Origin of the sequence: Aquibacillus rhizosphaerae, assembly GCF_030282825.1 — a bacterium.
GTDB lineage: Bacteria > Bacillota > Bacilli > Bacillales > Amphibacillaceae > Aquibacillus_C > Aquibacillus_C rhizosphaerae.
Window position 1 is genome coordinate 1 of the sequence record NZ_JASTZU010000018.1, and the last position, 115,343, is coordinate 115,343.

Below are 115,343 nucleotides of genomic sequence, written 5' to 3' on the forward strand. Positions count from 1 at the left end.
TGTCTTGTTTACTTCTTATCTAGTTTTGAAGGTGCAAACCTTTTTATATTATATGGTCTAGTAGCAATAGCGGAGAGGCCACACCTGTTCCCATGTCGAACACAGTAGTTAAGCTCTCCAGCGCCCATGGTAGTTGGGGCTTTGCCCCTGCGAGAGTAGGACGCCGCTAGGCTTTATAATCAACATAATTATAGTCGGTGAATTAGTTATTAATCACCACATTATCGCGGGGTGGAGCAGTCTGGTAGCTCGTCGGGCTCATAATCCGAAGGTCGTAGGTTCAAATCCTGCCCCCGCAACCAATTTCATAGTTATAAGGTCTAGTAGCAATAGCGGAGAGGTCACACCTGTTCCCATGCCGAACACAGCAGTTAAGCTCTCCAGCGCCCATGGTAGTTGGGGCTTTGCCCCTGCGAGAGTAGGACGCCGCTAGGCAATTAAAAGCAAGGATATTGAGGGGAAATTCTCAATATCCTTGCTTTTTTTCTAGGAAATAAAGGACTCTATACTCAATGTGGTGGTGTCCGCAGAAATAGAAAGACTTTAAAAGAGAGGAGTACTTACAAAAAGATGATAAATAACTGTTCGTTAATAAATATTACTTGAAGATAAAGAGTTCCTAACGCTGTTATTTCTTTATAATAAAATATAAAAGCATTCTGGGTACTAGAGAATGGTAAACTTTACGATAACAACAGGCTATGCAATATTTAACTCAATCAAATACTGGTGAACTTATGAATTACCAACTATATTTTGATAAAGAACCTTTCTATTTTGATAGGTGTCTTTTAATTGGCTCAAAGTCAAAAAGTTTTCCTTCATAAATTAAATGAAAATATTCATTTTTGCGAAAGTCATCAGGCGTTACAAGGGCTGGGAGTTTTCCCCATAGTTTAATGCCTGATCGGCTTAACACTTCTGCAACAAATTGAGAACAAAAGTAGGAATTACTGAACTCAACTGGCTCTTTTAAAGAAATACCGATTACACCTAATATGTTATATAGAAATTTATCATCATTTTTTATAAATACGTCAAGTACACGTTTCATCTTTTCAATTTCCCGTTCCGTCACCTTAAGTTTATAAATAACACAAGTAGTATCTTTATAACGACTATAAGTACCTGTGAAAATATCTTCTTTCACAAATCCTCCATTAAATGGATTTTTTGGATTTTTTCGGCCAAAGCTGTACATTTCCTTTAACTCTGAATCAAAAGAGAGCGAGGAGTGATTGTAGGGGGCTTTCGTATATTTTTTTATTACATTTGTAAATAGTGTACCTGTATCAGAAAGCATAATATAGACGTAACGATTTACATTCATTAACATACCTCTTTTTAATTATTCTTATTATCTTTCAATTATATAGTATTTTTAGTAAAATGAATGCAGTTTTAACAAAGAAATGGGTGGAAATTGTGGTTGAAACACTTTGGACTTTATCTATCATTTTTATGGGATTATTATCTGTGACCATTGTACTATTTGTTTTAAAGAAACAAGAGTCAAAAAAGGACTTTTCCGGGATATTAGTTCGCATAAAGACATGGTGGGGAATGTTTGTTGTTTTCTGTTTTGCGACACTTTTTAATCCAGTTGTCTCTTTATTATCTTTAATGGTTCTTTGTTTTTTTGCATTAAAGGAATATTTCTCAATGATGAAAACAAGGAAATCTGACAGGCGGTTATTTCTGTATTGTTATTTAGTTATTCCGGTTCAGTTTTATTGGATTTATATTGGTTGGTATGGTATGTTCATAGTTTTCATTCCTGTCTATGTTTTTTTATTTTTGCCATTACCTCGAATTATTCGTAAAGGAACGTTAGGTTTTCTTCGCTCAGTAAGTATGACACAATGGGGCTTGATGCTTATGGTATTTGGTTTAAGTCATTTGGCTTACTATCAGTTTGCTACACCAGAGTATGGATCAAGTTTAGTTTTGTTCTTAATTGTATTGACACAATTAAATGACGTTATTCATTATCTAGTCTCTCTTTATTTTGGCAAGAATAAAGTTGTTCCATCTGCAAATCCAAATATAACGTGGGAAGGTTTCATTGGAGCACTGTTATTTACAACATTAATTTCTTATTTCTTGTACCCTTTTCTCACACCATTTGGTTTAACGTTCGGTATATTATCAGGTGTAATAATAAGTATTGCGGGCTACTTAGGAAGCTTAACTATATCTGTATTAAAGCGAGACTTATTAATTAATGATAGTGAAAAAAATGAAGCTTTAAAAGATAGTTATTTAAACCGAATTGATAGTTTAACATACACATCACCAATATTTTTCCATATCATTCGTTATTACTTTGATTTTATGTAGAGAATATCTATCAATAAAACAAGTATTTGAATAAGATGTTAATAAAGATTGTTACTAGATAATAAAAAGTTCATTATATGTATTTGTTGTAATATTAATTACGACCTATTTATTGCTTTAAATTTTTGGATTTCACAATCTAAGATCATTTCTAACCCGAATTTCAATTAAAAATATTTACTAGGCAAGTGTCACAATTCTTTAATTATATACGTATAATGGTGAGGAATAAGGGGTGGTGACGTGGAATCTCAAGTTTCATTTAACAAAAATGGTCAAATTAATATTGTATTACATGAAAGAGATAATTATATTATAGAGAACAATGATCAAATCAATAATAATAGTAATGACCCTTTTCAAAGAATTGACCAGGATTTTTCCTCTTTTATTGGAATGGACCGTCTAAAGGAAACAATAAAAGAAATTTATGCAAATATACAAATTAATCAACAACGAGAAAAGGTTGGTTTGAAAGTACAACAACAAGTACTTCATATGCTCTTTAAAGGGAACCCCGGTACAGGTAAGACAACAGTTGCAAGAAAATTAGCTCAGGCATTTCATGAAATGAATGTTCTTTCTAAAGGCCATTTTATTGAGGCTGAAAGAGCGGACTTAGTAGGAGAGTATATTGGACACACTGCTCAAAAAACAAGAGATTTAGTTGAAAAAGCAAAAGGAGGTGTCTTATTTATTGATGAGGCATACTCGCTTGCAAGGGGCGGAGAAAAAGATTTTGGAAAAGAAGCCATTGATACATTAGTCAAACACATGGAAGATCACTATAATGAGTTTATTTTGATACTAGCTGGCTATCCTCATGAGATGAACCATTTCTTATCTTTAAATCCTGGGCTATCATCCAGGTTTCCGATTGTAATGGATTTTGATGATTATTCCGTGGAACAGTTGTTGAAAATTGCTCGTCAAATGGCACTTGAAAGAGAATATCAATTAACAAAAGATGCCGAATTAAAATTACGTGATTATCTAATAAAAGAAAAGCAAAATCAGTATTTTAAAAGTTTTTCTAATGCCCGGTTTGTTCGTAATACTATTGAAAAATCAGTTAGAAAACATGCCGTTCGTTTAATGAAAAAGCAGCATTACTCAACAGAAGAACTCATGTTAATTACCAAGAATGACTTAACTATAGAATAAAATTTTTGAACCTCTTGGCACCATTAGTCAAGAGGTTTTATATTAAATGATTCTAATCATAAGTGTTAGCGTCCATCCTTTTCATTATCTTCTTACATAGAATATTCGTAAAGGATGGTGATCTACAATGCCGAACATGCGTAGAAAATTAGAGTATAAGTTAGGAATTCCTATGGATAACATCTCAAAATTAGCAAAAACTTTTAGTGAAACAGATATGTCTGATGAAAAGAGAACAAGGCAATTTGCAAAACAAGTGAGAAGACAGACAGGACTTGCTATACCAAGAGAAATGGAAGATTTTATCATTCGGAAAATGGTTAATCGTAGGAGATAATTGAATGGAGTTTGCGCAGGCCATTCTTATGGTCTGCAAATTTATATAGAGTGCACCAGACTTTTATATAATGTACGTTAGTTAAGTACTCTACATTTTACTTTCAAAATCATTTTGGTAAAATATAGATACTACATACTTTAATTGATAAGGTGTGTGTTCGACCCTGATAGAGATAAGGAAGAGGTTTTATATATGGAAGAAAAAGTGCTTATAATAGCTGTACATCACTTAAAATACGATGAACAAAGGCTCGAGTTTTCATTAGAAGAACTACAATCACTGACTGAAACAGCAAAAGGAAAAGTGTTAAAAGTAATATCACAAAAGCGAGAAAGAATTCATCCAGCCTTATACATGGGTGAAGGTAAAATAGAGGAAATTAAAGAAGTTGTTGATGAACTTGAGATTGATTTAGTTATATCTAATGACGAATTATCTGCTGGACAGTCAAGAAACCTAAATGAGCGGTTGGAAGTACCTATTATTGATAGAAGTCAATTGATACTTGATATTTTTGCTCAACGGGCCAATACAAAAGAAGGTAAACTGCAAGTAGAGCTGGCACAATATCAGTACATGTTACCAAGGCTTCATGGTCAAGGACAAGCTTTGTCTCGTCTAGGTGGTGGGATTGGAACTCGTGGACCTGGTGAAACTAAATTGGAGTCAGACCGAAGACACATTAGACGAAGAATTGATGAAATCAAACGTAGATTATCCACTGTTGTAAATCAACGTGAGCAATACCGGAAAAGAAGAAGAGATAATAAGGCTTTTCAAATTGCAATAGTTGGTTATACAAATGCTGGTAAATCGACTTTGTTTAATAGGTTAACGAATAGTCATTCATTGGAGGAAAATAGATTGTTTGCAACACTTGATCCAATGTCTAGACAAATTCAGTTGCCATCAGGTTTAAACGCAATACTAACAGATACAGTTGGTTTTATACAAGATTTACCGACATCACTAATAGCAGCATTTAGATCTACACTTGAGGAAGCAACAGAGGCTGATTTTATTATTCATATGGTTGATGCATCTCATCCTGATCAATTACAACATCAACAAACAGTGATTAAATTATTAGAAGAATTAAATGCTGATCAAATCCCGATGTTGACCGTATATAATAAGAAGGATTTACTCACTGAGGATTTCATTCCACATGCACATCCTTTTATTACAATCAGTGCATATGACGATTTCGATATAAATCAAGTATTGCTTAAAATGGAGAGTGTAATAATCGAGCAGTGGGAATCTTATCACACATTTGTTCCGGCGGACCAAGGGAAGTTATTACAGCAATTAAACCATAACACAATTGTTAATGATCAAACATTTGATGAACCTCTCGAAGGTTATGTCATTCAGGGTCACATTGACCCAGAACATCCATTGAAATATATGATGAAGGAGCAATAATTTTGTCCACGTTTGAACAATTGGCAGATGCCATAGAAATTGAACTAGAACCATTATTTAAAAAGATAAATAAAACAGCTGAAAAAAATCAGAAAAGAGTGTTAGAAGCTTTCCGAAGTCAAAGGGTAAGTGATAGCCATTTTAATCCAACTACTGGTTATGGATATGATGACTATGGTAGGGATATTTTAGAAGCAGTCTATGCAAGTGCATTCGGTGGGGAAGATGCATTAGTTCGACCACAAATAGTTTCAGGAACACACGCTATTACTATCTCTTTGTTCAGCATGCTTAGGCCTGGAGATGAATTGCTATATATTACAGGGAAACCCTATGACACTTTGGAAGAAGTTGTAGGATCACGTGGCTCAAACAACGGTTCGTTGAAAGATTTCGGGGTTGGGTTTAGTGCAGTTCCATTAACTGAAAAAGGTGAGATAGACTATCAAAATGTAAAGAAGAGTATAACAGCTAAAACAAAAGTTATCGGAATACAAAGGTCAAAAGGATATGAAGATAGGCCATCTTTTACCGTGAATGAAATACAAACCATGATTTCATTTGTAAAAGGAATTAATAAAGATATTGTAGTATTTGTAGACAATTGCTATGGTGAATTTGTAGAATTGAAAGAACCTACACATGTAGGAGCTGACTTAATTGCAGGGTCATTAATTAAAAATCCAGGTGGTGGAATAGTCCGGTCTGGGGGATACATTGTAGGAAATAAAGCGTTAGTCGAACAGGCTGCAAATAGACTTACAGCACCTGGATTAGGAAAAGAAACTGGTGCAAGTTTAGGAATGTTACAAGAAATGTTTCAAGGTTTTTTTCTTGCACCACACGTCGTGAGTGAAGCCCTTAAGGGAGCAATATTCACTTCGCGATTTTTGGTAGAGTTTGGCTTTAAAACATCACCTGGTTATAATGTTACACGTACAGATTTAATACAATCTGTAACGTTTGATACAGCAGAACAAATGGTTAGTTTTTGTCAAGCTATTCAGTGGGCTTCTCCTGTAAATTCTCATGTAACACCATATCCATCAGCAATGCCTGGCTATGAGAGTGATGTTATTATGGCAGCAGGTACTTTTATTCAAGGTGCAAGTTTAGAGTTAACTGCAGATGGCCCAATTCGTGCACCATATGTTGCATTTGTGCAAGGGGGATTAATATATACCCATGTGAAAATTGCTATAATAGAAGCTGTAGCATATATGCATCAAAAAGGTTATGTTGAATCTAGTAAATAAAGCTAAATAACCTAGTTTTTCTTTGTTTTTGTTAAATAGTATGACATGTGGAAAATATACTAGAAATTACAACGATTTAGTCGCGAATACTATAATTAAGTAAATTTTTTGATTTTTTTAATGTCAAGAAAGCTCACACGTATTGACAATTATATTTCCGCGTGTATAATTAACTTATGGAAAAGTTGAGTAGGAAAGGGGTTGAGTAAATGAGCGATATGGATAGACGTTCAATGCCCTTATTTTCCATTGGTATAGTTAAGTCATTGACTGACCTTACAGCAAGACAAATTCGTTACTACGAAGAGCATAACCTTATTCATCCAGCACGGACGAATGGTAATCAAAGGCTATTTTCTTTCAACGATGTAGATCGATTACTAGAAGTAAAAGAGTTGATTGAGAAGGGGATTAATTTAGCAGGCATTAAGCAAGTTTTGTCTATTAAAGATTTACCAAGAACGAAAGAGTTGGATGAAGGTCAAGAAACACCTGAACTTACTGATAAAGAGTTAAGAAAGATTCTACAAAAAGAATTATTAGATTCAGGAAGACTTGGCAAAACTTCGTTACGCCAGGGAGAATTATCTAGATTCTTCCATTGAAAAGTATTATCAAAGGAGAGGGAAAAAACATGGGATTGACAAGAGAAGAAATCAAGCAAAAAGTACAAGAGGAAAACGTTAAATTTATTCGTCTACAATTCACTGACTTATTAGGAACTATTAAAAACGTAGAAATACCTCTAAGTCAATTAGACAAAGCATTAGATAACGAAATGGCTTTCGACGGTTCATCTATTGAAGGGTTTGTACGAATTGAAGAATCTGATATGAAATTATATCCAGATCTTGATACATTCTTAGTATTCCCTTGGACTTCTGAAAAGGGTAAAGTAGCGCGTTTCATCTGTGATATCTATATGCCGGATGGTACACCATTTGAAGGTTGTCCTCGTTACAACTTAAAACGTAACCTTAAGAAAATGGAAGAGTTAGGATTTAGTGCTTTCAATCTTGGAACAGAGCCAGAGTTCTTCCTTTTTAAATTAGATGCACAAGGTGAACCAACTCTTGAACTAAATGATAAGGGTGGTTATTTCGACCTTGCTCCAACTGATCTTGGTGAAAACTGCCGTCGTGATATCGTGTTAGAATTAGAAGGAATGGGCTTTGAAGTAGAAGCATCTCACCATGAGGTTGCTCCTGGACAACATGAAATTGACTTTAAATATGCTGACGCAGTTAAACATGCTGATGACATCCAAACGTTTAAATTAGTTGTTAAAACAATTGCTAGACAGCATGGTTTACATGCGACATTTATGCCTAAGCCTTTGTTTGGTGTAAACGGTTCTGGAATGCACTGTAACATGTCTTTATTTAAAGGTAAAACAAATACGTTCCTTGATGAAAATGGTCCATTACAGTTAAGTGAAACAGCTTATCAGTTTATCGCTGGTATTATCAAACACGCATTAAGCTTTACTGCGGTAACTAACCCTACAGTAAACTCATATAAGCGTCTAGTTCCAGGATATGAAGCGCCATGTTATGTTGCTTGGTCTGGTACTAACAGAAGTCCACTTATCCGTGTACCAGCTTCAAGAGGTTTGAGTACTCGTATTGAAGTTCGTAGTGTAGACCCTGCTGCAAATCCATACTTAGCAATGTCTGTATTACTAGCAGCTGGTCTAGACGGTATTGAAAATAAATTAGAAGCTCCAAAAGCTGTAGATCGTAACATCTACATCATGGACAAAGAAGAAAGAGAAGCAAACGGTGTTGCAGATCTACCAGCAACATTATATGATGCAATTCAAACGCTTAAGTCTGATGAAATCATGGTAAATGCTTTAGGTGAGCACATATTTGAACACTTTGTTGAAGCAAAAGAAATTGAATGGGACATGTTCCGTACTCAAGTTCATCCTTGGGAAAGAGAACAATACTTATCTCAATATTAATTCCAAAAACCTTGGCGCTACTAGCGCCAAGGTTTTTTAGTGCGCAAAGTTTAACGATGTGGAGCAATATTTTTTATATCTATATCTACATCTGATCGTCCTTAACTATTAATACTTAGTATAATTAACTATAATAAGTAAAACTTAAGTAGTATGAAAACATATAATAGGAAGTAAAGTAGTAGGTTTTGGAGGGTTGAGAATTGAATAAGCCGAGATATTATTCGAATATTTATTGGCATTTTACTGGAGGACCTGTTTCAAATAATAATACGTCTATTTGGCATCATTATAGGTCGTTAAAGGATGTAAAAGAAAATTCAAGCTTAAGAGACCCAAAAAAGGCGTTGAATAATTTAAAAAATATAATCAAGACGAAGATACTTAAAGCAACAACTACAGAGTTAATTTCTGAATCAGTGGAAACTAATGAGTTTTGTTGTGTAAGTGATGTACCCTTGAAAGATTTAACATATCATAGGAAATATTATGGTGATTATGCGATAGGATTTACTTCTAAGAAAATCCATGAATACTTCCATCCTGTATTATATTTAGATCCTTTTTATGCAAGTATAAATAACAAGGAACTTGGTTTTAAAAAGGATCAACAGGGCTCAGAACCCATGTTATGGGAATTAATAGGTGTAAAGAAAGAAAATCCATTAATAAATTTTTTGAAGATAACAAGTTTTTCTAAAAACTATGATTATTCTTTTTATGGGGAACGTGAATGGAGATGTTTAGATGATTTTAAGTTTAAAGAAGAAGATTTAGAAGCTATAATCGTACCTAAAGATAGAGTGGAAGAAATACATCATTACTTACATAGTAATGGTTATCATAACATAAGCCTTCTCAGTTGGGACCTAATTGAAAATATGTGAAATACATTAAAAATAAAACCAGTCAAAAATATATGACTGGTTTTAGCTTTAATGTATGTGTCGGTATAGGCCAATTACTTTTCCAAGAATGGATACATTTTTGTAAATAAGAGGTGCCATTGTAGCATTTTCTGGTTGTAGTCTTATATGGTCTCTTTCTTTGAAAAACCTTTTAACTGTAGCTTCTTGTTCGTCAGTCATAGCTACTACTATTTCTCCATTTTGAGCAGTCTGTTGCTGCTTAACAATAACCATATCTCCATCAAGTATCCCAGCTTCTATCATACTTTCGCCTTCAATTACAAGTACAAAAATATTATCATCAGGATTGGCAATTGAGATTGGTAGAGGAACATATTCCTCAATATTCTCTACTGCTGTTATGGGAATACCAGCAGTTACTTTACCTATAACTGGAGCAAATGTAGCTTCCCCTTTTGGAATAGAACCTTCTTCTTCTAAGTGTAGTACTTCTATTGCTCTTGGTTTTGTTGGGTCTCTTCTAATATAACCCTTTTTTTCTAAGCGGGAAAGATGACCATGAACTGTCGAGCTTGATGCTAGACCAACTGCTTCACCAATTTCTCTTACTGAAGGAGGGTACCCTTTATCAATTACTTGTTCTTTAATATATTGCAAGATTGCCTGCTGTCTTTTTGATAGTTTTGTCATTAGAAGAACACCTCGTACATATTATTTAATATCATGATTATACCATGATTGCCAAAGTTATACAAACATCCGTTCGAAAAAAACTGTTGACAAGAACGAGTGTTCCTATATAATGGAGGTATAAGCGAACAAAGGTTCTTATAATGGTGTGGAGGTGTAAAAATGTTTCATAAACTATCAAAAGTTGATTTATTTTATTTTGTGGCTTTTTTACTTACATTAGGATTTATGTATTATTCAATGGTTACTAGTTAAGTAACTTTATCTTTAGAATTGAGGAAAAAATATGAATGCTTTAATATATTGTCGTGTTAGCACAGAAAAAGAACAACAAAACTCTTCGTTAAAACGCCAAAAAAAAGAATTAATAGATTTGGCAATCGAATCTGATATGAATATTGTAAAAGTTATTGAAGAAAAAGAAAGTGGATATGAAATTGAGCGAGATGGGATTTTTGACATGTTAGAATTATTTATTAATAAGAAAGCAGATTGTTTATTGATTCAAGATGAAACTAGGTTAGGAAGAGGAAATACTAAAATCGCATTATTTCACCAATTAAAAAAATTGAATATCCCTATTTACACTTTGTCTTATCAAGGGAAACTAGAGTTATCAGAATCGGATTCGATGGTCTTACAAATTGTTAGTATAGTTGAAGAATACCAAAGAAGAATTCATAATGTTAAGATTAAAAGGGGTATAAACAAAGCAATAAAAGAAGGATTTGACCCTGGTAAAAATTTATCCAATCACCGTAATGCCTCTGGAAGAGAACGGATTAAATTCCCGATTCAAGAGGTGGTTAGATTAAGGAGAAATAAACTAACATTTGCTGAGATTGCTGTTACGCTAAGAGGTCTTGGGTATAATGTATCCAAAGCAACTGTTCATAGAAGATATAAAGAGCATGTATTACTTGAATCGGAAGAAAAACTTAATATAGAATAAGAAGACAAGGAAACCAACTTAAGGTACTTGTCTTTTTATTTGTGTAAATAACTGTTAATATATTATGGAAACATAAAGGAGAATAAATATGCTTGATAAGGATAAAATAAGTCGAATCAATGAACTGGCAAAAAAAGCAAAGAATGAAGAGCTTAACCATGAAGAAAAAGCTGAACAGAAAAAGTTAAGAGAAGAATATTTACAAAATGTGCGTAAGTCGTTTAAAAATCAATTTAAAAGCATGACCGTGGTAGATCCTAATGGAGATGATGTAACCCCCGAAAAGGTTAAAGCTCTAAAAAAAGACAGCAAAAATAAATATCATTAAAGGATTGACACAAAAATGTTATAAATAACAAGTAATATAATAAGAATTTATTAAGTTTTCTTACTATATTACTTGTTTATTCTTATGTTTCATTATAGGATAATAAATGTACGTACATATTTCGCAAAATTGAAAGGGGAACAAAATAATGTCGAAACAAACAGAACAGCGTTCTATTAACTCGATAAGAACTTTAGCAATAGACGCTATTGAAAATGCAAATTCAGGGCACCCGGGCTTACCAATGGGTGCAGCTCCCATGGCTTATACATTATGGACAGACTTCATGAATCATAATCCTAAAAACGCAGATTGGTTTAATAGAGATAGATTTGTTCTATCTGCTGGTCACGGTTCAATGCTACTTTATGGACTACTTCATTTATCGGGATATAATGTAACAATTGAAGATTTGAAAGATTTCCGTCAGTGGGGTTCTAAAACTCCTGGGCACCCTGAGGTAACGCATACACATGGTGTGGAAGCTACTTCTGGTCCATTAGGTCAAGGTTTTGCTATGGCGGTTGGTATGGCTATGGCGGAAAAACATCTTGCTGGTAAATACAATCAGAATGATATTTCAATTATTGATCATCACACATACGCATTAGTTAGTGATGGCGATATTATGGAAGGGATTTCGCATGAGTCTGCATCACTTGCAGGTCACTTAGGACTTGGGAAATTAGTGGCTTTGTATGACTCTAATGATATTTCATTAGATGGTGAATTAAATCAATCTTTTTCTGAAAATGTTGAAGATCGTTTTAAAGCTTATGGTTGGCAAGTAATAAGAGTTGAAGATGGTAATGATACGGAAGCTCTCCGTAAAGCAATAGATCAAGCTAAACAAAATACGGATCAGCCTACTTTAATTGAAGTTAAAACGGTTATTGGTTACGGCTCACCAAATAAATCGGCATCATCAGCATCCCATGGTGCACCTCTTGGGGCAGATGAAATAAAACTAACAAAAGAGTTTTATGAGTGGGAACACGAGGACTTTCATGTTCCTGAAGAAGTCTACAATGATTTTAAGGAAAAAATCGTAGAGCGCGGACAAAAAACTGAATCAGAATGGAATACTTTATTTGAAAAATACGAAAAAGCTTATCCAGAGTTAGCAAAAGAGCTTAAACTTGCAATGAAAGGTGAGCTTCCTGAAGGATGGGAAAGTGAACTACCGGTTTATGAAGCTGGAAAAGATACGCTAGCTACTAGAGCATCATCAGGTGAAGTACTAAATAGTATTGCTCAGGCAGTACCATACTTCTTTGGAGGAAGTGCAGACTTAGCTGGTTCTAATAAAACAACCATTAAAGATGGTGGCGACTTCTCTAAAAACGACAATGCTGGAAGAAACATTTGGTTTGGTGTACGTGAATTCGCTATGGCAGCTGCAGTGAATGGTATGGCACTTCACGGTGGATTAAAAGTATTTGGTTCAACATTCTTTGTGTTTAGTGACTATTTACGACCAGCTGTTAGATTGTCAGCTATTCAAGAAGTTCCTGTAACATATGTTCTTACACATGATTCGATTGCTGTAGGTGAAGATGGTCCTACTCATGAACCAGTGGAACAGTTAGCAGCGTTCAGAGCAATGCCGAACCTTTCAGTAATCAGACCAGCTGATGGTAATGAAGTATCAGCAGCATGGCGTTTAGCGTTAGAATCTGAGACAACTCCAACTGCATTAGTTTTAACTCGTCAAAACCTTCCTACACTTGAAGGAACAGACAAGAATGCATATGAAGGAGTTAAAAAAGGTGCATATGTTGTAAGTCCTGCTACAAAAGAAACTCCAGATGCTCTATTACTTGCAACTGGATCGGAAGTCCAGTTAGCTGTTAAGGCTCAAGAAGAGTTAAAAGCGAAAGGGCATGATGTAAGTGTTGTAAGTATGCCATCTTGGGATCGTTTCAAAAACCAAGATAAAGCATATCAAGAAAAAGTTTTACCTAAGGCAGTTAAAAAACGTCTTGCTATTGAAATGGCTTCTCCATTTGGCTGGGAACGTTTTACTGGCGATGAAGGTAAAATTTTAGCAATTGACACATTTGGTGCTTCTGCTGATGGAGAAAAGGTAATGGCTGAATATGGATTTACAGTAGAAAATGTTGTAAAACAAGTTGAGTCTTTATTTAATTAATCAATCAAAAGCCCTTGACGTTATTTTGGTCAAGGGCTTTTAATTGAAAATTGGTAAAATGACAAAACTTGATGGTTTTTTTAACGCAGTATGACATGAAGTTTACTCGTTTTTCTGTATAATGTTTGTCAAAGTAGGAGGGACAAGCTTATGCAGAAATTTACTATTTTTTGGGTTGAAGAAGAGTTTTGTTATCATTATTATTACAAATCAGATATATTATATCGATTTTTCAATGAGTATATGAGTAATATTTCCAGGATGGACCTATTGTCTCAGTTTATATATGTTACTCGTGTGATTCCATATAATCATTTATTAACTCATATAAAAAGACATCAATGTACTATTTCTATAAGCAAACATGAAAATAGAATAGAATTAAGAAAAGGTGAACAAACGCTAACTCTATACTTAGATAAGCGTTTCGTTACGATTGAATGTGATTCTGTACAAGAGGCGGATTCAATCTTGTTCCAATCATTAAAAAGGTTCCATCCAAGTTTTTTTATTATCGAACAAGGTTCTTCTAATTCTGGTTGGATTACACCCGTTAAAAAAGAAGTTTTACTTTAAAACATTGCTATTGTAATATAATCTATGATTTACTATACTGTATGAGAGACAACATGAAGGAGGAAAGCGGACATGGGCACAATTTGGGTTGTACTAATCGCTATCGTAGCCTTAATTGCTGGTGTCGCACTTGGATTTTTCATTGCTAGAAAGTATATGATGAATTATTTAAAAAAGAACCCACCAATTAACGAACAAATGTTACGAACATTAATGATGCAGATGGGGCAAAAGCCATCGCAAAAGAAAATTAATCAAATGATGCGTGCGATGAATAATCAACAGAAGTAACTAAATAATGGACAACCTGATATAGACGTTACACAAAAAAGATTATTGCACATATAAATCCCTTGCACCTTTTGGTGACAAGGGATTTATATCTTAACAGATTAGTTTAGGAAATATATTTATTTGAATTTTATTGATTATAGGTAATTACACTTGAGGATATTTAAAAATTATTACATAATAAAAATAGTCTTTTACATAGGTAAGTTGAAACTTGGGAGGGAATTATGTCTGAATTAAATATATTTGTAGCGTTTGGTGCTGGATTTTTATCTTTTATATCACCTTGTGTATTACCCTTATATCCAGCTTTTTTATCCTATATAACCGGGATGAGTGTAAGTGATATAAAAGAGGAAAATGCCATGTTTAATATGAAAAGTGTCCTTCATACAATATTTTTCCTTATAGGTTTTTCAAGTATATTTGTGCTGCTTGGTTTTGCCACATCGTATGTAGGTGAATTTCTTTTCACATGGCAAGATTTAATTAGACAGCTTGGAGCAATTTTAATTATCTTTTTTGGATTAGTTATTATTGGTGTTTTTAATTTTCAATTTTTAATGAAGGATAAGAAAATAACTTTTAAAAATCGCCCAACTGGTTTCTTAGGTTCTTTTCTTATAGGAATGGCATTCTCACTTGGTTGGACTCCATGTACAGGTCCTATCTTAATGGCAGTCTTATCTATGGCGGCAACTCAACCTGAAACTGGAGTAATAATGATGGTAGCATATTCTCTTGGTTTCTCTGTTCCCTTTTTGATCTTATCTTTTTTTATTGGAAAGATGAAATGGATAAAAAGAAATGGCCCTCGTTTAGTTAAAGTTGGTGGCTATATTATGATATTTATGGGTGTATTTCTATTTTTTGATTTAATGACTAAGCTAACCTCTTGGTTGGCAGGTTGGTTTAATTTTTACGGTTTTTAAAAGAAACAGAATTGCATTAATTATTAATTTGTAAACAAAATAATATGTTGCTATATTATCCCATGATTAAAGATTCTGACTGATATTTAAGTAAAGCAATCGTAATTTTAAGGAGGAAACATATGGCTAACATACTAATTGTAGATGATGCAAAATTCATGAGAGTAACAATAACAAATATGCTTAAAAAAGGAGGTCATGTTGTTGTCGGAGAGGCTGAAAATGGAAATGAAGCCATCGAATTATTTGAGTCTTTAAGACCCGACCTCGTAACAATGGATATTACTATGCCTGAACTAAATGGAATTGATGCACTAAAAAAAATATTGAAAATTAATAGTAATGCTAAAGTAATTATGTGTTCGGCAATGGGACAACAAAAACTAGTAGTAGATGCTATTGAATTAGGTGCCAAGGATTTTTTAGTTAAACCTTTTGAAGAAAATCGAGTGCTGGAAGCTATCAATCGTGTACTTGATTAAACTGAATAATAGAAAGAGATGATACTAATGTTTTGGGCTATAGCCAGTAGTATAGTTGGAATAATGATGGCTATTGCCATGATATTTATTAGATTAAGAGCGTCGAAAAAACCTGCAAGTGTACGTAAAATATTATTACCTCCATTGTTTATGAGCACTGGTGCTTTTATGTTCCTATTTCCGATGTTTCAAATATCTTGGAGGCAAGTGGCTGAAGCATTGCTTGTAGGAATGGTATTTTCTATATTACTTATAAAAACTACTAAATTTGAAATTAAAGATAAATCAATTTATTTAATACCATCAAAGATTTTCGTGGTCATATTATTTGGTCTTCTATTATTAAGAATTGTTTTAAAGATTATAATCGGGCAATCAATTTCAGTTGGCGAAACAAGTGGTATGTTTTTTTTATTAGCCTTTGGTATGATAATCACATGGAGATTATCTATGGTATATAAGTTTAAAAGAATAAAGAAGCAATTATAAAATCCTAGGTTTATTTCTACATATGCGTGCGCAAACCTGAGTTTTAGAAGTACTAATACGAAAAGCCAAGCCTTTGTTCCTGCGATTCTTTTCTATGTATCATTCCTTTATACTAAGCTAGGGCAATTAAGAAAATGCTCTAAGTGTTAGCTGAATTCTGTAAATTATATAATTTTCTAGATAATAAAAAAGACCTTCAATTTAATGAAGGTCTTTTCCTATTCCTATTTAATCAAACAATGAGAGGTATGGTGTAACATCGATTTTTTTTTCATCCAACTTTTTTAAAAGGAATTTATGATCTCTTTTAGGAGTAGCCAAAATATATCCTTCTATTAAAATGTCTTGAGATATTATTTTTCTATTTTTTTGTAGAGCTATTTCTCCAATTTTCCCAGCTATTTTTTGTCTAGCAACATCTCTGAATAATTCTGGGACTGGAGATATTAGCTCTTCTAATAATATTTTCTCTTGATCATTCCACATATGCCGTGTTTTATCTACATAATGTTCTTCCCAATCTATGATGGATTTTCCGTCTTCTTTAGGTAATTTTTTAAGGAATTTTCGAAACATAAAAAATCCACCGATTGCTAGTAATCCTACTAGTAAAAATGTCCAGAATACGATAAATATCGCAAAACTTGTTGTCATATTATCACCAATTCTTTCATTATATACAAGAAAAATAATACAAAAGTTTCACTTTTATGATTTTTGTAGTAATATTACTAATAATTAGAACTTATTTAGTTTACTCTAAATTCAGCTTCATTTTGCATATTTCTCATTTACTCTAATATACTTTTTTATATAACTTTATTATATATTACATTATAACATTACTAGTGTTAAGTGGAGTAATGTTATAACTTTAAAAATTTTCAATAGGATTGGGGGAAGATGTTTGTGACGCCGAATTTTTATTATAGAAGCAATAATAACAATAATGATAAGGGCGTGTCTTCACCCAGCTATTATACTAATACATATAAACTTTCAAAGCTACCAGAGGAGACTCTTGATTGGATTGAGGATAATGGTTTTGATTTAATCACAATATGTGATTCAATGGGGAAAATTATATATATATCGCAATCTGTAAAAAAAATACTAGGATATGAACCAGAACTTTTAATTGGCAAATTCATAAAAGAGTATGTTGCTCCAAATGAATATAAAATAATTGTTTCTAAAATTGAGAAGTATAGAAATTATTCGCAAAAATTCACCCTAAGTATAAGAGATTACATTGGGAAGTATATTTGGGTTGAAACGGCAATGAAAAAAATAGAAAATAACGATGACAAAGATATATTTATATTACTAACAAAAGATATAACCGATAAAAAAGAAGCAGAAGAGATGTTGATTCGTTCAGAAAAAATGTCAGTAGCTGGACAACTTGCAGCTGGTGTCGCTCATGAAATTAGAAATCCACTTACGTCATTAAAAGGTTTTATACAACTGCTTCAATCAGGCATTAAAAGAAAAGATGAATATTACAAAATAATGATAGATGAGATTGACAAAATTGATACAATAACATCAGAACTATTATTCATATCAAAGCCTATGACGGATGAAAAGAAATTAGAAAAACTTTCTATCATGTTAAATGATGTAATTACTTTGTTACGTTCACAAGCTAAATTGTTTAATATTGAAATATCACTTTGTATGGATCAAGATCAGTTAATATATTGTGACCGGACTCAAATTAAGCAAGTATTAATTAATTTATTGAAAAATGCAATAGAAGAAATGAAAGACGGAGGAACAATTGAAGTAGTTCTCACTAATAATGAAGATTATTGTTCCATTTCCATTATTGATGAAGGACCAGGAATTCCGGAACATATTTTACATAAATTAAAAGAGCCTTTCTTTACCACTAAAAAAGATGGAACAGGGTTAGGTTTAATGATCTCCTATAAAATAATAGAAAATCACCAAGGAAACATAGAGATTCATCAAAACGAAGATAAAGGCAGTACTTTCAAAATTAATTTGCCGGTTTACTCCACATGATAGAAGTACCTCTAAAAATAGAGGTACTTCTATTTATTTTCTACATATCGTGGGAAGCGCCTTTCTTCTGTCTGCTGTGTTTTCTATTTTTAACCTTTTTTGAACCACTCAGGGGTTCATTTGGTTGTTGTTTTTGGTTGTTTTTCTTTGTCATTTTTTCAACCTCCTCAATCTTTATTTTTAGATAGAACTTACTGTTTTATACATAATGAATTGTCAATGAAAGCTTGAGTAAACTAGTTACTGTGAAAGGAGGTAAAAAAGATGGACGATCAAGTGAATAAGTTTGTACTACAAACTATCAACGAAGACGAATATGGAGCAGAATTAGCTCACTTAACTGATGAAATTAACGAGGTATATCTACAAGTTAATCATGCATTGCAAGTCGCTGATAAGCGTGAAGTCAATCAACTTGGGGATTATAAAGAAAAATTAAATCAAATAAAAAAACAACTATAGAATTGAGATATTACAAAGTAATCAGCCCTCTTTATTAAAAGTGGGCTGATTTTGGTGAATTTTCTGGCTAATCATTTTACTTATAAACCGATTTCATTTAAAATAATATAGGTGCCTTATATAAAATAATGGCAAGATTTAAGGGAATGGAGAGATCGGACTAACGATCTGAATTTACAGAAGGGGGTAACGATAATGACAACAAATGACGCTTTCAAAGCACACAAACAGTTCGAATTAAATGGAAAAAAGTATAATTACTACAATTTAAAGGCATTAGAAGATGCTGGTCTTGGAGAAATTTCTCGTCTACCATTTTCCATCCGTATTTTGCTGGAATCGCTTGTAAGACAACATGATGGACATGTTATTAAAGATGAGCACGTAAAAAGTCTTGTAAAGTGGGGGCAGACAGAAGGAAATGATGTACCATTTAAACCTTCTCGAGTAATTTTGCAAGATTTTACAGGGGTTCCTGCAGTAGTTGACCTTGCATCTTTACGAAAAGCAATGGTTGATATGGGTGGAGAACCGAATAAAATAAACCCCGAAGTGCCTGTTGATTTAGTTATTGATCACTCCGTACAAGTAGATCAATACGGTACAATGGACGCACTTAAAGCAAATATGGAGTTAGAGTTCGAGCGAAATATGGAACGATATGAATTTTTACATTGGGCACAAAAGGCATTTGATAACTATCGTGCAGTTCCGCCTGCAACAGGAATTGTTCACCAAGTTAATTTAGAATATATTGCAAATGTAGTTCATTCTATTGAAAATGATCAAGGTGAATACAATGCATTTCCGGATACGTTAGTAGGTACTGATTCACATACAACCATGATCAATGGTTTGGGTGTATTAGGATGGGGTGTTGGTGGTATTGAAGCGGAAGCAGGTATGCTAGGGCAACCTTCTTATTTACCTGCACCAGAAGTGATTGGTGTTAAATTTACTGGCAGTTTTCCAGAGGGAACAACAGCCACCGACCTTGCACTTAAAGTAACACAAGTATTACGTGAAAGAAAAGTTGTTGGGAAGTTCGTTGAATATTTTGGTCCTGGTTTAAAAGATATGCCACTTGCAGATCGTGCTACAATTTCTAATATGGCTCCGGAATATGGTGCTACTTGTGGTTTCTTCCCTGTTGATCAAGAAGCACTCAACTATTTACGCTTAACTGGTAGAAGTGAGGAACATATTGAATTAGTTGAAAAATACTGTAAAGAAAATAATCTTTGGTATTCCCCAGATGTAGTTGACCCAGAGTTCACTGAACTAGTCGAAATAAACTTATCTGAACTGGAACCGAATTTGTCTGGACCAAAACGTCCACAGGATTTAATTCCTCTTTCTCAGATGAAAAAATCCTTTAATAAAGCTATCACGGCTCCGGCTGGTAACCAAGGATTTGGACTTGATAAAGATCAATTTGATAAAGAAGTAACAATAGAGCACCCAAGTGGTAAATCATCTGTAATGAAAACCGGTGCTGTAGCTATTGCAGCAATAACTTCATGTACAAACACGTCGAATCCTTATGTAATGCTTGGAGCAGGTCTTCTTGCTAAAAAAGCAGTTGAAAAAGGATTAGAAGTTCCAGCGTATGTTAAAACTTCCTTAGCCCCAGGTTCTAAAGTGGTAACAAGATACTTAGAAGACGCTGGTTTGATGCCGTACTTAAACGATTTAGGATTTAACTTGGTTGGATATGGTTGTACAACTTGTATTGGAAACTCGGGACCATTGTCGGAAGAAATCGAAGAAGCTATTGCGAATAACGATTTAACTGTTTCTTCTGTTTTATCCGGTAACCGTAACTTTGAAGGGCGGATTCATCCGTTAGTCAAAGCTAATTATCTTGCATCACCACCAATAGTTGTCGCATACGCATTAGCAGGAAGTGTTGATGTAGATTTAAACAATGAACCTCTTGGAAAAGATAAGGATGGAAAAGATGTTTATTTTAGTGATATTTGGCCTTCGATGCAAGAAGTTAGAGATGAAGTAGCAAAAGTAGTTACTCCTGATATTTTCCGTAAAGAATATGAAGAAGTATTCGATTCTAACGAAGAATGGAATAATATTAATACTACTGACGAACCTTTATACCAATGGGATAAGGATTCTACCTATATCCAAAACCCTCCATTCTTTGAAGGACTGTCAAAAGATCCAGGTAAAGTAGAAGTGCTTTCTGGCTTACGTGCAGTTGGTAAATTTGGTGATTCAGTAACAACTGATCATATTTCTCCAGCTGGAGCGATCGCAAAGGATATGCCAGCAGGAAAATACTTGCAAGAAAAAGGTGTATCACCTAGAAACTTCAATTCATATGGGTCTAGACGGGGTAACCACGAAGTAATGATGCGTGGTACATTCGCCAATATTCGTATTAAAAATTTACTTGCTCCTGACACTGAAGGTGGTTATACAACATACTGGCCAACAGAAGAAGTAATGCCAATTTATGATGCAGCAATGAAGTATCAAGAAGATGGTACAGGATTATTAGTAATGGCCGGCAAAGATTATGGTATGGGAAGTTCTCGTGATTGGGCTGCTAAAGGTACAAAACTATTAGGTATCAAAACGGTAATTGCAGAGAGTTTTGAACGTATCCACCGTTCTAACCTTGTTATGATGGGGATCCTTCCACTACAATTTAAAGATGGTGAAAGCGCAGAATCGCTTGGTTTCACTGGCAGAGAAACTTTTAATGTGGAAATTGACGAAACCGTTAAACCACATGATGTGATAAAAGTTACCGCTACAGATGAAGAAGGTAATAAAAAAGAATTTGAAGCAATTGCACGATTCGATAGTGATGTAGAAATCGATTATTACCGCCATGGTGGTATTCTGCAAATGGTGTTACGTAATAAAATGGCAGTAAAATAAATCAAATACAAAAAGGCAGCTTGCTAATCAAGCTGCCTTTTTGTATGATTTAGTTATATACAGTAATATTTATAGTGTAAATGGAAAAACTACAAAGACTAGCTAAATAAGGAAGTGTAAGATTGTTTAAAAAAATAGTGGCTGGAACATGTTTTATAGGTTTAATAGTAATCTTAATTTTAAATATAACTAACTACAATGAAAGCCAAAACCAGGAAGAAAAAAGTAATGTAATCGAAGTGACTGGAGACTCCTCTGTCAAAGGTACAACAATAATCTCTCCAGATAAACCTAATGGAATCGATATTGGAGAAACGGCTCCAGATTTTACTTTGCTGACGATTGATGGAAAAGAGGTATCATTATCTGATTTTCGTGGAAAAAAAGTATTTTTGAATTTTTGGGCTACTTGGTGTGGTCCTTGTAAAATAGAAATGCCAGAAATGCAAAAGATACAAGAGAACTATGAGGATGAAGTTGAGATTATTGCAGTTAATGCAACAGGGGATGCTAATGAGACTGTTGATGCGGTCGAAAAATTTTTAAGTCAGGGTAACTTTTCGTTTACGGTGCTATTAGATCCTAAATCAGAAGTAACAGATGCTTATAAATTAATTGGAATTCCTACTACTTACTTCATAGGTACCGATGGAGAAATACAGTCGGAGAAGGTTATCGGGCCAATGACATATGAATTAATGGAAGAGAAGATAGATGAACTAAACTAATGTTATATTTTTCAGAAAAATGGTAATCCTTTTATTATAAATAGAAAAGGAGAGGATTACTATTTCTTTAAGAAAAAAGAAAACATTTGAAGATTTAGTTCAAGAAAATAAAAATGAAATGATGAAAGATGATTTATTTTTAGAAAGAATTGAAGAAAAAATTGAAAAAAGATTGCATGATTCTTTTAAAAGAGATGCTTAGGAAATGACCTTTTGGGGTCATTTTTTTGTTACAAGGAAAAAACTGTTATTTAGTACATAGCTAAGTTTTGAATAGGTCATAAACAAGAGACAGATAATAAAAACGATATCCAATGAAAGGGGTAGATGAAATAATGGGAAACCCTAAAAAGGATTCAAAACATTTCAGACCGAGACACTTAGGCATGCAGTCTTTAGAGGCTAGTGGAAATAAAGGTAAACAGATGCAAATGAAAGGCAACAAACAGCCTGATCTCATACAAACTAAGGGAAAGTAGGAGGAAGGTATATGAGCAAGCATGATACTCAACCAAATCCAGATAATAGAGAAGATAATGTTGAAAAACTTCAGCATATGGTTCAAGACACAATTCAAAACATTGAAGCGGCTCATGAGACAATGAAGTTTGCTTCCGGTGATGAGAAAGAACAAATAAAAGAAAAGAACAAAAGAAGAGAAGAGTCAATACAGGCGATGCGAACAGAAATCAAAGATGAATACCATGATCAACAAAATCAATAAATAAAAAATAAGAGCCCTCTTCATGTGCATGGAGAGGGCTCTTTAGGTGTTTAATGCAAGTTAATCAAAAATTATTCAACGTTGTGATAAACTAGAGAAGCGTAGAAAGGAGCGGTGAACATGGATAAGAATAGAAATATTGCTGAATTAGAACAAGAAATAATAAATTGGGATACGATTGAATCATTACCGCCTTTTAATGAAGTAGAGGTTCTGCGTTTTTTAGATACTTATCATGATAAAATTAAAAATAAAACCTTGGCTAGTTTATATAGTATGCTTTCTTTTTATCGCTTAAAAAGGAATTTTAGTGATGATCAAATTACAGAAGTTTTGTTAGAGAAAGCAAAAAAATACGATGAAACTCAATCTGCCTTCATCGAGATTATAAACTTTAAATCCTACTTTAATTTTTACTCATCGTTAGAACAGGTCAATTTTGAAAACTGGTCGATACGTGAAACAGATTTTGGATCAGTTAAAATTAAAAAGGCAAAAGAGTGGAAAGACGAAGTTGAAAATTTAATTAATGATAAAGAAAAAGAAATGAATAGTCATAATCGATTGAGTGAAATTTATAATGAAATCATTGATGAATTAAATAATTTAAAGGAGACTTTAGAGAGTTCGATTGAATTGTTAGAAAGTAGAAGAGCAGTCGTACCTATGCAAGAGCTAAATGATTATATTAAAAAACTAATTAAACTTCGCATTGATTTTCATGAACAATTTCCGGATATATTTAAAACATCGATTTACAAGAATCCTTTAGAAGAATTAGATCAAATGGTGGGTTTAGAAGATGTTAAGCAATATATTCATCAATACTATCACTATTTGAAATATCAAAAAGAAAGAAAAGATCTTGGGTTTCAAATGGTTGATGAACCAGGTCTTCACATGATTATAACGGGTAATCCAGGTACAGGAAAAACTACAATTGCGCGACTACTGGCTGCGATATATTACGAATTGGGACTGCTTGAAACAAATAATTTAATCGAAGTAAATCGTTCTCACTTAGTAGGTTCTTATGTTGGTCAAAGTGAAGAAAATACTGTTGGTTTTGTTAAGCAATCACTTGGTGGAATTCTTTTTATTGATGAAGCTTATAGCTTAAAAAGAGAAGGACAAAGTGGTAATGATTATGGTCAAGCAGTAATAGATACACTCGTATCCAGCATGACAAGTAAAGAATATGCAAACAGGTTTGCGTTAATATTAGCTGGTTATCCAGAAGAAATGCGACAATTCTTATGGTCAAATCCAGGATTAAGAAGTCGTTTTCCAGAACAAAATCATATTGTCTTGCCGAATTTTAAAATGAAAGAATTATTAAAAATTGCAGAAGACACAGCTTTAAGCAATGATTATTTTTTTACAGAAGAAGCATTAAACCGTTTTGAAAGTGTTATCGAAAAATCACGTGTGGACGATTCTTTTGGAAATGCCAGAACGGTTAGAGATCTTGTATTAAAAGCTATATTTAAGAAAGGTGCATCAAAGCCTCCGGACTCTACAGAAAATTGGATTGAACATATGCGAATTGCTAGTTCCGATTTGGATATTATGGATGACAATAGCTCAGAAGATCAGCCTATGCAGAGATTAGAGCAATTGGTTGGTCTAAACAATGTGAAACAAGAAGTCAAAAAACTATCTTCTTTTGTCCGCGTCCAGCAAAAAAGAAAAAAACAAGGGTTTCCCCCGGTGCCGATTCAGTTACACGCTGTATTTTCAGGTAATCCAGGTACAGGAAAAACAACGGTAGCTAAGATCTATTCACAAATTTTAAAGGAATGTGGATTGCTAAAAAGAGGTCACTTTGTATTAGCCTCTAGAAGTGATTTAGTGGCTGGTTTTGTTGGTCAAACTGCAATTAAAACGAAACAGAAAGTTCGTGAAGCACTAGGTGGAGTCTTGTTTATAGATGAAGCTTATTCTTTATTTAGAGGTGAAAAGGATTTTGGTAAAGAAGCAATTGATACGCTTGTAGATGAAATGACTAAACATAACGAAAATTTAGTCGTTATACTAGCCGGATATAAAAATGAGATGGAGCGATTTATATCAAGTAATCCTGGATTACAGTCAAGATTTAAAAAATACTTTGATTTTAAAGATTATAATGAAGTTGAGCTTTTACACATTACGAAAGTGCATATAAACAGCTATCAATATGATATAGACAATGATGTGGAAGCTTTTTTAAAGAATAAATTTAAAGAAAATAAGATAGAAGGAAATGCTAGATTTATTGTTAACCTAATTGATGAAGCAATTCAATTTCAAGCGTTACGAATGGTAGATATAGATACGAAAAACTCTGAACTATACGAAAAATTGAAAAAAGAGGATTTTCAAAATGCCTGGTTAACGATTAGGGGGAAGAACGATTGAAAAAAATAAAAACAAAGATAAAAGTGAGATATCAAGAAACTGACCAAATGGGTGTTGTATATCACGCTAATTATTTGGTTTGGTTTGAGATAGGGCGGACTGAATTTATTGAATCATTAGGCTTTCAGTATCATGATATGGAGAAAGACGGTATTGTTTCTCCGGTAGTAGATGCACATGTGTATTTTAAACAACCGATTAGATATGGACAGGATGCTTTTGTAGAGACGTGGATAGAAGAATACGATGGCCTGCGAACTACCTACGGATATCAAATAACAGATGAAGCGGGAAATATAGCGGTGAGAGGTACTACGAAGCATGTCATTGTAAAAAAGGATAGTTTTCGTCCTGTTTCTTTAAGAAAAAAGTTTCCTGAATGGCACAAGGCATATACACAAGCACTGGGTGAGGGATAATATGGCTTTTGGTGTAAAGAGAAAAGAGTTAATTGAGTGGAAACATCAAGTACAACAAGGGAATATTTCTTTTTTAACTCATTATTGGATAGATCCAAGGTTTCCGGGGTGTAATACAGTTACTAAAGTTGGCTGCACAAATATAGATAAGTTAATAAAGTGGGGTTCACAATATGATTTACAGCCGAATTGGATTCATCATGACCCTTGCTTTCCTCATTATGATTTATTTGGAGAGATGCAAAAAGTGGTTTTAACTCAAGAAAAACAATGGAATCAGATAAAAAGGTTTAACATTTGATTAACTTTATACTGCTAGTAAAAAGATCTAGCTCTTCATAGAGAAGAGTCTAGATCTTTTAATTTTAATGAAGCTCATTACCCTGACTCTTATTATTAGCTTCAAAATTTGCTTGGTCCATACCAGGTAAAATTTGTCCTGGCATTGTTGTACCGTGCATATATGCTGGGGAAGGATTGAGTTTCGGTATTTGTCCCATTGCTTCTGGTTTAGAGATGTATTCAAATTCTGCTTGTCCATCCATACTTTTGCCGCTTGCCCATCTTCCTTTTGAACTTTCTTCACCATTAGAGAAATTCATAAAGGAATAAGAAACTTCTTGCTTCTCAAGTGCTTGTGGAAAAGTGCTTGGAACAATAGCTTTTTGATTTTGCTCTAATTCCTCAATCGCTGCCATCCACTGATTTTGGTGCATCGTGTCACGTGCAATTAAAAATGAAAGCATATCTCTTACACCAGGATCAGTCGTTGATTCATATAATCTTACTACTTGTAGACGCCCTTGCGATTCAGCATTTAAGTTTGCCCTAAAATCTGCGAGGAGGTTACCACTGGCAATCGTGTAACGTGAGTTCCATGGGTAGCCGACACTATCAGTAGGTGTTGCTCCTAAACCAGAAACAATAGCATGTTGTGGGTTCATTCCACCTAAGACTGCCTCAACTGCGGGGTCTTTTGCAGCCTCTTCTTGTTCGCGAGCTGGTGCCCCATCTAACAACTGTGCAATCATTGTAGATATCATTTCAACATGTGCTATTTCTTCCGTTCCGATATCAAGAATCATATCTTTATATTTTTCTTCTGCTCGACAATTCCATCCCTGAAATAGATATTGCATCATAACAGTCATTTCACCAAATTGACCACCTAATATTTCCTGTAGTTTTTTTGCATATACAGGATCGGGATTACTGGGTTTTGCATTGTATTGTAATTCTTTTGTATGAAAGAACATTTCTTTCCTCCTCTTATAAGTATAGGGTTATTTTGTAACGGAAGTTCTTTTTTATACATCCAAAGAAAACCCCGTCAGATTATAGCTGACGGGTTTTTTCTTTGGTATTTTTATTTGGAACAGGATCCATACCACCAGGGTGAAATGGATGACATTTTAAAATTCTTTTAATGGTTAAATATCCACCTTTTAATGCACCAAATCTTTGAATAGATTCTAAACCATATTGAGAACAAGTAGGATAAAACCGGCAAGTTGGTGGTTTTATTGGACTAATCACTTTTTGGTAAAATTTTATCAATAAAATGAATGCTTTTTGCATTTCTCTTCATCCTACTATTCGTTATTTTTATCATAAGTTACTGATGCTATGGCGTCATGTAAATGAATAGATTCTTCATTTCGACAAGTGACTTTGAATTTTTCAACATAAGGTAATTCATACAAATCAGCAGCAACCAAACGGACAATATCTTCAACAAATCTAGGGTTTTCAAAAGCATGCTCTGTAACTAATTTTTCATCAGGTCGTTTTAGAACTGGATGTATGCGCGCACTTGCATTACTTTCTGCAGCTTCTAACAACACTTGTTTCCAATCAATTTCATGTTCATCAAAGTCTTCAACTAAGGAAACTGTCATCGTAACATTGCCACGTTGATTATGAGCACTATACTCACTAATCTCTTTGGAACAAGGACAAAGGGTCGTAATCGTTCCAGTAAGTGACACTTCGACATCATAACCCGAATCGATATCATAAGTAACTTTAATTGTGACATCAGCATGATTTAATCCAGTTAAGTTAGAAGAGGGGCCTTTCCGTTCGAAAAACCAAGGGAAAGTAACCTCCATACAAGCATCTTTTTGTTTTAATCGAGAAGTTAAGTCTTTTGTGAATTGTTTTAAACTATCAATGTTAATAAAAAAATTAGCGGAATGATACTCATGTAGTTGCTCGGTAAAACGACTCATATTTGTACCTTTACTATCTTTATCAATACTAGAAGTAAAGGTGAAGCTTGCAATTGTTGTTTGGAATTTTGGTTCCAATGAACTACTAACTTGAATTGGATGTTTAACATTAGAGATGCCAACTGCATCAATATCAAACATAAAATCCTTTTTTGTATTTTGTAGATCAGCCATTTCTTGTTTATTAACTGGCTTCGTTCTTGGTCCTGCTTCTACAGAACCGAATAATCTATGACGTTCTTTTTTATTTGGAAGTGTTTTTTTATTTGTAACTTTAGTCGTATTCATCTTTCGACTCCTTTCAACCTTCTTTAACTATTTCAAAGTATACTCAACAACTTAGTTTTATTCAATTTATTTAAACTATTTATTTATATAAAGTGTTAGTATATAGTAATTACACACCAAAGTTTAGTATAAGAAAACCGAATTTTATTATATTAACAAAATAAAATTCGGCAAAAGATTGATTATTTATATAATTTTATCAATTACATCCATTTAATTTTAGGTTCAGTTTTATTAATTATTCTCTTAATGTTTGCGCGATGTCGATAGAAAACAAACAGAGTAAGAATAGAAGTTACTATAATCAATCCAATCTCTTGTTGGAATACAGTAACAATTATGGCAACCACCCCAGTAACCATGGAGGAAAGTGACACATATTTTGTAATATATAACATGATGAAAAATGAAACTACTATAATTAAAAACAGTACCGGACTTACACCTAATAATAGCCCCCCTGAAGTCGCAACTGCTTTTCCACCCTTAAACTTAGCAAACAGTGGGTACATGTGACCGATTACTGCAAAGAGACCTATTATTAATGGGTTAATTTCATCCCAGCCAAACATGAAAGGAAGCAATGTAGCAATCGTACCTTTTAAAATATCTGATGTTGTAACAATAATACCTGCTTTAATACCTAGGACTCGAAATGTATTGGTTCCTCCTAAATTCCCACTTCCATGTTCCCTTATGTCAATCTTATAGCCGAGTTTACCAATAATTAAAGCGGAAGGAATTGAACCTATTAAGTATGCTAAAAGTGCTAATAGAAAATATTCCATATGTTTTCTCCTTTTTATGTAAAACTTGTATTAGTATTTTAACATGCCGCTCCAAACACTGCTATGGTTTATCATTTGTTTTAATAGTAATTTTAGCAGGATCGTAGTATGGGATAAAATTATACTAACAATATATAGTCAATAGAACTTAAACAGAATATAACAATAAGTCTTGCTATTTATTTAAAATTAGATACCCTGTAAAAGTAGGGATTTTTAAATTTCGTTATAATCATTAGTATTATATGGTGATTTAAAATTAAAATTACTGTTTGCGAAATGCAAGAAACAAGCTAAAATAGTAAAAGTACTGCTATAACTGTCTTTACACAAACAGATGTTTGCTCTACTATTAAGTAGTCATTCTCTTTAGATGATGCTACGATTAACATAGCTCTTGCTAAACTTAATATTTATAACAAAAAATCCAAACTAAAAAACTTAGCTCTAATTGATTGCTAGGCTAACATAGGTTGTAGGAAAGGAGCGGGTGTTCAATTGGTTAAACAAACGACATCTCAATATACAGATGATTCAATCCAAGTCTTAGAAGGACTAGAGGCTGTAAGAAAACGCCCAGGAATGTATATAGGAAGCACTGATTCAAGAGGACTTCATCACCTGGTATTTGAAATTGTTGACAATGCAGTGGATGAAGCTTTGGCAGGTTTTGGAGAATTAATCAAAGTTAGGGTACATAATGATAACAGTATTTCTGTTGAAGATATGGGTAGAGGTATGCCAACTGGTATGCATAGAACTGGTCGACCTACACCAGAAGTTATATTTACGGTTTTACATGCTGGAGGTAAGTTCGGACAGGGTGGATATAAAACAAGTGGAGGTCTCCATGGGGTAGGTGCATCTGTTGTAAATGCCTTATCAGAATGGTTGGTAGTAACCATCTACCGTGATGGACAGATTTACGAACAACGCTTTGAAAACGGTGGTGTCCCAGTTACATCATTGGAAATGAAAGGAAAAACTAAAAAAACAGGAACAACTATTCATTTTAAACCTGATCCTACTATTTTTTCTACGACAACAACTTATCAGTATGAAATGCTATCGGAACGTTTAAGAGAAGCAGCATTTTTATTAAAAGGAATGCAAATTGATTTAGTAGATGATCGTAATGAGCAAAAAGACACTTATCAATATCCTGATGGATTAAAGTCATTTGTTAGTTATTTGAATGAAGAGAAAGATTCTCTCCATCCGGTTGTTTCATTTGAAGGAGAACAACAGGATATCGAAATAGATTTCGCTTTTCAATTTAATGATGGATATGCAGAAAGTATGTTGTCATTTGTTAATAATGTCCGTACGAAAGATGGAGGGACGCACGAATCTGGAGCACGATCAGCAATTACACGTGCATTTAATGACTATGCACGAAAAACGAATGTACTAAAAGAGAAAGACAAAAATCTTGAGGGGAATGATATAAGAGAAGGTTTTACAGCTATTGTATCTGTAAGAATCCCTGAAGATAAACTGCAATTTGAAGGTCAAACCAAGGGGAAATTAGGAACTTCAGAAGCTAGGTCCGCGGTTGATTCAGTTGTTTCTGAAAATCTTTCTTATTTTCTTGAAGAAAATCCAGATATAGCTGGTATGCTTATCAAAAAATCGGTTAAAGCAAAAGAAGCTCGTGAAGCAGCAAGAAAAGCACGAGAAGAAGCAAGAACAGGTAAGAAGAAAAAAAGAAAAGATGCACTACTTAGCGGTAAATTAACACCGGCTCAATCAAGAAATCCTGATAAAAATGAACTTTACCTTGTAGAGGGTGATTCTGCTGGTGGCTCTGCAAAACAAGGAAGAGACCGTAAATTCCAAGCTATTTTACCACTTAGAGGTAAGGTTATTAATACAGAAAAAGCAAAACTTGCGGATGTTTTTAAAAATGAAGAAATATCTACAATTATCCACACAATTGGCGCAGGAGTTGGTGGAGATTTTAATTTAGAAGACGTTAATTATGACAAAATTGTTATCATGACAGATGCAGATACGGATGGTGCACATATTCAAGTATTGCTGTTAACATTCTTTTATCGCTATATGCGCCCTCTAATCGAAGCTGGGAAAATATATATTGCGTTACCGCCACTTTACAAGATTACAAAAGGTAAAGGGAAAAAAGAAACTGTTCGTTATGCTTGGAATGATGACGAGATGAAAAAATCAATAAAAGAGTTAAAAACAGGCTATTTACTTCAACGATATAAAGGTCTTGGAGAAATGAATGCCGATCAATTATGGGAAACTACAATGGACCCCGAAACGCGTACATTAATTCGAGTAACGATTGATGATTTAGCTAGAGCGGAACGAAGAGTTACCACATTGATGGGTGATAAAGTTGAGCCAAGAAGAAAGTGGATTGAATCACACGTGCAATTTGGTTTAGAAGAAGATACAAATATCATAGATAATGAAAATATTCATTCTTAAAGGGGGGGACCTTTTTGGCTTTTCAAGAAAAGTTTCTAGATTTACCATTAGAAGAGGTCATTGGAGATCGCTTCGGTAGATATAGTAAATATATTATACAAGATCGAGCATTACCAGACGCCAGAGATGGCCTGAAACCAGTACAAAGAAGAATACTATTTGCGATGCATGAAGAAAGAAATACCCATGATAAACCTTTTAGGAAATCAGCAAAGACTGTTGGTAATGTAATTGGTAACTATCATCCACATGGTGATTCATCTGTTTATGAAGCCATGGTGCGTCTTAGTCAAGAATGGAAAGTACGTAATGTATTAGTTGAAATGCATGGGAATAACGGAAGTGTAGATGGTGATCCACCTGCAGCTATGCGTTACACAGAGGCAAGGTTATCGAGTATCTCCTCTGAATTAATTCGCGATATTGACAAAGAAACAGTAGATTTTATACCTAACTTTGATGATACGATTAATGAACCAGTTGTTCTACCAGCTAGGATTCCAAATCTTTTAGCTAACGGGTCAACAGGTATTTCAGCAGGTTATGCAACAGAGATCCCTCCACATAACTTAGGGGAAGTTATTGATGCTGTAATTAAAAAAATTGATAACCCTGAGATAACGATTGATGAGTTAATGAAAGTTATGAAGGGACCTGATTTTCCTACAGGTGGAATTATTCAAGGTGTTGACGGACTTAGACAAGCCTATAAAACTGGAAAAGGTAAAATCATTGTAAGAGGTAAGGCAGAGGTAGAAAAACTTCGTAGTACGCGGGAACAAATTGTCATTGATGAAATACCATACGAAGTAAATAAAGCTAACTTAGTTAAGCGGATGGATGAACTTCGAATCGACCGAAAAGTTGAGGGTATTGCTGAAATTAGAGATGAAACAGATAGAACAGGGTTACGTATTGTTGTAGAGCTAAAAAAAGATGCGGACAGTGAAGGAATTCTCCATTATTTATATAAAAATACAGATTTACAAATTACCTATAATTTTAATATGGTGGCAATTAAAGATAAAACACCGACATTACTTAATTTAACTTCCATGCTGGAATGTTATATTGAGCACCAAAAAGAGGTTGTCACTCGTCAGTCGAAATTCGATTTACGAAAAGCTAAAGAACGATCGCATATCGTTCAGGGTCTTATTAAGGCTATTTCTATTTTAGATGAATTGATAGCTACCATCCGTTCATCTAAAGATAAACAAGATGCAAAATCCAGGATAAAAGAGTTTTATGGTTTTACAGAAGAACAAGCGGAGGCAATTGTCAATTTACAACTATATAGATTGACAAATACAGATATAACCTCATTACAAGAAGAAGCAGAAGAATTACAGAAAAAGATCGATAAATGGGAAGCAATTTTAAACGATGAAAAGAAATTATTTTCTGTTATTAAAAGTGATTTAAAAGAACTTAAAAAGAAATATGCTGATAAACGTAAGACAGTTATTGAAAATGAGATTGAAGAATTGAAAATAAACTTAGAAGTAATGATTGCGAGTGAAGATGTACTTGTTTCGGTTACTAGAGATGGTTATGTAAAAAGAACTAGTTTGAGATCTTATGCTGCATCAAACGGAGCAGATTTTGCAATTAAAGATGATGATCATTTAGTTGCACTAGAAGAAATCAATACAACGGATAAATTATTAATATTCACAAATAAAGGCCGGTTTATTTTTGCTCCCGTCCATGAATTGCCAGATATTCGTTGGAAAGATTTAGGGCAGCATTTATCTAATATCGTCTTAATTGATAAAGATGAAATAATTATTAAAGCTATTCCAGTAAGAGACTTTCAAGAGGATAAGTATCTTATTTTCTTCACTAAATATGGTATGATTAAACGTAGTGAACTAAAATTATACGAAGCACAGCGATATTCTAAAGCTCTTGTAGCAGTAAATCTTAAAAATGAAGATCAGGTTGTCAATGTTCATGTAACGGATGGTCATTCGGATGTATTTATCGCATCCAATAAGGGATATGGATTATGGTACCATGAATCAGAAGTATCGCCAGTAGGACAGAGAGCTGCTGGTGTTAAAGCGATTCAGCTAAAAGATGATGAATATGTTATCAATGGTCTTGTTTTCGATGAATTATCTTCTGATACGAACTTAGTATTGGTTACACAACGTGGCGCATGTAAACGTATGAAATTAGATGAGTTTGAAAAAGGTTCTCGTGCTAAGCGTGGATTGGTTATGCTTAGGGAATTAAAGCGGAAACCTCACCGTATCGTTGGGTTTTCATTAGTAAATGAGCAAGACACGATTCAATTTAAAACTACAGAAGGTAAAACGCATACAATTTATCCCTTGGAACTAACTAAAAGTGATCGATATAGTAACGGTTCTTATATCATAGATTCTGATGAGCAAGGTGAAGTTGTAGAAATATGGGAACCAGCTAATTATTCAAAACCATTCTCTGATAAAGATAATAATTTAACATAAGCTTGTTATATTAAGCGGTAACTCGAAACGACTTTTTCCATTTAATTGGGCTAAGTCGTTTTTCGTTTTTTAATGAAATAGTTAAATATATTTATAAAGGGAATTTATTTGAATGAAGGTCTATGTATAGGCATACAACTATAATATAAATAGTTATGACAATTCCTTCTCTCAGGCAATTTAATTCCAAAGCCTTATTAAAAGTGATATTCTTGATTAGTAAATTGTATAAAAGGGGTAAATATAAATGAAAAATCATATGTTTAGAGAGGCTATGGGGAAATTCGCAACTGGTATTACTGTTGTAACTACCGAGCATAATAATGAAATACATGGAATGACTGTGAATGCATTAATGTCCATTTCGTTGGAACCTAAATTAATTGCTATTTCGATTGATGAAAAAGCTTCCTTGCATAAACTATTACAAGAAACTAATCAATTCGGTGTAAGTATATTGCAAGATAATCAGAAAGAGCTATCAATGGTTTTTGCGAAACAAAAGGAAATGGTTGATGAAGTGGAGTATGATTATATCGATACCATTCCTGTATTGAAACAATCATTAGTAACAATGGCTTGTAAAGTTCAATCTAGTGTTACAGCAGGTGACCATATGATTTTTATAGCTGAAGTAACTTCATTGGATATAAATGAAGGTAGTCCAATTTTGTATTACGGAGGGCAATATAATACCCTTTCTAATTAATTTTATCTATTTCAATTCTAAGTAGACTCTTCTCATAAATATGTTGCTATTCAATCTTCACTGTCATCGACCAGCAGAAAGAGTTTTTAGGGTTAAGTGAATACTGAGATGTATGCGAAGAAACGTAAACCATTCTTTTGATATATCTGATTTTAGTTATTTTGAGTAAATAAAAATTCTATATAATGACAACGTAAAAAAACAGAACTCTTTTCTGTTTTTTTTTTTGACGAAAAATAGGATGGAATTAGTGAGGTTAGCTCCAATATTAGTTAAGGATATGTTAATATCATATAATAGAGGCTGTAGAATATTCTGACAAAGGGGTTTCAACAACGATGCAATCATCACTTAATGCTATTGAAGCTGGAAGTATAGCTGCTTTACATAAAGAATTTTTAGATGCTGGTCACCATAGTCATGCTGACAGGGCATTGGATTTATTAAACAAGTATGATACTAAAGAATTTGTTATTTGCTTTTCAGGTCATTTCTCTGCTGGTAAATCTAGTATGATAAATCATCTTTTATCAGATAATATACTGCCTCAAAGCCCAATTCCGACTAGTGCTAATGTGGTTAAATTATCTTCAGGTGAAGGTTATGCTCGCGTTTTTTTTAATGAAGAAAATCCAATTGAGTATAAAGAGCCCTATGATTTAACTGTAATTAAGGATTATTGTAAGGATGGAGACGCAATTAACCGGGTGGAAATTAGTAAAAATACTAGTGCTATTCCTAAAAACGTTTCTATTTTAGATACACCAGGAATTGATTCAACCAATGATGCTGATCGAATCATGACCGAATCGTCCTTACACACCGTTGATGTATTATTTTACGTCATGGATTATAACCATGTTCAATCAGAAGTTAATTTAAACTTTTTAAAAGAATTACAGGAGCATGGAAAATCAGTTTATATTGTTATTAATCAAATGGATAAGCATAAAGAGGAAGAATTATCATTAGATCAATTCAAACACAGTATAAATAAGATGCTAAAGGAATGGAATATTAGTCCAGAGGGAATTTATTATACATCGGTTCTCCATGAAAACATACCATTCAATCAGTTTAACCGATTAAAAGATGAATTACATAAATTGATGAACAGTCCTATCAATATCGTTGATAAAACGATAAGAAAATCTATCTATGTTTTGATCGAACAACATATAGAGTGGTTGAATGATATAAATCTAGATAGGAAAGCAGATATTACCAATCAATTAGATGAATTGAAGTCAGATTCTATTGATTATAATGAAATGCAATATAAAAAAGATAGGGTGGAAATGCTTCAGAAACTGGAAACAAAGTCAGAACAAGACTTTAAAAAGATTATCAATTCTACATTAGATAATGCTTATTTAATGCCCGCTGATATTAGAGAGAAAGCGGATGCCTTTTTAGAGTCACAAAAGAAAGGTTTCAAAGTAGGGATACTGTCTACAAGGAAAAAAGTAGAAATGGAACAAAATAAAAGGTTAGATACTTTTTTTGATTCGCTGATGAAAGCGATGGAAGCCTCTATTGAATGGAAATTGAAAGAGAAAATTACAGCGTTCGCAAAAGATTATGACATTAATCAAGTAGCTTTACTTAATGAAATACAATCATTGGCTATACCATATAACAAACAACGACTAGTAGATCTCATCAAACCGGGTGCAACGATGACTGGTGAATACTTATTAGTATATAGCGAAGATATTGCTAATGATATTAAACGGTTAGCGAAACAGTCTAGTGTTACTTTGTCAAATAAAATACAATTAGCTATACATGAAAATATAAAAATGGAAATTGAAACATTAACAAGAGAGTTAGATTTTGTAGACCAGGTAGAAAATCTTGAACATGCATTAATGGAGTTGGATAAGGAAATTAATTTTAAAAAATCACAGCTTCAAGAATTAATTAGCTCACCTTTATCGAATAGTAGTTTGCTTCAACAATCTAGAAATTTATTAAAACATAGGTTAAGCCAAATCACCTTTTCTACAGGAGAAATTAGATATTCAAAGAAAAAACAACAATCGATATCTAAACCTAATGCAATTCAGGATTCCAATGACCATATAAAACCTACATTATCAAAAGTACTGGCAATAGAAACAATAGATGACGCACTACAATTAATTGAAGAATTACCAGGTTTTAAAACAATTGAGGATGATTTAAAGCGAAAAAAAGAACGTTTGCATAATAAGCGATACACAGTTGCTCTATTTGGAGCTTTTAGTGCGGGGAAATCATCTTTTGCGAATGCTTTACTAGGTGAACAAGTGTTGCCCGTTTCTCCAAATCCAACTACAGCTGCCATAAATAAAATTAGTCCTTCAACGACAGAGCATAAGCATAGAACAATTATGGTTAAATTCAAAAGTGAAGAAACAGTGCTCCAAGATGTTAAAAATGTTATTGATACGAACATAGTCAATATTAGTGATCATTTAGAGTGGTTAAGAAATATCAGTGAAGAGAACATAGATATAGACCAAAAACAAAGTTCCTTTTTAACAGCTATTTCTGATGGATATGACGTGGTATATTCTAATTTAGGTAAGGAAGTTATCATTCCGTTTAATGAATTTTCTGATTATGTTTCAAAAGAGTCATTAGCTTGTTATGTAGAATGGATGGAGTTATTTTATGATTGCCCACTCACCAAACAAGGAATCACATTAGTTGATACACCTGGTGCAGATTCAATTAACGCTAGGCACACAAATATATCATTTGAATATATTAAACAAGCTGATGCCATTCTGTTTGTAACCTATTATAATCATGCCTTTTCAAAAGCTGATAGGGATTTTTTAGTTCAATTAGGTAGGGTGAAAGATGCCTTTAGCCTAGATAAAATGTTTTTCATCGTCAATGCAGCAGACTTAGCAAAAGATGAACAAGAGTTAGAATTAGTAACCAGCTATGTGTCCGATCAACTGCAAAACTTTGGAGTTAACAGCCCTAAAATGTTTCCTATTTCCAGTCATAAAGCTATTCAGGAAAAACAAGGGAAGGAAATCAATTCACAATCGGGTATTACGCCATTCGAAGATAGATTTTATCGCTTTATTAATCAGGAATTAATGGAGATTCTGATTCGTTCTTCTTATTATGATATCGAACGAGCTAAGGAACTACTAAAAAAACACCTGGAAACAGCGAAGTTGAATTTCGATGATAAACAGGCGCTACAAGTGAAGTATCGTGAAGACAAGAACAAGATCGTCGAAGCCATAAATAATGCTAATATAAGTTCATATAAAAATGAAATTATTCAAAAAATAGAAAAGCAAACCTACTATGTGAAGCAACGTACTTCCATACAGTTCAATGATCGATTTAAAGAGTTCTTTAATCCTGCTACAATTAGGAGCAATGGTGCACAAGCAAAATCAGAATTAGAGAAATGCTTAAACAATTTACTGGAATCTCTAGGTTTTGAACTCGCTCAGGAATTCAGAGCAGTTTCCTTACGCTTAGAGTTCTTCATAAATAATAAAGCGTATGAAATTAACGATTATTTAGACTACTTAAGTAAACAAGTAGAAACCGGTATTGCACTACCAAATATAGAGAAAACTGACATTGAGACGCCTCTTTTTAAGTCGGCTTTTACGGAACTAGATCGTACAGTTTTTGATAAAGTGTTAGGATTATTTAAAAATACAAAGGCGTTTTTTGAAAAAAATGAGAAAGAAAAGATGAAGGAGGAATTGTATTCTAGTTTGAATAAGTACATTGATACTTACGTAAATGAGAATGACCAACTTTTGCAAGATCACTATTTGCATGAATGGAATCAAATTGTTGAAGGCCTAAAACAAAAGTCAATCAAAACAATTGAAACGTATTATGAAGGGTTTAACTATTCTTTAACAAATCTAGTGGATGTTGATCAGTTCCAACTTACTTTAGAAAACTTAGAAAAGTTAAAGTTAAATTAAGAACGTAATAATGAAGAATTACTAGAAAAAGGATACTATTTATACTAGTACCCTTTTTCTATATTTACATAGTGCCTGGAGAAGACAATGTAATGTCATCAGGAATTTGTTCAAATCCACGACCTATATGTTTACTTGCGTGGCTATCTGACCCTGGAATCAAACGAATACCTTTGTCAGAAGCGATTCTCATGATGTCGAGACTTGGATAACAATTATTGCAATATTCTTTGTAATAACCAGCGGTGTTAGCATCTAATTCGTATTGCTTTTCATTGATTAAATCTAATAATCCATTGATTTCTTGTAGATAATCTTCTTTAGCTCGAAATACCTTTGAAAACTTTTCTATTAATGTAAGATGTCCAATTCGAATTGGCTTATATTTTCCTAAATCAGATAAAATAGCTTGTTTAATCGTCTTATAATATGTTTTATAAACATTATCAATGGTTCCAAATTGTTGGATGATTCGTTCGAATTCCTCGACACTATAATCGATGCAAACGTATTCGCCATTTGGAGCTTGTAACATATGGACAGATAATATTGCGTCATCTATATGGGGGCCAAAGTGATTTAATAGTTCTTTAGTGCTTTCTTCATAACCAGATATAAAATCTATTTCGAATCCTATCTTAATATTTAATGTATTTTTATACTTTTCTTTAAGCTCATTTGCTTCATTTAAATATTTATCTACATCTTCCCATAACATTGCACTGTCTCTATTTGGCGTGGGATCAATAAATGTTTTTGGTAACGGAGCGTGTTCGGTAAAAGTTATTGATTTTAATCCTTTATTAATAGCAGCAACAACATAGGACTCCATTGAATCGTTTGAGCCATGAGGACAAAAATTTGTATGTACGTGAAAGTCTCCAATTGTGTTCATTTGATAAACCCCTTTCTTAAGATTATAATATCAGAAATTTACTTTTGTAGTCGCATCAAATGATTAAAAAAAATGATTTATTAAAGAAGTACAGATCTCAGCTCGTTACAACTATATAAAGAGCCACTTCCTTTTTTGACGAATAATAACGGTTGACTTGAATAATTGGATTGTGTAAAATTAGCTTTAAATAAAATACTTTACTTCGGTAGAGTGATGACGTAGTAAAGAATAATTTAGGATGTGATTAAATGTTTTTACCCGCAGGTAGCCAGGACGAAATTGGAAATCGCTTAATCAATCGTTCAAAAGCTTATGAAATATTTAGAAAAATAACAACGGATCGTAATTATAAACAAATATCAACACCAGTAGTCGAATATGCAACAACATTTACAAACAAATACGCAGGTATGAATTTGCAAAATATGTTGAAGTGGTTTAACCGCGAAGGAGAGATAGAAGTGTTACGTGCTGATTGGACTACTGCAATTGCAAGAGCAGTAGTTAATCAGGATTCCTCTCAATTAAAATGGTCTTATCAAGGATCTGTTTTTAGAAGTGATAAAGATGGGATAGAAAGTAGGCAGGCAGGGATTGAGATTGTACATACTCCTTCTTTTTTAGGAGAAAGCGAATGTCTACTAACTGCAGTTACCTATCTTACAGAACTTAATACGGATAATTATTTAATAGAATTGGGTCATACTGGTATTTTTGAAGAGTTAACTTCACCGCTTCAATTAACAGAGGATCAATTGGAAAAGTTAAGAGGAGCCATGCATGATAAAAGAAGAGACGTCGTGTACCAAATTGCGGCTAGCAACGGACAAGAAGAAATTGCTGAAGCTTTAACAAACTTAGTTGATGCTTATGGTTCATTTGACATTATAAATAAGTATGAAAAAATGTGGAGTGACAATGATCGTCTACTGAATATTATTAAACACATAAAACAATTAGCGAATTTGTTGAAAGATTCAGGTGTAGATGAAGTATTGGTGGATTTAGGTAGAGTAAAGAACTTACCATATTATTGCGGTTTGATGTTTAGAGGTTTTCTTAAAAGTAGTGGTTTAACCTGCTTTTCAGGTGGACGGTATGATAAGTTATACGAACAGTTTGATGAAAGAATTTCAGCAGTAGGTTTAGCATTCGATGTCGATGTTTTGGCAGAAAATCTAGTAGTAGAGGATAATCTGAAAAAGGTTTGCATTCTAGCAACAGAAGCATCCCATGTATATGCTGAAACCGTACGAAAAACATACACAAATTCTATTGTAGACATACAATACGAACCAACAAACTTAGAACAGTTTGATAAAGTAGTTAAGATAGTTACAGAGAATAATCAGTATAAGGTGGTCGAAGCATGAAACCATGTATTGCACTTACAAAAGGAAGACTGGAAAAGCAATTTTTAGATTTTTTTAAGTCTCTTTCTTATGATGTTGATCCGCTCGTAAATAAAGGGAGAAAACTTCGTGTTGAAACAGATGATTTTCAATTTGTGTTTGCTAAAGGTGTAGATGTGACTACTTATGTGGAACATGGTATTGCAGATTTAGGGATCGTTGGGGAAGACATATTAGCAGAGTTCCAACCGGATGTTTATAATTTGTTTCCATTACCTTTTGGTCAATGTCGAATGGCCTTAGCGACAGAAGAAGGTAAGGTGTGGCCGGAAAGAAAAAGACGTATTGCTAGTAAATATACGAACATCACAAAAGAGTTTTTTAAACAAAAGGGCGAGTCTGTAGAAATTTTCAAGTTAGAGGGGTCAGTTGAACTTGCTCCTATTTTAGGATTAGCAGATGGTATTGTTGATATTGTCGAAACTGGAAATACATTAAAAGAGAATGGTCTTGTCATAAAAGAAGAGTTTTTTGAATTTAGTGCCCGCTGTATTGCCAATCGGTCTTCACTGAAAATTAAACGAGACGAATTAGCTACAGTTATTGAATCATTTCGGAGAGGGGTTGTAGTAAAATGATTCCATCTTATTCTATACAATCATTTGAAGAGAAATTCCTTTCTAAGCAAAAAGCTAGTTTAGAAGATACTACTATTATTGAAATAGCTAAACAAGTAATTAATGATATTCGCGAAAACGGTGATAAAGCTTTAAGTAAATATGTAGAACAGTTTGATAACTATGTACCAATCGATTTTGAAGTATCAAATAAAGAACGCGAACAAGCATGGGATGAGGTGGATCCAGATACGATAACATCTTTGAAATTAGCGGCGGACAATATTCGTGACTTTCATAAGCAACAATTAAGCTCTTCTCGTTTTATGAATGTAGGGGAAGAGGTTGTATCAGGACAATTGTTTCGACCTATCGAACGAGTAGGCATCTATGTACCGGGTGGAACAGCTTGTTATCCATCTTCTGTATTGATGAATGCCATTCCTGCTGTACTAGCTGGAGTAGAAGAAGTTATTATGGTGACCCCGGCTAGAAATGGGGAGAATATAGCTCCGATTTTATCGGTGGCTGCTGATATTGCGGGTGTTTCAAAAATATTGAAGATTGGTGGAATACAAGCAATTGCAGCATTAGCTTATGGTACAGAGACGATTAGTAATGTTGATAAGATTGTCGGACCAGGTAATGCATATGTTGCAGCAGCTAAATCACTTGTTTATGGAGATGTTGGAATAGATATGATTGCAGGTCCATCTGAAGTTGCGATTATAGCGGATCAAACAGCAAACCCAATCTACATAGCAGCTGATTTAATTGCACAAGCAGAACATGATGAGAACGCACGCGCATTCTTGTTTTCAACATCTGATCAATTAATAAAAGAAACAAAAATGGAATTAGAGAGACAGTGTTCAAATTTACCGAGAAGAGAAATTGCTGAAAAAGCATTAAAAAATAAAAGTAGTTGTGTGTTGGTTTCGGATATTACTCAAGCATTTGAGTTATCAAATCGATTAGCACCAGAACACCTTGAGGTCCAGGTTGAAAGTCCTCTTAATTACTTAGGAAAAGTAAAAAATGCAGGGTCAGTTTTTCTTGGAAACTATACACCTGAAGCATTAGGCGACTATTTTGCTGGACCAAATCATGTGCTCCCAACGTCAGGTACCGCTAGATTTTCATCTGGTTTATCTGTAGATGATTTTATTAAAAAAACAACATTTTTATATTATTCACAACAAGCTTTAGATGATGCAGCACAGCACGTTGTCAATATTGCAACAGAAGAACAATTAGAGGGGCATGCAAGAGCAGTGCAAAAGCGATTGAACAAATAAAAAAAGTTCTATATATATATATAATAGATTCTGAATGGAGTGATTCATTTGCGAACTGCAAGTAAAAGTAGAAAAACAAATGAGACAGAAATTGAAGTAATTTGTAATTTAGATAATAGTAAGGAAGTAAACATTAAAACTGGTGTTGGTTTTTTTGATCATATGTTGGAATTATTCGCTAGACATGGTCGTATTGGATTAACCATTAAAGCTAATGGTGATTTGCATATTGACAGTCACCATACAGTGGAAGATGTGGGAATTGTTTTAGGCCAAGTGATAAGAGAAGCATTAGGAGATAAGGTGAAAATAAATCGTTATGGCAGTGCCTATGTGCCAATGGACGAAACTCTAGGATTTGTTGCATTAGATATTAGCGGACGTCCATTTCTAGCATTTGATGCGTCATTTGATAATCAAAAACTAGGAGATTTTGATACGGAATTAGTGAAGGAATTCATGCAGGCCTTTGCATTCCAATCAGGTATTACGTTGCATGCACGGGTCCTATATGGTGAAAATACACATCATAAGGTTGAAGCGTTATTTAAAGCTTTGGGTAGATCACTTGCAGATGCAATCCGTATTAATCCAGAAATCGAAGGAGTTAACTCAACAAAGGGGCTAATTGAATAATGATAGCAATTGTAGATTATGGAATGGGAAATGTTGCTAGTGTTTCGACCGCTTTTAAGCGATTAGGTTATGAGGTAATACTTACGGATAATATAGCTGAATTAGAAAAAGCATCCCACATTATATTGCCAGGTGTTGGTTCATTTCAAGCAGCAGTAGAAGAAATAAATAATCGGGGTTTAAAGGAACCCTTACAACGCTTAGCAAATGAAAAACCATTTTTGGGTATTTGTTTAGGAATGCAATTATTGTTTTCAGAAGGCTATGAAGCTGGTTTTTCAAAGGGCTTGGATATCATACCTGGAACAATCGAAAAAATAGAAACAGAGTATTTATTACCTCATATTGGTTGGAATGCTTTAACTATTAAAAAAGGACATCAACCTTTTCAATCATTTCAAGATAAACATGTTTATTTTGTACATTCTTATCAAGCGAAAACAGATGATAAGTTTATTGTTGCTTCAGCTGAATACGGAACAGAAGTACCTGGTATTGTTCAAAAAGAAAATGTATTTGGTATTCAATTTCATCCGGAAAAAAGTGGAGAAGTTGGTGTCGGAATTTTAAAAGCGTTTCTTCAGGAGGGACAAAAGTGAAAATTTTACCAGCAATTGATTTAATAGATGGAAAATGTGTTCGCCTCTATCAAGGTGATTTTAGTAAAACTACGCAAGTCGGGAGTGATCCAGAATCACAACTAGCAACTTTTATTAAAGATGGAGCTGAAATCGTACATATTGTTGATTTAGACGGGGCACGTAATGGTGAGGCAAGACAATATGATTTAATAAAAAAATTATGTGCTAATTCTACGGTACCTATTCAAGTTGGTGGTGGAATACGTAGTCTAGATACGATACAAAAGTTAGTGAATGCAGGAGCTGACCGTCTTGTCTTAGGAACAGCAGCATTAGAAGATGAAACATTTTTAAAAGCTGCGCTTCGGCAATATGCTGATTATATTGTTGTTGGTATTGATGCAAAGGATGGGAAAGTAGCTACTCGTGGATGGGAAACTTTGTCCGAAATTGATTATATTGATTTTGCTAAAAAAATGGAAGTACTTGGTGTTAAGACAATTGTTTTCACTGACATTTCAAGAGATGGAACGATGACTGGCCCAAATGTACAGGCTTTAGTTGATTTGATGGAAGCAGTCAGTTGTAAGATTGTGGCATCAGGTGGGATTAAAGATAATGATGATTTAAAAGCATTAGAAGAAATAGGAATTGAAGAAGCGATTGTAGGTAAGGCGATTTATGAAGGAAAAGTTACATTAAAGGGGGCATCTCAGTGATTGTAAAGAGAATTATTCCCTGTTTAGATGTAAAAGAAGGAAAAGTCGTAAAAGGAACAAATTTTGTTTCATTACGTGAATTGGGTGATCCTGTAGCAATGGCATCACTATACTCGAAACATGGTGCTGATGAGATTATATTTTTAGATATATCTGCAACAAATGAGGGGCGCCAAACTATGGTGGATATTGTAAAAGATACTGCTGAAAACGTATTTGTACCATTTACTGTAGGTGGTGGAGTTCGTACGATAGATGATGTGACAAGATTGCTAAAAGCAGGGGCTGATAAAGTTGGAATGAATTCAGCTGCAGTTGCTAATCCTGAACTTATTACAGAGTCTTCATTAAGGTTTGGAGCACAATGCATTGTTGTTGCTATTGATGCAAAACGGTTTGAAGATGGTTGGCATGTAATGACCCATGGAGGTAGTAAAGATAGTGGTATAGACGCAATTGAATGGGCAAAAACTGCTGAACAAAAAGGTGCTGGTGAGATTTTATTAACAAGTGTCGATACAGATGGTGTTAAGGATGGTTTTGATATAGAACTCACAAAAACAGTTGTTGATGCTGTGCGCATACCTGTCATTGCTTCTGGTGGCTGTGGTACCCCTGAACACTTCTCTGAAGTATTTGAAAAAACAGATGTGTCAGCTGCGCTAGCAGCATCGATTTTTCATGAAGAGACATTTTCTATTAGGCAAGTTAAAGATAGTTGTAAAAAGCAAGGAGTGAATATTCGTGAAGCCTGATTTTTCTAAAGGGTTAATTCCGGCAATTATAGTCAATGAAGTAACAAGTGATATATTAATGTTAGCGTATATGAACGAAGAATCCTTTAACAAAACACTAGAAACAAAACAAACATGGTTTTACTCACGTTCCAGGGACGAGCTGTGGCATAAAGGTGCTACATCGGGAAATACGCAGGCAGTACAGTCGATTCGTTTGGATTGTGACAATGATACACTCTTAATAAAAGTAAAGCCAGAGGGCCCTGCATGTCACACAGGAAAGATTTCTTGTTTTTATCAATCTATAGATTTGGAGACAGGTGCTACTTATCAGAATGAAGATTCGTTTGCTTTTTCAATTTTTGAAGATGTAATGGCTGAAATTGAAGAAAGAAAGCAAGTTAAAGCAGATAACTCTTATACGAACTATTTGTTTGATAAAGGAATTGACAAGATTGGTAAAAAAGTAATTGAAGAGGCTGGCGAAGTTGTTATTGCAGCGAAAAATAATGATAAAACAGAGATTAAAAATGAAATTAGTGATCTTATTTATCATAGTTTTGTATTGATGGCAGACCAAGGCGTATCACTAAACCAAGTTAAACAAGAGCTATCTAATCGTTTTTCAAAAAAGGGAAATAGTAAGGGAGATCGCCCAGATATTAAAGAGTGGTGACACTCTTTTTTGTTTTTATATAATTTAATCAATTTCATAATACCAATTTTATCGCCACCTATGACTGAATAAGGTAATTATGAGACTCAATTAACATTAATATCTTCCTAGGAAGAGGGGTAATAATGAAGTTTAGTGTATTAGATCAGGCACCAATTTCAAGAGGATCAACACCAAAAGAAACGTTAGAAAACTCGATACAGTTGGCTAAACTTGTAGAGACTCTAGGCTATACCCGTTATTGGGTTGCAGAGCATCATAATACGAATGGCTTAGCAAGTTCAGCGCCTGAAATCTTAATTGCTCGTTTAGCAGCGGAAACAAATAAAATTAGAATTGGCTCGGGTGGTGTTTTACTTCCTCAATACGCACCTCTAAAAGTCGCAGAAATGTTTAACATGCTGGAGGCACTATACCCTAATCGAATAGATTTAGGTATTGGTAGGTCTCCAGGAGGTTCATCAACAACACGATTAGCTTTGACAGACCGACTTAAAAAGAACCTTAGTTTATTTCCTGTCCAATTGGAAGAGTTGTATGGTTTTTTATTTAATGATCTGGCTAGCGATCATGAGTTTCGCACTATAAAAGCTAGCCCAAGAATAGATACACATCCGGAAATGTGGGTGTTGGGATTATCAGAAAGAGGAGCCATAAACGCTGCTAATATAGGAGCGGGCTTTACATTTGGACACTTTATAAATCCAGAAAATGGTCAAAAAGCAATTGAGAAGTATCGATATAAATTTAAACCCTCCTTAAATTTGGAAAAACCTAAGGTGAATGTTTGTGTGTTTGTCGTGTGTGCAGAAACTGAAAAGAAAGCGGGAGAGTTAGCCATTAGTCAAGATAAATGGTTATTAAATGTTAAAAATGGAGGAGATACTAAAATTTCGTCAAGTTCTGAAATTAACAAAACAAGTTTAAGTAAAGAAGAGTTAGATCAGATTAAGGAAAATCGTAAAAGAGCTATTGTTGGTACGCCTGATGGTGTAAAAAAAGAACTTGAAGAATTAAGCAAGAAATATGGTGGTGTAGATGAATTTTTAATAATAACGAATATTTTTGACTTCAAGGAAAAATGCAATTCTTACAAGTTGTTAGCAAAGGTTTTATCATAATTCACTATAATTATATTATGTAAAGTAATAACACGTCAAAGAACCTTTCAAACGAAAGGCTCTATTTGGTTAATTCCAAAATGTAGTTATGAACTCATCTCTACCTGATTGTTTCCTATCTTCTTGATATTCTTTTTCGTTTTTTTTATAAAAATCTTGATGATAGTCTTCTGCAGGATAAAAATCAGAAGCAGGTAATATCTCTGTAACAATTTCTTTTTTAAATTTACCACTATTTTTAACTTCTTGTTTTGATTGTTCTGCTTTTATTTTTTGTTGTTCTGAATGATAAAAGATAGCAGCTCGATACTGTGGTCCACGATCTTGGAACTGGCCTTCTGAATCAGTTGGATCTACTTGAGGCCAGTAAAGAGAAAGAATTTGATCATATGTTATTTTTAATGGATCAAATATGATTTGGACTGCTTCATAGTGCCCAGTTTGTCCAGTTTTCACTTGCTCATACGACGGATTTTTTATATGTCCACCAGTATATCCAGAAGTTACTTGATGGACACCATCCCATTGATCAAAAGGTTTAACCATACACCAGAAACAACCACCAGCAAATGTGGCTGTTTGCAAAAGATTTTTTTCACTCAAATTCAACACTCCTAATTGTATAAATAGGTACAAATTTAAAATTCCCAGTCTTAATAATTTACATAATTTATTTACAATTGTCCACGATTGATGTTTAATTTTATTAAAGGAGGGGTTATTTGGCTACTTCTATAGGTTCATTAGATTTCTCTCAAATTATCGAAAACTCATTAACAGGGATTATACTACTTAATCAAGAAGAGTTAGTTTATGCTAATCAACGTATTTATCAGTTACTGGGGTATTCGAGGGAGGATACGCTTCATTGGAAGGATATTCTTCATCCAGAATATAAAAAAATAAGTAACGAACGATTAACATTTATTTTGAAGGAAAAGAAAACTACAGAAGCTATGGAGCAAAGGTTAATTAGGAAAGATGGCTCAATTATTCATGTAGAAGTATTTGCATTACCATACATAAAAGGAAACGAAGTACTTGCCCAAGTTCATATCAATGATATTACAAAAAGAAAAGTATTTGAAAGAGAGTCTTTGTTAAGTGAAAAACAATATCAACTAATTAGTCAAAACACTTCAGACGTGATTGTAGAAATATCTCTTAATGGTATTATTTTATATGTTTCCCCATCCGCTACTGAAGTTATAGGAGTTCAACCTTCAACTTTAATCGGTTGCGATAGTTTTGAATTCGTTCATCCTGATGATATCTCGTTTATTAAAAATAATAGGCAAAATTTACTTAATACAGAAAAACCTTATATTATTAGATTTAGATTAAGAAATAAAATTTGGGTTGAGTCAAAGGCGAAAATAGTGAAATCTGCAAATGTGGTAAAGATTGTATTAGATATGAGAGATTGCACGGAGCAAATGAAATCCGAACAGATGCTAAGACAGTCGGAGAAGTTAGCGTTAATTGGAGAATTAAGTGCGGGAGTTGTCCATGAAATTAAAAATCCTTTAACATCTATTAAAGGATTTTTACAACTTATGCAAGCAGGTACAATAAAAACAACAGATTATATATCCATACTTAATACCGAAATTGAAAGAATTGAACAGATTGCCAATGATTTATTAGGGTTTGCAAAGCCTGTTGAAGAATTGAAAGCACAAAATATTGGTAAAATTATTGATTCGGTTGTGTTTTTATTAAATGCACAATCACGTAATCATAAAATTGACTTAATATGGAATGGTACTAAAAAAACACACCTTATTTTAGGTGATGAATCTCAAATGAAGCAAGTGTTTGTGAATCTCATAAAGAATGCAATTGAAGCATCTGAAGATAATGAACATGTTGAAATATTATTATTTGAAAAAGAAGAAAAAGTATTTATTCAAATAAAGGATAATGGATGTGGAATACCTGCAGATAAACTAGATCAAGTGGGTGACTCTTTTTTCACCACGAAAGAAAAGGGTACAGGTTTAGGGTTAATGGTAACTCGAAAAATAATCCATAATCATAAAGGTGAAATGTCTATCAATAGCCAAGAAAACGTAGGAACAACGTTTACCGTTATATTACCAAAGTATAAATAATTTATATTTTCCGTTATTTTCTATTGGTTAAACTATAAATATATGAGACTATATATATTGATTTAAATCTATATATAAAGGGAAAGATTTTATGAATGATAATAGTAAAGTTTTGCTTGTCGATGGAATGGCGTTACTTTTTAGGGGATTCTATGCTACAGCATATACAGGTAATTTTATGATAAATAGTAAAGGAATACCGACAAATGGCATCTATGGATTTCTTAATTATTTCATAGACTCTATTCAGACATTTTCTCCTAGCCATGTTATATGTTGTTGGGATATGGGTAGTAAAACGTTTCGTTCAGAAATATATGATCAATATAAATCTAATCGAGGTGAACCGCCTATTGAGTTAGTTCCACAGTTTGATTTAATTAAGGAAGTAGTCGAAGCATTTGAAGTTCCGAATATAGGAATTAAAGGATATGAAGCAGACGATTGTATTGGAACATTGGCTAACCATTATAGTAAAGAGCAGGATGTTCTAATTGTTACTGGTGATCAAGATATGTTGCAGTTAGTGGATAAACGAGTTTCTGTCGCTCTTATGAAGAAGGGAACAGGAAACTATGACGTTCATACGCATGACACTTTCCATGAACAAAAGGGGATCTTGCCATTACAGGTTATTGATTTAAAGGGACTTATGGGAGATTCATCTGATAATTACCCTGGAGTAAAAGGAATAGGCGAAAAAACAGCGTTGAAATTAATAAAAGAATTTGGTTCCATTGATGAATTATTAAATAACTTGGACAATGTCTCTAAAGGCATTAAAAAGAAAATTGAGGAAAATCTAGAAATGTTACACTTGTCTAGAAACTTAGCGAAAATTCACTGTGAAGTTCCAATTTCTTGTTCTCTAGAGGATGCTCTTTGGAGGATGGACAATGAACGTGTAGTGACTAAGTTGGAAGATTTAGAATTTAAAAACGTATCAAGGTGGATGAACAAGGTAATTTAATTGAAAAGGAATAAAAATTCACTTTTATCAAACACTAAAATCTGGAGGTGTTATGACATGAGTGAAAAAAGAAATATTAGAAAAGACGGAAGACCAACATCAAGTGTTAATCCTCAAGGAATATCAGAAGATGTAGCCAATCAACGGCCAGAATCAAAGTTGGAACATAAAGCAAAAAAATCAAATACAAAAAGATAAGGTTATGGGTTCTATAACCTTATCTTTTTCTTTTTTAAAAGCTAAGAAAATTTCAAAAAATTCTAAGATGTCTAGCTACAGCGCCCCCTCGAGGTCTTAAGCTTGTCGGAGTTGAGCAAGGCGCTTCCGCTTTTTTAATGAAACTTGTTATTAGTATGAAAAGTGAATGTTAAAAGTTCATGGTTTCTTCGTTGATGCTCAAACTAGATTCAAACTTTATTATTGAAACTGTTGGAGCATAGAGAAGAAATCTTTTACAAAGTCATAAAAAACTTTTTCAGATGGTGCTAGGTTTCTATGTTTAGGTATTATAATTCCAACTGTTCGTCTGAGTTCTGGTGTATGAATTCTTATCTTTTTCGTGTAAAGTGTCTTCCCTTCACTAAAGGCGCTTTCTGGAAGTAATGTTAGGCCAATGCCTGCAGCAACTAATCCTTTGATGGCATCCAAGTCCTCACCTTCAGAAGTTACATTTGGTTTAAACCCAGCTTGTTTACATCCGTCTATCACTAATTTATGCAAAATGTATCCTTTAGGAAATAAAACAAATGGCTCTTCACGTAAATCGCGTAAATTTATACTATCTTTCTCTGCTAATGGATGTGTACTTGGTACTAGTGCACAAAGGTCTTCAGTAAAAAGAATATTTCCTTTTACTTCTGGGTGATCTGATGGGACAGGACCAAGAAATGCAACATCAATTTCACGATTAACGACCGATTCAATCAAAAAATTATACGAACCTTGTCTCAATTGAAAGGCAATTTTAGGGTGCTTTTTTTTAAATTCAGATACCACGGTAGGGAGTAAATGACTAGCTAAACTGGTTGGAAAACCAATTTTAATCGTTCCCCGTTCCGGATCAATATACTCATCTATTTGTTTTTTTGCATGTTCAATTGCTTTCATTGCAGTTTTGGTATGCGTTAAAAAAACTCTACCTATATGGGTTAACTTCACATTTCTACCTTCACGTTCGAATAACGAAACTCCAAGTTCGGCCTCTAAATTAGCGATTTGTCTACTAATTGCTGATTGTGCTACATGCAGGTGTGCTGCTGCTTCTGACACATGTTCACGTTCAGCCACTTCCATAAAATAACGTAGTTGTCTTAGTTCTATTTTGACCACTCCAATCCGATTCATCTCAAAAACAGATGATTATAATCTATATTATATATTGTTTGGATGAATAAGAAAACCTACAATGAGATTAGAGACCTTAAAAGTAATGAGTAAATGGGGGGCGTATAAGATGAGTTACAATCAGATGCCTAAAGCACAGGGGCTATACCGTCCTGAATTCGAGCATGATGCATGTGGAATTGGTTTGTATGCACATATAAAAGGCTTAGCTACACATGACATAGTAAAAAAAGGATTAGAAATGCTATGTCAATTAGATCACCGTGGTGGTCAAGGTAGTGATCCGAATACAGGGGACGGCGCTGGACTAATGGTTCAGATACCGGATAAATATTTTCATAAAGTTTTACCTGAATTAAAGTTACCAGAAAAAGGACGCTATGGCGTTGGAATGGTTTTCTTTTCTGATGATGAACAAGAAAGAATTGAAATAGAAAATCAGGTTAATAAATTTATAGAACAAGAGGGTCAGCAACTATTAGGATGGCGCACAGTACCCACTGATCCTAGTAAAGTGGGTTTAAAAGCGCAGGAAACATGTCCGGTTGTTCGACAAGTGTTTATTGGTGCAAATGACGATATCACGGATGAATTATCATTCGAACGTAAATTATATGTAATTAGAAAACAAGCCGAAAACTGGGCAAACGAACGCGAATTACGTTTTTATTTTGCTAGTCTATCTAACAGAACAATTGTATATAAGGGCTTGTTAACGCCGACACAAGTAGATGAGTTTTATTTAGAATTACAAGATGAAGATTTTGTTTCTGCTTTTTCACTTGTACACTCAAGGTTTAGTACAAATACATTTCCAAGTTGGGAACGTGCCCATCCAAACCGTTATCTTATTCACAATGGTGAGATTAATACGATGCGCGGTAACATTAACTGGATGAGAGCGCGTGAACAACAATTTGTTTCTAATGCTTTTGGTGATGATTTAAATAAACTACTTCCAATTTTAAATGCGGATGGAAGTGATTCCTCTACATTAGATAATGCATTAGAATTCTTTACATTAGCAGGAAGAACACCGGCTCATGCAGCAATGATGTTAATACCTGAACCTTGGAAAAAGAATCCTCATATATCTAAAGAAAAAAGAGCTTTTTATGAGTATCACAGCTGTTTAATGGAGCAATGGGATGGACCAACATCCATTACTTTCACTGACGGAAAACAAATAGGAGCCATTCTAGATAGAAATGGATTACGTCCTGCTAGATACTATGTAACAAAAGATGATTATATTATTTATTCTTCCGAAGTTGGGGTAATCGATGTTGAGGAAGAGAATGTTTTATATAAAGATCGTTTAAGTCCTGGGAAAATGCTTCTTATTGATTTAGAAGAGGGGCGCATTATCGCTGATGAAGAAATAAAAAGTAAAATCGCTCAAGAACAACCATATCAAAAATGGTTAGACGAAAAACTAGTTAAATTAAACGATACTGTGACCAGTGATACAGAAAAGCCTATAGATAATTTGTTTTCTAGACAAAAAGCTTTTGGCTACACAACGGAAGACATTGAGAAGTACTTAGCCCCAATTGTTACTCAAGGAAAAGACCCAATTGGAGCAATGGGTAATGATATGCCGCTTGCTGTTTTGTCTGAACGTCCACAATCGTTGTTCAATTACTTTAAGCAATTATTTGCACAAGTTACGAATCCACCGATTGATGCTTATCGGGAGCAAATAGTTACATCTACAATGTCGTTATTGGGACCTGAGGGGAATATCCTACAACCAGACGAAACAAATTGTAGTCGTATTCAGTTAGAATCACCAGTATTATCAAATCATCAACTAAATGAACTAAAAGATAATCATTATGACGGGTTTACGAGTAAAACAATTGATGCGTTATTTACAGATGATGTGGATACTGGATTACAAGCAGTCTTCCATGAAGCTGATCAAGCTATAAAGTCTGGGGCAAACTTGTTAATATTATCTGATCGTAATATGGATGTAGACAACGCTCCTATTCCTGCTTTATTAGTAATTAGTGGACTACACCAATATCTTGTACGTCAAGGTAGTAGAACTAAAGTGAGTATTATTGCAGAAACCGGAGAAACAAGAGAAGTGCATCATTTTGCTGCTCTGTTAGGTTATGGTGTTGACGCAATAACTCCTTATTTAGCTTTTGAAACGTACAGGCATGAAATTGAACGTGGTAATTTAACGTTAACTTATGATGAAGCAGTAAGAAACTATATTGATGGCGTTACAGAAGGTGTTATTAAAGTAATGTCTAAAATGGGTATTTCAACTGTTCAAAGTTATCGTGGAGCTCAGATTTTTGAAGCGGTCGGAGTAAGTAAAAAAGTAATCGATCAACACTTTACGGGGACAGCTTCGCAAATTGACGGAATTGGATTAGATATCATAGCGAAAGAAACGTTACTACGTCATCAAAGTGGGTATAAAAAAGCTATTGATCAAACTCTAGAGCCAGGTAGTGATTTCCAATGGAGAAAAACTGGAGAGCACCATGCGTTTAATCCAAAAACAATCCATACATTGCAATGGGCTTGTCGTAGAGGTGACTATAGTCTTTTTAAAGAATTTTCAAAGGCAGCTGACGAAGAACGTATAGGTTTCTTACGGAATTTATTCTCGTTCAAGACTAGCCAATCAATTTCAATCGATGAAGTAGAATCTGTTGACTCTATTGTAAAAAGGTTTAAAACAGGTGCAATGTCATTTGGTTCGTTAAGCCAAGAAGCCCACGAGGCACTAGCTATTGCTATGAACCGTTTAGGTGGTAAAAGTAATAGTGGTGAGGGTGGAGAAGACTCTAATCGTTATATTGTCGATGAAAATGGTGATTTAAGAAGAAGTGCGATTAAACAAATCGCATCTGGTCGATTTGGTGCAAGTAGTCATTATCTAGTTAATTCTGATGAATTACAAATTAAAATGGCTCAAGGTGCCAAACCTGGTGAGGGTGGACAGCTACCTGGTAAAAAAGTTTATCCGTGGGTTGCAGGTGTTCGTGGTTCAACTCCAGGTGTAGATCTTATTTCACCACCTCCACACCATGATATTTATTCGATTGAGGATTTAGCACAATTAATTCATGACTTAAAGAATGGTAACCGTGATGCAAGAATTAGTGTGAAACTTGTTGCTAAAGCTGGTGTTGGAACCATTGCTGCTGGTGTGGCTAAAGGTAATGCAGATGTTATTTCAGTTGTTGGCTATGATGGAGGAACAGGTGCCTCTCCAAAGACGAGCATTAAGCACACTGGTCTTCCATGGGAACTTGGATTAGCAGAAGCACATCAAACACTAATGCTGAATGGTTTACGTGAACGTGTTGTGCTAGAAACGGACGGTAAACTATTAACTGGTAAAGATGTTGCAATGGCAGCTCTACTTGGAGCTGAAGAATTTGGTTTTGCTACTGCACCTCTTGTTGTACTTGGTTGTGTAATGATGAGAGTTTGTCATATGGATACGTGCCCTGTGGGTGTAGCAACACAAAGTCCAGAGCTTCGTAAGAAATTCACAGGTGACCCAGATCATATTGTTAACTATATGCGTTTTGTAGCTGAAGAATTACGCGAAATTATGGCACAACTTGGTTTTAAAACTATTGATGAAATGGTTGGTCGTACAGATGTGCTTGGTGTTAGTGATAGAGCAAAAGATCATTGGAAAGCAAAGTATTTAGATCTTTCAACTTTACTATACCAAGTAAAGGGAATTCGTACGCGAAAAACATCACCAAATCATAAAATTGATCAATCATTAGATATTCGAGAAATATTACCTGCAGTACAGTCTGCAATCGACGACAAGGAAAAAGTAGACTTAACGTTCCCAATTAAAAACACAAATCGTGTAACAGGTACTATTGTCGGAAGTGAAATTTCAAAACGTTATGGTGAAATAGGTCTACCAGATGATACGATTACACTTCGATTTAATGGTTCAGCAGGTCAGAGTTTTGGAGCTTTTGTACCAAAAGGAATGTCCTTACTGTTAAATGGTGACGCAAATGACTATGTTGGAAAAGGTCTTTCAGGTGGTAAGATAGTAGTTTCTTCACCAAAAGAATCAACGATTACACCTAGTGATAACGTCATTGCTGGTAATGTCTGTTTCTACGGAGCAACGAGTGGTGAAGCTTATATTAATGGTATGGCTGGTGAGCGTTTTGCCGTACGTAATAGTGGAGCAAATGTTGTTGTTGAAGGAATCGGTGACCATGGCTGTGAATACATGACCGGGGGACGGGTTGTTGTTCTTGGTGATGTAGGGAAAAACTTTGGTGCTGGTATGTCTGGTGGTATAGCTTATGTGTATGCCAATGATAAAGAAAAATTCAAGAGTTTAAGTAACATGGAAATGATAGAATTCGAAACACTAAGTGATAAAGATGAAATTAGCGAAGTTAAAGATATGCTTCAAAAACATGTTGATTACACTAATAGTAGTAAAGCTATAAATATATTAGAAGATTGGAATAAATCTATCGATAATATTGTTAAAGTAATTCCAAAAGATTATAAACATGTATTGAATCAGATTCAAGCATTTATCGATGCGGGTGAGTCAGAAGAAGAAGCTAAGATGAGTGCCTTTTTAGCTAAAAAAGAAAATAAAACAGTAAAACCTAAAAAAATTAAAAATTTGATTGTACAGTAGAAAGGAGATAAGAATATGGGAAAAGCAACAGGTTTTATGGAGATTAAGCGTGAAGAAGCGATTGAACGAGATCCTATCGAACGTTTAGACGACTGGAAAGAATATTCTGCTCCTTTCACTGATGAAGTAATGAGCAGACAAGGGGCCCGTTGTATGGACTGCGGTACACCTTTCTGTCATATAGGTATGGAAATTGGGGGGGCAACGTCAGGTTGCCCGGTTTACAATTTAATACCAGAATGGAACGACTTAGTATATAAAGGACAATGGAAAGAAGCATTAGAACGTTTAATGAAAACAAATAACTTTCCTGAATTCACGGGACGTGTATGTCCTGCACCTTGTGAAGGTTCTTGTACAGTTGCAATCTCAGATCCTGCAGTAGCTATTAAAAATATTGAACAGGCTATTATTGATAAAGGTTTTGAGAATGGTTGGATAACACCTCGTATTCCTGAGGTACGTACTGGTAAAAAGGTAGCTATTATTGGCTCTGGACCTGCTGGAATGGCAAGTGCAGATCAGTTGAATCAAGCTGGACATTCTGTGACGGTTTTTGAGCGTGCGGATCGTGCCGGTGGACTATTAACTTACGGTATTCCTAATATGAAATTAGAGAAAGACGTTGTAGAGCGTCGTATCAAGTTACTTGAACAAGAAGGTGTTGATTTTGTACTTAATACTGAAGTTGGAAAAGACATCTCTGGTGATGAATTAAAAGAAAAATATGATTCTGTGATTGTATGCACTGGAGCACAAAAGCAAAGAGACCTTGTTATTAAAGGCCGCGAAGCAGAGGGCGTCCATTTTGCAATGGATTATTTAACAGAGTCTACTAAAAGTCTATTAGACTCTAATTTAGAAGACGGAAAATACATTGATGCCAAAGGTAAAGATGTTATTGTTATCGGTGGTGGAGATACTGGTGCTGACTGTATTGCAACTGCATTACGTCATGGTGCTAATAGCGTTGTTCAATTTGGTAAACACCCACAATTACCTTTAGCGCGTAGTTCTCAGAATATGTGGCCCGAATTTCCACAAGTGTTTAGCTTAGAGTATGCACATAAAGAAGCTAAAGCTAAATTTGGTGAAGATGTTCGTCAATATTCTATTCAAACGAAAAAATTTGTAGCTGATGAGAATGGTAATTTGAAGGAATTGCATACGATAGAAATGAAGAAAACAAGAGACGAAACTGGTATGTTTGTGTACGAAGAAATACCGGGTACTGAAAAAGTTTGGCCTGCACAACTAGTGTTAATTGCTATTGGATTTGAAGGTCCAGAGCAACCAATCCTAAATGAATTTGGTGTTAATACTGTTAATAAAAAAATAGAGGCTGCCTATGGTGATTTTTCTACAAATGTAGATGGTGTGTTTGCAGCGGGTGATGCAAGAAGAGGACAAAGTTTAATTGTTTGGGCAATTAATGAAGGACGCGAAGTAGCTTATTCTGTAGATCAATACTTGATGGGTGAAACTTCATTACCTACAGTAGCATCAATGTAAAAAGTAAAAAACCGATTCAATTTTGAATCGGTTTTTTATTATGGAATATAAAAGGATAAACATCAAAAATTAACCTTATTTATCAAATTAAAAAAATGTTTTCTTTCTTTTTTTTACATAATGAATGATTAGATAAACAATAATGGCTATTAATGCATAAACAATAAAAAATACAAGAAATCCCCAAAGGCCAATTACAGCATCTGCAAATTCCATATTTCCGCGATTCGTTATAGCTTGTTGAATTTCAATCGCAAAAACGAGTACGAGCATTATTGTAAATGTATAGATGAAAGAAAAAAAGGTTGTACTCCATTTCAGTTTTTCAAGTATTTTAAAGCAGGCATAGACAATGAAATAGGTAATAATTCCTATAAAACCAATAATCCAGAAATGTAATGCTTTATCTGTAAGTTGAAAACCTAGGTTATTGAATATAACGATAAGTAAGTCATGCGTACTATTTACAATTTCAGCTAAGACTTTTATAACTTCCTTCATGTGAGATATCCCTCCTCAATTTTAAATTTCTTTCCTTTTAATTTAAACGTGACTAGCTATTGTTAGTGAAGTACGGTCGATTTGAACTAAATCCCAAGATGTTACAATTCCTATTGGTTTTTGGTCTCTGGAGCCAGTTTGGGTAATTAAAATAGCCTCTAGTTTCATATTTTTTTCAAAACTTTCTTCGAAAACAGTTTCCAAGTCATAGATGGAACTTTGCCTACTTAAAAATTCTACATTGTGTTTTTTTTCATAAAGTAGAATATCACGAGCTTTTATATTAGCAACCATGATTTGACTATTAGATAGTTGGTTAGACATCCATTTTGCAATACCACCAACTGTTAACAAACCTCGAAAATGACTATTTTCATATATGGGTAACTGAGAGTATCCGTATTCTTTAATTGTACGTAGGATTACTTCAAGTGGAGTACCAGGAGTGAAAACTGTTACTGGTTGTGATGCAATCGATAGTGCCAAAGGGGGTTTATGAATTAACTCACATAAACGCTCAATTTCTTCTACTACTTCTAAATGTGGTTCTGCTATATAAAAGTCTTCTCTTATTTTCTGGTGTACTAAAGCATTTCTCAATCGACCAAATTGTTTTAACGTATCATAATTAGTACGAACTACATTGTGAGAGTTACGAGCTAAATGCAGAACATCTCCATAGGAAATATAATCACTAGATTGTTTAACTAGATCCGTCAGTTTTTTATGGATTCGATTAAAAGCAATTTCAAATCTATATACACTTGTTTCTTTATCTTTCAACAATCTAAAACCTCCTTAAAAACGATACTAATATAGTATCATAATTATGTCGGTTGAATAACAAACAAATATTAAATAGTTTGAATTTTTTAATAGTAATTAGTTGTCTTATCTATGTAAATAGTAATAAAATAGTCTCTATAGATAATTTAATCGAAATCTTACTTATAAGTTATCGAATTTTTTCTACAAGGGGTAGTCATAATGGAAGAAAAAACTATAAAAGTTCATTTAAGTAACACTAAAAAAGCAAAACCAGCAGCAGACCAACTTGAATTTGGTCGTGTTTTTACAGATCATATGTTTATTTTAGATTATACTGAAGGAAGTGGATGGCATAGTCCAAGAATTGTTCCTTATCAATCGCTCACTTTAGATCCAGCGTCTATCGTGTTTCATTATGGACAAACAGTGTTTGAAGGCCTAAAAGCATATGTAACAAAGCAAGGAGAAGTTCGTTTATTTAGGCCAGAGAAAAACATGGAACGATTAAATCGGTCTAATAATCGTATGTGTATTCCACAAATTGACGAAAGTTTAGCGTTAAAAGCAATCAAAGAATTAGTTAATTTGGAAAAGGATTGGATTCCAACTGCACCAGGTACCTCTTTATATATACGACCGTTTATTATATCGAATGAGGCTTATTTAGGCGTAGCACCTTCAAAGACATATCAATTTATTGTTATCTTGTCACCCGTAGGAGCGTACTACAAAGAAGGGATAAATCCCGTCAAAATTTCTGTTGAAAATGATTTTGTACGTGCTGTAAAGGGTGGTACTGGTGAAGCTAAGACCGCAGGTAATTATGCTTCTAGCTTAAAAGCGCAGGAGCTAGTGTCGAATGAAGGATACGCTCAAGTTTTATGGCTAGATGGATTAGAAAAGAAATATATTGAAGAAGTGGGAAGCATGAATGTGTTTTTCAAAATTAATGGAGAAGTTATCACTCCAGAATTAAATGGTAGTATTTTAGAAGGTGTGACTAGAAATTCTGTTATTCAACTGTTAACGCATTGGAATGTCCCTGTTTATGAGCGGAAAATATCTATGGATGAAGTATATGAAGCCTACAAAGCTGGATTACTTGAGGAAGCTTTTGGTGCAGGAACTGCTGCTGTCATTTCTCCAATCGGAGTGCTTGCTTGGCAAGGGGAGCAAATGAAAATTAACCAAGGTGAAACAGGAGAAATTTCAAAAAAATTGTATGATACACTTACTGGTATTCAGTATGGCACTGAGTCAGATCCGTTCGGATGGACCGAAAAAGTTGAATAGTATATAGTGGGAGGCACCCTGGAAAAAGGGTGTTTTTTTGCTTCTTTAATGGATACAGTTATTATATATTAAGGAGTCTTGAGAATGAAATTAAGTATCTTAGATCAATCCCCTGTTATGGATGGTAAAAGTGCTGCAGAGGCATTAAAAGCATCTGTGAAACTTGCTCAAAATGGTGAAAAGCTTGGTTACACCCGTTATTGGATTGCTGAACATCATGGTATGGAACAATTAGCTAGTTCTGTGCCAGAAGTAATGCTTACTTTAATCGCAGCTAAGACTAACTCCATTAAGATTGGATCGGGTGCTATACTATTACCACATTATAAGCCATACAAAATAGCAGAAACATTTAATATGCTTGCAACATTATTTCCTGATCGAATCGATTTAGGTATCGGAAGAGCACCTGGAGGTTCTGCAGAAGCTTCTATTGCTCTTTCTGGTAACTTTCTAGAAAATGTAAAAAAATTTCCAGAAAAAGTAACTCAACTTTTTCACTTTTTATATGATGACTTTCCGAAAAATCATTTTTATTCTACAACACGGGCATTACCAAAGCCGATTAACCCTCCTCAACCTTGGATTTTGGGTACTAGTAGCAAAAGTGCTGTACTTGCAGCGGAACTAGGGACCGCTTATGCTTTTGCTCATTTTATGAGTGAACAAGACGGAATGGATGTTGTTCATTCCTATAAGAATATGTTTACTGTGAATAAGAACTTGAAAAAGCCATATTGTATTGTAACTGTTAATGCTATTTGCGCTAAAACTAGTGAGAGAGCAGAAGACTTAGCTTTATTATATTGTTTGAAAACGGTAATTCAAGTTAGAGAAGAAAAGCTTGACCTTTCAACAAAAAATTTGAAGAAGGTTATCCAATCATTAACTACGGAAGAAAATAATAAAATAAAAGAAACAAGATCAAAAATGGTGGTTGGTAACCCAATAGATGTAAAAAAACAACTATCAAAGATCAAATATGAATATGATGCAGATGAAATTATGATTGTAACGATTACCAATGACTACAGATCTCGATTGAAATCTTATGAATTAATCGCTAATATTTCATTTTAAAAACACCTATTAGGGTGTTTTTTGCATTAATCACCAGTGTATTATTTATCAGGTCTAGTATCATAATAATCTTGTCATAAAAAATTAAATGTAAAGAAAGGGGCTATAGTATCTTTTGGCAAAATCAAAACAAGGATTAACCATATTAGCTATTAGCTCTATACCGTTAATAATGACGTTAGGGAACTCGATGTTAATACCTATTTTACCTAAGATGGAGTCAGAATTAAATTTAAGTTCCTTCCAAGTCAGTCTTACAATAACAATATTTTCGATAACTGCTGCAATTTTCATACCTATCTTAGGTTACTTTTCAGATCGTTTTTCTCGAAAGGTAATTATTGTACCTGCATTGATTTTATACGGTTTAGGTGGATTATTAGCGGGTATGGCGTCTGCATGGTTTAATAGTGCCTATCTATGGATTATGGTTGGGCGAGCTATGCAAGGTATCGGGGCTGCCGGTACCGCACCAATTGCTATGGCTTTAACTGGTGATTTGTTTAAAGGCGGAGAACAAAGTAAAGTTTTAGGCTTGGTTGAGGCTTCAAATGGATTTGGTAAAGTACTTTCTCCGATTGTAGGTTCACTTTTAGCACTATTAGTTTGGCATGGACCTTTTTGGGGATTTCCTATTTTCTGTCTGATATCAGTACTTCTAACCGCTCTGTTTGTAAAAGAAAAGAAGAAGAAAAAAGAACCACCTTCCATTGGAAACTACGTAAAAGGACTATTTTCTGTATTTAAACAGGAAGGAAGATGGCTTTTTACTACTTACTTAGCAGGAGCTACGTGCTTATTTACTTTATTTGGTATTTTATTTTATATATCAAATGTTTTGGAAGATGAACATGATATAGTTGGTGTGTTAAAGGGTGCTATATTAGCTATTCCCTTGCTTTTTTTAATGACTACCTCTTTTCTTACAGGAAGCCATATAGGTAAAAATTTAAAAATAATGAAAAGATTAATTATACTTGGCTTATTATTAATGACAGCTTCTTTTGGGACTTTAACTTTATTTACAAATTTAATTCCTTTCTTTTCGGTATTAGTAGTAAGTAGTATTGGTACGGGATTAGTCCTTCCTTGTTTAAATAGTCTTATTACAGGATCTGTAGGTAAATCGAGAAGAGGCTTTGTTACATCATTGTATGGTTCCGTTCGTTTTCTAGGCGTAGCTGCCGGTCCACCAATATATGGTTGGCTTATGGAGATGTCACGAAATTGGATGTTCCTCAGCACAGCAGGTTTAACATTCATTGTTGCTTTTTTATGTCTAGTATTGATTCATGTGAAAAATAATCCATCACAATCTGATCAATCATCAAAATCTTTATTTAAAAAACTTCAATTAACTACGGAATAGATGAAGGAGTGGTTATGTTGCAAATATATTTTTCACCAGAGTTTTTAAAACAAGATGCACAAGTGCTTAATATTGTTAATGATAAAAATAAAGCTGTAGGTTATATGGCATTTTTAATGGAAGAAAAGAAAATGTACGTTTATGGTCAATTAGAAGAAGCAGGAGTAGAAGAAGATTTTAAAGATCTTGTTGAACCCTACTTACAGGGTTTAACAAAGTTAAAACCGGACCTAGATGTATTCTCCTATTTATCGGTCGGAGGTAAAAAGGTCGAAGTTCAAGCAGAAAATGAAGAATAATAACGATTTTCATAAAGGTAAGCCTGTTATATTCTGAACCCTTTGAGGGTTTAGGAGATACTTCCTTTATTTTTCTGAAGTTATGGCTGGTGTAGGCCCCAGATTGCATTGGCCGTTCCTTGTACTAGGACGACGAAGAACTAACGGCTTTGGGTGGAATCTAATAGGTAACGTTATCTTTTCTATTCATTATTTATTCCAAGTGCACCAGCATATAGTACTAAAAGAAATGAAACCATCGGTAATTCATTAGAGATAATTCTTTAAAAGTTTTATCAAACAATGCACAGAAGGAGAAATTTAAAAGTTGTCCTGTGAATTAGGTTCATATTTATTTTTTTCTCCAAACAACGGGTGGAGTTATTTTTGGGATTTTTGGTATTAACTTTAAGTTGTACACTATATCAACAATTTTTGTTGAACCAAATTGCAACAAGATTGCTTGGAATACAATGGGCCAATGAATTATTGAACCTGTTAAAATAAAAATTAGTCCATTTAAAAGAAGAAGTGGTTTTCCAGGGGAGCTATTTCGATGCACTGCGATTATTAAAGCTAATACACCCATCCCACCATTGGATACCTTTTGCCTTAAAAGAATTCCTACACCAATGCCCAAAGTAACAGAACCAATGAAAAGATCGAGCCATATATTAGAGTAATGAACAAACAAGTCCATACTGAATAGGTGAACACTTATGGAAGTAATTGTGATAGCATACATTGTCCCGATAGCACTTGAATTTCCTAACCAATAGATTGCTAAAACAAGCAGTGAAAAATTAACAAACCATAGAGCAAAGCTAAGTGGGATACCAAACCAGTAATTCAATAAAACCGCAATTCCAGCTGCTCCACCAGAAGGGATGGAATGAGGAAAAAGAAATAAGGACATCGCCATCCCTTGTATAAAACTACCGCACGTAATAAGGAAATAATGGTGGGTTAAATACTTCATGTTCTCTTTGCGACTTTTCTTAGGTAATGTTTATACAGGCTTCTCATATTGATCGCCCTCTTTCATAATAATAGGTTTAGCTTGTCTTATTTAATTGTATTTAATTTTTGTTTAAATATGAGAAAGAATAGAATTTATTAAAATGCTTATAAATGAATCGTTAGACTTTTCTGAAACCTGTGTGTTGACATATGGAGTGTAGTGAAGCATAATATTTTTAACAAAACATTTTAAAGTGTTGATGAGGAATAGTAAATGTTATGAAAACGTTAGAGAGTGAAATCCATTGGCTGAAAGATTTCATCGTTATTTCATACATTGAACCTACCCTACGGAGCTGTTGAGCTAATAACTTAACCGCAGGTACCCGGCGTTATGGGAATGAAGTGGGCATTATTTGCCAACAAGAGGTGGTACCGCGGTTAAACTCTTTCCGTCCTTTACATTAATTTGTAATGGATGGAAAGAGTTTTTTGTTTTATTGTGTATCATCGTACTCAATTAAAATGAAGGACGTTTAATAAACATGATGAAGGCGTGATTCAGGTGGCTAAAAAAAGAGTGGTAGTGAAGATTGGGAGTAGTTCATTAACTGATAAATATGGTAGTTTAAGTGAAAAGAAGATCAAAGAACATGCTACTGCCTTAGCAAGTCTCAAAAAGAAGAATTATGAAGTTATTTTAATATCTTCAGGTGCAGTATCGGCAGGATTTAGCGACTTGGGTTATCCTACAAGACCTGTTACGGTAGCTGGTAAACAGGCAGCAGCAGCGGTTGGTCAAGGTCTATTAGTGCAAGCATATACAGAAGCGTTTAAATCTTTTGGTATTGTTGCAGCTCAACTTCTCATAACAAGAGATGTTTTTGTGAATAATGAACAGTTTGGAAATGTTTATTCTACATTGACAGAACTACTAAAACGATCGGTTTTACCAATTATTAATGAAAATGATACAGTTGCGATTGATGAATTAACTTTCGGGGATAATGATATGCTTTCTGCACTTGTTAGTGGGCTAGTAAATGCGGATTTCTTAATTATGTTAACAGACATTAACGGATTATATGATGAGAACCCACATGCTAATCCAGCAGCTAAGCGTTATAATCGTTTAGAAGTAATTTCTCCACGAATATTGAACCAGGCAAGTGGAGCGGGTTCTAAATTTGGAACAGGTGGAATGAAGTCGAAAATCATGGCAGCACAGACAGCTCTTTCACTAGGCGTGAATGTATTTGTTGGTACAGGTTTTGGTCCTGATAAATTATTAGAAATTATGAACGGGAATGGTGATGGTACTTATATTGGTGATAAACAAACCCACAGTTTACGTAAACAAAAACAATGGATTGCTTTTCATTCGTCAATTTCAGGAAAAGTATTAATTGATGAAGGAGCAGAACATGCGATCTTACATGAAGGAAAAAGCTTACTTCCAGCCGGTATTAAATCGGTTAGTGGTAATTTCAAAGTTGGTGAAGTGGTTGAAGTGGTTACAGACAGACAAATAATTGCTAAAGGCCAAGTTAATTACTCTGCTGACGAATTAAACTTAATAAAAGGGATGGGCAGTCAGAAAGCTATGATAAAAACTGAACGAAAAAAACCAGAAGCTATACATCGCAATCGACTAGTACTATCACTTAAGGAGGATTTATATGAGTGATTTACAAACAAAAGCAAGCGCAGTGAAGTCATGTGTAATCGAATTATCAAAGAAAACAACCAAACAAAAAAATGATGCACTTCTCTTAATAGCGAGTGAATTAGTTAATCAGCTTCCTTTTATCGTTGAAGAAAATAAAAAAGATATTGCTAGCGGAAGAGAAAATGGATTTCATGAATCATTAATTGATCGACTTGCATTAACAGAGGACCGAATCCATGATATGGCAGATGCTTTAAAACAATTAATAGAGATAAATGACCCAATTGGTGAATTAATTGATTCATGGGAAAGACCAAATGGCTTACAAATTAAACAAGTAAGAGTTCCTTTAGGTGTTGTAGGAATGATTTATGAAGCAAGACCAAATGTTACTGTCGATGCTGCGAGTTTATGTTTAAAAACAGGTAACGCAGTTTTGTTGAGAGGAAGTTCTTCAGCAATACATTCCAATACAGCAATTGTTAAAGTTATCCATGATGCTCTTAAAAAGTCAGATTTACCTTTAGACTCCGTTCACTTAGTGGAGGATACTAGTAGAGAAACGGCATCACAAATGTTTAAGATGAATGATTATTTAGATGTATTAATTCCACGAGGTGGAAAGAAATTAATAGATACTGTAGTGGCACAAGCAACGGTACCAGTATTAGAAACAGGAGCTGGAAATTGTCATTTATTTATAGATGAAACTGCTGAAGCTAGGATGGCTATCGATATTGCTATCAATGCAAAAACACAACGTCCATCCGTATGTAACTCTATTGAAACAATTCTAGTTCATAAAAAATGGGCAGATAAATATCTTGAAGAACTAGTATTAGCACTAAAAAATTCTGATGTTGAAATACGTGCTGATAAAAAAATATACGCAAAGATTAACGGAATATTAGCTGCGACAGAGTTGGATTGGGAAACGGAATTTTTAGATAAAATAGTTGCTATTAAAATCGTTGAATCCACAGAAGAAGCAATAGAACATATTAATAAATACGGATCTAAACACTCAGAATCAATTATTTCAGAAGATGATAGTCATGTAGTTGAATTTATGAATACGATTGATGCAGCTGCAGTTTATCATAATTCATCGACTAGGTTTACAGATGGATTCGAATTTGGATTTGGAGCGGAAATTGGTATAAGTACACAAAAGTTACATGCGAGAGGTCCCATGGGATTACCAGCTTTAACTTCAACAAAATATTTATTGTATGGTAATGGACAAATTAAATAACCATCTTTCTAAAAAATATTCGCTGTATTACGGTTGATTATAATGAAAGTATGAAGAAAATAAGTTAGAATAGTATGTAGTTTTTAAAAACTACATACTATTAATGATTAGAAGGAGCGTAATAATGGATAAAATATTAATTTTCGGTCACAAAAATCCTGATACGGACACCGTATCTTCGGCAATTGCTTATGCAAACTTAAAAGAGAAGTTAGGTTTAAATGTTGAACCTGTGCGATTAGGAGCTGTAAATGGCGAGACGCAGTTTGCTTTAGACTATTTTAACGTAGATGCACCGAGGTTGGTTGAAACAGTAGCGAATGAGGTAGACCAAGTTATTTTAGTTGACCATAACGAACGTCAACAAAGTGCACAAGATATTGATCAAGTACAGGTTGTTGAAGTAATTGATCATCATAGAATATCGAACTTTGAGACTAGTGATCCACTTTATTATCGTGCAGAACCAGTTGGCTGTACTGCAACAATTCTAAATAAGTTATACAAGGAAAATAAAGTAGATATTCCAAAAGAGATTGCTGGATTAATGTTATCTGCAATTATTTCTGATTCATTATTATTTAAATCACCAACATGTACAGATCAGGATGTAGCTGCGGCCAAGGAATTAGCTGTAATTGCAGGAGTTGATACAGATACATACGGTTTGGATATGCTAAAAGCAGGAGCCGATTTGAGTGATAAATCAGTAGAAGAATTGATTTCACTTGATGCGAAAGAATTTGAAATGGCAAAAAACAAAGTGGAAGTAGCCCAAGTAAATACTGTAGATACGGATGAAGTGTTAGCGGCACAAGATGAGATAGAAAAAGCTATTTCTTCCGTTATCGAAAGTAAAGGTTTGGATCTTTTTGTCTTTGTTGTGACGGATATACTAAATAATGATTCTGTTATCCTTTCACTGGGTAAACAAGCAAATGTTGTAGAGAAAGCTTTTAATGTTAATTTGGAAAATAATAAGGCGCTGTTAAAAGGTGTTGTATCTCGTAAAAAACAAATTGTTCCCAATATAACTGATGCATTTTAAATGATAAGAAATGAATCGCAAAGAAACCAACTACTTAAGTAGTTGGTTTCTTTGTTTTAACAATGAAATTCTAAAATAATGGGAAATTAAAATAAACTATTTCCTGGGAAACCGCATGAAGTGACATGTTTAATGAAAATTTGCAATTTCTTAATCAGATTTATTATAGTTTCCACATACTATAGGAGAATCTCGTAAATAATAGTAAAAAAACTAATATCTGGAGGATTCCATGTCTATTATCGATAAAGTAGCTATTATAACTGGTGCAGGTTCAGGAATTGGTCATGAGACAGCGATTCATTTAGCCAATGCTGGCGTACAAGTCTGCTTATTTGATATCAGTGAGGAGAACCTGATAAAAACAAAAACAGAGATTAAACAACTAGGTTTTGAAACAACTATATACCCGTTTGATATTTCTAATAACGACCAAGTAATGGAGGCTTTTAAACATGTATATAATTGTTTTGGTCGGGTAGATATTGTATTTGCCAATGCTGGCATAGCTGGTAATTTAGCAGCGATTGAGAAAATGGAAATAAGTGAATGGGATAAAACAATAAACACAAATGTCAATGGAACTTTCTTAACTATAAAAAATGCCATACCATATTTAAAGAAAAAAGGTGGAAGTATTATTATCACAAGTTCTGTCAGTGGGAACCGCGTTTTTTCACAAGCGGGTTTCTCAGCTTATAGTACTTCTAAAGCGAGTCAGCTCGCATTAATGAAAATGGCAGCTCTAGAGCTAGCTGCTTATCAAATTCGAGTTAATGCAATTTGCCCGGGGGCAATATCAACAAATATAGGAAAAAGTATTGATAAGGACTCATCTCTACATGAAGTTGAGGTACCTATTGACTTTCCATTAGGGGACCAGCCACTTGAGCACCGTGCAGGTAGTGCAATTCAAGTTGCTAGTCTCGTGCATTTTCTAGCATCTGATCAATCAAAACACATTACTGGAACTGAAATATATATAGATGGCGGCGAATCGTTACTGCGATGAAGGTAGATGTTGACACCGTAGTTAAAACACTCTAAACTTAAATAACAACGTTGTTATATAAGGGGGTAAAAGTTAGTTTGTGTACCAAGAGAATTTTTCAGGGTTGGATGAATTAAATTTTCCATCTTATAAAAATATACTTGAAGATGGATTAGGCGATGTATAAAATAATTGCGCAAAAATGAAAACGTTATCAAAAATATCAGGATGGAAAGTATGTACTAATTTTCCTGTCTACATCTTAGTATCTACTAATGTAACAAACCGCTTTCTAGAAGTTTATGTATGTGGTGTTAAAGAGATTAGAATTAAACTAATGTATTTGAGGAGGGTTTCTGATGAAAAGAATAGTTATTTGTGGCATAAGTAATCGGGCTATGGGGATGTTTATTGAACCAGTACTAACTAGTTATTATGAACATAATCAAATTGTTGGTTTACTCGATGTTGATAATCGTCGTATGTCATTATGTAAGGAAAAATATCCAAGTTTAATGGATATTCCTTGTTTTAATGAAAATCAGTTTAAACAAATGATTCAGGAAACACAAGCTAATACAGTAATTGTAACGAGTAGGGATGATACCCATGTGAATTATATTCTTCAAGCACTAGAAAATGATTTAAATGTCATTACAGAAAAACCAATGGTAACAACTGCTGCTGATGCTAAAACGGTGATGGAGGCTGAACAGAGAAGTTTAGGTAATGTTACCGTTGCATTTAATTATCGTTATAACGCCTATCATCGTAGAATTAAAGAAATAATAATGGATGGAAAAGTAGGTAGAGTAACCTCTGTTGACTTAAATTGGTATATTGATACGTATCATGGGGCTAGTTACTTTAAACGCTGGAATCGGGTTAGAGAACATTCAGGTGGCTTATCGGTCCATAAATCAACACACCACTTCGATCTAGTCAATTGGTGGATTGATCAATTACCTGAACAAGTATTCGCATATGGAGCTTTAAATTACTTTGGCAAAGATGGTGAACTAAATCCAAGTCCAAAAAATAATCGTTTTTGTGGAACTTGTCAGGAACAACTAGATTGTCAGTATTATATGAGGTGGTCAAATAGAACAAATAACGTCCGAATTAAAGATGATCACATTCAGTCTACAACTAATTCTTTAACTAAACCTGACTATACAAATTATCGACCTGATGCATGTATCTTTGATCATGAAATAGAGATTGAGGATACATATGTAGCTACCGTAAAATATGATAAGGGCTCATTCTTGAGCTATTCGATTAACTTTTCTTTACCTTATGAAGGGTATCGATTAGCAATTAATGGAACAAAAGGCAGAATAGAAACAATGGAATTCCATGAACCAAGTCGGGTGCCATTTCCTATCCCTGAACAAACAATTGATTACTATCCTTTGTTCGGTTCTAAGGAAGTGATCCATGTGGTTAAAGGTGAAGGAACACATGGTGGTGGGGACCCTTTATTACAGGAAGACCTTTTTTTAGGTGTAGATCCAACTAGATCTTATGATATATTAGCTGGGACAAAAGCGGGAGCCTACTCCATTGCTCTAGGTGAAGGAGTATGGCGCTCGAGTAAAACTAATTTACCAATTCGGATTAATGAGCTTTTGAATATTAAAAACGATCAAACACATACGTTCCAGACTTAACATAATTTTATTCTTGTGATTAGAATATCGGTACACCCTTGTTACCTAGGAGCTAATAATAAAATTCTTCCTTTTTTTCAGAATAAGAGTTAGACTTAATGATAAGCCGTAAAATTTTAAATAATAAAAATATTAAATAAATTTAGTGTGCTATCCAGTTTTCTAATTTATTTGATTATGGTAGTATTAGTCTATCAATTTTCTTGAGGAAGGATTCTAAAGTATGAGTACAAAATTAAATGCGATTCAAATAAAAGATATTATCATCGCTAATCAAGTATTAAAAGATGTAGTTGTTAAAACACCGTTGCAAAGAGATACTATATTATCCGAACGTTATCAATGTAATATATATTTAAAGAGGGAAGATTTACAAATAGTTCGCTCCTTTAAAATTAGAGGAGCTTACAATTTGATGCAAAGTCTTTCTAAGGAAGAACTTGAAAAAGGAGTAGTATGTGCTAGTGCAGGAAATCATGCCCAAGGGGTAGCTTATTCGTGTAAAGCATTAGGAGTTAAAGGGAAAATATTTATGCCTAGCACTACACCTAGACAGAAGGTAAACCGTGTAGAGTTTTTTGGTGGACCTTTTGTAGACATCATTTTATCAGGTGATACATTTGATGACTCTTATGAAGAAGCAAGAGAATTTTGTGACACAAATGAAATGGAATTCATTCATCCTTTTGATGACTATCGCACGATTACTGGGCAAGGAACGGTTGGATTAGAAATCGTTGATAGTATGGAAGAACCGATATCACATGTGTTCATGGCAGTTGGTGGAGGCGGTCTGATTTCTGGTGTTGGCTCATACATTAAAGGTATTAGTCCACAGACAAAAGTTATAGGTATTGAACCAGCAGGAGCTCCTTCTATGAAAGAAGCATTAGCACAGAAAAAAGTAGTAAAACTTGATAAAATCGATAAGTTTGTTGACGGTGCAAGTGTAAAACAGGTGGGTAATATTACGTATGAAATTGGGCAAGACATTATCGATGAGATTACAACAGTGCCAGAAGGTAAGGTATGCACCACGCTTTTAGATTTATACAACGAAAATGCAATCGTTGCTGAACCAGCTGGAGCACTTCCTGTTGCTGCATTAGATTTTTATAAAGATCAAATTAAAGGTAAGAATATTGTTTGTATCATTAGCGGTGGAAATAATGACATCGATCGAATGCAAGACTTTAAAGAGCGCTCACTTATTTATGAAGGATATAAACATTATTTTATTGTTAATTTTCCACAACGTGCTGGTGCTTTAAGAGAGTTTATGGATGAGGTACTGGGAGAAACTGATGATATTACGCGATTTGAGTACACGAAAAAAAATAATAGAGATAAAGGTCCTGTACTTGTGGGGGTTGAGTTAAACCACAGAAATGATTATGAACCATTAATTGATCGAATGAATAAAAAAGGATTTACTTATACAGAAATAAATAAAGATCCAGATTTATTTAATTTGCTTATTTAAAACTATTAATACACCTGTTCGCTTATATAAAGTGAACAGGTGTTTTTTATTTTTAACCATAAACAAAAACAAATAAAAATATTAATGGTGCGCTATCGCAAGTAAGTCGCTTTCATATCTTGATTATTTAACATTCCACTTAAAATAAAGTTAAACAAAAATAAAATAAACTATTCAAAAACAAACAAATATATGGTATCTTTATTATAGTGTAGAACAAAGGGGAGGAATTATAATTGGTACAAAATCGATGGAAAAACAATCAAACAAAAGATTTTGAAAGCGGTTTAAATGAACTTGTTTATCGATCTAATCTTTTAGGATCTGACCGTTCAGTTGCTAACTGGGGTGGTGGCAACACATCCACTAAATCAATAGAAACTGATTTTCGTGGAAATGAAGTAGAAGTGATGTGGGTGAAAGGTAGCGGTTCTGATTTAGCCACAATGAAAGGAAAGAACTTTACTGGTTTAAAGATGGATGATATTAGACCCTTACTTGAAAAAGATGAAATGAGCGATGAAGACATGGTAAATTATCTAGCTCACTGTATGATTGATGCAAAACATCCACGTTCATCAATTGAAACATTATTACATGCATTCTTACCATTTAGACACGTGGATCATACGCATCCTGATGCTATCATTAGTATTGCTTGTACAGATAATGGAAAAGAAATTGCAGAGGAGATATATGGCAATCGGTTTGTGTGGGTACCTTATATCCGACCAGGATTTAAATTGTCAAAAATGATTGCAGAAGGTGTTCAAAACAATCCAAATGCTGAACTAGTGATTATGGAAAAACACGGTTTAGTGACTTGGGGAGAAACATCGAAAGAGAGTTATGATAAGACAATTTCGATTATCCAAGAAGCAGAAGATTATATTAATAGTAAAGAAAAACAAGAAACACTATTTGGTGGAAATAAATATGATGCGTTAAATGAGTCGGATCGTAAAGAAATATTAGCAAAAGTACTACCTATTATTCGTGGACAGGTTAGTGAGCAAAAGAGAATGATTGTTACTTACGATGATAGGGAAGAAATTCTTTCTTTTGTAAATAGTAACAATGCTAAAGAACTGTCACAAGTCGGAGCAGCGTGCCCAGATCATTTGGTACATACGAAACGTGTACCTTTATTTATTGAGTGGGATCCTAAATCAAAGAATGTTGAAAGCTTAATAGAAGCAATCAAAGAAGGGGTGTCATTCTTTAAAGAAGATTACACATCCTATTTTGACCGCAATAAATCAGAAGACGATAACATGGTTGAAGCAGTGCCTCGTGTTATTCTTATTCCAGGAATTGGAATGATTAATACAGGAAAGAGTTGGACTGCAGCGAGCGTAAGTGAATCTTTGTACCACCGTGCTGTATCAGTAATGAAAGGTTCAACCATTTTAGGTGACTTTGTATCATTGAATGAAAAAGAATCATTTGCAATTGAGTACTGGCCTCTTGAGCTATATAAATTAAGCTTAGCTCCGGCAGAAGCTGAATTCTCTCGTCAAGTTGCATTTGTAACTGGTGGTGCAGGTGGAATTGGTACTGCAACAAGTTACCGTCTCCTGTCTGAAGGTGCACATGTTGTACTAGCAGATATTAATCTGGAAGGTGCAGAGGAACTTGCCACTAAATTAAATGATAAATTTGGTGAAAATCGTGCTATTGCTGTAAAGATGGATGTAACTAAAGAAACAGATGTTATAAATGCGATAGAGAAAACTGTGCTATCATATGGTGGAGTAGATTTAATCGTTAATAATGCCGGTTTAGCAAGCTCTAGCCCATTTGAAGAAACAACTTTAGATAAATGGAACTTGAACATCAATGTTTTAGTTACAGGTTATTTCCTTGTAGCAAGAGAAGCATTTAAATTAATGAAGGATCAACAAATCGGTGGGAATATGGTATTTGTAGGTTCTAAAAATTCAATTTATGCTGGCAAAAATGCTGCTGCTTATAGTACTGCTAAAGCAGCGGAAGTACATCTAGCTAGAACGGTTGCTGCTGATGGAGGGCAATACGGTATCCGTGTTAATTCCGTTTTACCAGATGCTGTTATTCGTGGATCTAAAATTTGGGATTCGGAATGGAAAGAAGAAAGAGCTGCTTCTTATGGTATCGGATCTGATGAATTGGAAGCACATTATCGTAAAAGGACCATTCTTAATGTGAATATATTGCCTGATGATATAGCTGAATCAATTGCTTTCCTTGCCTCTTCTAAAGCAGCAAAAACAACTGGTTGTATGGTAACGGTTGATGGTGGGGTTGCAGCCGCATTTACAAGATAACGTTGATAAACATAGATTCCGTGTTTTTTACTCGGAATCTATGTTCGTATTTCACAATAGAAATTCACGCGTAAAATTTTCAAACAGTGAACATTTTAATACCTGCTACTAAACGTATATAATAGAATTAGAAAGTATAAGTCTCTAGGGAAGAAGGTTAAGCTGATGCTTGTTGCAGAAAGACAACAAAAGATTGTTGAGTTAGTGAATGATAGAAAAAGTATTCGTGTAACAGAATTAAGTTCTATTTTTTCAGTGACAGAAGAAACGATTCGACGAGATCTTGAAAAGTTAGAAAACGATGAAAAGTTGCTTCGCAGTCACGGAGGAGCTATCCGTATTACTAAACCAAATGACTCTATGGAGATTCCATATTCTGAAAGAGAAATAACTAATGTTCTTGAGAAAAAAGAGATATCTCTTGAAGCAATTAAGCTAGTTGTTGAAGAAGATAAAATTATTCTTGATGCAAGCACAACAGCTTGGTATATGGCCAAGGCTTTACCTGATATCCCTATGACTGTATTAACTAATTCTATTAAGGTAGCGATGGAGCTAAGTGTAAAAAAACAAATCACTGTTATTTCTACTGGGGGAACATTGTCGCCAAAATCACTTTCTTATGTTGGGCCGCTAGCTGAAATGTCTCTAGAATCTTACCACGTAAATAAAGCATTTATTTCGTGTAAAGGACTACACTTAGAACGTGGTATTAGTGAATCAGATGAACAACAAGCTAGAATAAAGAAAAAAATGATTGATAGTGCCGATTCCGTTTATATAATGGTAGATCACAGTAAAATAGGATTGCAATCGTTTGCTAGACTCAATGGTCTGGATGTTATTGATTGCATCATTACTGATAGCAAAATTGATCCGCGAACAATGAAACAATTAACCGATCGTTCGCTTAAACTTATCAAAGTTTGAAATGCCTAGAGTATCGTCTTTTATACTTGATAGTATTGTTTAGTACGATTTTTCTTTTAACATCTGCAAGTATGCCAAGGGGGGGGCGCAAAATGAAAGTTTCACTATTTATTACATGTATAGGAGATATATTTTACGTTAATGCTGGCAAGGCTTCTGTTGAACTCCTAGAACGTTTTGGTTGTGAGGTAGATTTCCCTGTTACACAAACATGTTGCGGGCAACCTGCGTACAATAGTGGGTATCATGAAAAAACAAAAGCAGCAGCTATAAATATGATTAATAGTTTTGAGCATGCAGAATACGTTGTTTGTCCATCGGGTTCATGCGCCTATATGTTTCATGAATATGAGTCCTTATTTAAAGGGGATTCTAAGTGGGAAGAAAAAGCAGGAAAATTGAAACAAAAAACATTCGAGCTGACTCAATTTTTAACAGAAATATTAGGTGTAGAAGATACAGGAGCGGAGTTTCACGGCAAGGCAACCTATCATAGCTCTTGCCACATGACGAGATTACTAGGTGTAACCGAAGCTCCTTTTAAGTTATTACGTAATGTTAAGGGTCTTGAATTAATAGATTTACCAAATCGGCATGATTGTTGTGGATTTGGAGGGACGTTTGCGGTGAAAATGTCATCCATATCAGAACAAATGGTAGATGAAAAAATCGAACATGTTGAAGAAACAAAGGCTAATTTTTTAATTGGCGCTGATGGTGGTTGTTTAATGAATATTGGTGGAAGAATACAAAGAAATGAAAAGTCGATAAAAGTAATGCATATTGCAGAAGTATTAAATAGCAGAGGTGAAGCTTAATGCCAATGCACATCGGGGAAAAAGAATTTTCGAGTCGTGTCAATAAGGGGTTAGAAGATGATTTTATGCGTGGGGCCGTTCGATCTGCACAGGGAAGGTTACAAACGAATCGTGCTAAAGCAGCCGACGAACTTGGAGACTGGGAAGAGTGGCGATATCTAGGACAAGAAATCAGGCAACATACGATGGAGAACCTTGATTTCTATTTAAAACAGTTAAGTGAAAAAGTTGCTGAGCGTGGTGGGCATGTTTATTTTGCAGAAACCGCAGAGGATGCAAATAATTATGTCAAACAAGTAATAAACAAGAAGAATGCCAAAAAAGTAGCGAAGTCAAAATCAATGGTTACAGAAGAAATTGCTTTAAATGATGCATTAGAAGAGCAAGGATGCGAAGTTGTAGAAACTGATTTGGGTGAATATATTCTTCAAATAGATGACCATGACCCACCTTCGCACATTGTAGCACCAGCTTTACACAAAAATAAAGAGCAAATTCGTGATGTGTTTAAAGACAAATTAGGTTATACAAATACAGAAAAGCCAGAAGAGCTAACTTTGTTTGCAAGAGAGCAATTACGTAAAGAGTTTTTGGCAGCAGATGTTGGTATTACTGGTTGTAACTTTGCGGTAGCTGAATCAGGGTCATTTGCGCTTGTTACGAATGAAGGGAATGCTCGTATGGTTTCCACTTTACCAAAAACGCAAATAACAGTTATGGGTATGGAAAGAATTGTTCCTACATGGGAAGAGCTAGATGTGATGGTTAGTTTATTAACAAGAGCAGCAGTAGGACAAAAGTTAACTAGTTATGTTACAGCACTAACAGGACCTAAAGATGAGACAGAAGTCGATGGACCAGAGGAATTTCACCTAGTTATAGTAGATAATGGTAGGTCCAAAATATTAGGTACCGAATTTCAAGAAGCACTTCATTGCATTAGATGTGCTGCATGTATAAACGTATGTCCTGTATATCGGCATGTTGGTGGTCACGCCTATGGATCGATATATCCAGGCCCTATTGGGGCAGTACTTACTCCATTACTTGGAGGTTATGAAGATTATAAAGAATTACCCTATGCGTCTTCTTTATGTGGAGCTTGTACAGAAGTATGTCCAGTAAAAATTCCGCTCCATGAACAACTTATTTTGCATCGAAAAAAAATAGTTGAAGATGAAAAAAAATCTGGTTTTGGTGAAAATGTTGCCATGAGTGGGTTTGGCATTATGGCTGGTTCATCCCGTTTATTCAATACCGCAACAAGAATGGCGCCGTATTTAGTGACACCGTATGCAAAAGATAATGCAATATCTAAGGGCCCTGGCCCCGTTAAACCTTGGACTGATATACGAGATTTACCAGTTCCTCAAAAAGAGAGATTTAGAGATTGGTTTAAAAGTCGAAAGACGGGGGGATAAAGCGTGCAAAAAGGTACCATTCAGAATAGCGATATTTTTTTAGATAATATTGCAAAAAGTTTAGGTAGAGAAAGAAAAGAAACTGTAATCCGTCCTACATGGCATCATCAGCCGCAATGGGATGTTTTAGCAAATTATACACAAAATCAACTTGTTGATGTGTTAGAAGCACAATGCAAATCAATTCATACAGACTTAATACGAACCTGTAAGGAAAATTTAAATGAGACACTACTAAAGGTTATTAAAAATTTTCATGGTAAGACAGTTATGACATCGGATGATTCAAGATTTGAGATGTTTGGTTTGAAAGATCATTTTAATGAATACAAACAACGTGAAGATATAGATGTCCATACATGGGATAAAACAGATGGAGATACAAGCATCCGTGTAGCTGAACGGGCAGATGTAGGTATAACATTTAGTGATATTACATTAGCTGAATCAGGAACTGTTGTATTATTTAGTGATGAAGGAAAAGGACGCTCCGTTAGCTTGCTTCCTGCTACGTACATTGCTCTTATACCTCAGAGTACGCTTGTACCGAGAATGTCACAAGCAACAAAGGAAATTCATAGACAAGTTGAGAATCGTGAGCGTGTATCTTCATGTGTGAATTTCATTTCCGGGCCAAGTAATAGTGCCGATATCGAAATGAATTTAGTTGTTGGTGTACATGGACCAATTAAAGCAACTTATATTGTAATTGAAGATCAGTAAAGCATGAAACCTCATACCTATAATGGGTAGGAGGTTTTTTAAGTTATCAAAAATACAATGTAAAGAATACTTACAAGTTTGTGGTATGTAGTGTGAATCTATATTAAACTAAGTAAAATATTCTGTTACACTAAGAAAGGAGATAAATTTATGATATTAGAAAGTATGGTAAGCGTAATTAAACAGTTACCGAAAGTAGATCTTCATGTGCACCTTGATGGAAGTGTCACCCCCGAAACTGTCATCGACCTAGCTAATAAGCAAGGTATAGCATTGCCTACATCCAATCCACAACAACTAGCTCCTTATTTAAAGATTGATGGTGAGTGTAATAGTTTACAAGAATATCTGAGTAAATTTGACTTTGTTGGTAGAGTGCTTCATACCTCAGAGGCACTAGAGAAAGTTGCCTTTGAAGTTGTGGAACAAGCACACAAACAAAACTGTCGGTATATTGAAGTGAGGTTTGGCCCGCAGCTACATCGACAAGCGGGCTTATCTTTAGAAGAAGTAATACATTCCGTAATTAAAGGGTTGAAAAGAGCGGAAAAAGTATATAATGTTCAAGCAAGTGCGATTGCTTGTTGTTTGAGACATCATTCTATAAAAGAAAACATTGATGTGGTTGAAGCAGCATCCACATTTATGGGGAAAGGTTTAGTTGGTGTTGATTTAGCTGGAGATGAAGCTACTTTTCCTGCCTACCTGTTTCGTGATGTATTTAAGATTGCTGATAAGAAGAGTATGCCAATTACAATTCACGCAGGAGAAGCAGCTGGCCCTAATAATATAAAGGAAGCAGTATTTAAGTTAGGGGCCACTCGGGTTGGACATGGGGTTCGTTTGAAGGAAGATTTGAAATTGTTTCAAGAGTTGTATGCTAAGCAGATTCCATTAGAAATGTGTCCAATTAGTAATATACAAACAAAGGCCGCTCCTAGTTGGGAAATGTACCCATTACGAGAATATTTTAATGAAGGCTTGTTGGTTACTGTAAATACAGATAATCTTACTGTATCAAATACAAACCTGACAAAAGAGTTTAGCGTCCTGTTTGAAAAACATGACTTTTCAATTTTAGAAATAGGACAGTTAAATATGAATAGTATCGAGGCCTCATTTTTAGAAGCGAGTGAGAAAAAGAAGTTGAAAAATAAATTTTTAGTTGAATATCAAAATGTTGATGTTACTAGCAGACAAGTAATATAGGAAATAGTGTAAAAAAACACGCTTGGATATTAATAATCCAAGCGCGTTTAGTTTAAATTTTATTGTATAGTTTAAGGAATCACAGTGTTATTCAACAATTAACATCGCTGTCATTTCAGTATGTCCTGTCCCACATGGAACGCTGCATCTAATTGTGTATTCTCCTGGTTCTAAAGAAGCTACAGCAGATCCTTCACCCTCAATTACCATATTTGTGCCTTCTACTTTAATTCCGTGGAACCCTTCCTCATTAATAAGGTTAATACCAACATTCCCAGCAGGAACAGTATAAGTATCCTGATCAAACTCCCAATTTGAAGCTACTAACTCAATTGTGTTATCTGCAGTTAAATTTTCACTACTTCCAGACCCTTCATTTCCGCCACAAGCAACTAATAAGAGGAGTAAGGAAAGAAAACTAAGTGTTATCATTATCGACTTTTTCAACATAATACCTCCATTAATATATACATTAATATCTTTTAATAGTATTTTACATACTAAGTAATGTAAATAGTTTTTCTTAATTGTTGAAGAAATGTCACACTTCTTTTTAATAGTTCTGTCTATATTGTTCTCCTATTTTAGTTTGATACTAGATACATTATCGATTTGAAGGGGTTTGTTAAATAATCTACTAATGAAGAATCTTATTACAATCACCCTCAAGTTTGTACAATATAGCTCATTAAGAAAATCGTGCAATAAATGCCTAATCAGATTTAAAAAGCTTCATTTGAACTTGATATAAATTCCGAAGTAACTTAACTTTACTGTGAATTTACTATGTTTAGTTCTTTAATGGAGTGCTTATACCATCGCTTCGGCAGAAAACTTCGTTAGTATTAATCAATGATTAAGGACTTATTCTTTATTTATAAAAAGCCATTCTAAGCGTTGGGAAAATGCGAGACTCCTTGAAAATACAGAAAAAGCGAGTGTTTTTCCTAAGCGCCAGATCACTATGAAACTAGGAAAGAATGATACAAAATTTTAAAAATATTTAGGGCAAACTTTACATTTATTGTATATCATTTAACCTTCTTATTTTTCAGAAAAAAGACCAGCAGTGCTGATCTTTTTAGAATGTACTAATTATTCTACGATTAATGTTGCGGTCATCTCTTCGTGACCTTCACCACATGGAACTGTACATCTTATTGTATATTCTCCTGCTTTCAGTGATGTAGTGGCAGAACCTTCACCCTCAATATTTAGGTCTGTTCCTTCAATTTCAATACCATGGAAACCTTCATCATTTTTAAGATTAAATGTAATATCACCAGCTGTTGTTTTGTAAGTATCTTGTTCAAATTCCCAATTTGAAGCAACTAAATCTACAGTGTTCCCGGATGAACTATCACTATTTCCTTCATTTGCGCTTTCATCACCACCACAAGCTGCCAAGAAAAGAATAAGTGAAGAAAACAAAACAGTTACGATTATTTTATTCATGTTTAAATCCTCCTATATCATTTTTAAATATTTACAAAATCATTTTACAAACTTTCTAAACATTAAGGTTTGATTTATATCACACTTAGCAAATTGTCTAAAACCTGTCACAATATTGACTGTAAGATCTCTATGTGGTTTTGAATTCTGATTGATCTGTAAAAACCCAATAAAATCCATATAAAATAAAACATGCAGCAAAAGCTAACGATCCCCAGCCAAGAGTTCTCTGTTCTATGATTAGATAATTGTTGCAAATTTGACTTTCAATACCAATATAGAGGTAACCCATGATAATGAACTTAAGTGTAAAGAAAACATATACAATGCTTTTCGCTTTAGAACCGAGCTTCCCCCAACTATCACGGAGGGGTACTCCTGCTAAAAAAGTTAGACTGAAAAATTTAAAAATTTCAACGAATTGGAGTGTTAGAGCATCATCCATAGCTTTTGGAATCATCCAGTATAGCCAAATAATTAAAAAGAGTAGCATCCCCGGAATACCATTATCATTCCAATTTTTAAAAAATTGAGGAAATCTAATTTGAAAAAAGCGGGCTATTAAAAATCCAGAAAATACTAGTAAAGGCATTTGCATATGCATGTGAATGATCATGATTGATTCTAAAAAAGTTGCTACGGGTGGAAGAATTAAGAAAATAAACAATATGAGTCCATACATTGCTTGTTTCACTTTTAATCCCTCGCTTCTTTATCTAGATAAGTCAAAACAGTAGTTGCAGCTTCATCAATTTTTGTGAAATCCATTATTTCTAATAAGTTTCCATTTTTACTAATAAAATAGAAAGCTGAGTTATGTTGAAAATTACCATAATCATCAGGGATGACGATAACACCAAGTGTTTCTAGTAAGTTATCTAATTCATCTGGATCATTAACACGTGCCATTCGCCAAGTGTCTCCATCGCTCTCAAAGTATGTTCTGTATTTAGATAATACCTCTGGATTATCTCGGCTTGGATCAAAACTAATACTTAGAAAGGCAATGTCTTTATCAAAGTACTTTTGGGGAATTTGCTTGTAGACATCACGCATATTCAGTTCTAATTGTGGACAAACAGTTCCACAGTTAGTATACATAAAAGTAATAAAGACGTATTTTTTATCAGCGAATTGATCGAAAGTATATGTTCTTTCTTGACTATCTTGGAGAATTACATTAGGAATGCTAGGTTTATTTTGTTGTAATTCATACATTCTGGCACTCTCAGCCGTATAGACACGAAACCCATCAGTACCAAAATAAAACAAGCCTACTCCAAATAGGATGACAAGAATAATTGTAAATTTAGTTCTATTGTTTTTATCCATGCTGAACACGTCCTTTATAGAAATCAGAGGTCAGCAAGAGGATAGTAATCCTTTTACTGATCTCTAGTTCCGCTACATTACCACGTGCGAATTGGTGGTGAACCTGGAGGTGCGTTTAAGATCATGTCTACAATTGGAACTACATAAGCCATTGAAATAACAGCAATTAACAATACAATCCAAAGTCCCCACCGTTCAGTCCATAGTGGTGCTGGTGTTGCATCATCTTCTGGTTCAGCTACTGGAAATTCCGTATGACCTTTTGGTGCAAAGAACATCATGTTAAATACCGCATATACTTGAATGATAACGCCAATTAATAATAAAGTAGCTCCAATTGCAAATACCATTTCATAAGGTATCCAGCTAACTGCAATCTCGTGACCACCATACGTAGTATCTGATGTACGTCTTGGGTCTCCTAATAGTCCTACGATATGCATAGATCCAGCCATTAACGCCATACCAACTGTCCAAACGTACGTCTGAATCACACCTATTTTATTCATTTTCGGTGTTAATTGACGCTTAGATAGATATGGAATTAACCAATAACAAATACCAAAGAATGTAAGAACTACGGATACACCGACAGTAATATGGAAATGTCCTACAACCCACATGGTATTATGAATAACTTGGTTTAATTGATTACTAGTGTTTACAATTCCCCCAGCACCACCAGGGATGAAGGAAATCATCGCTATCATTGGAGCTAGGAAACGTACATCACCCCAAGGCAATTTCTTGAGCCAACCTAGTAACCCTTTACCACCCAATTTTCTTCCTGTTCTTTCAAGCACAAAGAACATAGCAAATGCGGTCATAAGTGATGGTACAGCAATCGATAAACTCATAAATACATGTAAGAATTTAACGGATTGTGAGATACCAGGATCAACAATTTGATGGTGAAATCCACCAGGAATATTTAAAATTACTAATAAAATAATAACAAGCCTTATTAACTTCTCACTGAAGTGTCTACCACCAATTATTTTAGGTACAATTACATACCAAGCAGACGTTGCGACAAGATACCAGATGTTTACTAATGTGTGTCCAAACCACCAAAACAAAGTTCTTCCAACCATAACATTAGTCGTTTCTACAAGTCCCATTGACCAAGGAATCAATGTGAACACTTCAATGGTTACGCCGATACTTGCGAAAAACCATAATATAAATACCCCCATTGCAAAGAATGCTAGTATTGGTGTTGTTTGCCCGGGGTGGTTTTTTCGCCAATAACGATAATTGATGAATACTCCAAAGCAACATGCCCATATACCAAGAACTACAAAGACTAATCCAATATAAAAAATCGGATGCGCTGCAAGTGGTGGATAAAATGTATATAATACCGATGCTTCATTTAACACAATCATCACTGTAACCATGACAACGCCAATGAGCATTAAGGCGAAACCTATCCAAGCTAGTTTGCGCACTTTAGAAAGTAACCCACCAAAAGAATGGGAAAGGTTCGCATATTGATAACCTATCGTAAATGTAGCAGTAAAAACTACTAATAATAGTAAACCGTGTGCAGTTAACACCTGATAATAGTTTAACCATGAAGGTAATTGAATTAGTCCCGCTCGTTCCAATCCTTGAAGCATACCTAGTATCCCGCCAATCAATAAGGAGACGAATGCAACAGTTAAATAAGAAAGTGAGACTTTTGCATCGTTAGGATTTACACCTAATATTTTCTTAGGATTGTTACGAATTGTTTCTCTAAGTGTTTGTTCCATTATTGTTTCCCTCCTTTATTTCACCGTGATCGTAGTACTCATCGCTTGGTGTCCGATGCCACAATATTCATTACAGATAACTAAATACTCACCTGGTTTTGTGAACGTATGTGAAATCTTTTGGATATGACCAGGCATCACCATTGCATTTATGTTTGTTCCAGGGATTTGGAATCCGTGTGTAACATCTTTAGAAGTCATCGTGAAATGGACTTCTGCTCCAACAGGTAGTTCAATACTATTAGGCGTAAAACCAAATGCCTGCAAAGTCATGACTACTTCAAACTCATTGTCGCCAATTTCTTTGATTCCTGGATTGTTAAATGGAGCTGTCGTATCCACTTTTTGAGGATCAATTACTTCTTTATGACTAGGTGGACCCATACCTAAGGCAAATGTTTGATAACCAACAATTATCATAAATACAATTAATATACCGACACTTACTGTAATCCAAATTTCTTCTAACCGCTGCATCTAAATTACCTCCCTTAGACTCTATCCATATAAATCCAAAATACAGTTACCCACATAACTACAATAACCGCTGCTAAAACACCTACAGAAAATAGAGTGCCTTTAAGTGATTTTTCATCATGTAATTCTTTGTGGGAATCGTTTGGTTTTGTCTGTATCATACGTATCTCCTCCTAACCAAGATTGCTTACTATTATTTTAATTAAACAAAAGATACTTAAAAGTGAACTAAATCACGGGTACCTGTGATATTAAACACAATCATTAAAATGAATTAATAGAAAGAAAAACAGGAATTTGAGAGTTAGTGATAAAAAGGTAAGAGAGTTAGGGAGAAAATAGAAAATACTAATTTGAAAATGATTCATAGTGTATGGATATTATGAAGGAGGGTAATAAAATATAGAGAAGAAAGTGAAGGGTGTAAAGTGGTATAGATTATGTACAAAGGAAGACATAGCCTTCGCTTCAAATTGCTAAGTGTTTTATCGGTTTGATAATGTGATCATCCAAAATCATTATTTTAGATGAGTGTGTAAAGTGATTTTGATAGGTGATCAGCAATTCTTCATAAAACTCTTTAATCATACGAACTACATTTATGTTATCTTTTGAAAATAACCCAGATCTGTTGATTAGAATATTTTCATATTTCTTAACTAGTCGCTTTACTTTTTTAATCATTTTTTGAGCATGTTTCAAATGATAGATGTCTTTCATATCCTCGAGTAAAATCTCTAAATCTCGTTTCATTTCTTCCTTTAACAGCACATTTATTCTTGATGTGATTTCTGTTACTTCTCCATCAAAAATAAAGTGATTAAGCATGATTAAATCGGATTTCAACGCTTGGTTTGAAAAACTAATGTAGATTCTTAATGTGTTGTATGCATCATACATAGGATTGTGTTGTTGTCCAATAAATTCTAGTCCGTATAAATCTAAAGCGTTTTGAACAGATAGGTTATTTTTAGAAACTCTTTTTGATAGAATATCTTGAAAGTCTAAATACCTAGCTTCTATTTTATCAATAGTTGTTGAAGAGATAGGATGTTTTTCAGCATCTAATTTTAATCGCGTTAAATCACTTTTTGACCACGAAAAAAAACGTGATTTTTTAACGCCACCAACCCAAGTTAGGAATGAAGCGAATACATCTTCAAATGTATTTGCATCAACTAAGTCTGAATCATGTATTCCTGTTAGTTTTTTACAAAAATTACTTAGAGGTTTTAATTTTGTTGGGCGAATATATTGATCAAAATAGGTTACTTTTTCTGTTTCGATTTCATATTTAACAGCGCCTAAGCGGATAGCTTCCATATCTTCAAAAGGCATACCACGATTAGAACAAATCATTTCAAAATCAAAAAAGACAAAATGTTTCACTTCCGCCATTTAATTTATCCTCCTCTCCAGCATACTATTATAATCGATTATTTTATTATAAAGAAGGTGTAATTATTTCCAAAGTTGCATTAAGTCAACCATAAGCTTATTAATGTTATAAGTGGAATAGTAAACAATGAAAAGATGTGGAGTAGATGGTAGTAATAACAGCCGATTGTTCGTTTGTGTACTTTGAAAATAATACGGTTTATAACATAAATGTTGGCATGGCAGATAGAATAATGACCTTTAGCATTTTGTTCAAGTGGGCTACTACTAACAACGACAATCACGATAAGGAGGTATCAGTAATACTTGTTGCAAGATTGTATTGTTCACCTCGGTATTAAATACACAGTTTCATATAATAGAAGGTACTGCTACATTAGTTCAGATTTTGCTTCTGTTGCGATTGGAGTCTGAGTTGCAATCAAGGATACTAACCCAATAATTACCTCATTACTACAATTATGTAGATACTACAAAGATTTCCATATTATTGATTCTGCCTCCATATACCAAAAGTTCTAGAACTGATTTTCACATACGATAACACATCTGCACAGTGTTTGAATGTATGTTCATCTAATTGGACTTTATTTATAAATAATAACTATTTGTTCATAATATCATTAGATGAATTATGAGGGGAGTTACAATATGACAATTTTTCGTTTTGGTTATGTAGCAATGAGTAAACACGTAAAAAATAGTTCACCTTCTCAAACGATGACATATAAAAATTTCATTCAACATACAAACCGTGAGGCTGCGGTAAGGAAACTTGAATTGCTTGCAAATACAAATATAGAAAATTGCATTCGACTATTAAAACATAATAAAGCATTTGATATATCCCTTTTTAGATTGAGCTCTAAGTTAATTCCACTAGCAACACATGAAGAATTAGCAGGATGGAATTACATAGAGAATACGAAAGAAAAGCTTAGGCAATTGGGGGATTTTGCAACAGAAAACGACATGAGAATCGGGTTTCATCCAGATCATTTCGTTGTCTTAAATTCCACAAAAACAGATATAGTAAAAAGCTCTGTGAAAAATCTGAAGTATCACTTTGATTTACTGACTGCAATGAATATTAATCCAATTCACCGATGCGTATTACATGTAGGAGGTAGTTATGGTAATAAGCCTGAAGCGTTAGAAAGGTTTATAGAAAATTGGGGAAGGGTTTCAAAAAGAATACAACAAATGATTATTCTGGAAAATGATGATAAAACCTTTCATGTGGAAGATGTGTTATTTTTATGTGAAAAATTATCTATTCCATTAGTATTTGATATTCATCACCACTTAGCAAACCATGAACAATCTGATTGGATGGTTTATTGGGATCGAATTGTTCACACATGGAAGGATTCTAATGTACCAATTAAAATTCATTTATCAAGTCCTAAAAATGAAAAACAGTTTAGGCATCATGCTGACTATATAGAACCAGAACTATTTTTAGATTTCGCAAAAAAGGTTAATGGTAGTGTTGAGCAAGTGGACTGTATGATTGAAGCAAAACAAAAAGATGATGCGTTATTTCAATTAATGCGAAACTTAAAAGAGAATAAAGATGTGGATTGGATTAACAATGGCACAATTCGCCTACACTAATTTTTAATCAATCAAAACGGTGGTATGTTAGTCATGTACTTGGTATGATAAATAATAAATGGGTTGTAAAGGGAGGATCATTATGAAAGAAGTAACACCAGTGGAAGTTGAACAAGCGTTAGGTGAAGAAAATGAAGTCAATATCATTGATGTAAGGGAAGACGTAGAAGTCGCATCTGGCATTATTCCAACGGCTATTCATATTCCACTTGGCGATGTTGAATCACGTATGGATGAATTGAATAAAGATAAAGATTACATTATTGTTTGTCGCTCTGGTCAACGTAGCGCTCATGCTTGTCAATTTTTAGATAGTCATGGTTATAAAGTAGCCAATATGGTCGGTGGAATGCTTGATTGGCAAGGACCGACAAAATAAATAGGGGGAAAGAAAGTCATGAAGGTAGTTAACAACATAACCGAGTTGATTGGAGATACACCTCTCGTTAAACTAAACCGTTTAGTTCCTAAAGATGCAGCAGAGATTTATGTAAAACTTGAAATGTTTAACCCTTCCGGCAGTGTGAAGGATCGTGCTGCATTTAATATGATAAAAACTGCAGAAGAACAAGGAATCATTCATCCCGGGGATACGATTATTGAACCTACAAGTGGTAACACAGGAATTGGACTAGCAATGACCGCCGCTGCCAAAGGCTATAAAGCTATTCTTGTAATGCCAGATAATATGACAAAAGAACGAATTAATATTCTTAAGGCATTTGGGGCTAAGGTAGATTTAACTCCAAGTGATAAAAAAATGCCGGGTGCAATAGAAAGAGCAAAAGAATTACATAAACAGATTCCTAATAGTTTTATTCCACAACAATTTGAGAATAGTGCAAACCCTGATATTCATCGTACAACAACTGCTATAGAGATAGCGAAACAAGTTGATAATCAGTTAGATGCATTTATCGCTACTGCTGGAACAGGAGGAACGGTTACAGGTACTGGTGAAAAACTTAAAGAGTTAATTCCAGGTATTTATATTGCAGTAGTCGAGCCAAAAGGGTCTCCTGTTCTTTCAGGTGGTAAGCCTGGAAAACATAAATTAGTGGGGACTAGTCCTGGCTTTGTACCAAGTATTTTAAATACAAGTGTTTATGATGAAATCATACAAATTAGTGATGAAGACGCTATTAATACATTCAAAGAATTAGCTTCTAAAGAAGGTATTTTTGTAGGCCCGTCAGGTGGAGCTGCCGTCTATGCAGCGATAGAAGTGGCAAAAAGATTAGGTAAGGGTAAAAAAGTTGTATGTATTGCTCCAGATACAGGAGAACGTTATTTAAGCATGAATCTATTTGATGAGTAAATTTTTAAAATAGAAAGGCTGAGTTGATGAAAACACTTGTTGTTGGAGCTAATGGTCAAATTGGAAGTCACATCATACATCAATTATCTAATAACGATAACCATGAAGTAATTGCAATGGTTAGAACACAAGAACAAGCTAAACATCTAACTGAAAAAGGTATCGACAGTGTGATTGGTGACTTAGAGGGAAGTGTCGACGCTTTAGTAGCCGTAATGAAAAAAGTTGATGCTATTATTTTCACAGCTGGATCTGGTGGAAAAACAGGTTTTGATAAAACACTATTAATTGATTTAGATGGTGCTGTAAAAACAGTGGAAGCAGCTGTCATATCAGGTGTGGACCGATTTATCATTGTTAGTGCTCTTCAAGCGCATAATCGTGAAAATTGGAATGATAAAATAAGGCCTTACTATGCAGCTAAGCACTACGCTGATAAAATCTTAATATCCAGCAATTTAAACTATACGATTATTAGACCAGGTGGCCTAGTCAATGAAAAAGGTACTGGGAAAATTTCTATCGCTGAAAACTTACTAAGTGGTTCAATACCAAGAGAAGATGTCGCATCTACGGTAATCGCAGCATTGGATAATAAACATACATTCAGGAAATCTTTTGATTTAATTTCAGGAGAATTAGAGATTAGTAAAGCATTAGATGCATTAAGCTAATTAAATCGTATTTATTATAGCCTAGTCTGGCAGTTAAATCTGTCAGACTTTTATTTTTGGTCTAGGAATTAGTTTATTTGTCTGTGTATACCATGTTAACTGGCATAGATACTTGCAGATTGATCCGTTTAAAGTCTTAATTATCTAGGATGAGTACATTGTAGCAAAAATAAAGCATGAGATAAATTTATGTATTATAGTGCTCACATCATAATTTTCAGTTAGTTTGTCTCACCTTTTAATGGTTTCAAGCTATCTCACCAAGGCTTAAAAACAAAAGTTAATCAAACGTTTGTTTAAATTTTTCTAAGTTTGCTTATCTTCGTTATATAGGTTAAATTAAACAGTAACACTTGCTTTTCTTATGAGTAATATCTTAATAAGAATAAATGATAGTAGTCTTTTTCAGAAGATACCTAACCTGTAGATAGAGAGAAAGGGAGGGGAAGGCTATGAATATTTATATAGCTTATGGACTGGTTATTATAGGTGCTGCTTTTTGGGGTGTAACAGGACTATTTGTGCAAATGTTGTATTCTTTTGGTTTTTCTCCATGGGAAGTGGTTACAATCCGAATGACTGTTTCTAGTTTTATTTTGTTTGTTTCATTGTATATTTTTAAACCATGGTATTTAAAAATCAAATGGAGAGATCTTCCTTACTTCTTTGGACTTGGAATTTTCAGTATAGCTTTTTTTAACTGGTGTTATTTTGCTGTCATAGAAAGAGCCTCACTTTCTATTGCTGTAATTTTAGTATACACATCACCGATATTTGCTTCGATAATTGCAAGATTCCTTTTTAAAGAGTTCATTTCTAAACAAAAAGCAATAGCGATTATATTGATGCTGATTGGATGCGGATTTGTTGTTGGATTATTTCCTAATGGACTTGAAGAGGTATCTCTCGGTACGGTGCTTTTGGGGGTTCTAGCTGGATTTTTTTGCTCCTTATATAGTGTGATTGGAAAACATGTATGTAAAACATATCATCCCGTCACAATAACGATATACTCCTTGATTTGTGGGAGTTTATTCATGATTCCAACTAGTTCCATTTGGCAAAAGGCTTCCGTTTTCACCGATGTAAAAGTGTGGTTATATATATTAGGGATTTCAATTATTTCCACTATATTTGCTTATACGCTATATACACTTGGTTTAACTTATATTGAATCTAGTAAAGCTGCTATCCTTTCCACAGTAGAATTAATTGTATCGATGATGATTGGAATATTCATTTTTCAAGATGTTTTATCCGGATGGCAATGGAGTGGTTTTTTTCTTGTTATTATTTCATTATTTTTAACTATATTTGCTAAACAGAAAATCCCAAAAAATAGTTTTTGATATTGATTGATAAATAAGAACATGAGCTGGACTTCAAATAAAACCACAGTGGACCTATTGTAGGATCACTGTGGTTATTTATTTTCATAGTTTATATTTTTTATCTAATAAATGGTTCATAGAAAACTTGATTTAGTAAGTGGAAATCAGTGATTTCCACTTACTATTAAACTTATTAGAAAGGACCTGGTCCGAACCCTGGTCGTGGTCCATATCCCGGTCTCGGATAGCTGCCAAACCCTGGTCCGAATCCAGCGCCTGGCCCAAAGCCCGGTCCTGGATAGCCGCCGAACCCTGGTCCGAATCCAGCGCCTGGTCCATAGCCTACTCCTGGGTATCCACCAAATCCAGCACCATAGCCTGGGTAACCATACCCTCCATAGCCTGGTCCATCTAAAAGTTCTCCCCCTAGGTAACCTACACCTAAACCAAGTAGACCGGCGCCTAGAGGACTAAAACCGAATTGTCTATAATCTTCTTGTTGTCCCCCGTATGGTTGTGCTTGATAATGTTGATTTTGATACATAATTATTTTCTCCTTTCGTCTCCCCTTAAGGAATCTGTCTAATAGGCTTTCCGTAACACTATATGTAAATGGTACCTTTATGGTATGGACTCTTACCTAGTTTTGTTATATTTAACCAAAACTATCACAAGGATTAAATTCATAAACCTGTATGCGGTTAAATATAACGATTTCTATATACCTGCATCTAATAAATAGTTATTAAAATGAAAAAATATTTAATTTAAAGGGATAGAATTCTTGGTGTCGAATTATATCTCGACAAACTTAATAATTTTGGAGGTGTATGATGAATATAAAATTATACCCAAGTGAAGCGATAAGGGCTGAGGGTGCTAATGAACACTGTCCAAGTATGACACCTTATTTGTTAGAGGGAAATAGTAGATATCCATTAATTATAGTAATACCAGGAGGAGGATACAGCCACCGTGCAGATCACGAGGGAAGCCCCGTTGCGAAATGGTTGAATAGTTTAGGAATATCCGCTGTTGTCTTAAATTATCGTGTCAACCCAGACTTCCATACGTATCCAATGGAAGACGCACAACGTGCAATTAAAATGGTTAGACATTATGCGGATGAATGGCAGATAGACAAGGACAGAGTTGGTGTGTTAGGTTTTTCAGCTGGAGGTCATTTGGCTTCGACAGTAGGAACCCATTTTGAGGGGGATCATCTCGTTGATGAAGATCCTATTTCACAACAAAGTAATCGACCTAACCTTATGATATTATGTTATCCTGTTATTACAATGGGCAAGTACACACATCTTGGCAGTAAACAAACACTGCTAGGAAGAAACCACGAGGAAAGTCTCGTTAATTATTATTCGAATGAAAAGCATGTAGACGAGAAAACGCCACCTACCTTTCTATGGCATACTGCAGATGATTCAAGTGTACCAGTTGAAAACAGCATACATTTTGTAGAATCCTTAAGTAAACACAACGTCTCACATGAATTACATATATTTGAGAGCGGACCACACGGATTAGGTCTAGCTAAAGACTCATACTCGGTTAGTATGTGGACTACATTATGCGAAATTTGGTTGAAAGGGAAGGGTTTTTAACCATACGGGAGGAAAATGAAATTGACAAAAATTAAAATGCTAGTACAAACAACATATAATGGCAATCTTCTTAGACAAGGTAAAGAATACGAAGTAGCAGATGATACTGCACAAAGATGGCATATAAGTAATATTGCTGAAATTATAGAACACCAACGAAAGCCTGAAGAACAGGAATAAGAATATCGATGCAAAGAGTTATAAAGGTATTTGCTTTTGTATGTTTAATGTTATATCTATCTTTTTTACTTTATTTACTGTTTTTTTCTCACTATCGTCAAGAAGTTAAAGGAATCGTTGATTACAATTTGATCCCATTTAGATCGATAACTCGCCATTTACTTAGCCTCGATAATATAGGAATGGAACTATTAACAGACAACTTTTTTGGAAATATATTGGCGTTTATACCACTAGGTTTTTTACTACCAATTGTTTGGAACAAGGTGAATACTTTTACTAATACATTGATAATTTCGAGTTTGTGTTCATTAGTTATTGAAATTACCCAATGGTTAACAAGATTAGGAGCATTTGATGTAGATGACATAATTCTAAATACGATTGGTGGATTATGCGGATTTTTATTGGTTCGTATGTTACAAAAGATAGTGTGCAAAAGTTTCCATTGATAATCTCAAAAGGATAATGTATTATAGTGATACAGGCTACGATGTACGTAATGATTATAAGTTTTAACCTTTATACTGTAATAGGGAGTTTTATATTGAGCTGAAATGTCATGCCTCGAAAGATTAGAGGAAGACAGGAAGGTTTCTGCAAACACCCACTTTGAGGAGTGGTGGTTTAAAACTTTCATCATTAATTTACGGCAATTGTGGCTTTACTATTAAAAATTATTAACCAGTTCCTGTTGGAACTGGTTTTTTATTTGTTTAGGTAACTTTTAAATTTTCTAAACGCGCATATCATGCAGAAACAGCGACGTCCATATCCGCGCCCACCCCGTGGTCATATTTGGCTTAGGTGGGGATAAAAGAAGAATACTACATAACACGTCAGGTTTCTGTTCATATTTCAAATATTCTGGTTCTGAAATTCTTGAAGTAATACGGATCTGAATTTTTCTCGGTCAGATTCTGTTAGTGCTTTTGGTCCTCTTGTTTTAAAGCCACCGCGTCTGGCTTTTGCATTTGCGTGACGAGTTTGAAGGAGTTCGTCCATATTGTTTATTGTGTATTTAAAGCCCTTATGGTGTAACACAATACACCCTTTCCCAAGAGCTAATGAAGCAAGTCCATAATCCTGTGTAATAATAATATCAAGACTTTTGGCCAGTGCCATAATTCTGTAGTCAGCGGCATCGGCACCATGATCAACATAAATGGAAGTAACACCGGTTGGATCTTCTTTGTTAGAATAATGTGAAAAGCTCTTCACTAAAATAACAGGAATATTTGCTTTTCTGGCTTCTTCTATAACGATATTGTTAACTGGGCAAGCATCAGCGTCTATATATATGTTCATATAACTTTCTCCTTTTTAATTTTTTCGTTGTAATAAGTTTTAAAAGTGACGTTCCAACTAATAATAAGTACATATACATTAATTTCATTTGGATTTAATAGTATCATTGAATTCGTTATAATTGAAACAGTAGTATAAATAAAATAAACGTTATAGAAAGTAGGCTTTTGAATGAATTTACAAGTAGGCTCGGTTGAGAAACTGAAAGTAGTAAGAAAGATAGATACTGGTTATGTCCTTACAGATGGAGAAAATGAAATTCTCTTACATATAAGCGAAGCTATTGATGAATTGCAAACAGAGCAGGAAGTTGAGGTATTCTTATACCAAGATAAAAAAGGGGAACTCGTATCGACGATGACTCTTCCATCCGTTCGATTTGACACTTTTGATTGGGCAGAGGTAGTTGAAGTGGTTAAGGATCTCGGGGTGTTTGTCAATATTGGTATTAATAAAGGCGTGTTGGTTTCTTCAGACCATCTTCCACTTTTAAGTCGTGTATGGCCTGAAAAAGGGGACGTGCTATATGTTGCTCTTGATAAGGATAAAAGAGGTAAGTTAATAGCCAAACCTGTTACGGAGGCAGATTTTGAAGACGAATGGGATAAAGCACCTGAAACGCTACATAATGCTCCAATAAGTGGAAGGATTTTCAGGACAAGTAAAGAAGGGGCTGTAATCATTACAGAGGAAGGTTACCGAGGATTTATCCATCATACAGAACGAAAGCAAGATCCACGCTTGGGTGAATGGGTAAAAGGTAGAGTCATTCAAGTTAAAGAAGATGGGACTTTAAACGTGTCTCTTCTTCCGTTTAAAAAATATGGTATGGTCGAAGATGCAGATGTCATTCTTTCGTATTTAAAAGAAAATGATGGCGTTGTTCCCTTCAGTGATAAAAGTGACCCTGATGATATTAGAAGCACGTTTAACATGAGTAAAGCAGCATTCAAACGTGCATTGGGTAAGTTAATGAAAGATAAAAAAATAGAGCAACAAGATGGTAAAACATATCTAAAATAACATGTGTCACTAATGATAATCTTACCAATTCTTATAGCTATTGTTGACAAATTGTAGTATTATTTTGATAACTTTAATGTATTCAGTAAAGTAGTTAAGAAAAGTTAAGGCATTCGATTATTCACTTTAAAGACGAGGCTAGGCCTAAGTTTTTCTTAAAAAGAACAGGGGAAGAAAGATGCTTAAATATATAGAGCAACAACATGATGCTATGTTACAACTAATAAAACAATTGGTCAGTATAGATAGTGGAAGTCATGATAAACAAGGTGTAGATAAAGTAGGGCAGATATTAACTGATTATTATAAACAGCTAGGCTTTATTGTTAATGTTTCTCATGAAAAAGAATTTGGTAATCATTTAATAATTCAACATAAAGATGCGATTGAACCGAATATCATTGTCCTTGCTCATATGGATACTGTTTTTCCAAAGGGAACTGCAAACGAACGTCCATTTAGAATCAAGGGGGATCGAGCTTATGGACCTGGAGTAATTGATATGAAAGCGAGTCTCGTAACACTATTATACGCACTAAAATCTTTAATAGAAACTGGAAACTTAGGTTATAAAGATGTTCAAATTGTTATAAATAGTGATGAAGAAATTGGTTCAATCACATCAAGACAGCTTATCGAAAAAATGGCTTCCAATAAAAAATATGCATTAGTTATGGAACCAGCAAGAAAAAATGGTGCGCTCGTATCATCTAGAAGAGGAAAAGGTAATTATACATTAAGTGTACTTGGTAAAGCAGCACATTCTGGTATTGAACCAGAAAAGGGTAGAAGTGCGATAGAGGAACTAGCACATAAGGTTATCCAACTCCACGAACTTTCGGATCCAGACCACGGTATTAATGTAAATGTAGGAGTGATTGAAGGAGGTTCATCTGTAAACACGATATCGGAGCATGCAACAGCTCAAATTGATATTCGTATATCAGAGATGGATCAGGCTATACCTTTAGAGGAAAAATTAGAAGAAATTTGTGCCTCAACCGATGTATATGGAACTAGCGTTTCGTTAGAGGGAGAAATAAATCGACCTCCAATGGAAAAGACAAAAAAGACAGAATTACTATTAAAGATAATTAAAGAAGCTGGTGTTTCGATCGGAGTTAAAGTTAAAGATACAGCGACTGGTGGAGGTTCAGATGCATCTTTTACTGCTGCACTAGGTATCCCAACGATTGATGGTTTAGGTCCCGTTGGTGGTAATGCGCATAGTGATAAAGAGTACTTAGAACTTGAATCGATTACCCCGCGTACGTTGTTATTAGCAACTGTAATTCAACGTTTGAGTGAAAAGTAAACCAATAATATAACGGTTTTCTAAATATGCTCAATTAAAATATAATCCGAATATTTTTGATGAAAATAAACATCCTATTGATGACTGATTATTGATATTCTGAGCATGAAAGGATGGTAAAAATGGATCAAAATTTGGCTTATTTACGTGAAGTGCTATCTAATTATACGGAAGAAAATGAAGCAATACGTGATATTGCAAATTCACTTGTTCAACAAAACTACACTTCGGAGAAAGACTTTGTTGAAGCATTAGATCCAGAAAAAGTTCAAATGCTTAGCCAGCTTATTAATAAAGAAATGCATCATGCTAATGAATCAGGGGATCATGAACGTGGCTATCAATTGAATGAAGTCTATGAACTGCTGTATTAAATTGAAGCGACTTTATGTTCGTGTTGCTTGTATTTGAAAAAGAGAGTTGAAAAATAATAATAGTATGTTAAACTGTTTACAAATTCAAAATTCAAAATTCAAAATATTCACTAGGGGAGTCGAATGAACGACTGAGACGGGATAATTCCGGACCCTTGGAACCTGATCTGGTTAGAACCAGCGTAGGGAAGTGGTTAATTATTGTAAATGTCTCATTATGATAAACATTTAATTTACAAGTCAACCACCTTTCCATACGGAGTAGGTGGTTTTTTACGTTCTAAAAAGGAGGTTGGTAATGCGTAATCAACTCCATATCATCTCAACTGGTAAACAATCTATAGAAGAATTTGTTGGCATTATTTCTGTCATCCACCCTTATGTTGATTTTATTCATTTGCGAGAAAAGTCGAGATCAGCCAGAGAAATAATCGAAATAGTAAACTGTTTGAAGATTAAAGGAGTAGAAAAATCTAAAATAATAATTAATGACAGGGCGGATATCGCTTTCCTTAAAAAATGTTATGGCGTTCATGTGGGTTTTCATAGTTTTACAGCGAGTGAAATAAAAAGCTCCTTTGTAGGGATGAAGGTTGGATGTTCTGTACACTCCCTACCCGAAGCTATGAAAGCTGAGAAAGAGAATGCTGACTACGTAATCTATGGACACATATTTGATACCAAATCTAAGCCAAGTATGAAACCAAGAGGGCTTAACAATTTAGTATATATCGTTAAGTCGACAAATATTCCCGTCATTGCTATTGGAGGAATTAAACCCAACGATGTAAAAGCTGTATTAGATTGTGGAGCTGATGGGGTGGCTATAATGTCAGGTGTCCTAGAAGCTCCTAATCCGTTAAAAAAGGTAAAAGAATACCGCAAGCAATTATCATCCTAAAAGGAGAGACCTATGAAGAATACCTATGATTCTATTATTATTGGCGGGGGAGTAAATGGATGTTCAATCGCCTACCAGTTAGCTAAGAGGGGACATTCTGTTTTAATTGTTGAAAAAGACCGACTTGCCGAACAATCTTCGGGTGCAGCAGCAGGAATGCTTGCAGCCCAAGCTGAGCTAGATCAAGATGGACCATTGTTTCAACTTGCTAGAAAAAGCAGAAGTATGTTTCATAATCTATCTGAGCAATTGAAGAATCTATCAGGGGTTGACATTGAACTTATTAACGAAGGAATGTTAAAAGTCGCTTTAACGGAAGAAGAAGAATGCCATTATAAAAAAATAATTGAATTCCAGCAGAGTATTGGAGAGAAAGTTGAATGGCTTTCACCGACTGAGGTTTGTAAAAAAGAAACAAATATTTCCACCGAAATCAGAGGAGCTATGTATATCCCTAATGATGGGCAAGTTTCAGCCAAGCAATTGACACTAGGGTTTGCTAAATCAGCTGTTTCTTTAGGTGTAGACATTTTGGAATACACAGAAGTAGAGGATATTTTACAAGAAGGCGGGAAAGTGACAGGAATCGCTACTCCTATTAGCAATTATTATGCTGAGAACGTAATTGTTACTGCAGGAGCGTGGAGCAAAAGAATTCTTGCAAGAACAAATCTATCCATTCAAGCTTACCCAGTTAAAGGGGAATGTTTTTCAGTTTTGCATCACAAACCTTTATTAAAGAGTACTTTATTTTCAGAGGGATGCTATCTTGTACCTAAAAAAGGTGGAAGAATCATCATTGGTGCTACGTCAAATCCACATACGTTTGATAAAAAAGTAACCGTAGGTGGGATAAATCAATTAATGAGTCGGGCAATCAGTTTATTGCCAGCGATTGCTAAAACAGAGTTTGAAACAAGTTGGGCAGGTATTCGTCCTCAAACAAAGGATGGATTACCCTTTCTAGGTAAACATCCTAGTTTAAATGGTGTGTTCATAGCAACCGGTCATTATCGAAATGGGATTTTATTGGCACCAATAACTGGAGAGCTAATAGCTGATTTAGTCGAAGATAAACCTATCAATCCATTATTTGAAAATGCATTTAAGCTAGATAGAGAGATGATTCTTATTGGTGAAGGGGTGTAGAAATGAATCTTTTAGTTAACGGAGATAAGGTAGAGGTACCGGATTCGATAGAAACGATGGCACAACTTATAAAGTACTATCAACTTGATAAAAAAGTCCTAATTGTTGAACATAACTTAACGATATTAAACAAAGAACAACACCAATATTCACATATTTCTGATGGAGATAAAATTGAGATTGTTAATTTTGTAGGAGGCGGATGAAATGTTAAAAATAGGATCATACCAATTTAAATCTAGATTGTTGTTAGGAACAGGGAAGTACCCAAATTATAATATTCAAAGAGAGTCAGTAGAATTATCTGGTGCTGAAATACTAACCTTTTCTGTAAGAAGAATGAATATTTTTGAACCTAATCAACCGAACTTTTTAGAGAAAATTGATTTGAAAAAGTACAAATTGTTACCAAATACGGCTGGTGCAAAAACTGCTGAAGAAGCTGTTCGAACAGCAAGACTTGCTAAAGCATCTGGACTGTGTGACATGATTAAAGTTGAAGTTATCGGTTGCGACAAGACATTATTACCCGACCCGGTTGAAACATTAAAAGCTACGGAACAATTACTAGAGGAAGGTTTTACTGTCCTTCCTTATACCTCTGATGACGTTGTTCTTGCTAGAAAGCTAGAAGAATTAGGAGCACATGCAATAATGCCTGCAGCATCTCCAATAGGGTCTGGGCAAGGTATTATTAATCCTTTATATCTAAAATTCATTATTGAACAATCTAATGTACCAGTAATCGTCGATGCAGGAATTGGAACGCCTTCTGATGCAACAATTGCGATGGAGATGGGTGCAGACGGCGTCCTGCTTAATACAGCTGTCGCTGGTGCAACTGATCCAGTTAAGATGTCAAAAGCAATGAAACTGGCTATTGAAGCAGGTCGACTGGGATATGAAGCTGGAAGAATTGCTAAGAAGCCATATGCAACAGCAAGTAGTCCAAAGGATGGGATTAGTGTTGGATCTTAGTCGGTTTTCTAGACAATTACTGTTTCAACCTATTGGTGAAAATGGTCAAAAAAAAATTCGTGCTAAACATGTGTTAATTATCGGAGCTGGTGCTTTAGGTACTGCAAGTGCAGAATCTTTAGTTAGGGCTGGTATTGGAGAATTAACAATAGTCGACAGGGATTATGTGGAATGGAGTAATTTACAAAGACAATTACTTTTTAGTGAAAGTGATGCCCAAAACAGAACACCAAAAGCTATTGCAGCAAAATCTAGATTATCGTTATTAAATTCAGATGTAAAAATAAACGCACATGTTATGGATGCTTCAGTAACTGAACTGGAGCAACTAATTCCAAGTGTAGATTTAATCATGGATGCGACTGACAACTTTGACACAAGGTTAGTAATCAATGATCTTTCTCAAAAACATCATGTACCATGGATTTATGGAGCATGCGTTGGCAGTTATGGGATATCATTTACAATTATTCCTGAGGAAACTCCCTGTTTAAATTGTTTGTTAGAAACCGTTCCACTAGGTGGTGCAACCTGCGATACGGTTGGGATTATTAGCCCAGCCGTTCAAATGGTTGTTGCCTATCAAGTTGCTGAAGCATTAAAAATATTAGTTGACGACTATGACGCGCTGTCTGGAAAACTTGTATCCTTTGATATTTGGAAGAATGAAAGAGTTGCTCTATCCGTTGCAAAAGTAAAAAAAGAAACTTGTTTATCTTGTGGTCCGAATAGAAGTTATCCTTATTTATCTTATCAAGCTCAGACAAAAACGGCTGTTCTTTGTGGAAGAGATACGGTGCAAATCAGACCTTCTATTAATATGGATAGAGACTTAGATTCATTATCAGATATATTAGCGAAAAGTTTTGATGGGAAAATGGCTAAAAATCCGTACTTGCTTTCGTTTGACACAGGCGAGCACAGGCTAGTTATCTTCAAGGATGGTAGAGTGCTCATACATGGAACAAAGGATATAACGGAAGCAAAGACAATTTACCATAAATACTTAGGATAAAGGAAAAGAGGGCTGGAAGTGGAGCAAAAGTTAATTTCTTTATTGGAACAAGTTGATCAAAGACAAGACGAGCTTATTGATTTATTAAAACAATTAATCTCGTTTCAAACACCAGCGCCACCAGCAAGAAATACGAAAGAAGCGCAAACTTTTATTGCTAACCGTTTAAAACAACAAGGGTTTTCCATTGATATGTGGGATGTTTATCCAAACGATCCCAATGTCGTAGGTGTGTTAAAAGGTTCAGAGTCAGATGACTTTAAAAGTTTGATTATCAATGGCCATATCGATGTAGCAGAAGTGCATGAAGATGAAGAGTGGGAGGTAGATCCATTTACAGCAATAGTAAAAGAGAATGCCGTAATTGGTCGTGGGGCTTCAGATATGAAGGGTGGTTTAGCAGGTGCTTTGTTCGCTATTCAACTGCTTCATGAAGCATCTATACCTTTGCCAGGTGATATTATTTTTCAATCCGTTATCGGTGAAGAAGTAGGTGAGGCTGGAACGTTAGAATGCTGTAAGCGTGGATATGATGCAGACTTTGCGCTTGTAGTAGATACGAGTAATCTTGATATCCAAGGTCAGGGTGGCGTCATCACTGGATGGATCACAGTAAAGAGCAAACAGACCTTTCATGACGCAACAAGGAGGAGTATGATTCATGCTGGCGGAAACCTGTTTGCAGCAAGTGCGATTGAAAAAATGATGAAAGTGGTTGATGGATTGCAAGAATTAGAGCGACATTGGGCGATTACTAAAAGCTACCCAGAATTTCCTCCTGGTTCAAATACGATTAATCCGGCTGTTATTGAAGGTGGAAGACATGCTGCCTTTATAGCAGATGAATGTCGTTTATGGATTACTGTCCATTACTATCCCAATGAAACATACGAACAGATCATGAAAGAGGTAGAAGAACATATCTCACGAGTAGCTAAAGCAGATCTATGGTTATCAGAAAATCCACCAACATTCAAGTGGGGTGGATCATCGATGATTGAAGATCGTGGTGAAATTTTCCCTGCTTTTGAGGTAGATTCTAGTTACTTGGGGGTAAAGCGGTTAAAAGCGGCTCATCAACGCATTTTAAATGAAAATCCTACCATTGGTGTTTCACCATCGGTAACGGATGGCGGATGGTTAGCTGATGCAGGGATCAAAACAGCCATTTATGGACCCGGTGACATGGAAAATGCACATGCAGTTAACGAACAAGTTCAAATTGATCAGCTAGTTGATTATACAAAAGTAATCTTGGATTTTGTTTATAGCTGGTCGAATACAAAAAAAGGAGGTAGTGAACGTGACATTTAGTCAGCGCTTGTATAAGAAGCTCCAGCCGATTTGGCGGAAAAATCATGCACATCCATTTGTCCAAGGAATAGGTGATGGAACGCTTGATTCAGATAAATTTCGTTTTTTCATGATTCAAGACTATTTATATTTAATCGATTATGCGAAGTTATTTGCAATAGGAGCTGTAAAAGCAAACGATTTAAATACGATGGGGAAGTTTGCCGAACTTTTGGACTCAACCATGAACGAAGAAATGTCATTACATCGCGAATATGCAAAGAAATTTAATATCAGTCTTGAAGAATTAGAAAATGCTGAGCCTGCACCTACAACATTAGCATATACACACTATATGCTGGCAGCGGGTCAAAGCGGCTCGCTAGCAGAGCTTGTGGCTGCACTTCTTCCATGTATGTGGAGCTACAATGAGATAGGTACGGAATTGAATTTACGCCCAGGTGCTAGTGAACATGAGCTTTACGGTGAATGGATTTCCATGTATAGTTCATCGGAATTTACAGAATTAACGAATTGGTGTATTGGTTTACTTGATGAATTAGCAGAAGGAAAGCCTCAATCCGAACTTGATAAATTAGAAGAAATATTTCTACATACTACCCGGTTTGAATACATGTTTTGGGATATGGCTTACCACCAGCAAATGTGGCCAACAGATGAATAAAACTGTATTACAATTAACAGATATTAGTTTTGATTATAAAACAACGAAAGCAGATACATCCAATCCGATTTTAAGAAACTTTAATCTTACGATGTTGGATGGTGAGTTTATTAGCATCATTGGTCCAAGCGGATCAGGTAAGAGTACACTATTCCGTTTAATCACAGGATTAGAACAACCAACTACTGGAGATGTACTTATCAATGGAATTAACTATCAAAATCGATTTGGACGCGTAGGTTATATGCCACAAGAAGATTTATTGATGCCATGGCGCACGGTTTTAGACAACGCTACTCTCCCATTAGAAATTAAAGGAGTAAATAAGAAGGAAGCCTATCAAAAGGTAAACTACCTTTTAGATGAATTTGGTTTAAAAGGATATGCGAATAGTTATCCAAGTGAGCTATCTGGAGGAATGAAACAAAGAGTATCTTTCCTTAGAAGCGTTCTTAATGGATCAGAGCTATTACTTTTAGATGAACCATTTAGTGCGCTTGATGCGATAACTAAGTTATCGATGCAAGAATGGTTATTGAAGCAATGGCAGGCATTAAATAAAACTATTTTATTTATTACCCACGATGTTAACGAAGCTTTATTTTTATCAGATCGTATTTTATTAATTACAAATTCTGAGAAGCAAGTTGAAGAATTTAATGTCCCTTTGTCTAGACCAAGAAATTTACGTGATTTAAACAAACAAACTGTGATCGAGTTAAAAGACCAGTTGATTGACCAATTAAGAGGTAGGTGAAAAAGTTGAGTAATATCAAAAATTTACTTCCTTCTGTCATTCTTATAGTCGTACTTTTTATGTTCTGGGAAATGGGAGCGAGAATGGTTAATATGACATTTATTTTGCCTTCACCTAGTGAAATACTCTTAAAGCTTTGGGAGATTAAAAGTCTATTACTAATTGAACACTTACCAGCAACACTTTCTATTATTGCAATTGGTCTTTTTATATCGATTGGATTAGGTGTCGGACTTGCGGTTTGGATGATTAGCAGTCGAATTGTAGAAAGAGCTTTATACCCAATTTTAATATCATCGCAAACGATTCCGATTATTGCTCTTGCACCTATATTTGTACTTTGGTTTGGTTATTCGATCTGGAGCAAAGTTGTTGTTACGGTTTTGATTGCTTTTTTTCCTATTGCTGTCAATACGTTTGATGGGCTTTGTTCTACGAGAGAAGATTTAAAGGAATTAATGTTAACGATGGGTGCAAGTAACAAAGATATATTTATGAAAGTGAGTATTCCTTCTGCTTTGCCTTATTTTTATTCGGGATTAAAGGTTGCTGTCACGATGAGTGTGATTGGAGCTGCAATTGGAGAATGGTTAGGGGCTCAGGCAGGTCTTGGGTATTTTAGTAGAAGAATGATGACTCAGTTTGATGGAGCGGGAGTATTTGCTCCAATCGTTATCTTATCGTTGATTGGTATTGTCTTATTTTTACTAGTTGTATTACTTGAAAGGCGTTCATTAAATTGGAGGAAAACAAAATGAAAAACGGGTTTAGTCTTTGTTTAGCTTTATTATTGGTGATTTTTTTAACTGCTTGTGGAGAGGAAGCTGTCGGAAACGACAAAGAACTTACAGAAATCGATGTTATGTTGGATTGGTATCCAAATGCTGTACATAGCTTTTTGTATGTTGCTGAAGATAAAGGATACTTTGAAGATGAAGGTTTAAAAGTGAATATTCAGTTTCCAACCAACCCAACTGATCCATTAAATTTAGCAGCTTCTGGAAAAATAACGTTAGGATTTTATTATCAACCGGATGTAGCAATGGCTAGAGCCAATGAAGATGTTCCAGTAAAGTCAGTAGGAGCAATCGTACGTTCTCCATTAAATCATGTAGTTACGTTGGATAACAGTCCAATTACTCAACCTAAAGATTTAGAAGGAAGAACAGTTGGTTATCCTGGTATTCCATTGAATGAAGCATTACTTACCACTATGGTAGCAAATGATGGAGGAGATCCAAATAAAGTTAATCTTATAGATGTTGGATTTGAACTAGGTTCTTCACTCGTTACAAATAAAGTAGATGCAGTAATTGGTGCATATGTGAACCACGAAGTTCCTGTTTTGAAACATGAAGGACATAATACACGTTACTTTAACCCGGTTGATTACGGCGTTCCTAGTTACTATGAATTAGTAGCTGTAACTAGTGATAATACTTGGAATGAAAAGCAAGACTCTATTAAAGCTTTTTGGCGTGCTGCAACGAAGGGCTATGAAATAATGAAAGAAAACCCGGATGAAGCGTTACAAATACTTTTAGATAACCAAGAAGAAGAAAATTTTCCTTTAGTTAAAGAAGTGGAAGCAGAAAGCATTGAAATTCTTCTACCTAAGATGGATTCTGAACAAGGGTTCGGTAATCAAAGTGAGAAGTCTTGGCAAGAAACGATTGATTGGTTGGAAGAATCTGGTTTGATTGAAGATGCTCCTGTAGTTGATGATATTTTTGTTAATATTGTAGATTAAAAAAGCGTGAGGCAATAGAGCAGTACGTACTTAATTTGCATGTTAACCATATAACAAAGAATAAAATAAAGACTGTCCCAATTTCTTAATAATGGGACAGTCTTTGTTTAACTTACATTATAGTTTAATAAAAAGTGAAGCGTTTGTTCTAATACTATTTTTTCCTCTTTGTTCAATGGTACAAGCGGAAGGCGAACAGAACCAACGTCCACTCCCATTAGTGTCAGTGCTTCTTTGACAGCAGTAGGATTAGGTGCCATAAACAATGCTTTAATTGTTGGCAATGTATGTTGATGGATGGATGCTGCAGTTTGAAAATCACCTGTTAAAAAGCTACTAACCATCTGTTGCATGTCATTACCAATAATATGAGATGATACGGATACAACACCTGTTCCGCCGATCGAAAGAATAGGTAATGTTAGGCTATCGTCACCACTATATAATTTAAATGAAGCATCTGTCTCTCGGATGATTGTAGTCATCGCATCTAGGTCACCACTAGCTTCTTTAATTGAAGTTATGTTATCAATTTGGGAAAGACGAACGATCGTATCAATCGACATTCCTACAACACTTCGTCCAGGAATATTATAAAGCATAACTGGTAATGTAGTAGCATTCGCTATTGTTTTAAAATGTTGATACATTCCTTCTTGAGATGGCTTGTTATAGTACGGTGTTACAAGCATGACACCATCTACACCAATTGTTTCAGCTTGTTTTGTTAATTCAATTGATTCTCTGGTATTATTTGACCCAGTTCCGGCAATAACAGGTACACGACCTTTAACTGTTCTAACAACGAACTTTAGTAACGAAAGTTTTTCGTCTTTAGAAAGTGTAGGTGATTCACCAGTAGTTCCAGCCACTACTAATGCATCTGTTCCATTCGATAGTAAATGGTTAATGAGTCTTTCAGTTCTTCCATAATCAATGTTTCCGTTTTGGTCAAAAGGAGTAACCATAGCAGTTAATATACGACCAAAATCCATTTTCATCACCTCTATTCATAGATTCAAACAAGACATTAAAACGACAACTTTCCAAGTATGAATAGAGGGTATCTCATCACAACAAGGTAAAAAAAGCAAAAAAAGCAACAACGAAGGGCTCGTTGTTGCATCACTATTGTCTCTTATTATGATGCGTGAGATAGCCCTCCATATAGCGTCATGATAGCTATATGACAGCTCTGCATTTATTTAACACAGAACCAGTGCATACAGGATGATGAGCTCCTGCTCACTTCGGCAAATTCCCCTTTCAGTAACTCTCTGTGGATCTCATTATCCTCCAGTTACTTACTATTGGTCTTTGCGCCTCTATCCTCACTTCAATTTTATTATTGAAGTAAAGCATTATTTAATTGTTTCTTAAACTATATCAGACATTCAGACACCATGCAATGGAATGTGGTAAATTCATTGCAAAAAAATGAAAGTATGACAAATAATTGAACTTGTTCAGATTTAAGCATTTGTAAAGAATTTAAATTATATTAGTCTATTAAGAAATACTTTTCAAAGGTGTAAGTGGCGCCGTAGGATACGGGCGATTAATAGTATTTAATAAGTATTCATATATCTTATTTTCGATAGAGATCCCTTGTGCACTAATTCCTTGATTACCAAATAAAACATTAAATTCAATAATATAAGGTTTTCCATTTGAAAAAATAACATCAAAACCGGCATGATTAATATTAAGTGATTTAGCTACATCTAACACCATCTTACAAACATCATCTGGTATGAAATCAAAACATAATACACCACCTTGAGCAACATTATGCAGAAACGATCCATTTGACACAGTGCGCCAATAGGCTGTTACTATTTCATTTCCAACGATACAGATTCGTAGATCCTTATCATCATTAGGTAAGTATTCTTGAACATATAAAGTATCAACTTTATCTGTGTACAATTGAAAATCTTGGAGATTATTAATCAAGTAAACTCCATTACCCATTGAATTTCTAGCTTCTTTTACAACAAACGGAAAAGGAAAGGTTGCTAAAATGGTCGTACGATTTATTTCCGTATTAGCTAGTATTTCTGTGTATGGAACATACTCAGGACACACAGACCACAATGCACGTGTCATTTCTATTTTACTAAAGCCTAGTTGAATAGATTCAATACTAGGAAAGATAGGTTTTTTTATTCCATATGCTAAAAAGGTTGTTTGCCAATTTTCAGGGAATAACAAAACATCTGCTTCTTTAAGTGAATTTATTTCTCGAAAGCTATGTTCAGGTTTAATATATTTTACGCCTGGAATACCAATTGTTCTAAACGGGTTAAACGTAACAATCTTCAAGTTCGGGTCGCCTCTTCATCGAATGAATTTATAAATCAATTTATTATATGTTTGATAGAAAAGGGAGTCAATCTATTTTTTATATAAATGATACTTTCAACATAAATCAATCGCTGCTCTTATGGGTAATTGAAATATTTAGATAAACAAAATTCATAATTATAGTATCTTTTGTGTTCTCGCTTTTTAAAAAATTCAATATCAGATAGTATTATTATCATAATAATCACGTGCGATATCTAAGTATAATTTATCTATTTGATTTGAATTTACTTTCTCTGGTAGCTGAGAATTGGTTTTTGCACTTGCTAACTGTATAAACAAATCATCAGTAATATCAAATATTTCTTGCCAAGTAAAGTTTTGATTACGGACAGATAATAAAAAGTCGCGATTTTTTTCACGGTAAACGGTTAAGTTACCTGATTCGAGTAATTCAATTCCCATCAACAACAATCTTATTAAATGCATTGCATGTTTAAATAACTTGTCCGTGGGTTTCCTATCTCGATTGTTTCGCTTGTTGGAATTTTTTATTGTGCCAGATAATTCAGATACTACACTGTTTAATTGAGTGATGGGTATGTTATTAAAATTCACAGTATAATCAACATTTACTTTACCAAGGTTATTACGATAGACTTGATTTATTTTAAGCTCACCTTTTTCTAACAAAGGATATTTAGATTTCTTTTCTGTATGCATCGTGTTTAAAGTGTTTTCCAAATGAGAATTATAATCTTGTTTGCTTGTTCTTTTTAAGCCATTTTTTATGAGCATTAACTGATCTCTAGCATAACCTCCAAACGTATGGAAACACTGTTTAGAAAGGAATAAATGTCTGTTATCTCGTAATTTTTTTCCGTACTCCGTCTGCTTAATAATGAATGAATCTAACACAAATAAAGTCTCTAGCATTGTAGGGTTTTGTGCCCGTAATAATAACAGTGCCTTTTTTAAAGAATGAAATTCAATATCAGGGCTATGAAAAGTTTCCGTTTCCCAGTCTTTATCTAATTGTAATATATATTCTATAGGTAAAATAACGAATGCTTTTTCATCAATATCACTTTTTTCAGTCGCTAATCCGTACGCAGTTGATCCTGAAATAATATGGTAAATTGTATTTTCCTGAAGTATATTTAAGAATTGTGTATTTTTGATAATAATTCCTCCAAAATCAAGTTTTAACATGTTTTTCTTATTGAATCTTTGGTAAAAAAAACAGAATGAATGAAGAATGCACCTAAAAATATCGGTGATACTAGAGAATAAATGTAAAGGGGGATGGGGATAAAAATGATTATAGGTTCTCATATTAGCATAAAACACGGTTATCTTGGTGCGGCAAAAATAGCAAAAAGTATGAATGCTTCTACATTTCAATATTTTCCAAAGAATCCGAGGAGATTATCTGTAAAAAAATTCAATGAAGATGATGCTACACTTTGCAAAAATATTGTGAAAATAACCAATTAACTTCAGTTTCACACTCGCCGTATCCTACAAATTTAACGACGTTGATTGAAAAAAGACCTCAAGTTATTGAATCTCTATTAAATGATTTAGATATATCAGAAACCTGTGGATCTTTTGGGGTAGTTGTTCATTTTGGTAAAGAAACAAAAACAATCAATCCGCTACACAGTTATCAACTCATTATTGAAACTCTAAATGAAGTTCTTGTTAGCTGGAAGGGTTCATGCAAAATTCTTTTAGAAAATAATGCCGGAAAACCAGGCTCAATAGGAACTACGCTAGAAGAACTTGTTCAAATTAGAAAATTAACAGATGCTCCTGAAAAAATTGGTTTTTGTTTTGATACATGTCATGCATATGCAAGTGGACTATGGAATGGGGAGAACTGGAATGAATTATGTCTTAAAGGAGAAGAATTAAATTATTTTAAACATCTAGAATGCATACATTTTAATAATTCAAAATATCCTACAGGTGAAGGGAAAGACCGACACGCTAATATAGTAGGCAATGGCCATATCACAAAAAGACAGTGGGAAGAATTTCTATCTTCCAATGTAAACAAAGGAATTCCCTTGATTTTAGAAACACCAGATGAAATAATTTCTCATAAAGAAGAGATTGCACAAATCAAACAGGTATGGGAAGACAATCCCTTGATTTAAGAAATAGAAGCACTCGTATAAGCGCTTCTATCACCTTTGGTTCATTTCTGCCTGTTTAATAAATCGCTTCTCGTCTTCCACCAGACCACAAGCACCACACTGAACTTTATGTGTTGGGCCGTTGTATGCTGCGTGGAATGGATCTAAGTTGCCTTCAGTATATTCATTTACAACCTTACCCGATTGCGGGTCCAGTTTTACAGATGTTACAACTTGTTCAATAATATTAAACCTTGAACGGTTCGTTTTACAATTAGGACATAAATATGCAGTTGACATGGATGGTTCACCTCCGTTTTTATTATGCTCCTAAGGTTTATTAATATGTATAGAAGTTATTAAACGGTAATGCAGTACTGTTGATAATAAAACGTTAATAAGGTATTATTACAAAGGATTACTATAAGAAATACTACACATTTAGTCTAATTGTACATAGTTAGCTACTAGAACATCACGGAAAAAGAGGGTAATTATGAGATTAATTAAAATTACTGAATATAACCATCACACTATGGTACTAGGTATGCCAATTTACGATTCTAAAAAGCGGATCTTACTTGCAGCTGGTAGGACAATTAACCCTAGAATAAAAGATAGATTAAAACAAATGGGTATTCGTTTTATTTATATAGAAGATGAGGTATCCAAAGGTGTGCATATGAATGATTTAATAGATATGCCTACATGGGCGGATGCAATTGATATTGTAAAAACATTTCATCACAAGGTTAAAAGTGCAAGTATGGTTAATTTAAAAGATATGCAGCAAGTAGTAAAAAAGTTAATAGATGAAGTAAAGCAAAGACCTATCTTAGTACTAATCCCCTCAAGTACAATGACTAAAGAAGTGCAACCGTATGCACATGCAGTTAATGTAACTATTTTATCGTTAATAACAGCTAAAAAAATAGGATACATTGATCAAAAACAAATTGAATTGGCGCTAGGTTGTTTACTACATGACATTGGAAAAGAACTTACTGATAATTATGATAGACATTGCGAAGTCGGTTTCAACTTTCTTCGGGGATTAAGTCAATTTAGTATAATCTCTGCCCATATAGCATACCAGCATCATGAAACTATAAACGGCAAAGGTTTTCCAAGAGGGATTGCTGATGGTGATATTCTAGAGATGGCGCAAATATGTGGAGTGGCTAACATGTATGACAACATGTTAACAAATAGACAGATTCCTCCGCATGAAGCAATGGAAGCGATTATGGCAACTTCTGATAATTTATATAACTATAAATTTATCCAAGCATTTAGTTCTTCCATTCCAACTTATCCTCCAGGAACAAAGGTTGTAGTTGATAATAAGGAAGAGGCAATTGTCACACAAATTGACAAACATTTACATCGTCCAATTGTAAAAATTTTGTCTACAAACGAAGAGTTAGATTTATCAGAATTACCCACATTAATGATCAATCCTATTTAGTATTATAGAAGGAGAATGTATGGAACCTAACCAAATATTAAGGCAAATTGATGAAATAATGATAAATGATCATTCGATTCAAATTAACCAAAATAATAAAAACGAAATAATCATGTTACTAAAACAAATGTACGGAAAAGCACATAAAGATGGAATGGAAGAAGGAGCAAAAGTAGCAATTCAATTTAAAAAGTATAAAGAAAACATGCGTGATTAAAAAAACATTATAGTCCAAAATAAAACGAAGCTTTAGAAAGCTTCGTTTTATTTTGAATTTTTTAGCTCTTCGTACGCTATTAGAAATTGACTATATGTGTTTTGCCCATATTTATCCTCATCATTTTGAAAAAAGAATGAAAATGTGATGTCTTTCGCTTGGTTAATTGAGCAGTGTCTAGATTTTTTGATTAACTTGATATAGGAAAGAAAATAATCCTTATTAAGGGACCCCCCGTGATTAACAACCATAAAATCATCTCCTAGAAAATAAATCATCTTTATTTGTGAGTCTTATTTTCACCCTGTTATCCTAGTTTAATTAAATCTATATAAAAAAGCGAGAGAAACAAGTGATATGGTTTAGTTATTGGGATGAATAAACATTGGCTTAAAAATGTGACAATCTTTACAGACTATATAGAAAGCAGCCTTAGTTGTTCCGATCCCAATAATAAACTTTAGGCAAGCCGTAAATGGTCCAGTAATCATTTGCAATGCTTATACTTACAAACAAAATCATCTGCCAATCAAGCTCTTTCATACCTACACTCCTCAACGGTGGTTTGTAATAGTATATTTTTTCCCTACTTGTCTAAGAACAAACAAATTGATAAGCTCATACAAAAAATGTCGAAATTTGTTGATAAATGTCTAATTATAAGCTAACATTTATTACATATTTTATTTTTATATTTGAGAAAAGGCAAACAATTCAAAAGAATTGGACGCAAAGCTGAGGGTCTAAGGATTTAGGTACATCTAAATCTATGATAGCCTAGCTACCAAACTTAACCTTGTGTATGAGTTGGCCATTCTTCATTAAAAAGAATGGTTTTTTAAACGATTTAAAAAGTAGAATAATGTTTTCTAAAACATTATTCTACTAGAAAAAATTAAGCAAATTACTACATTTCGATAGAGTAGGGGAACAGCATGCATAAAATACACTTTTGGAAATCGAGATCCTTTTGGATATTAATAAGTATAAATTTGGCTGTCGTTAGTGGTCTATTCATTCTACTGACTTTTTCAACTAAATCTGTACTATCTAATTTCACTGAGGAACATTACATGAGTTTTTTAAATAATGAAACGGACCGAATCAATGAACAGGTTGTTACTAATTTACAGGAGTTAAAAAGGCTTAATTCTGTTGTTGAAAAACATTCAGACTCATTTTTATTAAATGAAACAGATGAGCCAAATCATCACTTAAAGGATATCATTGAACATTCACCTTTTATTGAAAGCGGACAAATAATAGACAATAAAGGTAATGTTCTCGTTACTTACCCTAAACTTCTAAACTATCAAAAAGATTTGCTGAAAATTAAAAAAGACACGATAGAAACAGTGACATTAACGCAGGAAATTGAGTTTAGTGAAGTCAAACATATGGATAATAAGAACTATATCGTATTATCCATTCCAGTTATTACTCAAAAAGGTGTGGAGCAAATAGTAAACTTTTCTGTTGAATTAACAGGGAATTTTATGTTTCAATCCATCACTGATAATTTACACTTTGATGATAATAGTTATGGTTATGTACTTGATCATAGAGGGAAAGTTATTTTTCATCCCAAAAATAATCAGGTAGGTAGCGATAAATCATCCGATATACTAATACAGGCAATATTAAGTAGGAAATCAGGGTTTGAAGAATTAACAAATAGTCAGGGTACTTCTTACTATGTATCCTATCAATATATTCATGAACTTAAATGGACGATTGTATCATTAATTCCTGTGGAAAAAACACTTCTCCTACCAAGAGAATTTAATGAGGTACTAATACCTATTTTTATTTTACTATCTATTGTATTATTTTTAATCACAACTGTAATGATGCACCGTGCTTTTAAACCGTTAACGAAACTTTTTAATGCGGTACAAAAAGTTTCTAGGGGCGATTATTCACATCGTATAGTAGACGTTGATGGTCACTCGGAAATTGGATCTATACTAGCTAAGTTTAACGTTATGGTGACAGAACTCGATCAAACAAAACAGACTGTTCGCAAAAAAACGAGGGAATTGAAGAGAGAAAAGAACTTCTTAAATCGCGTTATAAACCATAGCCCAAGTGTGATTTATGCAATGAATTGGTCTGGAGAATTTACAATTGCAAATAAGCAGTTTGCCTCCCTATTTAACTTGAAACCTGAAGATATAATTGGAAAAAAAGAAGAGGAGTTTAACCCGAATATAGAAGATGCAAGACATTATTTGAACGTAAATAGAGAAATTATGCGAACGTGCCAAGTAAGCGAAGTAGAAGGGTCACTCATTGACATAAATGGTTTGGAACATTGGTTTCATATCGGAAAAGTACCTATAAAAGGAAATGACGACGAGGATATGCTGGTGCTTTGTGTCGCTGCTGATATTACAGATCGAAAAAAACAAGAAGAGCTTATAAGACACCAAGCATTTCATGATGAGTTAACAGGAATGCCAAATCGAAAAATGTTTAAAGAACGCCTGAAAGAAGAAATAACAAAAGTGAAAAATAATGAAGTAAATGAATCAACATTTGCCTTGCTTTTCTTGGATTTAGACAGGTTCAAATATATCAATGATACATTCGGACATGAGGCGGGTGATTCTTTATTACAAATGGTTAGTGATCGACTTAACAGTTGTATTTCTGTCGAAAACGTTGTCTTCCGTTTAGGAGGCGATGAGTTTACGATTATCGTTCCGGATGTCAGGGCAAGACAAGAGGTTGCAGATCTTTCTAAAGATATACTTTCTGCACTGTCGGCTCCTTATATTTTCAAGGAAAATAAATTCATTATCACGGCAAGTATTGGCATAAGTATTTTTCCGGATGATGGTCATGATGCTGAATTCATGACAAAATATGCTGACATTGCTATGTATCAAGCAAAAGAACAAGGGAAAAATACATTTAGATTTTACACTGCTGACATGGAAACCGAATTATCAACCAAAATAAGGCTTGAAATGGATCTTTATCAGGCTCTTAAACAAGAAGAGTTGTTTATACATTACCAACCAATCACCAGTACGGAGTCTGATGAAATATCTGGAATGGAAGCTTTGTTACGATGGGAACATCCAAAGTTAGGCTTAATATCTCCGGCGGAATTTATACCAATCGCTGAACAAACAGGTCTGATTCACACGATTGGGGAATGGGTATTACGTTCTGCCTGCATGCAGAGCAAACAATGGCAGAAGCAGGGTCATCTATTAATAAAAGTAGCGGTTAATTTGTCACCCGTCCAGTTAAAACATCCAACAATTGTAGAGTCAGTTCAAAATATATTACAAGAATCTGAACTACCTCCGGAGTGGTTGGAATTAGAAATAACTGAATCAACTATTATGGAAAATAAGCGAGATGTAGTGAAAACACTTAAGCAAATTAGAAGGTTAGGGGTAAGTATAGCTATCGACGATTTTGGTAATGGATATTCATCGTTAAATGCATTAAAACGATTACCAATTGATACATTGAAAATTGATAGAACCTTGGTGCAAAATTTATTAGAAGATGGTGTAGATGAAGTAATTCTAGGTGCTGTGTTTGATATGGCTGAAAAGATGAATCTAACAGTTGTTGCAGAAGGTATAGAAACAGAAGAACAATATAATTATTTAAAACATCAATATTGTCAATATGTA

At 34.4% G+C, this 115,343-nt stretch carries 114 protein-coding genes, 1 tRNA gene, 2 rRNA genes, 1 other RNA gene and 3 riboswitches (1 of these 121 running past the window's edge); of the genes, 90 read left to right on the forward strand and 28 right to left on the reverse strand.

Features of this window, described 5'->3' with window-relative positions; genetic code table 11:
* The first annotated feature begins 56 nt into the window (after positions 1-56).
* The 3 genes from rrf (QQS35_RS03495) (at position 57) to rrf (QQS35_RS03505) (ending at position 435) form a co-directional block, all read left to right on the forward strand.
* Positions 57-172, forward strand: a 5S ribosomal RNA gene (gene rrf / locus QQS35_RS03495).
* Between the two features lie 53 nt (positions 173-225).
* Positions 226-302: transfer RNA gene (locus QQS35_RS03500), tRNA-Met, on the forward strand.
* A 17-nt stretch (positions 303-319) separates the two neighbouring features.
* A 5S ribosomal RNA gene (rrf, locus tag QQS35_RS03505) occupies positions 320-435 on the forward strand.
* A gap of 337 nt (positions 436-772) precedes the next feature.
* Here the strand turns inward: rrf (QQS35_RS03505) and QQS35_RS03510 are convergent.
* Complete coding sequence (locus QQS35_RS03510) at positions 773-1,330, reverse strand: hypothetical protein (protein ID WP_285930419.1); 558 nt, start codon at positions 1,328-1,330, stop codon at positions 773-775.
* A gap of 95 nt (positions 1,331-1,425) precedes the next feature.
* Here QQS35_RS03510 and QQS35_RS03515 point away from each other — a divergent pair, with 95 nt between their 5' ends.
* From QQS35_RS03515 to QQS35_RS03550, 8 genes are all read left to right on the forward strand, one after another.
* Positions 1,426-2,340 (forward strand): phosphatidate cytidylyltransferase, encoded by a 915-nt coding sequence (locus QQS35_RS03515; RefSeq protein WP_285930421.1) that lies wholly within the window; start codon positions 1,426-1,428, stop codon positions 2,338-2,340.
* A 243-nt stretch (positions 2,341-2,583) separates the two neighbouring features.
* A complete protein-coding gene (gene spoVK / locus QQS35_RS03520) occupies positions 2,584-3,504 on the forward strand; it encodes a stage V sporulation protein K (protein ID WP_285930423.1) in 921 nt (306 codons plus the stop codon).
* Between the two features lie 127 nt (positions 3,505-3,631).
* Positions 3,632-3,841 (forward strand): stage VI sporulation protein F, encoded by a 210-nt coding sequence (locus QQS35_RS03525; protein ID WP_285930425.1) that lies wholly within the window; start codon positions 3,632-3,634, stop codon positions 3,839-3,841.
* Positions 3,842-4,036: 195 nt separating this feature from the next.
* Positions 4,037-5,272: a GTPase HflX gene (hflX, locus tag QQS35_RS03530; RefSeq protein ID WP_285930427.1), complete on the forward strand. Its 1,236-nt coding sequence runs from the start codon at positions 4,037-4,039 to the stop codon at positions 5,270-5,272.
* Positions 5,273-5,274: 2 nt separating this feature from the next.
* On the forward strand, positions 5,275-6,528 hold the full coding sequence (locus QQS35_RS03535; protein ID WP_285930428.1) for a methionine gamma-lyase family protein: 1,254 nt from the start codon (positions 5,275-5,277) through the stop codon (positions 6,526-6,528).
* Positions 6,529-6,737: 209 nt separating this feature from the next.
* Positions 6,738-7,133 carry a MerR family transcriptional regulator gene (locus tag QQS35_RS03540; protein WP_285930429.1) on the forward strand — a complete coding sequence of 132 codons (396 nt, stop codon included), beginning with the start codon at positions 6,738-6,740 and terminating at the stop codon, positions 7,131-7,133.
* A gap of 29 nt (positions 7,134-7,162) precedes the next feature.
* Positions 7,163-8,494 carry a type I glutamate--ammonia ligase gene (glnA, locus tag QQS35_RS03545; RefSeq protein ID WP_285930430.1) on the forward strand — a complete coding sequence of 444 codons (1,332 nt, stop codon included), beginning with the start codon at positions 7,163-7,165 and terminating at the stop codon, positions 8,492-8,494.
* Positions 8,495-8,697: 203 nt separating this feature from the next.
* Positions 8,698-9,381, forward strand: a complete 684-nt coding sequence (locus QQS35_RS03550; protein ID WP_285930432.1) for an abortive infection system antitoxin AbiGi family protein — start codon at positions 8,698-8,700, stop codon at positions 9,379-9,381.
* A gap of 48 nt (positions 9,382-9,429) precedes the next feature.
* Here QQS35_RS03550 and lexA read toward each other — a convergent pair whose 3' ends face one another.
* Positions 9,430-10,053 carry a transcriptional repressor LexA gene (gene lexA, locus QQS35_RS03555; RefSeq protein ID WP_285930433.1) on the reverse strand — a complete coding sequence of 208 codons (624 nt, stop codon included), beginning with the start codon at positions 10,051-10,053 and terminating at the stop codon, positions 9,430-9,432.
* A 286-nt stretch (positions 10,054-10,339) separates the two neighbouring features.
* On the opposite strand from lexA, the gene QQS35_RS03560 reads away from it, so the two are divergent.
* From QQS35_RS03560 to QQS35_RS03595, 8 genes are all read left to right on the forward strand, one after another.
* A complete protein-coding gene (locus QQS35_RS03560) occupies positions 10,340-11,005 on the forward strand; it encodes a YneB family resolvase-like protein (protein ID WP_285930434.1) in 666 nt (221 codons plus the stop codon).
* An 88-nt stretch (positions 11,006-11,093) separates the two neighbouring features.
* Positions 11,094-11,333 (forward strand): DUF896 domain-containing protein, encoded by a 240-nt coding sequence (locus QQS35_RS03565; RefSeq protein WP_285930436.1) that lies wholly within the window; start codon positions 11,094-11,096, stop codon positions 11,331-11,333.
* A gap of 148 nt (positions 11,334-11,481) precedes the next feature.
* On the forward strand, positions 11,482-13,485 hold the full coding sequence (gene tkt, locus QQS35_RS03570) for a transketolase (RefSeq protein ID WP_285930437.1): 2,004 nt from the start codon (positions 11,482-11,484) through the stop codon (positions 13,483-13,485).
* Between the two features lie 150 nt (positions 13,486-13,635).
* Positions 13,636-14,061 (forward strand): sporulation inhibitor of replication protein SirA, encoded by a 426-nt coding sequence (sirA, locus tag QQS35_RS03575; RefSeq protein WP_285930438.1) that lies wholly within the window; start codon positions 13,636-13,638, stop codon positions 14,059-14,061.
* Between the two features lie 72 nt (positions 14,062-14,133).
* Entirely contained in the window at positions 14,134-14,352 is a 219-nt protein-coding gene (locus tag QQS35_RS03580; RefSeq protein ID WP_285930439.1) for a YneF family protein, read from the forward strand.
* 227 nt (positions 14,353-14,579) lie between these two features.
* Positions 14,580-15,284: a cytochrome c biogenesis CcdA family protein gene (locus QQS35_RS03585; RefSeq protein WP_285930440.1), complete on the forward strand. Its 705-nt coding sequence runs from the start codon at positions 14,580-14,582 to the stop codon at positions 15,282-15,284.
* 122 nt (positions 15,285-15,406) lie between these two features.
* Positions 15,407-15,766, forward strand: a complete 360-nt coding sequence (locus QQS35_RS03590) for a response regulator (protein WP_285930441.1) — start codon at positions 15,407-15,409, stop codon at positions 15,764-15,766.
* Positions 15,767-15,793: 27 nt separating this feature from the next.
* Positions 15,794-16,255: a CcdC family protein gene (locus tag QQS35_RS03595; protein WP_285930443.1), complete on the forward strand. Its 462-nt coding sequence runs from the start codon at positions 15,794-15,796 to the stop codon at positions 16,253-16,255.
* Positions 16,256-16,483: 228 nt separating this feature from the next.
* Here the strand turns inward: QQS35_RS03595 and QQS35_RS03600 are convergent, their stop codons facing one another.
* Positions 16,484-16,909, reverse strand: coding sequence for a DUF2621 family protein (locus tag QQS35_RS03600; protein WP_285930445.1), 426 nt, complete (start codon positions 16,907-16,909; stop codon positions 16,484-16,486).
* Positions 16,910-17,164: 255 nt separating this feature from the next.
* Between QQS35_RS03600 and QQS35_RS03605 the strand changes: the two genes are divergently transcribed.
* Positions 17,165-18,286: an ATP-binding protein gene (locus QQS35_RS03605; protein ID WP_285930446.1), complete on the forward strand. Its 1,122-nt coding sequence runs from the start codon at positions 17,165-17,167 to the stop codon at positions 18,284-18,286.
* A gap of 40 nt (positions 18,287-18,326) precedes the next feature.
* On the opposite strand, the gene QQS35_RS03610 is transcribed toward QQS35_RS03605, so the two are convergent.
* Positions 18,327-18,440, reverse strand: a complete 114-nt coding sequence (locus tag QQS35_RS03610) for a small acid-soluble spore protein P (RefSeq protein ID WP_285930447.1) — start codon at positions 18,438-18,440, stop codon at positions 18,327-18,329.
* Positions 18,441-18,550: 110 nt separating this feature from the next.
* Here QQS35_RS03610 and QQS35_RS03615 point away from each other — a divergent pair, with 110 nt between their 5' ends.
* The 9 genes from QQS35_RS03615 (at position 18,551) to QQS35_RS03655 (ending at position 26,224) form a co-directional block, all read left to right on the forward strand.
* Positions 18,551-18,748, forward strand: coding sequence for a hypothetical protein (locus tag QQS35_RS03615; RefSeq protein WP_285930448.1), 198 nt, complete (start codon positions 18,551-18,553; stop codon positions 18,746-18,748).
* Positions 18,749-18,943: 195 nt separating this feature from the next.
* Positions 18,944-21,652 (forward strand): aconitate hydratase AcnA, encoded by a 2,709-nt coding sequence (gene acnA, locus QQS35_RS03620; RefSeq protein ID WP_285930449.1) that lies wholly within the window; start codon positions 18,944-18,946, stop codon positions 21,650-21,652.
* 122 nt (positions 21,653-21,774) lie between these two features.
* Positions 21,775-22,380, forward strand: coding sequence for a TlpA family protein disulfide reductase (locus tag QQS35_RS03625; RefSeq protein ID WP_285930451.1), 606 nt, complete (start codon positions 21,775-21,777; stop codon positions 22,378-22,380).
* 61 nt (positions 22,381-22,441) lie between these two features.
* Complete coding sequence (locus tag QQS35_RS03630; protein ID WP_285930887.1) at positions 22,442-22,582, forward strand: FbpB family small basic protein; 141 nt, start codon at positions 22,442-22,444, stop codon at positions 22,580-22,582.
* 133 nt (positions 22,583-22,715) lie between these two features.
* Entirely contained in the window at positions 22,716-22,859 is a 144-nt protein-coding gene (locus tag QQS35_RS03635) for an acid-soluble spore protein N (RefSeq protein ID WP_285930452.1), read from the forward strand.
* Between the two features lie 11 nt (positions 22,860-22,870).
* On the forward strand, positions 22,871-23,104 hold the full coding sequence (tlp, locus tag QQS35_RS03640) for a small acid-soluble spore protein Tlp (RefSeq protein ID WP_285930453.1): 234 nt from the start codon (positions 22,871-22,873) through the stop codon (positions 23,102-23,104).
* A 120-nt stretch (positions 23,105-23,224) separates the two neighbouring features.
* Positions 23,225-25,504 carry an AAA family ATPase gene (locus QQS35_RS03645; protein ID WP_285930454.1) on the forward strand — a complete coding sequence of 760 codons (2,280 nt, stop codon included), beginning with the start codon at positions 23,225-23,227 and terminating at the stop codon, positions 25,502-25,504.
* Complete coding sequence (locus tag QQS35_RS03650) at positions 25,501-25,923, forward strand: acyl-CoA thioesterase (protein WP_285930456.1); 423 nt, start codon at positions 25,501-25,503, stop codon at positions 25,921-25,923. Before QQS35_RS03645 ends, QQS35_RS03650 begins: the two co-directional genes overlap by 4 nt.
* Before the next feature lies 1 nt (position 25,924).
* The gene (locus tag QQS35_RS03655) at positions 25,925-26,224 is read left to right on the forward strand and encodes a hypothetical protein (protein WP_285930458.1); all 300 of its coding nucleotides are present in this window, start codon (positions 25,925-25,927) and stop codon (positions 26,222-26,224) included.
* A gap of 64 nt (positions 26,225-26,288) precedes the next feature.
* Here QQS35_RS03655 and QQS35_RS03660 read toward each other — a convergent pair whose 3' ends face one another.
* The 4 genes from QQS35_RS03660 to plsY all read right to left on the reverse strand — a co-directional run bounded on the left by QQS35_RS03660 (position 26,289) and on the right by plsY (position 29,230).
* Positions 26,289-27,179, reverse strand: coding sequence for a manganese catalase family protein (locus QQS35_RS03660; protein ID WP_285930459.1), 891 nt, complete (start codon positions 27,177-27,179; stop codon positions 26,289-26,291).
* 79 nt (positions 27,180-27,258) lie between these two features.
* Positions 27,259-27,501, reverse strand: coding sequence for a membrane protein insertion efficiency factor YidD (gene yidD, locus QQS35_RS03665; RefSeq protein WP_285930461.1), 243 nt, complete (start codon positions 27,499-27,501; stop codon positions 27,259-27,261).
* Between the two features lie 14 nt (positions 27,502-27,515).
* Complete coding sequence (gene folE2 / locus QQS35_RS03670; RefSeq protein ID WP_285930463.1) at positions 27,516-28,442, reverse strand: GTP cyclohydrolase FolE2; 927 nt, start codon at positions 28,440-28,442, stop codon at positions 27,516-27,518.
* Positions 28,443-28,645: 203 nt separating this feature from the next.
* A complete protein-coding gene (gene plsY / locus QQS35_RS03675; protein WP_285930465.1) occupies positions 28,646-29,230 on the reverse strand; it encodes a glycerol-3-phosphate 1-O-acyltransferase PlsY in 585 nt (194 codons plus the stop codon).
* Positions 29,231-29,728: 498 nt separating this feature from the next.
* On the opposite strand from plsY, the gene parE reads away from it, so the two are divergent.
* The 4 genes from parE (at position 29,729) to QQS35_RS03695 (ending at position 38,832) form a co-directional block, all read left to right on the forward strand.
* The gene (gene parE / locus QQS35_RS03680; protein WP_285930467.1) at positions 29,729-31,687 is read left to right on the forward strand and encodes a DNA topoisomerase IV subunit B; all 1,959 of its coding nucleotides are present in this window, start codon (positions 29,729-29,731) and stop codon (positions 31,685-31,687) included.
* Positions 31,688-31,701: 14 nt separating this feature from the next.
* Positions 31,702-34,164, forward strand: a complete 2,463-nt coding sequence (parC, locus tag QQS35_RS03685) for a DNA topoisomerase IV subunit A (protein ID WP_285930469.1) — start codon at positions 31,702-31,704, stop codon at positions 34,162-34,164.
* A 247-nt stretch (positions 34,165-34,411) separates the two neighbouring features.
* Positions 34,412-34,873, forward strand: coding sequence for a flavin reductase family protein (locus QQS35_RS03690; protein ID WP_285930471.1), 462 nt, complete (start codon positions 34,412-34,414; stop codon positions 34,871-34,873).
* A 338-nt stretch (positions 34,874-35,211) separates the two neighbouring features.
* A complete protein-coding gene (locus QQS35_RS03695; RefSeq protein ID WP_285930472.1) occupies positions 35,212-38,832 on the forward strand; it encodes a dynamin family protein in 3,621 nt (1,206 codons plus the stop codon).
* 64 nt (positions 38,833-38,896) lie between these two features.
* On the opposite strand, the gene hisJ is transcribed toward QQS35_RS03695, so the two are convergent.
* Complete coding sequence (gene hisJ, locus QQS35_RS03700) at positions 38,897-39,727, reverse strand: histidinol-phosphatase HisJ (protein ID WP_285930473.1); 831 nt, start codon at positions 39,725-39,727, stop codon at positions 38,897-38,899.
* A gap of 251 nt (positions 39,728-39,978) precedes the next feature.
* On the opposite strand from hisJ, the gene QQS35_RS03705 reads away from it, so the two are divergent.
* From QQS35_RS03705 to QQS35_RS03745, 9 genes are all read left to right on the forward strand, one after another.
* On the forward strand, positions 39,979-41,103 hold the full coding sequence (locus QQS35_RS03705; RefSeq protein WP_285930474.1) for an ATP phosphoribosyltransferase regulatory subunit: 1,125 nt from the start codon (positions 39,979-39,981) through the stop codon (positions 41,101-41,103).
* Positions 41,100-41,720 carry an ATP phosphoribosyltransferase gene (hisG, locus tag QQS35_RS03710; RefSeq protein WP_285930475.1) on the forward strand — a complete coding sequence of 207 codons (621 nt, stop codon included), beginning with the start codon at positions 41,100-41,102 and terminating at the stop codon, positions 41,718-41,720. The genes QQS35_RS03705 and hisG overlap by 4 nt, the downstream gene beginning before the upstream one ends.
* Positions 41,717-42,997 (forward strand): histidinol dehydrogenase, encoded by a 1,281-nt coding sequence (gene hisD, locus QQS35_RS03715; RefSeq protein ID WP_285930476.1) that lies wholly within the window; start codon positions 41,717-41,719, stop codon positions 42,995-42,997. The genes hisG and hisD overlap by 4 nt, the downstream gene beginning before the upstream one ends.
* 48 nt (positions 42,998-43,045) lie before the next feature.
* A complete protein-coding gene (gene hisB / locus QQS35_RS03720; protein ID WP_285930477.1) occupies positions 43,046-43,633 on the forward strand; it encodes an imidazoleglycerol-phosphate dehydratase HisB in 588 nt (195 codons plus the stop codon).
* The gene (hisH, locus tag QQS35_RS03725) at positions 43,633-44,232 is read left to right on the forward strand and encodes an imidazole glycerol phosphate synthase subunit HisH (protein WP_285930478.1); all 600 of its coding nucleotides are present in this window, start codon (positions 43,633-43,635) and stop codon (positions 44,230-44,232) included. The genes hisB and hisH overlap by 1 nt, the downstream gene beginning before the upstream one ends.
* Positions 44,229-44,933 (forward strand): 1-(5-phosphoribosyl)-5-[(5-phosphoribosylamino)methylideneamino]imidazole-4-carboxamide isomerase, encoded by a 705-nt coding sequence (hisA, locus tag QQS35_RS03730; RefSeq protein WP_285930480.1) that lies wholly within the window; start codon positions 44,229-44,231, stop codon positions 44,931-44,933. The genes hisH and hisA overlap by 4 nt, the downstream gene beginning before the upstream one ends.
* On the forward strand, positions 44,930-45,688 hold the full coding sequence (hisF, locus tag QQS35_RS03735; RefSeq protein ID WP_285930481.1) for an imidazole glycerol phosphate synthase subunit HisF: 759 nt from the start codon (positions 44,930-44,932) through the stop codon (positions 45,686-45,688). Before hisA ends, hisF begins: the two co-directional genes overlap by 4 nt.
* Complete coding sequence (gene hisIE / locus QQS35_RS03740; RefSeq protein ID WP_285930483.1) at positions 45,678-46,346, forward strand: bifunctional phosphoribosyl-AMP cyclohydrolase/phosphoribosyl-ATP diphosphatase HisIE; 669 nt, start codon at positions 45,678-45,680, stop codon at positions 46,344-46,346. The genes hisF and hisIE overlap by 11 nt, the downstream gene beginning before the upstream one ends.
* Positions 46,347-46,471: 125 nt before the next feature.
* Complete coding sequence (locus QQS35_RS03745) at positions 46,472-47,467, forward strand: LLM class flavin-dependent oxidoreductase (protein ID WP_285930484.1); 996 nt, start codon at positions 46,472-46,474, stop codon at positions 47,465-47,467.
* Positions 47,468-47,536: 69 nt separating this feature from the next.
* Here the strand turns inward: QQS35_RS03745 and msrA are convergent, their stop codons facing one another.
* Complete coding sequence (msrA, locus tag QQS35_RS03750; RefSeq protein WP_285930485.1) at positions 47,537-48,070, reverse strand: peptide-methionine (S)-S-oxide reductase MsrA; 534 nt, start codon at positions 48,068-48,070, stop codon at positions 47,537-47,539.
* Positions 48,071-48,189: 119 nt separating this feature from the next.
* Here msrA and QQS35_RS03755 point away from each other — a divergent pair, with 119 nt between their 5' ends.
* The 3 genes from QQS35_RS03755 to sspL all read left to right on the forward strand — a co-directional run bounded on the left by QQS35_RS03755 (position 48,190) and on the right by sspL (position 50,749).
* Positions 48,190-49,581 carry a PAS domain S-box protein gene (locus QQS35_RS03755; RefSeq protein WP_285930487.1) on the forward strand — a complete coding sequence of 464 codons (1,392 nt, stop codon included), beginning with the start codon at positions 48,190-48,192 and terminating at the stop codon, positions 49,579-49,581.
* 91 nt (positions 49,582-49,672) lie between these two features.
* The gene (locus QQS35_RS03760) at positions 49,673-50,551 is read left to right on the forward strand and encodes a 5'-3' exonuclease (RefSeq protein WP_285930488.1); all 879 of its coding nucleotides are present in this window, start codon (positions 49,673-49,675) and stop codon (positions 50,549-50,551) included.
* Between the two features lie 57 nt (positions 50,552-50,608).
* Complete coding sequence (sspL, locus tag QQS35_RS03765) at positions 50,609-50,749, forward strand: small, acid-soluble spore protein L (protein WP_285930489.1); 141 nt, start codon at positions 50,609-50,611, stop codon at positions 50,747-50,749.
* 219 nt (positions 50,750-50,968) lie between these two features.
* Here sspL and QQS35_RS03770 read toward each other — a convergent pair whose 3' ends face one another.
* A complete protein-coding gene (locus QQS35_RS03770; RefSeq protein ID WP_285930888.1) occupies positions 50,969-51,871 on the reverse strand; it encodes a LysR family transcriptional regulator in 903 nt (300 codons plus the stop codon).
* Between the two features lie 133 nt (positions 51,872-52,004).
* Here QQS35_RS03770 and gltB point away from each other — a divergent pair, with 133 nt between their 5' ends.
* Together gltB and gltD are read left to right on the forward strand one after the other, a co-directional pair.
* On the forward strand, positions 52,005-56,561 hold the full coding sequence (gltB, locus tag QQS35_RS03775; protein WP_285930491.1) for a glutamate synthase large subunit: 4,557 nt from the start codon (positions 52,005-52,007) through the stop codon (positions 56,559-56,561).
* Positions 56,562-56,576: 15 nt separating this feature from the next.
* Positions 56,577-58,073: a glutamate synthase small subunit gene (gene gltD, locus QQS35_RS03780; RefSeq protein ID WP_285930492.1), complete on the forward strand. Its 1,497-nt coding sequence runs from the start codon at positions 56,577-56,579 to the stop codon at positions 58,071-58,073.
* A gap of 87 nt (positions 58,074-58,160) precedes the next feature.
* Here the strand turns inward: gltD and QQS35_RS03785 are convergent, their stop codons facing one another.
* Both QQS35_RS03785 and QQS35_RS03790 read right to left on the reverse strand, forming a co-directional pair.
* Positions 58,161-58,574: a hypothetical protein gene (locus tag QQS35_RS03785; RefSeq protein ID WP_285930493.1), complete on the reverse strand. Its 414-nt coding sequence runs from the start codon at positions 58,572-58,574 to the stop codon at positions 58,161-58,163.
* Between the two features lie 42 nt (positions 58,575-58,616).
* Entirely contained in the window at positions 58,617-59,360 is a 744-nt protein-coding gene (locus QQS35_RS03790) for a CBS domain-containing protein (protein WP_285930495.1), read from the reverse strand.
* A gap of 201 nt (positions 59,361-59,561) precedes the next feature.
* Between QQS35_RS03790 and QQS35_RS03795 the strand changes: the two genes are divergently transcribed.
* From QQS35_RS03795 to QQS35_RS03810, 4 genes are all read left to right on the forward strand, one after another.
* The gene (locus QQS35_RS03795; protein ID WP_285930496.1) at positions 59,562-60,635 is read left to right on the forward strand and encodes a branched-chain amino acid aminotransferase; all 1,074 of its coding nucleotides are present in this window, start codon (positions 59,562-59,564) and stop codon (positions 60,633-60,635) included.
* A gap of 84 nt (positions 60,636-60,719) precedes the next feature.
* The gene (locus QQS35_RS03800; protein ID WP_285930499.1) at positions 60,720-61,715 is read left to right on the forward strand and encodes an LLM class flavin-dependent oxidoreductase; all 996 of its coding nucleotides are present in this window, start codon (positions 60,720-60,722) and stop codon (positions 61,713-61,715) included.
* 172 nt (positions 61,716-61,887) lie between these two features.
* Positions 61,888-63,084, forward strand: a complete 1,197-nt coding sequence (locus QQS35_RS03805; protein WP_407933941.1) for an MFS transporter — start codon at positions 61,888-61,890, stop codon at positions 63,082-63,084.
* 14 nt (positions 63,085-63,098) lie between these two features.
* A complete protein-coding gene (locus QQS35_RS03810) occupies positions 63,099-63,383 on the forward strand; it encodes a hypothetical protein (RefSeq protein ID WP_331490651.1) in 285 nt (94 codons plus the stop codon).
* A gap of 331 nt (positions 63,384-63,714) precedes the next feature.
* On the opposite strand, the gene QQS35_RS03815 is transcribed toward QQS35_RS03810, so the two are convergent.
* Complete coding sequence (locus QQS35_RS03815; RefSeq protein WP_285930502.1) at positions 63,715-64,341, reverse strand: YitT family protein; 627 nt, start codon at positions 64,339-64,341, stop codon at positions 63,715-63,717.
* 546 nt (positions 64,342-64,887) lie between these two features.
* Here QQS35_RS03815 and proB point away from each other — a divergent pair.
* The 12 genes from proB (at position 64,888) to add (ending at position 79,848) form a co-directional block, all read left to right on the forward strand.
* A complete protein-coding gene (gene proB / locus QQS35_RS03820) occupies positions 64,888-66,009 on the forward strand; it encodes a glutamate 5-kinase (RefSeq protein WP_285930503.1) in 1,122 nt (373 codons plus the stop codon).
* Positions 66,002-67,246 (forward strand): glutamate-5-semialdehyde dehydrogenase, encoded by a 1,245-nt coding sequence (locus QQS35_RS03825; RefSeq protein ID WP_285930504.1) that lies wholly within the window; start codon positions 66,002-66,004, stop codon positions 67,244-67,246. Before proB ends, QQS35_RS03825 begins: the two co-directional genes overlap by 8 nt.
* A gap of 124 nt (positions 67,247-67,370) precedes the next feature.
* A complete protein-coding gene (locus tag QQS35_RS03830) occupies positions 67,371-68,294 on the forward strand; it encodes a manganese-dependent inorganic pyrophosphatase (RefSeq protein ID WP_285930505.1) in 924 nt (307 codons plus the stop codon).
* Between the two features lie 232 nt (positions 68,295-68,526).
* A complete protein-coding gene (locus QQS35_RS03835) occupies positions 68,527-69,306 on the forward strand; it encodes an SDR family oxidoreductase (RefSeq protein WP_285930506.1) in 780 nt (259 codons plus the stop codon).
* A 338-nt stretch (positions 69,307-69,644) separates the two neighbouring features.
* On the forward strand, positions 69,645-70,958 hold the full coding sequence (locus tag QQS35_RS03840) for a Gfo/Idh/MocA family protein (RefSeq protein WP_285930507.1): 1,314 nt from the start codon (positions 69,645-69,647) through the stop codon (positions 70,956-70,958).
* Positions 70,959-71,181: 223 nt separating this feature from the next.
* Positions 71,182-72,441, forward strand: coding sequence for a threonine ammonia-lyase IlvA (gene ilvA, locus QQS35_RS03845; RefSeq protein ID WP_285930508.1), 1,260 nt, complete (start codon positions 71,182-71,184; stop codon positions 72,439-72,441).
* A 236-nt stretch (positions 72,442-72,677) separates the two neighbouring features.
* On the forward strand, positions 72,678-74,747 hold the full coding sequence (locus QQS35_RS03850) for a bifunctional aldolase/short-chain dehydrogenase (RefSeq protein ID WP_285930509.1): 2,070 nt from the start codon (positions 72,678-72,680) through the stop codon (positions 74,745-74,747).
* A gap of 165 nt (positions 74,748-74,912) precedes the next feature.
* Positions 74,913-75,677: a DeoR/GlpR family DNA-binding transcription regulator gene (locus tag QQS35_RS03855; RefSeq protein ID WP_285930510.1), complete on the forward strand. Its 765-nt coding sequence runs from the start codon at positions 74,913-74,915 to the stop codon at positions 75,675-75,677.
* Positions 75,678-75,769: 92 nt separating this feature from the next.
* Positions 75,770-76,495: a (Fe-S)-binding protein gene (locus QQS35_RS03860; protein WP_285930511.1), complete on the forward strand. Its 726-nt coding sequence runs from the start codon at positions 75,770-75,772 to the stop codon at positions 76,493-76,495.
* On the forward strand, positions 76,495-77,916 hold the full coding sequence (locus QQS35_RS03865) for a LutB/LldF family L-lactate oxidation iron-sulfur protein (protein WP_285930512.1): 1,422 nt from the start codon (positions 76,495-76,497) through the stop codon (positions 77,914-77,916). The genes QQS35_RS03860 and QQS35_RS03865 overlap by 1 nt, the downstream gene beginning before the upstream one ends.
* A gap of 3 nt (positions 77,917-77,919) precedes the next feature.
* Complete coding sequence (locus QQS35_RS03870) at positions 77,920-78,639, forward strand: LutC/YkgG family protein (RefSeq protein WP_285930513.1); 720 nt, start codon at positions 77,920-77,922, stop codon at positions 78,637-78,639.
* Between the two features lie 150 nt (positions 78,640-78,789).
* On the forward strand, positions 78,790-79,848 hold the full coding sequence (gene add / locus QQS35_RS03875) for an adenosine deaminase (RefSeq protein ID WP_285930514.1): 1,059 nt from the start codon (positions 78,790-78,792) through the stop codon (positions 79,846-79,848).
* Between the two features lie 87 nt (positions 79,849-79,935).
* On the opposite strand, the gene QQS35_RS03880 is transcribed toward add, so the two are convergent.
* The 8 genes from QQS35_RS03880 to QQS35_RS03915 all read right to left on the reverse strand — a co-directional run bounded on the left by QQS35_RS03880 (position 79,936) and on the right by QQS35_RS03915 (position 86,267).
* Positions 79,936-80,298 (reverse strand): cupredoxin domain-containing protein, encoded by a 363-nt coding sequence (locus QQS35_RS03880; RefSeq protein ID WP_285930515.1) that lies wholly within the window; start codon positions 80,296-80,298, stop codon positions 79,936-79,938.
* Between the two features lie 645 nt (positions 80,299-80,943).
* A complete protein-coding gene (locus tag QQS35_RS03885; RefSeq protein ID WP_285930516.1) occupies positions 80,944-81,303 on the reverse strand; it encodes a cupredoxin domain-containing protein in 360 nt (119 codons plus the stop codon).
* 130 nt (positions 81,304-81,433) lie between these two features.
* Complete coding sequence (locus QQS35_RS03890) at positions 81,434-81,997, reverse strand: hypothetical protein (protein ID WP_285930517.1); 564 nt, start codon at positions 81,995-81,997, stop codon at positions 81,434-81,436.
* A gap of 2 nt (positions 81,998-81,999) precedes the next feature.
* On the reverse strand, positions 82,000-82,635 hold the full coding sequence (locus tag QQS35_RS03895) for an SCO family protein (protein WP_285930519.1): 636 nt from the start codon (positions 82,633-82,635) through the stop codon (positions 82,000-82,002).
* A gap of 77 nt (positions 82,636-82,712) precedes the next feature.
* Positions 82,713-84,392, reverse strand: coding sequence for a cbb3-type cytochrome c oxidase subunit I (locus QQS35_RS03900; RefSeq protein WP_285930520.1), 1,680 nt, complete (start codon positions 84,390-84,392; stop codon positions 82,713-82,715).
* A gap of 15 nt (positions 84,393-84,407) precedes the next feature.
* The gene (locus QQS35_RS03905; protein ID WP_285930521.1) at positions 84,408-84,869 is read right to left on the reverse strand and encodes a cytochrome c oxidase subunit II; all 462 of its coding nucleotides are present in this window, start codon (positions 84,867-84,869) and stop codon (positions 84,408-84,410) included.
* Positions 84,870-84,883: 14 nt separating this feature from the next.
* A complete protein-coding gene (locus tag QQS35_RS03910; protein WP_285930522.1) occupies positions 84,884-85,030 on the reverse strand; it encodes a cytochrome c oxidase subunit 2A in 147 nt (48 codons plus the stop codon).
* A 307-nt stretch (positions 85,031-85,337) separates the two neighbouring features.
* Complete coding sequence (locus tag QQS35_RS03915; RefSeq protein WP_285930524.1) at positions 85,338-86,267, reverse strand: 3'-5' exonuclease; 930 nt, start codon at positions 86,265-86,267, stop codon at positions 85,338-85,340.
* Positions 86,268-86,918: 651 nt separating this feature from the next.
* Between QQS35_RS03915 and uvsE the strand changes: the two genes are divergently transcribed.
* The 5 genes from uvsE to QQS35_RS03940 all read left to right on the forward strand — a co-directional run bounded on the left by uvsE (position 86,919) and on the right by QQS35_RS03940 (position 91,225).
* The gene (gene uvsE, locus QQS35_RS03920) at positions 86,919-87,884 is read left to right on the forward strand and encodes a UV DNA damage repair endonuclease UvsE (RefSeq protein ID WP_285930525.1); all 966 of its coding nucleotides are present in this window, start codon (positions 86,919-86,921) and stop codon (positions 87,882-87,884) included.
* 82 nt (positions 87,885-87,966) lie between these two features.
* Positions 87,967-88,263 (forward strand): rhodanese-like domain-containing protein, encoded by a 297-nt coding sequence (locus QQS35_RS03925; RefSeq protein ID WP_285930526.1) that lies wholly within the window; start codon positions 87,967-87,969, stop codon positions 88,261-88,263.
* Positions 88,264-88,281: 18 nt separating this feature from the next.
* Positions 88,282-89,202, forward strand: a complete 921-nt coding sequence (gene cysK / locus QQS35_RS03930; RefSeq protein WP_285930527.1) for a cysteine synthase A — start codon at positions 88,282-88,284, stop codon at positions 89,200-89,202.
* Positions 89,203-89,228: 26 nt separating this feature from the next.
* Positions 89,229-89,876 (forward strand): SDR family oxidoreductase, encoded by a 648-nt coding sequence (locus QQS35_RS03935; protein ID WP_285930528.1) that lies wholly within the window; start codon positions 89,229-89,231, stop codon positions 89,874-89,876.
* 452 nt (positions 89,877-90,328) lie between these two features.
* Positions 90,329-91,225 carry an EamA family transporter gene (locus QQS35_RS03940; protein WP_285930529.1) on the forward strand — a complete coding sequence of 299 codons (897 nt, stop codon included), beginning with the start codon at positions 90,329-90,331 and terminating at the stop codon, positions 91,223-91,225.
* Between the two features lie 175 nt (positions 91,226-91,400).
* Here QQS35_RS03940 and QQS35_RS03945 read toward each other — a convergent pair whose 3' ends face one another.
* Positions 91,401-91,751 carry a hypothetical protein gene (locus tag QQS35_RS03945; RefSeq protein ID WP_285930530.1) on the reverse strand — a complete coding sequence of 117 codons (351 nt, stop codon included), beginning with the start codon at positions 91,749-91,751 and terminating at the stop codon, positions 91,401-91,403.
* Between the two features lie 289 nt (positions 91,752-92,040).
* On the opposite strand from QQS35_RS03945, the gene QQS35_RS03950 reads away from it, so the two are divergent.
* From QQS35_RS03950 to ssrS, 4 genes are all read left to right on the forward strand, one after another.
* On the forward strand, positions 92,041-92,826 hold the full coding sequence (locus QQS35_RS03950; RefSeq protein WP_285930532.1) for an alpha/beta hydrolase: 786 nt from the start codon (positions 92,041-92,043) through the stop codon (positions 92,824-92,826).
* A gap of 21 nt (positions 92,827-92,847) precedes the next feature.
* Complete coding sequence (locus tag QQS35_RS03955; RefSeq protein WP_285930533.1) at positions 92,848-93,006, forward strand: hypothetical protein; 159 nt, start codon at positions 92,848-92,850, stop codon at positions 93,004-93,006.
* Positions 93,007-93,014: 8 nt separating this feature from the next.
* The gene (locus QQS35_RS03960; RefSeq protein ID WP_285930534.1) at positions 93,015-93,458 is read left to right on the forward strand and encodes a VanZ family protein; all 444 of its coding nucleotides are present in this window, start codon (positions 93,015-93,017) and stop codon (positions 93,456-93,458) included.
* A gap of 30 nt (positions 93,459-93,488) precedes the next feature.
* A non-coding RNA gene (ssrS, locus tag QQS35_RS03965) (6S RNA) lies at positions 93,489-93,675 on the forward strand.
* 189 nt (positions 93,676-93,864) lie between these two features.
* On the opposite strand, the gene QQS35_RS03970 is transcribed toward ssrS, so the two are convergent.
* Positions 93,865-94,314, reverse strand: a complete 450-nt coding sequence (locus tag QQS35_RS03970; protein ID WP_285930535.1) for a YaiI/YqxD family protein — start codon at positions 94,312-94,314, stop codon at positions 93,865-93,867.
* A 171-nt stretch (positions 94,315-94,485) separates the two neighbouring features.
* On the opposite strand from QQS35_RS03970, the gene QQS35_RS03975 reads away from it, so the two are divergent.
* The 13 genes from QQS35_RS03975 (at position 94,486) to QQS35_RS04035 (ending at position 105,554) form a co-directional block, all read left to right on the forward strand.
* Positions 94,486-95,337 carry a CvfB family protein gene (locus QQS35_RS03975; protein ID WP_285930536.1) on the forward strand — a complete coding sequence of 284 codons (852 nt, stop codon included), beginning with the start codon at positions 94,486-94,488 and terminating at the stop codon, positions 95,335-95,337.
* 178 nt (positions 95,338-95,515) lie between these two features.
* On the forward strand, positions 95,516-96,652 hold the full coding sequence (locus QQS35_RS03980; RefSeq protein ID WP_285930537.1) for a M20 family metallopeptidase: 1,137 nt from the start codon (positions 95,516-95,518) through the stop codon (positions 96,650-96,652).
* A 122-nt stretch (positions 96,653-96,774) separates the two neighbouring features.
* The gene (locus tag QQS35_RS03985) at positions 96,775-97,026 is read left to right on the forward strand and encodes a sporulation protein (RefSeq protein ID WP_285930538.1); all 252 of its coding nucleotides are present in this window, start codon (positions 96,775-96,777) and stop codon (positions 97,024-97,026) included.
* Between the two features lie 102 nt (positions 97,027-97,128).
* A riboswitch (TPP riboswitch) is annotated at positions 97,129-97,232 on the forward strand.
* Positions 97,233-97,324: 92 nt separating this feature from the next.
* Positions 97,325-97,927, forward strand: coding sequence for a thiazole tautomerase TenI (tenI, locus tag QQS35_RS03990; protein ID WP_285930539.1), 603 nt, complete (start codon positions 97,325-97,327; stop codon positions 97,925-97,927).
* Between the two features lie 12 nt (positions 97,928-97,939).
* Positions 97,940-99,076, forward strand: coding sequence for a glycine oxidase ThiO (thiO, locus tag QQS35_RS03995; RefSeq protein WP_285930541.1), 1,137 nt, complete (start codon positions 97,940-97,942; stop codon positions 99,074-99,076).
* Positions 99,077-99,078: 2 nt separating this feature from the next.
* Positions 99,079-99,282, forward strand: coding sequence for a sulfur carrier protein ThiS (thiS, locus tag QQS35_RS04000; protein WP_285930543.1), 204 nt, complete (start codon positions 99,079-99,081; stop codon positions 99,280-99,282).
* A gap of 1 nt (position 99,283) precedes the next feature.
* Entirely contained in the window at positions 99,284-100,054 is a 771-nt protein-coding gene (locus QQS35_RS04005; protein ID WP_285930545.1) for a thiazole synthase, read from the forward strand.
* Positions 100,032-101,069 carry a thiazole biosynthesis adenylyltransferase ThiF gene (locus QQS35_RS04010; protein WP_285930889.1) on the forward strand — a complete coding sequence of 346 codons (1,038 nt, stop codon included), beginning with the start codon at positions 100,032-100,034 and terminating at the stop codon, positions 101,067-101,069. Before QQS35_RS04005 ends, QQS35_RS04010 begins: the two co-directional genes overlap by 23 nt.
* A gap of 18 nt (positions 101,070-101,087) precedes the next feature.
* Entirely contained in the window at positions 101,088-102,383 is a 1,296-nt protein-coding gene (locus QQS35_RS04015; protein WP_285930547.1) for an acetylornithine deacetylase, read from the forward strand.
* A complete protein-coding gene (gene tenA, locus QQS35_RS04020) occupies positions 102,373-103,047 on the forward strand; it encodes a thiaminase II (RefSeq protein ID WP_285930549.1) in 675 nt (224 codons plus the stop codon). The genes QQS35_RS04015 and tenA overlap by 11 nt, the downstream gene beginning before the upstream one ends.
* The gene (locus QQS35_RS04025) at positions 103,040-103,804 is read left to right on the forward strand and encodes an ABC transporter ATP-binding protein (protein WP_285930551.1); all 765 of its coding nucleotides are present in this window, start codon (positions 103,040-103,042) and stop codon (positions 103,802-103,804) included. Before tenA ends, QQS35_RS04025 begins: the two co-directional genes overlap by 8 nt.
* Before the next feature lie 59 nt (positions 103,805-103,863).
* Complete coding sequence (locus QQS35_RS04030; protein WP_285930890.1) at positions 103,864-104,562, forward strand: ABC transporter permease; 699 nt, start codon at positions 103,864-103,866, stop codon at positions 104,560-104,562.
* The gene (locus QQS35_RS04035; protein WP_285930552.1) at positions 104,559-105,554 is read left to right on the forward strand and encodes an ABC transporter substrate-binding protein; all 996 of its coding nucleotides are present in this window, start codon (positions 104,559-104,561) and stop codon (positions 105,552-105,554) included. Before QQS35_RS04030 ends, QQS35_RS04035 begins: the two co-directional genes overlap by 4 nt.
* Before the next feature lie 107 nt (positions 105,555-105,661).
* Here QQS35_RS04035 and dapA read toward each other — a convergent pair whose 3' ends face one another.
* The 3 genes from dapA to QQS35_RS04050 all read right to left on the reverse strand — a co-directional run bounded on the left by dapA (position 105,662) and on the right by QQS35_RS04050 (position 109,073).
* On the reverse strand, positions 105,662-106,549 hold the full coding sequence (gene dapA, locus QQS35_RS04040) for a 4-hydroxy-tetrahydrodipicolinate synthase (protein ID WP_285930553.1): 888 nt from the start codon (positions 106,547-106,549) through the stop codon (positions 105,662-105,664).
* Between the two features lie 153 nt (positions 106,550-106,702).
* Positions 106,703-106,890: riboswitch (Lysine riboswitch) on the reverse strand.
* A 173-nt stretch (positions 106,891-107,063) separates the two neighbouring features.
* The gene (locus QQS35_RS04045; RefSeq protein WP_285930555.1) at positions 107,064-107,879 is read right to left on the reverse strand and encodes an ATP-grasp domain-containing protein; all 816 of its coding nucleotides are present in this window, start codon (positions 107,877-107,879) and stop codon (positions 107,064-107,066) included.
* A gap of 201 nt (positions 107,880-108,080) precedes the next feature.
* Positions 108,081-109,073, reverse strand: coding sequence for a DNA polymerase beta superfamily protein (locus tag QQS35_RS04050; RefSeq protein WP_285930556.1), 993 nt, complete (start codon positions 109,071-109,073; stop codon positions 108,081-108,083).
* 93 nt (positions 109,074-109,166) lie between these two features.
* Between QQS35_RS04050 and QQS35_RS22800 the strand changes: the two genes are divergently transcribed.
* Entirely contained in the window at positions 109,167-109,358 is a 192-nt protein-coding gene (locus tag QQS35_RS22800; protein ID WP_331490659.1) for a hypothetical protein, read from the forward strand.
* The gene (locus QQS35_RS04055; RefSeq protein ID WP_331490660.1) at positions 109,328-110,023 is read left to right on the forward strand and encodes a deoxyribonuclease IV; all 696 of its coding nucleotides are present in this window, start codon (positions 109,328-109,330) and stop codon (positions 110,021-110,023) included. The genes QQS35_RS22800 and QQS35_RS04055 overlap by 31 nt, the downstream gene beginning before the upstream one ends.
* Positions 110,024-110,053: 30 nt before the next feature.
* Here QQS35_RS04055 and QQS35_RS04060 read toward each other — a convergent pair whose 3' ends face one another.
* On the reverse strand, positions 110,054-110,302 hold the full coding sequence (locus QQS35_RS04060) for a DNA alkylation repair protein (protein ID WP_285930557.1): 249 nt from the start codon (positions 110,300-110,302) through the stop codon (positions 110,054-110,056).
* Between the two features lie 196 nt (positions 110,303-110,498).
* Here QQS35_RS04060 and QQS35_RS04065 point away from each other — a divergent pair, with 196 nt between their 5' ends.
* The 3 genes from QQS35_RS04065 to QQS35_RS04075 form a co-directional block, all read left to right on the forward strand.
* Complete coding sequence (locus QQS35_RS04065; protein WP_285930558.1) at positions 110,499-111,470, forward strand: HD-GYP domain-containing protein; 972 nt, start codon at positions 110,499-110,501, stop codon at positions 111,468-111,470.
* Positions 111,471-111,489: 19 nt separating this feature from the next.
* On the forward strand, positions 111,490-111,687 hold the full coding sequence (locus QQS35_RS04070; protein WP_285930559.1) for a hypothetical protein: 198 nt from the start codon (positions 111,490-111,492) through the stop codon (positions 111,685-111,687).
* A gap of 694 nt (positions 111,688-112,381) precedes the next feature.
* A riboswitch (cyclic di-GMP riboswitch) is annotated at positions 112,382-112,476 on the forward strand.
* Positions 112,477-112,760: 284 nt separating this feature from the next.
* Positions 112,761-115,343, forward strand: the 5' portion of a protein-coding gene (locus QQS35_RS04075) for a bifunctional diguanylate cyclase/phosphodiesterase (RefSeq protein ID WP_285930561.1). The gene runs 69 nt beyond the window's last position; only the first 2,583 of its 2,652 coding nucleotides appear in the window; it begins with the start codon at positions 112,761-112,763; its stop codon lies off the right edge, out of view.

Coding starts and splice junctions, on each gene's coding strand:
- QQS35_RS03510 (WP_285930419.1), bottom strand. CDS start 1,330: ATGAATGTAAATCGTTACGTCTATATTATGCTTTCTGATACAGGTACA.
- QQS35_RS03525 (WP_285930425.1), top strand. CDS start 3,632: ATGCCGAACATGCGTAGAAAATTAGAGTATAAGTTAGGAATTCCTATG.
- hflX (WP_285930427.1), top strand. CDS start 4,037: ATGGAAGAAAAAGTGCTTATAATAGCTGTACATCACTTAAAATACGAT.
- QQS35_RS03540 (WP_285930429.1), top strand. CDS start 6,738: ATGAGCGATATGGATAGACGTTCAATGCCCTTATTTTCCATTGGTATA.
- glnA (WP_285930430.1), top strand. CDS start 7,163: ATGGGATTGACAAGAGAAGAAATCAAGCAAAAAGTACAAGAGGAAAAC.
- lexA (WP_285930433.1), bottom strand. CDS start 10,053: ATGACAAAACTATCAAAAAGACAGCAGGCAATCTTGCAATATATTAAA.
- QQS35_RS03560 (WP_285930434.1), top strand. CDS start 10,340: ATGAATGCTTTAATATATTGTCGTGTTAGCACAGAAAAAGAACAACAA.
- QQS35_RS03565 (WP_285930436.1), top strand. CDS start 11,094: ATGCTTGATAAGGATAAAATAAGTCGAATCAATGAACTGGCAAAAAAA.
- tkt (WP_285930437.1), top strand. CDS start 11,482: ATGTCGAAACAAACAGAACAGCGTTCTATTAACTCGATAAGAACTTTA.
- sirA (WP_285930438.1), top strand. CDS start 13,636: ATGCAGAAATTTACTATTTTTTGGGTTGAAGAAGAGTTTTGTTATCAT.
- QQS35_RS03580 (WP_285930439.1), top strand. CDS start 14,134: ATGGGCACAATTTGGGTTGTACTAATCGCTATCGTAGCCTTAATTGCT.
- QQS35_RS03585 (WP_285930440.1), top strand. CDS start 14,580: ATGTCTGAATTAAATATATTTGTAGCGTTTGGTGCTGGATTTTTATCT.
- QQS35_RS03590 (WP_285930441.1), top strand. CDS start 15,407: ATGGCTAACATACTAATTGTAGATGATGCAAAATTCATGAGAGTAACA.
- QQS35_RS03595 (WP_285930443.1), top strand. CDS start 15,794: ATGTTTTGGGCTATAGCCAGTAGTATAGTTGGAATAATGATGGCTATT.
- QQS35_RS03600 (WP_285930445.1), bottom strand. CDS start 16,909: ATGACAACAAGTTTTGCGATATTTATCGTATTCTGGACATTTTTACTA.
- QQS35_RS03610 (WP_285930447.1), bottom strand. CDS start 18,440: ATGACAAAGAAAAACAACCAAAAACAACAACCAAATGAACCCCTGAGT.
- QQS35_RS03615 (WP_285930448.1), top strand. CDS start 18,551: ATGGACGATCAAGTGAATAAGTTTGTACTACAAACTATCAACGAAGAC.
- acnA (WP_285930449.1), top strand. CDS start 18,944: ATGACAACAAATGACGCTTTCAAAGCACACAAACAGTTCGAATTAAAT.
- QQS35_RS03635 (WP_285930452.1), top strand. CDS start 22,716: ATGGGAAACCCTAAAAAGGATTCAAAACATTTCAGACCGAGACACTTA.
- tlp (WP_285930453.1), top strand. CDS start 22,871: ATGAGCAAGCATGATACTCAACCAAATCCAGATAATAGAGAAGATAAT.
- QQS35_RS03645 (WP_285930454.1), top strand. CDS start 23,225: ATGGATAAGAATAGAAATATTGCTGAATTAGAACAAGAAATAATAAAT.
- QQS35_RS03655 (WP_285930458.1), top strand. CDS start 25,925: ATGGCTTTTGGTGTAAAGAGAAAAGAGTTAATTGAGTGGAAACATCAA.
- QQS35_RS03660 (WP_285930459.1), bottom strand. CDS start 27,179: ATGTTCTTTCATACAAAAGAATTACAATACAATGCAAAACCCAGTAAT.
- yidD (WP_285930461.1), bottom strand. CDS start 27,501: ATGCAAAAAGCATTCATTTTATTGATAAAATTTTACCAAAAAGTGATT.
- folE2 (WP_285930463.1), bottom strand. CDS start 28,442: ATGAATACGACTAAAGTTACAAATAAAAAAACACTTCCAAATAAAAAA.
- plsY (WP_285930465.1), bottom strand. CDS start 29,230: ATGGAATATTTTCTATTAGCACTTTTAGCATACTTAATAGGTTCAATT.
- QQS35_RS03690 (WP_285930471.1), top strand. CDS start 34,412: ATGAAAAATCATATGTTTAGAGAGGCTATGGGGAAATTCGCAACTGGT.
- QQS35_RS03695 (WP_285930472.1), top strand. CDS start 35,212: ATGCAATCATCACTTAATGCTATTGAAGCTGGAAGTATAGCTGCTTTA.
- hisJ (WP_285930473.1), bottom strand. CDS start 39,727: ATGAACACAATTGGAGACTTTCACGTACATACAAATTTTTGTCCTCAT.
- QQS35_RS03705 (WP_285930474.1), top strand. CDS start 39,979: ATGTTTTTACCCGCAGGTAGCCAGGACGAAATTGGAAATCGCTTAATC.
- hisG (WP_285930475.1), top strand. CDS start 41,100: ATGAAACCATGTATTGCACTTACAAAAGGAAGACTGGAAAAGCAATTT.
- hisD (WP_285930476.1), top strand. CDS start 41,717: ATGATTCCATCTTATTCTATACAATCATTTGAAGAGAAATTCCTTTCT.
- hisH (WP_285930478.1), top strand. CDS start 43,633: ATGATAGCAATTGTAGATTATGGAATGGGAAATGTTGCTAGTGTTTCG.
- QQS35_RS03745 (WP_285930484.1), top strand. CDS start 46,472: ATGAAGTTTAGTGTATTAGATCAGGCACCAATTTCAAGAGGATCAACA.
- QQS35_RS03760 (WP_285930488.1), top strand. CDS start 49,673: ATGAATGATAATAGTAAAGTTTTGCTTGTCGATGGAATGGCGTTACTT.
- sspL (WP_285930489.1), top strand. CDS start 50,609: ATGAGTGAAAAAAGAAATATTAGAAAAGACGGAAGACCAACATCAAGT.
- gltB (WP_285930491.1), top strand. CDS start 52,005: ATGAGTTACAATCAGATGCCTAAAGCACAGGGGCTATACCGTCCTGAA.
- gltD (WP_285930492.1), top strand. CDS start 56,577: ATGGGAAAAGCAACAGGTTTTATGGAGATTAAGCGTGAAGAAGCGATT.
- QQS35_RS03785 (WP_285930493.1), bottom strand. CDS start 58,574: ATGAAGGAAGTTATAAAAGTCTTAGCTGAAATTGTAAATAGTACGCAT.
- QQS35_RS03795 (WP_285930496.1), top strand. CDS start 59,562: ATGGAAGAAAAAACTATAAAAGTTCATTTAAGTAACACTAAAAAAGCA.
- QQS35_RS03800 (WP_285930499.1), top strand. CDS start 60,720: ATGAAATTAAGTATCTTAGATCAATCCCCTGTTATGGATGGTAAAAGT.
- QQS35_RS03805 (WP_407933941.1), top strand. CDS start 61,888: ATGACGTTAGGGAACTCGATGTTAATACCTATTTTACCTAAGATGGAG.
- QQS35_RS03810 (WP_331490651.1), top strand. CDS start 63,099: ATGTTGCAAATATATTTTTCACCAGAGTTTTTAAAACAAGATGCACAA.
- QQS35_RS03815 (WP_285930502.1), bottom strand. CDS start 64,341: ATGAAGTATTTAACCCACCATTATTTCCTTATTACGTGCGGTAGTTTT.
- QQS35_RS03825 (WP_285930504.1), top strand. CDS start 66,002: ATGAGTGATTTACAAACAAAAGCAAGCGCAGTGAAGTCATGTGTAATC.
- QQS35_RS03830 (WP_285930505.1), top strand. CDS start 67,371: ATGGATAAAATATTAATTTTCGGTCACAAAAATCCTGATACGGACACC.
- QQS35_RS03835 (WP_285930506.1), top strand. CDS start 68,527: ATGTCTATTATCGATAAAGTAGCTATTATAACTGGTGCAGGTTCAGGA.
- QQS35_RS03840 (WP_285930507.1), top strand. CDS start 69,645: ATGAAAAGAATAGTTATTTGTGGCATAAGTAATCGGGCTATGGGGATG.
- ilvA (WP_285930508.1), top strand. CDS start 71,182: ATGAGTACAAAATTAAATGCGATTCAAATAAAAGATATTATCATCGCT.
- QQS35_RS03855 (WP_285930510.1), top strand. CDS start 74,913: ATGCTTGTTGCAGAAAGACAACAAAAGATTGTTGAGTTAGTGAATGAT.
- QQS35_RS03860 (WP_285930511.1), top strand. CDS start 75,770: ATGAAAGTTTCACTATTTATTACATGTATAGGAGATATATTTTACGTT.
- QQS35_RS03865 (WP_285930512.1), top strand. CDS start 76,495: ATGCCAATGCACATCGGGGAAAAAGAATTTTCGAGTCGTGTCAATAAG.
- add (WP_285930514.1), top strand. CDS start 78,790: ATGATATTAGAAAGTATGGTAAGCGTAATTAAACAGTTACCGAAAGTA.
- QQS35_RS03880 (WP_285930515.1), bottom strand. CDS start 80,298: ATGTTGAAAAAGTCGATAATGATAACACTTAGTTTTCTTTCCTTACTC.
- QQS35_RS03885 (WP_285930516.1), bottom strand. CDS start 81,303: ATGAATAAAATAATCGTAACTGTTTTGTTTTCTTCACTTATTCTTTTC.
- QQS35_RS03895 (WP_285930519.1), bottom strand. CDS start 82,635: ATGGATAAAAACAATAGAACTAAATTTACAATTATTCTTGTCATCCTA.
- QQS35_RS03900 (WP_285930520.1), bottom strand. CDS start 84,392: ATGGAACAAACACTTAGAGAAACAATTCGTAACAATCCTAAGAAAATA.
- QQS35_RS03905 (WP_285930521.1), bottom strand. CDS start 84,869: ATGCAGCGGTTAGAAGAAATTTGGATTACAGTAAGTGTCGGTATATTA.
- QQS35_RS03910 (WP_285930522.1), bottom strand. CDS start 85,030: ATGATACAGACAAAACCAAACGATTCCCACAAAGAATTACATGATGAA.
- QQS35_RS03915 (WP_285930524.1), bottom strand. CDS start 86,267: ATGGCGGAAGTGAAACATTTTGTCTTTTTTGATTTTGAAATGATTTGT.
- uvsE (WP_285930525.1), top strand. CDS start 86,919: ATGACAATTTTTCGTTTTGGTTATGTAGCAATGAGTAAACACGTAAAA.
- QQS35_RS03925 (WP_285930526.1), top strand. CDS start 87,967: ATGAAAGAAGTAACACCAGTGGAAGTTGAACAAGCGTTAGGTGAAGAA.
- cysK (WP_285930527.1), top strand. CDS start 88,282: ATGAAGGTAGTTAACAACATAACCGAGTTGATTGGAGATACACCTCTC.
- QQS35_RS03935 (WP_285930528.1), top strand. CDS start 89,229: ATGAAAACACTTGTTGTTGGAGCTAATGGTCAAATTGGAAGTCACATC.
- QQS35_RS03940 (WP_285930529.1), top strand. CDS start 90,329: ATGAATATTTATATAGCTTATGGACTGGTTATTATAGGTGCTGCTTTT.
- QQS35_RS03945 (WP_285930530.1), bottom strand. CDS start 91,751: ATGTATCAAAATCAACATTATCAAGCACAACCATACGGGGGACAACAA.
- QQS35_RS03950 (WP_285930532.1), top strand. CDS start 92,041: ATGAATATAAAATTATACCCAAGTGAAGCGATAAGGGCTGAGGGTGCT.
- QQS35_RS03960 (WP_285930534.1), top strand. CDS start 93,015: ATGCAAAGAGTTATAAAGGTATTTGCTTTTGTATGTTTAATGTTATAT.
- QQS35_RS03970 (WP_285930535.1), bottom strand. CDS start 94,314: ATGAACATATATATAGACGCTGATGCTTGCCCAGTTAACAATATCGTT.
- QQS35_RS03975 (WP_285930536.1), top strand. CDS start 94,486: ATGAATTTACAAGTAGGCTCGGTTGAGAAACTGAAAGTAGTAAGAAAG.
- QQS35_RS03980 (WP_285930537.1), top strand. CDS start 95,516: ATGCTTAAATATATAGAGCAACAACATGATGCTATGTTACAACTAATA.
- QQS35_RS03985 (WP_285930538.1), top strand. CDS start 96,775: ATGGATCAAAATTTGGCTTATTTACGTGAAGTGCTATCTAATTATACG.
- tenI (WP_285930539.1), top strand. CDS start 97,325: ATGCGTAATCAACTCCATATCATCTCAACTGGTAAACAATCTATAGAA.
- thiO (WP_285930541.1), top strand. CDS start 97,940: ATGAAGAATACCTATGATTCTATTATTATTGGCGGGGGAGTAAATGGA.
- thiS (WP_285930543.1), top strand. CDS start 99,079: ATGAATCTTTTAGTTAACGGAGATAAGGTAGAGGTACCGGATTCGATA.
- QQS35_RS04005 (WP_285930545.1), top strand. CDS start 99,284: ATGTTAAAAATAGGATCATACCAATTTAAATCTAGATTGTTGTTAGGA.
- QQS35_RS04010 (WP_285930889.1), top strand. CDS start 100,032: ATGGGATTAGTGTTGGATCTTAGTCGGTTTTCTAGACAATTACTGTTT.
- QQS35_RS04025 (WP_285930551.1), top strand. CDS start 103,040: ATGAATAAAACTGTATTACAATTAACAGATATTAGTTTTGATTATAAA.
- QQS35_RS04030 (WP_285930890.1), top strand. CDS start 103,864: ATGTTCTGGGAAATGGGAGCGAGAATGGTTAATATGACATTTATTTTG.
- QQS35_RS04035 (WP_285930552.1), top strand. CDS start 104,559: ATGAAAAACGGGTTTAGTCTTTGTTTAGCTTTATTATTGGTGATTTTT.
- dapA (WP_285930553.1), bottom strand. CDS start 106,549: ATGGATTTTGGTCGTATATTAACTGCTATGGTTACTCCTTTTGACCAA.
- QQS35_RS04050 (WP_285930556.1), bottom strand. CDS start 109,073: ATGTTAAAACTTGATTTTGGAGGAATTATTATCAAAAATACACAATTC.
- QQS35_RS22800 (WP_331490659.1), top strand. CDS start 109,167: ATGGGGATAAAAATGATTATAGGTTCTCATATTAGCATAAAACACGGT.
- QQS35_RS04060 (WP_285930557.1), bottom strand. CDS start 110,302: ATGTCAACTGCATATTTATGTCCTAATTGTAAAACGAACCGTTCAAGG.
- QQS35_RS04065 (WP_285930558.1), top strand. CDS start 110,499: ATGAGATTAATTAAAATTACTGAATATAACCATCACACTATGGTACTA.
- QQS35_RS04070 (WP_285930559.1), top strand. CDS start 111,490: ATGGAACCTAACCAAATATTAAGGCAAATTGATGAAATAATGATAAAT.